General features: G+C 53.9%; 109 protein-coding genes, 1 tRNA gene, 1 other RNA gene and 3 pseudogenes (1 of these 114 cut by a window edge). 44 read left to right on the forward strand and 70 right to left on the reverse strand.

Annotated elements, in window-relative coordinates; all coding sequences use genetic code 11:
• Positions 1-157: 157 nt before the first annotated feature.
• From Q7C21_RS00005 to Q7C21_RS00020, 4 genes are all read left to right on the forward strand, one after another.
• Positions 158-286: non-coding RNA, RtT sRNA (locus Q7C21_RS00005), on the forward strand.
• Positions 287-899: 613 nt separating this feature from the next.
• Positions 900-1,259 (forward strand): GtrA family protein, encoded by a 360-nt coding sequence (locus Q7C21_RS00010; RefSeq protein ID WP_110411331.1) that lies wholly within the window; start codon positions 900-902, stop codon positions 1,257-1,259.
• Positions 1,256-2,179, forward strand: a complete 924-nt coding sequence (locus Q7C21_RS00015; protein ID WP_110411330.1) for a glycosyltransferase family 2 protein — start codon at positions 1,256-1,258, stop codon at positions 2,177-2,179. Before Q7C21_RS00010 ends, Q7C21_RS00015 begins: the two co-directional genes overlap by 4 nt.
• Entirely contained in the window at positions 2,172-3,683 is a 1,512-nt protein-coding gene (locus Q7C21_RS00020; protein WP_154926379.1) for a hypothetical protein, read from the forward strand. The genes Q7C21_RS00015 and Q7C21_RS00020 overlap by 8 nt, the downstream gene beginning before the upstream one ends.
• A gap of 385 nt (positions 3,684-4,068) precedes the next feature.
• On the opposite strand, the gene Q7C21_RS00025 is transcribed toward Q7C21_RS00020, so the two are convergent.
• The 8 genes from Q7C21_RS00025 to Q7C21_RS00060 all read right to left on the reverse strand — a co-directional run bounded on the left by Q7C21_RS00025 (position 4,069) and on the right by Q7C21_RS00060 (position 13,970).
• Positions 4,069-5,073: a LacI family DNA-binding transcriptional regulator gene (locus Q7C21_RS00025; protein ID WP_140033314.1), complete on the reverse strand. Its 1,005-nt coding sequence runs from the start codon at positions 5,071-5,073 to the stop codon at positions 4,069-4,071.
• A gap of 93 nt (positions 5,074-5,166) precedes the next feature.
• A complete protein-coding gene (locus Q7C21_RS00030; RefSeq protein ID WP_375150246.1) occupies positions 5,167-7,080 on the reverse strand; it encodes a beta-glucoside-specific PTS transporter subunit IIABC in 1,914 nt (637 codons plus the stop codon).
• A gap of 245 nt (positions 7,081-7,325) precedes the next feature.
• On the reverse strand, positions 7,326-8,114 hold the full coding sequence (gene phoH, locus Q7C21_RS00035) for a phosphate starvation-inducible protein PhoH (protein ID WP_003852284.1): 789 nt from the start codon (positions 8,112-8,114) through the stop codon (positions 7,326-7,328).
• A gap of 572 nt (positions 8,115-8,686) precedes the next feature.
• On the reverse strand, positions 8,687-9,964 hold the full coding sequence (efeB, locus tag Q7C21_RS00040) for an iron uptake transporter deferrochelatase/peroxidase subunit (protein ID WP_105099086.1): 1,278 nt from the start codon (positions 9,962-9,964) through the stop codon (positions 8,687-8,689).
• A 2-nt stretch (positions 9,965-9,966) separates the two neighbouring features.
• Complete coding sequence (gene efeO / locus Q7C21_RS00045) at positions 9,967-11,082, reverse strand: iron uptake system protein EfeO (protein ID WP_003852286.1); 1,116 nt, start codon at positions 11,080-11,082, stop codon at positions 9,967-9,969.
• Positions 11,083-11,137: 55 nt separating this feature from the next.
• Positions 11,138-11,962, reverse strand: coding sequence for an iron uptake transporter permease EfeU (gene efeU / locus Q7C21_RS00050; RefSeq protein ID WP_008925387.1), 825 nt, complete (start codon positions 11,960-11,962; stop codon positions 11,138-11,140).
• Between the two features lie 190 nt (positions 11,963-12,152).
• Positions 12,153-13,637, reverse strand: coding sequence for a sodium/proline symporter PutP (putP, locus tag Q7C21_RS00055; RefSeq protein ID WP_039660009.1), 1,485 nt, complete (start codon positions 13,635-13,637; stop codon positions 12,153-12,155).
• Between the two features lie 15 nt (positions 13,638-13,652).
• Complete coding sequence (locus Q7C21_RS00060; protein ID WP_143756060.1) at positions 13,653-13,970, reverse strand: hypothetical protein; 318 nt, start codon at positions 13,968-13,970, stop codon at positions 13,653-13,655.
• A 116-nt stretch (positions 13,971-14,086) separates the two neighbouring features.
• On the opposite strand from Q7C21_RS00060, the gene putA reads away from it, so the two are divergent.
• A complete protein-coding gene (putA, locus tag Q7C21_RS00065; protein WP_286863134.1) occupies positions 14,087-18,034 on the forward strand; it encodes a trifunctional transcriptional regulator/proline dehydrogenase/L-glutamate gamma-semialdehyde dehydrogenase in 3,948 nt (1,315 codons plus the stop codon).
• Between the two features lie 1,371 nt (positions 18,035-19,405).
• Here the strand turns inward: putA and Q7C21_RS00070 are convergent.
• The 11 genes from Q7C21_RS00070 to Q7C21_RS00120 all read right to left on the reverse strand — a co-directional run bounded on the left by Q7C21_RS00070 (position 19,406) and on the right by Q7C21_RS00120 (position 35,506).
• Positions 19,406-20,482, reverse strand: a complete 1,077-nt coding sequence (locus Q7C21_RS00070; protein ID WP_008926847.1) for an acyltransferase family protein — start codon at positions 20,480-20,482, stop codon at positions 19,406-19,408.
• A gap of 462 nt (positions 20,483-20,944) precedes the next feature.
• A complete protein-coding gene (gene tcyN, locus Q7C21_RS00075) occupies positions 20,945-21,697 on the reverse strand; it encodes an L-cystine ABC transporter ATP-binding protein TcyN (protein ID WP_375150247.1) in 753 nt (250 codons plus the stop codon).
• Positions 21,694-22,362 (reverse strand): cystine ABC transporter permease, encoded by a 669-nt coding sequence (gene tcyL / locus Q7C21_RS00080; RefSeq protein ID WP_003854540.1) that lies wholly within the window; start codon positions 22,360-22,362, stop codon positions 21,694-21,696. Before tcyL ends, tcyN begins: the two co-directional genes overlap by 4 nt.
• On the reverse strand, positions 22,362-23,162 hold the full coding sequence (tcyJ, locus tag Q7C21_RS00085) for a cystine ABC transporter substrate-binding protein (protein ID WP_033743520.1): 801 nt from the start codon (positions 23,160-23,162) through the stop codon (positions 22,362-22,364). Before tcyJ ends, tcyL begins: the two co-directional genes overlap by 1 nt.
• A gap of 113 nt (positions 23,163-23,275) precedes the next feature.
• Positions 23,276-24,262, reverse strand: coding sequence for a D-cysteine desulfhydrase (locus Q7C21_RS00090; protein ID WP_008926850.1), 987 nt, complete (start codon positions 24,260-24,262; stop codon positions 23,276-23,278).
• 217 nt (positions 24,263-24,479) lie between these two features.
• Complete coding sequence (fliZ, locus tag Q7C21_RS00095; RefSeq protein WP_008926851.1) at positions 24,480-24,983, reverse strand: flagella biosynthesis regulatory protein FliZ; 504 nt, start codon at positions 24,981-24,983, stop codon at positions 24,480-24,482.
• Between the two features lie 50 nt (positions 24,984-25,033).
• Entirely contained in the window at positions 25,034-25,756 is a 723-nt protein-coding gene (locus Q7C21_RS00100; RefSeq protein WP_003854529.1) for an RNA polymerase sigma factor FliA, read from the reverse strand.
• Positions 25,757-25,900: 144 nt separating this feature from the next.
• Entirely contained in the window at positions 25,901-26,869 is a 969-nt protein-coding gene (locus tag Q7C21_RS00105) for an HNH endonuclease signature motif containing protein (RefSeq protein ID WP_078805259.1), read from the reverse strand.
• A 173-nt stretch (positions 26,870-27,042) separates the two neighbouring features.
• Complete coding sequence (locus Q7C21_RS00110) at positions 27,043-30,450, reverse strand: glycosyltransferase family 2 protein (protein WP_192377700.1); 3,408 nt, start codon at positions 30,448-30,450, stop codon at positions 27,043-27,045.
• Positions 30,451-30,568: 118 nt separating this feature from the next.
• Positions 30,569-34,090 (reverse strand): glycosyltransferase, encoded by a 3,522-nt coding sequence (locus Q7C21_RS00115; RefSeq protein WP_375150248.1) that lies wholly within the window; start codon positions 34,088-34,090, stop codon positions 30,569-30,571.
• A gap of 210 nt (positions 34,091-34,300) precedes the next feature.
• Positions 34,301-35,506: a FliC/FljB family flagellin gene (locus tag Q7C21_RS00120; RefSeq protein WP_140033304.1), complete on the reverse strand. Its 1,206-nt coding sequence runs from the start codon at positions 35,504-35,506 to the stop codon at positions 34,301-34,303.
• A 336-nt stretch (positions 35,507-35,842) separates the two neighbouring features.
• On the opposite strand from Q7C21_RS00120, the gene fliD reads away from it, so the two are divergent.
• From fliD to amyA, 4 genes are all read left to right on the forward strand, one after another.
• Entirely contained in the window at positions 35,843-37,258 is a 1,416-nt protein-coding gene (gene fliD, locus Q7C21_RS00125) for a flagellar filament capping protein FliD (RefSeq protein ID WP_140033303.1), read from the forward strand.
• Between the two features lie 11 nt (positions 37,259-37,269).
• Positions 37,270-37,677 carry a flagellar export chaperone FliS gene (gene fliS, locus Q7C21_RS00130; protein WP_140033302.1) on the forward strand — a complete coding sequence of 136 codons (408 nt, stop codon included), beginning with the start codon at positions 37,270-37,272 and terminating at the stop codon, positions 37,675-37,677.
• Positions 37,677-38,042 (forward strand): flagella biosynthesis regulatory protein FliT, encoded by a 366-nt coding sequence (gene fliT, locus Q7C21_RS00135; protein WP_140033301.1) that lies wholly within the window; start codon positions 37,677-37,679, stop codon positions 38,040-38,042. The genes fliS and fliT overlap by 1 nt, the downstream gene beginning before the upstream one ends.
• Before the next feature lie 101 nt (positions 38,043-38,143).
• The gene (gene amyA, locus Q7C21_RS00140) at positions 38,144-39,625 is read left to right on the forward strand and encodes an alpha-amylase (RefSeq protein WP_375150249.1); all 1,482 of its coding nucleotides are present in this window, start codon (positions 38,144-38,146) and stop codon (positions 39,623-39,625) included.
• A 104-nt stretch (positions 39,626-39,729) separates the two neighbouring features.
• Here amyA and yedD read toward each other — a convergent pair whose 3' ends face one another.
• The gene (yedD, locus tag Q7C21_RS00145; RefSeq protein ID WP_187513164.1) at positions 39,730-40,203 is read right to left on the reverse strand and encodes a lipoprotein YedD; all 474 of its coding nucleotides are present in this window, start codon (positions 40,201-40,203) and stop codon (positions 39,730-39,732) included.
• Between the two features lie 253 nt (positions 40,204-40,456).
• On the opposite strand from yedD, the gene Q7C21_RS00150 reads away from it, so the two are divergent.
• On the forward strand, positions 40,457-40,780 hold the full coding sequence (locus tag Q7C21_RS00150; protein ID WP_008926858.1) for a DUF6388 family protein: 324 nt from the start codon (positions 40,457-40,459) through the stop codon (positions 40,778-40,780).
• A 196-nt stretch (positions 40,781-40,976) separates the two neighbouring features.
• Here the strand turns inward: Q7C21_RS00150 and iraP are convergent, their stop codons facing one another.
• Positions 40,977-41,276, reverse strand: a complete 300-nt coding sequence (gene iraP, locus Q7C21_RS00155; protein WP_003854510.1) for an anti-adapter protein IraP — start codon at positions 41,274-41,276, stop codon at positions 40,977-40,979.
• A 175-nt stretch (positions 41,277-41,451) separates the two neighbouring features.
• On the opposite strand from iraP, the gene Q7C21_RS00160 reads away from it, so the two are divergent.
• Positions 41,452-41,691, forward strand: coding sequence for a DinI-like family protein (locus tag Q7C21_RS00160; RefSeq protein ID WP_003854508.1), 240 nt, complete (start codon positions 41,452-41,454; stop codon positions 41,689-41,691).
• Between the two features lie 38 nt (positions 41,692-41,729).
• Here the strand turns inward: Q7C21_RS00160 and Q7C21_RS00165 are convergent, their stop codons facing one another.
• The 3 genes from Q7C21_RS00165 to Q7C21_RS00175 form a co-directional block, all read right to left on the reverse strand.
• Positions 41,730-41,996 (reverse strand): hypothetical protein, encoded by a 267-nt coding sequence (locus Q7C21_RS00165; protein WP_003854505.1) that lies wholly within the window; start codon positions 41,994-41,996, stop codon positions 41,730-41,732.
• A 151-nt stretch (positions 41,997-42,147) separates the two neighbouring features.
• Positions 42,148-42,489 carry a hypothetical protein gene (locus tag Q7C21_RS00170; protein WP_033763175.1) on the reverse strand — a complete coding sequence of 114 codons (342 nt, stop codon included), beginning with the start codon at positions 42,487-42,489 and terminating at the stop codon, positions 42,148-42,150.
• Positions 42,476-42,859: a hypothetical protein gene (locus tag Q7C21_RS00175; protein WP_008926860.1), complete on the reverse strand. Its 384-nt coding sequence runs from the start codon at positions 42,857-42,859 to the stop codon at positions 42,476-42,478. The genes Q7C21_RS00170 and Q7C21_RS00175 overlap by 14 nt, the downstream gene beginning before the upstream one ends.
• Before the next feature lie 136 nt (positions 42,860-42,995).
• On the opposite strand from Q7C21_RS00175, the gene Q7C21_RS00180 reads away from it, so the two are divergent.
• Entirely contained in the window at positions 42,996-43,628 is a 633-nt protein-coding gene (locus Q7C21_RS00180) for a helix-turn-helix domain-containing protein (RefSeq protein WP_375150250.1), read from the forward strand.
• Between the two features lie 64 nt (positions 43,629-43,692).
• Here Q7C21_RS00180 and Q7C21_RS00185 read toward each other — a convergent pair whose 3' ends face one another.
• Positions 43,693-43,941 carry a hypothetical protein gene (locus tag Q7C21_RS00185; protein WP_003854495.1) on the reverse strand — a complete coding sequence of 83 codons (249 nt, stop codon included), beginning with the start codon at positions 43,939-43,941 and terminating at the stop codon, positions 43,693-43,695.
• A gap of 317 nt (positions 43,942-44,258) precedes the next feature.
• Here Q7C21_RS00185 and Q7C21_RS00190 point away from each other — a divergent pair, with 317 nt between their 5' ends.
• Positions 44,259-44,459 (forward strand): hypothetical protein, encoded by a 201-nt coding sequence (locus Q7C21_RS00190; protein ID WP_003854493.1) that lies wholly within the window; start codon positions 44,259-44,261, stop codon positions 44,457-44,459.
• Positions 44,460-44,497: 38 nt separating this feature from the next.
• Here Q7C21_RS00190 and Q7C21_RS00195 read toward each other — a convergent pair whose 3' ends face one another.
• Positions 44,498-45,385, reverse strand: coding sequence for a benzoate transporter (locus Q7C21_RS00195; protein WP_375150325.1), 888 nt, complete (start codon positions 45,383-45,385; stop codon positions 44,498-44,500).
• A 345-nt stretch (positions 45,386-45,730) separates the two neighbouring features.
• Between Q7C21_RS00195 and Q7C21_RS00200 the strand changes: the two genes are divergently transcribed.
• Positions 45,731-45,883, forward strand: coding sequence for a hypothetical protein (locus tag Q7C21_RS00200; protein WP_375150251.1), 153 nt, complete (start codon positions 45,731-45,733; stop codon positions 45,881-45,883).
• 182 nt (positions 45,884-46,065) lie between these two features.
• On the opposite strand, the gene Q7C21_RS00205 is transcribed toward Q7C21_RS00200, so the two are convergent.
• Together Q7C21_RS00205 and fliE are read right to left on the reverse strand one after the other, a co-directional pair.
• The gene (locus tag Q7C21_RS00205) at positions 46,066-46,344 is read right to left on the reverse strand and encodes a hypothetical protein (protein WP_238329304.1); all 279 of its coding nucleotides are present in this window, start codon (positions 46,342-46,344) and stop codon (positions 46,066-46,068) included.
• A gap of 277 nt (positions 46,345-46,621) precedes the next feature.
• Positions 46,622-46,933: a flagellar hook-basal body complex protein FliE gene (gene fliE / locus Q7C21_RS00210; RefSeq protein ID WP_003854485.1), complete on the reverse strand. Its 312-nt coding sequence runs from the start codon at positions 46,931-46,933 to the stop codon at positions 46,622-46,624.
• Between the two features lie 231 nt (positions 46,934-47,164).
• On the opposite strand from fliE, the gene fliF reads away from it, so the two are divergent.
• The 15 genes from fliF (at position 47,165) to Q7C21_RS00285 (ending at position 61,016) form a co-directional block, all read left to right on the forward strand.
• Positions 47,165-48,886: a flagellar basal-body MS-ring/collar protein FliF gene (gene fliF, locus Q7C21_RS00215; RefSeq protein ID WP_003854484.1), complete on the forward strand. Its 1,722-nt coding sequence runs from the start codon at positions 47,165-47,167 to the stop codon at positions 48,884-48,886.
• Positions 48,883-49,875 (forward strand): flagellar motor switch protein FliG, encoded by a 993-nt coding sequence (gene fliG, locus Q7C21_RS00220; protein ID WP_003854483.1) that lies wholly within the window; start codon positions 48,883-48,885, stop codon positions 49,873-49,875. The genes fliF and fliG overlap by 4 nt, the downstream gene beginning before the upstream one ends.
• The gene (fliH, locus tag Q7C21_RS00225) at positions 49,868-50,566 is read left to right on the forward strand and encodes a flagellar assembly protein FliH (protein WP_003854482.1); all 699 of its coding nucleotides are present in this window, start codon (positions 49,868-49,870) and stop codon (positions 50,564-50,566) included. The genes fliG and fliH overlap by 8 nt, the downstream gene beginning before the upstream one ends.
• Positions 50,566-51,927 (forward strand): flagellar protein export ATPase FliI, encoded by a 1,362-nt coding sequence (gene fliI / locus Q7C21_RS00230; protein WP_003854480.1) that lies wholly within the window; start codon positions 50,566-50,568, stop codon positions 51,925-51,927. Before fliH ends, fliI begins: the two co-directional genes overlap by 1 nt.
• 28 nt (positions 51,928-51,955) lie before the next feature.
• Positions 51,956-52,399, forward strand: coding sequence for a flagellar export protein FliJ (gene fliJ / locus Q7C21_RS00235; RefSeq protein ID WP_003854478.1), 444 nt, complete (start codon positions 51,956-51,958; stop codon positions 52,397-52,399).
• Entirely contained in the window at positions 52,396-53,661 is a 1,266-nt protein-coding gene (locus tag Q7C21_RS00240; RefSeq protein ID WP_375150252.1) for a flagellar hook-length control protein FliK, read from the forward strand. Before fliJ ends, Q7C21_RS00240 begins: the two co-directional genes overlap by 4 nt.
• Positions 53,662-53,789: 128 nt before the next feature.
• Positions 53,790-54,275, forward strand: coding sequence for a flagellar basal body-associated protein FliL (gene fliL / locus Q7C21_RS00245; RefSeq protein WP_003854474.1), 486 nt, complete (start codon positions 53,790-53,792; stop codon positions 54,273-54,275).
• Positions 54,276-54,279: 4 nt separating this feature from the next.
• Positions 54,280-55,287 carry a flagellar motor switch protein FliM gene (fliM, locus tag Q7C21_RS00250; RefSeq protein ID WP_003854473.1) on the forward strand — a complete coding sequence of 336 codons (1,008 nt, stop codon included), beginning with the start codon at positions 54,280-54,282 and terminating at the stop codon, positions 55,285-55,287.
• Positions 55,280-55,687, forward strand: a complete 408-nt coding sequence (fliN, locus tag Q7C21_RS00255; protein ID WP_003854471.1) for a flagellar motor switch protein FliN — start codon at positions 55,280-55,282, stop codon at positions 55,685-55,687. The genes fliM and fliN overlap by 8 nt, the downstream gene beginning before the upstream one ends.
• Positions 55,688-55,697: 10 nt before the next feature.
• Positions 55,698-56,096, forward strand: a complete 399-nt coding sequence (gene fliO, locus Q7C21_RS00260) for a flagellar biosynthetic protein FliO (RefSeq protein ID WP_003854470.1) — start codon at positions 55,698-55,700, stop codon at positions 56,094-56,096.
• A complete protein-coding gene (fliP, locus tag Q7C21_RS00265) occupies positions 56,096-56,827 on the forward strand; it encodes a flagellar type III secretion system pore protein FliP (protein ID WP_031593200.1) in 732 nt (243 codons plus the stop codon). Before fliO ends, fliP begins: the two co-directional genes overlap by 1 nt.
• A 26-nt stretch (positions 56,828-56,853) precedes the next feature.
• Positions 56,854-57,123 carry a flagellar biosynthesis protein FliQ gene (gene fliQ / locus Q7C21_RS00270; protein ID WP_003854466.1) on the forward strand — a complete coding sequence of 90 codons (270 nt, stop codon included), beginning with the start codon at positions 56,854-56,856 and terminating at the stop codon, positions 57,121-57,123.
• Complete coding sequence (gene fliR / locus Q7C21_RS00275; RefSeq protein ID WP_003854464.1) at positions 57,123-57,908, forward strand: flagellar biosynthetic protein FliR; 786 nt, start codon at positions 57,123-57,125, stop codon at positions 57,906-57,908. The genes fliQ and fliR overlap by 1 nt, the downstream gene beginning before the upstream one ends.
• 624 nt (positions 57,909-58,532) lie before the next feature.
• The gene (rcsA, locus tag Q7C21_RS00280; RefSeq protein ID WP_008926881.1) at positions 58,533-59,168 is read left to right on the forward strand and encodes a transcriptional regulator RcsA; all 636 of its coding nucleotides are present in this window, start codon (positions 58,533-58,535) and stop codon (positions 59,166-59,168) included.
• A gap of 141 nt (positions 59,169-59,309) precedes the next feature.
• Positions 59,310-61,016, forward strand: coding sequence for a methyl-accepting chemotaxis protein (locus tag Q7C21_RS00285; RefSeq protein WP_003854460.1), 1,707 nt, complete (start codon positions 59,310-59,312; stop codon positions 61,014-61,016).
• Between the two features lie 107 nt (positions 61,017-61,123).
• Here Q7C21_RS00285 and dsrB read toward each other — a convergent pair whose 3' ends face one another.
• Both dsrB and Q7C21_RS00295 read right to left on the reverse strand, forming a co-directional pair.
• Complete coding sequence (gene dsrB / locus Q7C21_RS00290; RefSeq protein ID WP_039659969.1) at positions 61,124-61,318, reverse strand: protein DsrB; 195 nt, start codon at positions 61,316-61,318, stop codon at positions 61,124-61,126.
• 62 nt (positions 61,319-61,380) lie between these two features.
• Positions 61,381-61,539 carry a YqaE/Pmp3 family membrane protein gene (locus Q7C21_RS00295; protein WP_003854456.1) on the reverse strand — a complete coding sequence of 53 codons (159 nt, stop codon included), beginning with the start codon at positions 61,537-61,539 and terminating at the stop codon, positions 61,381-61,383.
• 316 nt (positions 61,540-61,855) lie between these two features.
• Between Q7C21_RS00295 and Q7C21_RS00300 the strand changes: the two genes are divergently transcribed.
• From Q7C21_RS00300 to Q7C21_RS00310, 3 genes are all read left to right on the forward strand, one after another.
• Positions 61,856-62,074 (forward strand): DUF2525 domain-containing protein, encoded by a 219-nt coding sequence (locus Q7C21_RS00300; RefSeq protein ID WP_375150253.1) that lies wholly within the window; start codon positions 61,856-61,858, stop codon positions 62,072-62,074.
• Between the two features lie 367 nt (positions 62,075-62,441).
• Positions 62,442-63,233 carry a mannosyl-3-phosphoglycerate phosphatase-related protein gene (locus Q7C21_RS00305; protein WP_039659967.1) on the forward strand — a complete coding sequence of 264 codons (792 nt, stop codon included), beginning with the start codon at positions 62,442-62,444 and terminating at the stop codon, positions 63,231-63,233.
• Positions 63,234-63,263: 30 nt separating this feature from the next.
• On the forward strand, positions 63,264-64,484 hold the full coding sequence (locus Q7C21_RS00310; protein ID WP_003854447.1) for a glycosyl transferase: 1,221 nt from the start codon (positions 63,264-63,266) through the stop codon (positions 64,482-64,484).
• An 85-nt stretch (positions 64,485-64,569) separates the two neighbouring features.
• On the opposite strand, the gene Q7C21_RS00315 is transcribed toward Q7C21_RS00310, so the two are convergent.
• The 5 genes from Q7C21_RS00315 to Q7C21_RS00335 form a co-directional block, all read right to left on the reverse strand.
• Entirely contained in the window at positions 64,570-64,746 is a 177-nt protein-coding gene (locus Q7C21_RS00315; RefSeq protein ID WP_003854445.1) for a YodC family protein, read from the reverse strand.
• Between the two features lie 188 nt (positions 64,747-64,934).
• Complete coding sequence (locus tag Q7C21_RS00320; protein ID WP_003854444.1) at positions 64,935-65,066, reverse strand: hypothetical protein; 132 nt, start codon at positions 65,064-65,066, stop codon at positions 64,935-64,937.
• Between the two features lie 33 nt (positions 65,067-65,099).
• Positions 65,100-66,011, reverse strand: a complete 912-nt coding sequence (locus tag Q7C21_RS00325) for a DUF808 family protein (protein WP_003854441.1) — start codon at positions 66,009-66,011, stop codon at positions 65,100-65,102.
• Positions 66,012-66,022: 11 nt separating this feature from the next.
• Positions 66,023-66,298, reverse strand: coding sequence for a hypothetical protein (locus Q7C21_RS00330; protein WP_003854439.1), 276 nt, complete (start codon positions 66,296-66,298; stop codon positions 66,023-66,025).
• 51 nt (positions 66,299-66,349) lie between these two features.
• Entirely contained in the window at positions 66,350-66,829 is a 480-nt protein-coding gene (locus tag Q7C21_RS00335) for a very short patch repair endonuclease (RefSeq protein ID WP_003854438.1), read from the reverse strand.
• A gap of 190 nt (positions 66,830-67,019) precedes the next feature.
• Between Q7C21_RS00335 and dcm the strand changes: the two genes are divergently transcribed.
• Entirely contained in the window at positions 67,020-68,396 is a 1,377-nt protein-coding gene (dcm, locus tag Q7C21_RS00340; RefSeq protein ID WP_039659965.1) for a DNA (cytosine-5-)-methyltransferase, read from the forward strand.
• A 43-nt stretch (positions 68,397-68,439) separates the two neighbouring features.
• Here the strand turns inward: dcm and Q7C21_RS00345 are convergent, their stop codons facing one another.
• Both Q7C21_RS00345 and Q7C21_RS00350 read right to left on the reverse strand, forming a co-directional pair.
• Positions 68,440-68,721, reverse strand: a complete 282-nt coding sequence (locus tag Q7C21_RS00345; protein WP_003854433.1) for an Arc family DNA-binding protein — start codon at positions 68,719-68,721, stop codon at positions 68,440-68,442.
• Positions 68,722-68,792: 71 nt separating this feature from the next.
• On the reverse strand, positions 68,793-69,497 hold the full coding sequence (locus tag Q7C21_RS00350; protein WP_003854432.1) for a phosphohydrolase: 705 nt from the start codon (positions 69,495-69,497) through the stop codon (positions 68,793-68,795).
• A gap of 611 nt (positions 69,498-70,108) precedes the next feature.
• Here Q7C21_RS00350 and Q7C21_RS00355 point away from each other — a divergent pair.
• The 3 genes from Q7C21_RS00355 (at position 70,109) to Q7C21_RS00365 (ending at position 71,910) form a co-directional block, all read left to right on the forward strand.
• Positions 70,109-70,786, forward strand: coding sequence for a hypothetical protein (locus Q7C21_RS00355; protein WP_003854430.1), 678 nt, complete (start codon positions 70,109-70,111; stop codon positions 70,784-70,786).
• Positions 70,787-70,957: 171 nt separating this feature from the next.
• Positions 70,958-71,731 carry a DgsA anti-repressor MtfA gene (gene mtfA / locus Q7C21_RS00360; RefSeq protein WP_008926889.1) on the forward strand — a complete coding sequence of 258 codons (774 nt, stop codon included), beginning with the start codon at positions 70,958-70,960 and terminating at the stop codon, positions 71,729-71,731.
• Positions 71,732-71,834: 103 nt separating this feature from the next.
• Positions 71,835-71,910, forward strand: a tRNA-Asn gene (locus Q7C21_RS00365).
• A gap of 401 nt (positions 71,911-72,311) precedes the next feature.
• Here the strand turns inward: Q7C21_RS00365 and Q7C21_RS00370 are convergent.
• The 3 genes from Q7C21_RS00370 to Q7C21_RS00380 form a co-directional block, all read right to left on the reverse strand.
• On the reverse strand, positions 72,312-72,467 hold the full coding sequence (locus tag Q7C21_RS00370; protein WP_003854427.1) for a hypothetical protein: 156 nt from the start codon (positions 72,465-72,467) through the stop codon (positions 72,312-72,314).
• A gap of 140 nt (positions 72,468-72,607) precedes the next feature.
• Positions 72,608-73,720: a lactonase family protein gene (locus tag Q7C21_RS00375; RefSeq protein ID WP_375150254.1), complete on the reverse strand. Its 1,113-nt coding sequence runs from the start codon at positions 73,718-73,720 to the stop codon at positions 72,608-72,610.
• Between the two features lie 193 nt (positions 73,721-73,913).
• Complete coding sequence (locus tag Q7C21_RS00380) at positions 73,914-75,323, reverse strand: EmmdR/YeeO family multidrug/toxin efflux MATE transporter (protein WP_003854424.1); 1,410 nt, start codon at positions 75,321-75,323, stop codon at positions 73,914-73,916.
• A 465-nt stretch (positions 75,324-75,788) separates the two neighbouring features.
• On the opposite strand from Q7C21_RS00380, the gene Q7C21_RS00385 reads away from it, so the two are divergent.
• Complete coding sequence (locus tag Q7C21_RS00385; protein ID WP_039659960.1) at positions 75,789-77,243, forward strand: AMP nucleosidase; 1,455 nt, start codon at positions 75,789-75,791, stop codon at positions 77,241-77,243.
• A gap of 1,490 nt (positions 77,244-78,733) precedes the next feature.
• On the opposite strand, the gene Q7C21_RS00390 is transcribed toward Q7C21_RS00385, so the two are convergent.
• Positions 78,734-80,032 carry an NCS2 family permease gene (locus tag Q7C21_RS00390; RefSeq protein WP_008926891.1) on the reverse strand — a complete coding sequence of 433 codons (1,299 nt, stop codon included), beginning with the start codon at positions 80,030-80,032 and terminating at the stop codon, positions 78,734-78,736.
• A gap of 422 nt (positions 80,033-80,454) precedes the next feature.
• On the opposite strand from Q7C21_RS00390, the gene Q7C21_RS00395 reads away from it, so the two are divergent.
• Positions 80,455-81,198: a response regulator gene (locus Q7C21_RS00395; protein ID WP_003852465.1), complete on the forward strand. Its 744-nt coding sequence runs from the start codon at positions 80,455-80,457 to the stop codon at positions 81,196-81,198.
• Between the two features lie 36 nt (positions 81,199-81,234).
• On the opposite strand, the gene Q7C21_RS00400 is transcribed toward Q7C21_RS00395, so the two are convergent.
• Entirely contained in the window at positions 81,235-81,966 is a 732-nt protein-coding gene (locus tag Q7C21_RS00400; RefSeq protein ID WP_375150255.1) for an SDR family oxidoreductase, read from the reverse strand.
• Positions 81,967-82,131: 165 nt separating this feature from the next.
• On the opposite strand from Q7C21_RS00400, the gene Q7C21_RS00405 reads away from it, so the two are divergent.
• Positions 82,132-83,004 (forward strand): AraC family transcriptional regulator, encoded by an 873-nt coding sequence (locus Q7C21_RS00405; RefSeq protein WP_003852463.1) that lies wholly within the window; start codon positions 82,132-82,134, stop codon positions 83,002-83,004.
• A gap of 111 nt (positions 83,005-83,115) precedes the next feature.
• On the opposite strand, the gene Q7C21_RS00410 is transcribed toward Q7C21_RS00405, so the two are convergent.
• From Q7C21_RS00410 to Q7C21_RS00425, 4 genes are all read right to left on the reverse strand, one after another.
• A complete protein-coding gene (locus tag Q7C21_RS00410) occupies positions 83,116-83,799 on the reverse strand; it encodes a D-lyxose/D-mannose family sugar isomerase (protein WP_008926893.1) in 684 nt (227 codons plus the stop codon).
• A 43-nt stretch (positions 83,800-83,842) separates the two neighbouring features.
• On the reverse strand, positions 83,843-84,781 hold the full coding sequence (locus Q7C21_RS00415; RefSeq protein WP_008926894.1) for an ABC transporter substrate-binding protein: 939 nt from the start codon (positions 84,779-84,781) through the stop codon (positions 83,843-83,845).
• Positions 84,782-84,871: 90 nt separating this feature from the next.
• The gene (locus Q7C21_RS00420; RefSeq protein WP_008926895.1) at positions 84,872-85,852 is read right to left on the reverse strand and encodes a ribose ABC transporter permease; all 981 of its coding nucleotides are present in this window, start codon (positions 85,850-85,852) and stop codon (positions 84,872-84,874) included.
• A gap of 10 nt (positions 85,853-85,862) precedes the next feature.
• Positions 85,863-87,377 carry a sugar ABC transporter ATP-binding protein gene (locus Q7C21_RS00425; RefSeq protein WP_033743533.1) on the reverse strand — a complete coding sequence of 505 codons (1,515 nt, stop codon included), beginning with the start codon at positions 87,375-87,377 and terminating at the stop codon, positions 85,863-85,865.
• A 147-nt stretch (positions 87,378-87,524) separates the two neighbouring features.
• On the opposite strand from Q7C21_RS00425, the gene Q7C21_RS00430 reads away from it, so the two are divergent.
• Complete coding sequence (locus Q7C21_RS00430; RefSeq protein ID WP_187513469.1) at positions 87,525-90,143, forward strand: ATP-binding protein; 2,619 nt, start codon at positions 87,525-87,527, stop codon at positions 90,141-90,143.
• Here the strand turns inward: Q7C21_RS00430 and phnE (Q7C21_RS00435) are convergent.
• From phnE (Q7C21_RS00435) to Q7C21_RS00510, 16 genes are all read right to left on the reverse strand, one after another.
• A complete protein-coding gene (gene phnE / locus Q7C21_RS00435; protein WP_140033290.1) occupies positions 90,097-90,981 on the reverse strand; it encodes a phosphonate ABC transporter, permease protein PhnE in 885 nt (294 codons plus the stop codon). The two genes, Q7C21_RS00430 and phnE (Q7C21_RS00435), sit on opposite strands and share 47 nt — an antisense overlap.
• The gene (phnE, locus tag Q7C21_RS00440) at positions 90,978-91,838 is read right to left on the reverse strand and encodes a phosphonate ABC transporter, permease protein PhnE (RefSeq protein ID WP_375150256.1); all 861 of its coding nucleotides are present in this window, start codon (positions 91,836-91,838) and stop codon (positions 90,978-90,980) included. Before phnE (Q7C21_RS00440) ends, phnE (Q7C21_RS00435) begins: the two co-directional genes overlap by 4 nt.
• 95 nt (positions 91,839-91,933) lie before the next feature.
• Positions 91,934-92,860 (reverse strand): phosphonate ABC transporter substrate-binding protein, encoded by a 927-nt coding sequence (gene phnD / locus Q7C21_RS00445; RefSeq protein ID WP_003852454.1) that lies wholly within the window; start codon positions 92,858-92,860, stop codon positions 91,934-91,936.
• A gap of 26 nt (positions 92,861-92,886) precedes the next feature.
• The gene (gene phnC / locus Q7C21_RS00450) at positions 92,887-93,717 is read right to left on the reverse strand and encodes a phosphonate ABC transporter ATP-binding protein (RefSeq protein WP_003852452.1); all 831 of its coding nucleotides are present in this window, start codon (positions 93,715-93,717) and stop codon (positions 92,887-92,889) included.
• 79 nt (positions 93,718-93,796) lie between these two features.
• Positions 93,797-94,567, reverse strand: coding sequence for a phosphonate metabolism protein PhnP (gene phnP, locus Q7C21_RS00455; RefSeq protein ID WP_008926900.1), 771 nt, complete (start codon positions 94,565-94,567; stop codon positions 93,797-93,799).
• A 64-nt stretch (positions 94,568-94,631) separates the two neighbouring features.
• Complete coding sequence (phnN, locus tag Q7C21_RS00460) at positions 94,632-95,168, reverse strand: ribose 1,5-bisphosphokinase (RefSeq protein ID WP_140916203.1); 537 nt, start codon at positions 95,166-95,168, stop codon at positions 94,632-94,634.
• Positions 95,168-96,304, reverse strand: coding sequence for an alpha-D-ribose 1-methylphosphonate 5-triphosphate diphosphatase (gene phnM / locus Q7C21_RS00465; protein ID WP_375150257.1), 1,137 nt, complete (start codon positions 96,302-96,304; stop codon positions 95,168-95,170). Before phnM ends, phnN begins: the two co-directional genes overlap by 1 nt.
• Entirely contained in the window at positions 96,301-97,014 is a 714-nt protein-coding gene (gene phnL, locus Q7C21_RS00470) for a phosphonate C-P lyase system protein PhnL (RefSeq protein WP_003852445.1), read from the reverse strand. Before phnL ends, phnM begins: the two co-directional genes overlap by 4 nt.
• Positions 97,015-97,776 carry a phosphonate C-P lyase system protein PhnK gene (gene phnK / locus Q7C21_RS00475; RefSeq protein WP_375150258.1) on the reverse strand — a complete coding sequence of 254 codons (762 nt, stop codon included), beginning with the start codon at positions 97,774-97,776 and terminating at the stop codon, positions 97,015-97,017.
• A complete protein-coding gene (locus tag Q7C21_RS00480) occupies positions 97,766-98,614 on the reverse strand; it encodes an alpha-D-ribose 1-methylphosphonate 5-phosphate C-P-lyase PhnJ (RefSeq protein ID WP_078805174.1) in 849 nt (282 codons plus the stop codon). The genes phnK and Q7C21_RS00480 overlap by 11 nt, the downstream gene beginning before the upstream one ends.
• On the reverse strand, positions 98,607-99,683 hold the full coding sequence (locus tag Q7C21_RS00485) for a carbon-phosphorus lyase complex subunit PhnI (protein ID WP_286863953.1): 1,077 nt from the start codon (positions 99,681-99,683) through the stop codon (positions 98,607-98,609). The genes Q7C21_RS00480 and Q7C21_RS00485 overlap by 8 nt, the downstream gene beginning before the upstream one ends.
• A complete protein-coding gene (phnH, locus tag Q7C21_RS00490; protein WP_375150259.1) occupies positions 99,683-100,258 on the reverse strand; it encodes a phosphonate C-P lyase system protein PhnH in 576 nt (191 codons plus the stop codon). Before phnH ends, Q7C21_RS00485 begins: the two co-directional genes overlap by 1 nt.
• A complete protein-coding gene (phnG, locus tag Q7C21_RS00495; protein ID WP_008926906.1) occupies positions 100,258-100,704 on the reverse strand; it encodes a phosphonate C-P lyase system protein PhnG in 447 nt (148 codons plus the stop codon). The genes phnH and phnG overlap by 1 nt, the downstream gene beginning before the upstream one ends.
• Positions 100,704-101,417 carry a phosphonate metabolism transcriptional regulator PhnF gene (gene phnF / locus Q7C21_RS00500; protein ID WP_003852432.1) on the reverse strand — a complete coding sequence of 238 codons (714 nt, stop codon included), beginning with the start codon at positions 101,415-101,417 and terminating at the stop codon, positions 100,704-100,706. Before phnF ends, phnG begins: the two co-directional genes overlap by 1 nt.
• A 151-nt stretch (positions 101,418-101,568) precedes the next feature.
• A complete protein-coding gene (locus Q7C21_RS00505; RefSeq protein WP_008926907.1) occupies positions 101,569-102,378 on the reverse strand; it encodes a Brp/Blh family beta-carotene 15,15'-dioxygenase in 810 nt (269 codons plus the stop codon).
• Positions 102,375-103,088 carry a bacteriorhodopsin gene (locus tag Q7C21_RS00510; RefSeq protein WP_003852428.1) on the reverse strand — a complete coding sequence of 238 codons (714 nt, stop codon included), beginning with the start codon at positions 103,086-103,088 and terminating at the stop codon, positions 102,375-102,377. The genes Q7C21_RS00505 and Q7C21_RS00510 overlap by 4 nt, the downstream gene beginning before the upstream one ends.
• Positions 103,089-103,763: 675 nt before the next feature.
• Here Q7C21_RS00510 and Q7C21_RS00515 point away from each other — a divergent pair.
• Both Q7C21_RS00515 and Q7C21_RS00520 read left to right on the forward strand, forming a co-directional pair.
• Complete coding sequence (locus tag Q7C21_RS00515; RefSeq protein ID WP_039659925.1) at positions 103,764-104,393, forward strand: Vat family streptogramin A O-acetyltransferase; 630 nt, start codon at positions 103,764-103,766, stop codon at positions 104,391-104,393.
• Positions 104,394-104,528: 135 nt separating this feature from the next.
• On the forward strand, positions 104,529-105,032 hold the full coding sequence (locus tag Q7C21_RS00520) for an AAA family ATPase (RefSeq protein ID WP_375150260.1): 504 nt from the start codon (positions 104,529-104,531) through the stop codon (positions 105,030-105,032).
• 151 nt (positions 105,033-105,183) lie between these two features.
• On the opposite strand, the gene Q7C21_RS00525 is transcribed toward Q7C21_RS00520, so the two are convergent.
• The 4 genes and pseudogenes from Q7C21_RS00525 to Q7C21_RS00540 all read right to left on the reverse strand — a co-directional run.
• On the reverse strand, positions 105,184-106,722 hold the full coding sequence (locus Q7C21_RS00525; protein ID WP_003852423.1) for a methyl-accepting chemotaxis protein: 1,539 nt from the start codon (positions 106,720-106,722) through the stop codon (positions 105,184-105,186).
• A gap of 672 nt (positions 106,723-107,394) precedes the next feature.
• A complete protein-coding gene (locus tag Q7C21_RS00530; RefSeq protein ID WP_003852422.1) occupies positions 107,395-107,598 on the reverse strand; it encodes a hypothetical protein in 204 nt (67 codons plus the stop codon).
• A 90-nt stretch (positions 107,599-107,688) separates the two neighbouring features.
• A complete protein-coding gene (locus tag Q7C21_RS00535) occupies positions 107,689-109,605 on the reverse strand; it encodes a methyl-accepting chemotaxis protein (protein ID WP_375150261.1) in 1,917 nt (638 codons plus the stop codon).
• Positions 109,606-110,189: 584 nt separating this feature from the next.
• Positions 110,190-110,611 (reverse strand): annotated as a pseudogene (locus tag Q7C21_RS00540) (STAS domain-containing protein); the annotation flags it as partial.
• Between Q7C21_RS00540 and Q7C21_RS00545 the strand changes: the two are divergent.
• Positions 110,610-110,885, forward strand: a pseudogene (locus tag Q7C21_RS00545) (BCCT family transporter); the annotation flags it as partial. The pseudogenes Q7C21_RS00540 and Q7C21_RS00545 overlap by 2 nt on opposite strands.
• Positions 110,886-110,940: 55 nt before the next feature.
• Here the strand turns inward: Q7C21_RS00545 and Q7C21_RS00550 are convergent.
• A complete protein-coding gene (locus tag Q7C21_RS00550) occupies positions 110,941-112,032 on the reverse strand; it encodes a mechanosensitive ion channel family protein (RefSeq protein ID WP_003852412.1) in 1,092 nt (363 codons plus the stop codon).
• 200 nt (positions 112,033-112,232) lie between these two features.
• On the opposite strand from Q7C21_RS00550, the pseudogene Q7C21_RS00555 reads away from it, so the two are divergent.
• A pseudogene (locus tag Q7C21_RS00555) lies at positions 112,233-112,415 on the forward strand (EAL domain-containing protein); the annotation flags it as partial.
• A gap of 86 nt (positions 112,416-112,501) precedes the next feature.
• Here Q7C21_RS00555 and Q7C21_RS00560 read toward each other — a convergent pair.
• The 3 genes in view from Q7C21_RS00560 to Q7C21_RS00570 are tightly spaced (at most 12 nt apart) and all read right to left on the reverse strand, a layout consistent with a single transcriptional unit that may run on beyond the window.
• Positions 112,502-113,188 (reverse strand): cysteine hydrolase family protein, encoded by a 687-nt coding sequence (locus Q7C21_RS00560; protein WP_182629492.1) that lies wholly within the window; start codon positions 113,186-113,188, stop codon positions 112,502-112,504.
• 12 nt (positions 113,189-113,200) lie between these two features.
• Positions 113,201-114,472: a purine-cytosine permease family protein gene (locus Q7C21_RS00565; protein WP_375150262.1), complete on the reverse strand. Its 1,272-nt coding sequence runs from the start codon at positions 114,470-114,472 to the stop codon at positions 113,201-113,203.
• A protein-coding gene (locus tag Q7C21_RS00570; RefSeq protein ID WP_375150263.1) for an amidase crosses the window boundary here: on the reverse strand, positions 114,469-115,024 show its end. It continues 881 nt past the right edge of the window; 556 of the gene's 1,437 nt are visible here — the last part of the coding sequence; the start codon falls outside the window, past its right edge; the stop codon is at positions 114,469-114,471. The genes Q7C21_RS00565 and Q7C21_RS00570 overlap by 4 nt, the downstream gene beginning before the upstream one ends.

The following is a 115,024-nucleotide window of genomic DNA, read 5'->3' on the forward strand; positions in this document are numbered from 1 at the left end:
GGGGTATGAGAACCCCCGCCGGGGTTCGACAACGGGCCATGCCCGCTGGACAGCGGAGCCTGCGACGCTGCCCGAAGTGTGAGCGCAGCGAATCAATCCCCCTCTCACCGCCACATTCTGAAGAAGAGCCTGAACGTTTGTTCAGGCTTTTTTTTGCATATTGCACTGAGAGAGGGGTATGAGAACCCCCGCCGGGGTTCGACAACGGGCCATGCCCGCTGGACAGCGGAGCCTGCGACGCTGCCCGAAGGGTGAGCGCAGCGAATCAATCCCCCTCTCACCGCCACATAATGTTGGGCGTTGCAGGGACAAAGCCCTATGTAGACTGAATCAACAACTACATTGAGACAATGGAACTACGAAAGCAGCAAAAAAAAGCATGCGAATTATACACACAAACAGAAAAACCTTTGGCGTTAACCAAAGAGATTTTCTGTTTGTGTCTAATTAAAAAAGTTAAAATTCTTCCCCAGATTAGTGCTTTTTCAGTTCTGCCGCAGCACGGACAGCGCGATGTGATCCGCCAGAATCGGTTGCATTTTTGACAGCCTTGGAATCATTCTGGAAATGTTCCCCTGTGTTATCGTTTCACCGCTGGCCAACAACTGCCAGTCAGTCTGACTCATTACCACGCAAGCCGCTTCCTAAGACTGTCCCTCAAATCCTTTTTTCATAGTGTCTCCTAATGTGATATTGAGGCTATGGTAGGCTAAATTTTCAGTTAACAAAGAGGATGATGTAATACTGTAAGACGCGTTCCAGAACTCTGCCGCTTTTGCCTCTAGCTACGTCATTGCCCAGTCGCCAAGTTTTTTTATGTGCTCGACATTAAAAGATCGATTCCTTGATCATCGCCTGGCACGATGACAAAATCCGGTATCTTTTTTTCAGGTGTTCCCATGGCTAAATTATTTGCCCGATACGTGACGATTGGAGTTCTTAACACGCTTATCCACTGGGTTGTGTTTGCCATTTGCATAAAGAACGGCCAAAGCCAGTCTGTCTCCAACTTCATTGCCTTCTGTACTGCGGTAACTTTTTCCTTCTTCGCCAATGCCAGGTGGACCTTTAACGCCGAAGCGACCACGTTCAGATACATGATGTATGTGTTCTTCATGGGGGCTGTGGCAACTCTCATTGGAGCATCTGCAGACCGGCTGCATGTCAACCCTGTAGCTACCCTTGTCGTATTCTCTGCAGTGAGCCTTGTATGCGGATTCCTCTATTCTAAATATTTTATTTTTAAAGAGAAAAAATGAAGATATCGCTAGTCGTTCCCGTCTTCAATGAAGAAGATGCAATAAAGTTTTTTTACAGTGCGGTAAGAAGCAAAGACTTTTTGAAGCCATATGAAATTGAGATTGTCTTCATAGATGACGGAAGCTCAGATTTCACGGCACAACTGATGAAAGATATGCAGGAAGGCGATCCCTTAGTGCGGAATGTATTCTTTACGCGAAATTTTGGTAAAGAAGCCGCACTTTTCGCGGGGATCGAATGTGCCACTGGTGATGCGATTATCCCTATTGATGTCGATTTGCAGGACCCGCTTGAAATTATTCCACTACTGATTGAGCGATGGCAGTCAGGTGCGGATATGGTACTGGCTAAACGTACTGACAGAAGTACTGACGGCCACATGAAGCGTAAGACTGCAGAGTGGTTTTACCAACTACATAACAAAATCAGTTCGCCAAAGATTGAGGAAAACGTAGGCGACTTCAGGCTGATGTCCCGTGGCGTGGTTGAGAGCATCAAACTTCTGCCTGAGCGTAATCTGTTTATGAAAGGAATTCTGTCATGGGTTGGTGGCAAAACGGAAATCGTTGAATATGCCCGTGCGGAACGCGTTGCCGGGACCACGAAGTTTAACGGATGGAAGTTATGGAATCTTGCGCTGGAAGGACTGACCTCATTCTCTACCTTTCCGCTACGCATTTGGTCATATCTGGGTTTTCTGGTGGCCTCGTTGGCCTTTCTGTATGGACTATGGATGATCGTGGACAAATTGCTGTTCGGTAATCCGGTGCCTGGCTACCCCTCTATTCTGGTTTCCGTACTGTTTCTTGGTGGCGTTCAGCTTATTGGCATTGGAGTGCTGGGTGAGTATATCGGCAGGATTTACACTGAGACCAAAAAAAGACCACGCTATATAGTAAAAAGGGACAATAATGTTTAAGATAAACTTTAAAAAAAATTCAATTTACCTCTCGCTAATTATATTTTCATTATTAATTTCATACATTCTGACGTCGCGATATTTCCCCATAGAACCTGACGCGGCTAATAGCTCACTTGTTTGGAGAGCTTTTGTTACTGAAGGGTTTTCAGCCTTTAAAAACTGGCAGCCAACCCCGGATAACTGGTATTTCACAACTTATCCGTTTAATTTTTTATTTTTCTTTTTATTGAATCATGATGGAAAACTCCCACTTATTCTTTCAACATCATCATTTATTGGCCTGACAGCAATATATCTGACTTATATAGCCTACGCAATCAGCAAGAGTAGATCATCACTCTTGACATTGCTTAGCTTGGTACTATTGCCTTCCTACGTTTACACTTTTGGTTTTGCAGCTCATCCTTTTTCTCATTACTCAACAAACTTCTTTGGGGTAGTTGCTTTTTCCCTCGCCTTTATTAACCTGAAGCGAAAATCGCTAATTTTAACGTTAACCTACAGTGTTATTTCGATTTTCTCTTCCGTTTCTGATCCTTGGTTTTTAGCTACATATTTCTTACCATTGTTGCTGACCCATGCTTATTTTAGCTTTAAAAAAGAAATCTCATTCAAAATCACCTTAATTTTAGCCATTGGTTTTTATATAAGCATGTCCCATATGGTTCAACGCTTATTTAAGTTGCCGATTCAAAGATTCAAAATTGTTCACTTTGATCAATGGAGGGATAACGCTGGGTGGGCTATTGAGGTACTTGGTAAAAGTTTGAATCTGTTTTTCGTGAACAACACATTCACTATTTTAGCTTCAGTTATTATCTGGCTGCTGGTTTGGCTGTACTCTCTACGTATATGCATCTCAAAGAGCAGTCCCGCTACTTTCGTTTCTATATTCAGCTTCCTGAGCGTAGCCGGAATAATCTCATCCTTCATCATCAGCTATGACCTACCAGCAGACATTAGCGCAAGGTTCTTTGTCAATGTCATATGCTTCGTAGTAGTCCCGGTAACATTGGGGTATTCATTCTCACGAAACCCACTAGTTTTATTGATTTTCATTATATATATAGCTTCTTCAACCTACTCATACAGTGTAAATAAGACGCCACTATATGACCAAGAGGGAAATACTAAAAATTTTATTGCCTTCCTGAATAAAAACAACCTCTATTTCGGATATGGCGACTATTGGAAATACTCAAATAGCGTTAATTGGTTATCGTCAGGTTCTCTTCACATCTCCCCCGTGATTTTTGACGAGACTGACTATCATATTAAATTTGACAGCATTCGTGTTCAGACAATGAAGTCATGGCTGACAGAAAAATATATAAAAGCATCACCCAATCGACAATTTGTCGCTATACCAGGCTTAGAATCAGACGACTCTGGGAAAATTCGCTTAGAAGCAATCAAAAAGCAACTAGGAGAACCTGATGAAAAACTCACTTTTCAGGATATGACGATCTTTGTGTATAACCATAAGATACCGCTAAAATAAATTCTCCGAAGCGGCTACATAAACACTTCGCATGTAAAAAAGAAACATGTAGCCGCATTTAATTACAGATTTGGGATATCAGACCATGCAATGTTCGGCGCTTTTGTCACAGCAGTTTGGTTAAGTAATAGTCGATATTTCTCGGGCAAAAAGTTGTTTTTCCAGAATCCGTTGCATCATCAAGTGGAAAATGAGGGCGTAAAAATTACTAGTTATTACAATTTTTTGAAGCTATCTGTTCATGGGTTCGAATCCCCCTCTCACCGCCACATTCTGAAGAAGAGCCTGAATGACGGTTATTGTGAGAGCCGCACACCTTTAAATGCAAAGTCACAGCCTTAAATTAACGCATGGCAGACACAAGTCCTGGCGCCTGCCACCAGCATCACACCGCCACAGCCTGCGGCGTCACTGAATCCCGGCTTACCAGCGTTCCCTGATGAGAAGACGGGACGCTCTCATCGGGATGCAATAAAATCTTAATCGCATCCTGTATCATTTCATCAATAGGCACACGAACAGTCGTTAGAGAGGGTGTGTAATACTTTCCAATCACTGAGTCATCAAACCCGGCAAGTGAAATATCGCCAGGTATAGTTTTGCCCGCGTCCTGAAACGCTTTTGCCACACCAATGGCCATGTCGTCATTGGCCGCCAGCACGCAGGTGAACGGAATATTGCGCGCTAATAGCTGGAGTCCGGCGTCGTATCCACTCTCTGTGCTCCAGCTACCCTGCACCACTAATTGCGGATCCGGGTCGATCCCCGCGTTCAGTAGTGCATTACGATAGCCCTGTAAACGACGCTCACCTGTCGGTGAATCATTGCATCCCGATATAAACGCAATCCGGGTATGCCCATGCGCCAACAGATGCGCCATCATCTCTTCACTACTGCGCTGATGGTCGGTGAACACACAGTGGCGTCGATTTCTGATGAGTTCACGATTAATGACCACTATCGGCGTCTGAATTTTATCGACAATATCATCCATCTCACTGACTGAAAGATACTTGGGGTAGAGCATAATCGCTTCGCAACGGAGCTCAATAAGTAAGTCAATCGCATTGCGCTCGTCCTGAGCACTGTGTTTACCGTCCGCGAGCACCAGCTGACGGTTTTGTTTCTCGCTGAGCGTTGCCGCCTGATAAACCAGGCTTGAAAAAAACGGCCCGTTGTACAATCCGTTAGTGATAACCAGCCCAATCGAATGCGTTTTGTTAGTAGAAAGATTTCGTGCCAGCAGATTGGGTCGATATCCCGTATCAGCTACAGCCTGCATAATTCTGGCTTTCACCTCTTCCCGCACAAAAACCTTGCCACTTAACGCACGCGATACGGTGGCTTTTGATACACCAGCCACCCTGGCGATGTCCTGTATTGTGACCATTAAGGAACCTCAATCATTGGATGGCTTAAACCACCCAGGCTGAACCAGGCTGTAAAGTGAGATACACATTAATCGTATCGACTAAAACCTGGGTCATTTAACCTGTGCGCGCCCAGCCCCCTCTCTTTGTGTCATAGACATCAGCGGCATCCCTGGCCCGATGGGACCCTGAGACTGATATTCTGTTAAAATAAAGTCTTCGCTATTCACCACCAGGACGGGTGTTGTCAGGTCATAGCCTTCACGTTCAATGCAGTCTTTGTCGAATTCAAGAAGTGGCGTACCTGCTTTAACCACATCCCCCTCTTTTACCAACGGTCGGAAATATTGCCCCTGCAACTCGACCGTATTTAATCCAACATGGATCAGCAATTCGGCGCCATTATCACACAATAACCCGATGGCATGATGGGAAGCGATCAGAGATTCCACCCTCGCATTACAGGGTGCCACCACTTTTCCCGCGGCCGGCTTAATGGCGATACCGTCACCCATCACCTTACCGGCAAAGACCTCATCAGTAACACTTTCCAGCGCGAGGACATCTCCTTTTAACGGGCTAAGAATATCAATCGCCTGACCACTCGCCGCTGTGGATGTTGCCTGCGGGGTGGATGCCAGAGGCGCAGACTCTTCTTCATCGATGGGATCGTCGAAGCCTACAAACTGCACCATCAAAATAGTCAGCACTATTGTCGTACCCGCACCTGCAAGCTCACCAATAAACGACATCGGCGCATCAGGACTGATGGCATTAACCAGCGTAAACAGACCCGGCAGTGCAGCATACGCGTAGTAAAGGCTACCGAACAGGCTGGCAACAACGGCACCAATTGCCCCGCCAATACAGCCACAGATAAAGGGTTTTTTAAAGCGCAATGTCACGCCATAAATCGCCGGCTCAGTGATGCCAAAAATGGCGGTGACGCCGGCAGAGAGCGAAGTTGCTTTTAACTGCGCGTTGCGGGTTTTCAGAAAGACACCTAACACTGCCGCCATCTGACCGATAACCGCGATAGTCTGATAAGCCTGGAAGGAGTCATGACCCTGCGTATCGAAGTTCGCCATAATGACGGGCGTAATACCCCAATGAACGCCAAAAATAACGATTATCTGCCAGATGCCTCCAATTACCGCGGCGGCCAGCATGGGCGCAGCATGGAACAATGCGTTATAGCCATTTGCTACCGCCAAAGCCGCCCATGTGGTAATCGGACCAATAACGATCAGAGTCAGCGGCACAATCACCACAAAGCAGATTAATGGGGTAAAAAGCGGACTGATGACCTCTGGTAACCACCTGACTACACGATGTTCAAGCCAGGAGAGTGCCCAAACCAGAAACAAGGGAGGTAAAACTGAAGAGGTATAAACTGTTTCAGAAAGCGGGAAGAAAAGGAAATTGATGCTTTCTCCCCCGGCAATGCGCGCTGCCAGCGAAGTCCAGTCCGGACTAATTAACGCACAACAACACAGGACAGCAATAAACGGGTTACATTTAAAATGCCGTGCGGCCGTAATCGCGATAAATACGGGCAAAAAAGCAAACGGCGTCCAGGACATGAAGTTGAGTACAGCAAATGTACCGGTTGTTTTAATATCAACATTAATCAAACCCAGAACAATCAGCAGTCCCTGAAGGATACCTGCCGCTGCAAGAATATAAACAATAGGCGCAAATACCGCCGACATCGTGGCAATGACCGCATCCAGTTTGCGTGTTTTTCCCAGCTGTTTCGGTGTTCCTGTCTCTTTAACCAGGCCGGACATTGCATTAAACACATCGGCGACATGGGTACCGATCACAACCTGAAACTGCCCGCCACTCTCAACTACGGCAATGACACCTGACAGACGTTGCACGTTACGCTTCGCCTCAGCGGGCGTTTTAACAAGCACCAGCCTTAAACGCGTGGCGCAGCGGGTAAAACTTTGGATATTCTCTTGCCCACCAACTTCATGAAGAATATCGCTTGCTAACTTATTGTAATCCCTGATGCCTGTCATATTTTTTCCCTTTCATTGTCACTGACTACACCGTCTGAAAAAGTGAAAATATTTACATGGCAATCTGGAAACCTGCCATGCAACCGGTTTCACGGTATCCTGCGAGATATTTCATGCAACCGGTTTCATGGGAAAATGAGAGTGAAATCACTTATTAGATGAGAATGAATTCTGTTGAGGGATTGCCTGAAAAGAAAACCCGGCCGAAGCCGGGTTTGGGCGCTACACTTCTACTCAATCAAACGCTAGCTATACGCGTGCAGGGTGCGCTGACACAGCGCAGAACGCACACAATCCTCTTTGCCAAAGCGCACAATGCCAACCATCTCGTCCTCTTCAAAACGCGCCAGCGCGTCCGCGAGACCGGAAGGCACCCCAGCGGGCAAGTCGCACTGGGTAATATCGCCGTTAACAATGACTGTGACGTTTTCGCCCAGTCGGGTCAGGAACATTTTCATCTGCGCGGCGGTCACGTTCTGCGCCTCATCCAGAATCACCACAGCATTTTCAAAAGTGCGGCCTCGCATGTAGGCGAAAGGCGCAATCTCTACCTTGGCAATTTCCGGACGCAGACAATATTGCATAAATGATGCGCCAAGACGTTTAACCAGAATGTCATAAACCGGGCGGAAATAAGGGGCGAATTTCTCAGAAATATCACCGGGCAGGAAACCCAGATCCTCATCTGCCTGTAGTACCGGGCGCGTAACGATAATCCTGTCGATATCCTTATTAATCAGGGCCTCAGCTGCTTTCGCAGCACTGATCCAGGTTTTACCGCATCCGGCTTCACCGGTTGCGAAGATCAGCTGTTTCGTTCCTATGGCATTAAGATAGTGCGCCTGAGCTTCATTACGGGCCTCAATCGGTAACCGGTCACGCGTATCACGCGCCATGCCAATTGCATCCAGTCCGCTCATATGCACCAGCGAAGTGACCGACTCTTCTTCGCGCTGACGATGACTTCGAGAGTCACTGCGAAGCACTCTTCTTGCTTCACGACGCGCTTTGATCACTGCTTTCTGTCTTCCCATAGTGGCACCTTTCAGTTGGTTTCATTTCCCGCGCGAGGTCGTTGACCCGTTGCGATTACGTGAACGCTTTAGAGGTTTCAGTTGGCTTCCTTTAGAGCCATGACAGGACAGGATAATGGGTATGCAGCAACACACTGACGTGGCTGAACACCGGATAAAACAGGATGCGATAAGACAAAAGAAATGGTTGAAGGAAGGGAGAAATAACGAGGCAGAATTGCCCTCGCGGTCAGGCGCAATTTATTTAGTGACAGTGACTTTCCATTAAAGACTCGACCCATTCGCGAACTCCAGTGTGATACATCAACACATACGATTACGCCTGATTAATAAATTGCACCATTTTGTTGGGCCTTTGCAACAGTAATTTTACCTGCTGGCAAAGGAATTGCTAATCGCGGGTAAGTATTTCTTTTAAGGCAAAATGTAAAATCACTATATTTCAGTTAATTACCATATTTTATATACACCCGGCACCCGATAAATCTCAGTTAAAGCTTAGCCAATAATATGTAAAAGGGGTAAACCGCGGGCGGCATGAGACAGGCCCGCCCGCAGTGTTCAAAAATCAATCAAGCCTCCAGTAGCGACTGCCCTAAATAATGGCTGGCGTCGGCAACTCCGGGTAAAGCGAAAAAGTAACCACCGCCAAAAGGACGGATATATTCTTCCAGCGCTTCACCGTTGAGACGCTGCTGCACTGTGAGAAAACCACGCTCCAGATCGTGCTGGTAGCAGACGAACAATAATCCCATCTCAAGCTGCCCGGATGCAGAGATACCCGCAGAGTAGCTGTAGCCACGTCGCAGCATCAGGCTACTGGCGGTCTCAGGTGTGCGGGGGTTCGCAAGACGAATGTGCGCATCCAGTGCAATGACCTCACCATCCGGATCACGCGCGTAATCCGGCACGTCATGTTCATGCTGCATGCCCAGTGGCGCGCCGCTCAGCTTCTCGCGACCAAAGATAGTCTGCTGCTCACCCAGTGGGGTGCGGTCCCACATTTCAACGTGAAAGCGGATGAGTCGTACTGCCTGATAGCTGCCATTGCGCGCCCAGACAGGCTCATCCTGATCGGCGGTCACCCACAGCAACTGGTTCATAAGAGCAGGATTGTGCGTATCCGGGTTGGCGGTGCCATCTTTAAAACCCAGCAGATTGATCGGCGTCTCCTGCCCCTGACTGCGTGCCGCGTGGTCGGAGATAAAACCTTCGCGTCGCCAGCGTACACCCAGCAGGTCAGGCGTATGCTTGATGATGTCACGCAGAGCATGAATCACCGTATCCTGCGTGTTAGCACAAATCTGCAGCAGCAGATCGCCATGACACTGACTGGCATCAAGCGAATCATTGGGGAAGCGCGTCATCGGCTGCAATTTTTTCGGCTTGTGAGGCGCTAAACCGAAGCGTTCATCAAACAGCGAATGGCCGACCGACACAGTAATTGTCAGATTATCAGGCGCGATAGTCGCCCCAAGAATGCCGGAATCCATTGGCGGCAGTTGCGGATTAGTCACCGCAGGTGCCGGCCCTCCCGTGGTGAGAAAGGCGATACGCTGGGTCAGTAGCTGGAACAGACGCTTCAGCTCCGCTTTATCACTACTGAGCAGATCAAATGCCACCAGCATCATCGATGCCTGCTGGGGCGTCGTGATGCCCGCCTGATGTGGACCGTAAAACGGCTGCGTCTGCTGTCGCGCCTGCGGCGTTACCGTACCCGGCGAAAAGCTGTCCGCAGCAGCGGCGTGGAACGGACAACCGCCGCCGATCGCCGCCGCGCCGCCCAGCAGACCCAAACCTTTCAGTAAACGACGACGCGCAGGCTGCGCGTCATCTTCCTTACGACTCATGATTAATCCAGACCCAAAGTGCCACGAAGTAACGAAAGATCTTCCGCCAGCGCGGTGATCGGTCCTTTCAGCGCGTTACGGTCGGCGCTGGTCAGTTTCTCATAGGATTCGAAACCGGTTTTGGTGCGGTACTTGCTCAGGATTGCATCGACTTTTTTGAAGTTAGCGTCAACCTTAGCCTGCAACTGCGGGTTCGCTTTGCTCACCATCGGGCGTAGCAGCTCAACAATTTTCTGCGCGCCATCAATGTTGGCCTGGAAGTCCCACAGGTCGGTACGACTGTAGCGATCTTCCTCACCGGAGATTTTGCTGGAGGCCACTTCTTCAATCAGACCGGCCGCGCCGCCAACCACTTTAGCTGGCGGGAAAGCCAGTTCACTGATGCGCACCTGCAAATCTTTCACATCTTTATTCAGCTTATCCGCGTAGTCCGCCATGCCTTTGGTGCTGTTATCCGCAAACAGGGCTTTTTCCAGACGGTGGAAACCGGTGAACTTAGGATCGGCTGCCTTCTTCTCGTAGTCATCTTCACGGGCATCAATGCTGCCGTCGAGATCGGAGAAAAGCTCAGCAATCGGCTCAATGCGCTCATAATACTGACGGGTCGGCGCAAACAGCGTTTTGGCTTTTTCCACATCACCCGCTTTAACAGCGTCAGTAAACGCCTGGGTGTTACTGACCAGCTGATTCACCTGATCCGTCACATACGCTTTATAGGCGGTGATCGGGCCTTCTAACTGCATACGCGCGGACGTGGTGCTTTTCGCCGTGCCCTCGCCCGCCTCAACAATCAGCTTGCCTTTAGGATTGCTCAGCAGACCACAGGTCATCTCATATTCGCCTGCTTCCAGATTGGCGGTCAGCTTCTGACTGAAGCCTGGCGCGATGTTCTCACGCTCTTCAACCACCAGCACGCCTTTGAGGATTTCCCACTCCAGCGCTTTCTGGCTGTTGTTTTTGATCAGGAACTGAGTCTTGCCGGCCTTGACCGTTAAGCTCATCGGCTCACACTGCTTGTCGTTGACGCTAACGGTAACCTGAGGAACCGCTGCCGCGGCCGAAGCGGAGATCGCCAGCAGAGGAAGCAGCAGTGCCTTGCGGCGGAAACGCATTGTCATCTCGATATTCCCTGTTAAGTTGCCGGCGCGGCGGGCGCGCCTGTTAAATGTCTGATTACACCGTGGCCGACGCAGCAGGACGCGCAGGCATAAAGAACAAAATTAGCGCGGGGATCAGGTAGACGAAGTAAACGGTCACTTCACTCACGCTTGGGGCCTCCTGATATCCCAGAATCCCTTCCAGCAGGGTGCCGAACAGCGAATGGGTCGATAAAGTACTACTGAGGTCGAACGCCACATCCTGAAAGCGATTCCAGAGGCCTGCTTCGTGGAACGCACGAATTGCCCCCGCCGCCAGGCCCGCCGCAACAAATAAAATGAACACGCTGGTCCAGCGGAAAAAGTGCGCCATATTCAGGCGGATACCGCCCCAGTAGAGCAGCATGCCCAGCACCACCGCCGTTGCCAGCCCCAGCACCGCGCCAATCGGCGGCGCATAACCGACATCCTGAGTAAAGGCGGCCAGCAGGAAGAAGACAGACTCCAGCCCTTCACGTGCCACGGCCAGAAATACCATCAGCACCAGCGCCAGACCGCCACGGCCGGAGCGGTGCAGCGCCTGATCGACCGCCTGCTCAAGCTCGACCCGGATATTGCGTGCCACTTTGCGCATCCAGAACACCATTGAGGTGAGGATGACGACCGCAATCAGCGCCACAATACCTTCAAACAGCTCCTGCTCTTTTTGCGGGAATTCACCGGTGGTGGCATTGATGAACAGACCCAGGCCCAGACAGAGTGCAGCGGCGATAAACACGCCCGCCCACATCGCCGGGAACCATTGGGTGCGCTGGGTGCGTTTGAGATAGCTGGCTATTAGGCTGACTATCAGCGCGGCTTCAAGCCCTTCACGCAGCATGATGAGAAAAGGAACAAACATCGCCAACCTCTTGAATGTTAAGCAGCGTCAATAAATAGTAAAATCAGGTAAAGTGTAAACGATACCGATTATCATTATCGCTGCGAAAAAAACAAGTTACTGGTGGAGATAATTTCATCTTTGGGTGATTTATCTTTGTAACAAAAAGGCCCGCCCCTTCCGGGACAGGCCTTGAGGATTAACGCTTCGCTTATTTGGTCTGGAACTCTGCTTCTGCAGCGACAAAGCGCTGTTGCGCTTCTGCTGAAGGTTCACGTCCCATGAGGCTGAAGACCACGATCGCGATGCTGGCAAAGATGAAGCCTGGGATGATTTCATACAGTCCCAGCCAGCCATACTGTTTCCACAGCAGCACGGTCAGCGCACCGATAATCATGCCCGCCAGCGCACCGTTGCGGTTCATGCGCTTCCAGCAGACGCCAAACAGCACGACCGGACCAAACGCAGCACCGAAGCCCGCCCAGGCGTAGCTCACCAGGCCCAGCACGCGGTTTTCCGGATTAGACGCCAGGGCAATGGCAATCAGTGCCACCAGCAGCACCATCAGACGCCCTACCCACACCAGCTCTTTCTGGCTGGCATTTTTACGCAGAAAACCTTTGTAGAGATCTTCAGTCAGGGCACTGGAGCAGACCAGCAGCTGACAGCTCAGCGTTGACATCACGGCGGCCAGAATCGCTGACAGCAGAATTCCCGCAATCCATGGGTTGAACAGAATACGCGCCAGCTCAATAAAGACGCGCTCAGCATTATCATTAACGCCCGTTGCCAGCGTCGGGTTGTTCTGGAAGTAGGCGATACCAAAGAAGCCCACCGCCACAGCGCCCGCCAGACAGAGCACCATCCACGTCATACCGATGCGACGTGCGGTACGGATTGAGCGATGTGAATCTGCCGCCATAAAACGCGCCAGGATATGCGGCTGCCCGAAGTAACCCAGACCCCATCCAAGCAGCGAGATGACCGCCACGAAGTTCAGCCCCTTGAGCATGTCGAGGTTTTCCAGGCTTTTCGCTTGAATCACTGCCATGGAATCAGACCAGCCGCCGACCGCGATAATCACAAACACCGGCGTCAGGATGAGCGCAAAAATCATCAGGCTCGCCTGAACGGTATCGGTCCAGCTTACCGCCAGGAACCCACCCACCAGCGTATAGAGGATAGTCGCCGCTGCACCCGCCCACAGGGCAGTTTCATAGCTCATACCAAAGGTGCTTTCAAACAGACGCGCACCGGCCACCACGCCCGAGGCGCAATAGATAGTGAAGAACACCAGGATCACAAGAGCAGAAATGACACGCAGGATTTTACTGTGGTCTTCAAAGCGGCTGGTGAAGAAGTCCGGCAACGTCAGCGCGTTGTCATGATGCTCGGTCTGGACCCGCAGGCGACCCGCCACGATTTTCCAGTTCAGCCAGGCACCGATGGTCAGGCCAATTGCGATCCAGCTTTCAGAGATACCGGAGATGAAAATGGCACCGGGTAATCCCATCAGCAGCCAGCCGCTCATATCGGAGGCACCGGCAGAGAGTGCCGTGACCACGCTACCCAGGCTGCGGCCACCGAGGATGTAATCATCGAAGTTTTTGGTTGAGCGCCAGGCTATAAAACCAATCAACACCATCCCAAGAATATAAATCACAAAGGTCACCAGCATTGGTGTACTTACACTCATCTGTCTCTCCACTTATTATTTGATATCCCAGAGAAATCGCCAGCTACCCGCCAGCCGGAACGGGGCAAAGCGGGCCGATTTTTTCGTCAGGGCGTCAGTCATTTCCCAGCGGCGCGGTATCCTGCCGGAAAGGCGTGGCGCGCACAATGGATTTAACACAGGCGTTACAGTGATTTCACTAACCGTTTGTGAAAACGTGCTGATAGGTTGCACTCGCTCACAGTTATCCGGTTGCACCACGGAATTACCCGCCATAAAACCGCTTTTTATCAGGGTTGCCAACCTGGCCAGGATCTTGCAGCAATATCCATGCCGCTTTGAGAAATTTAACAATCGGCCTCATTTAAAGGGTGTTAACTGGCTCACATTTAACACGGTTGCACAAAGTTGCAACTTAAGTGATAGTGCAGCCAACGCCGTACCGAACCACTACAAGGAGCTCTGGAGTCATGGCTACAACCACCATGGGTGTAAAACTGGATGACGCAACACGTGAGCGCATCAAACTGGCTGCACAGCGGATTGATCGCACGCCACACTGGCTGATTAAACAGGCGATCTTTAACTACCTGGGCCAGCTTGAAAGCGGCGACGCCGTGCCGGAGATCCCGCTTTCTGCCCTGGCGGTCGCGGAGTCCGATGACACCCAGCCAGAGGAGTCGCACCAGCCGTTCCTTGACTTCGCAGAGCAGATTTTACCTCAGTCAGTGACCCGTTCAGCGGTGACCGCCGCCTGGCGTCGTCCGGAGACTGATGCAGTACCCATGATGCTGGAGCAGGCCCGCTTGCCGGCAGCGCTGGCAGAGAAAACCCATCAGTTGGCTTATCAGCTCGCCGACAAGCTGCGGCACCAGAAAGGGGCAACCGGACGCGCTGGCATGGTGCAAAGTCTGCTGCAGGAGTTCTCTCTCTCCTCACATGAAGGCGTAGCGCTGATGTGCCTGGCTGAAGCGCTGCTGCGTATTCCTGACAAGCCCACGCGCGATGCGCTGATTCGCGACAAAATCAGCAATGGCAACTGGCAGTCACATCTGGGACGCAGCTCCTCAATGTTTGTCAATGCAGCGACCTGGGGCCTGCTGTTTACCGGCCGCCTGGTTTCGACCCACAATGAGTCGAACCTCTCCAGCTCGCTTAACCGCATTATTGGTAAGGGTGGCGAGCCACTGATCCGCAAAGGCGTGGATATGGCGATGCGTCTGATGGGTGAGCAGTTCGTTACCGGTGAAACCATTGCCGAAGCGCTGGCTAACGCCCGCAAGCTGGAAGAGAAAGGTTTCCGCTACTCTTACGATATGCTGGGCGAAGCGGCACTTACTGCAGGCGATGCCAAAGCCTATCTGCTCTCTTATCAGCAGGCGATCCATGCCATTGGTAAAGCGTCGAATGGACGTGGCATTTATGAAGGACCCGGCATCTCCATCAAGCTCTCCGCACTGCATCCCCGCTACAGCCGCGCGCAGTATGAGCGTGTGATGGAAGAGCTCTACCCTATTCTGAAATCACTGACGCTGCTGGCCCGCTCTTATGACATCGGCATCAATATCGACGCAGAAGAAGCCGATCGGCTGGAACTGTCACTCGATATGCTGGAAAAACTCTGTTTCGAGCCAGAGCTGGAAGGCTGGAACGGCATCGGGTTTGTGATTCAGGCCTACATGAAACGCTGTCCGTTTGTCATTGATGAGCTGATTGATCTGGCACAGCGCAGCCGCCGTCGCCTGATGATCCGTCTTGTGAAAGGCGCGTACTGGGACAGCGAAATCAAGCGCGCCCAGATGGAAGGCCTTGAGGGCTACCCGGTTTATACCCGCAAGGTTTACACCGATATCTCTTACCTGGCCTGTGCCCGCAAACTGCTGGCGGTGCCAAGCCTGATCTATCCGCAGTTCGCGACGCACAACGCGCACACTCTGGCGGCAATTTATCAACTGGCGGGCAATAACTACTATCCGGGCCAGTATGAGTTCCAGTGCCTGCACGGCATGGGCGAACCACTGTATGAGCAGGTGGTCGGCAAAGTGGCGGACGGCAAGCTTAATCGTCCCTGCCGTATCTATGCGCCGGTGGGCACCCATGAAACCCTGCTGGCCTATCTGGTTCGTCGCCTGTTAGAAAACGGGGCCAACACCTCCTTTGTTAACCGTATTGCTGATACCTCGCTGCCGATCGATGAGCTGGTAGCCGATCCGGTGACTGCCGTCGAGAAACTGGGTGCCAGCGAAGGCGCCATTGGCCTGCCGCATCCGAAGATCCCTCTGCCGCGCGAACTGTATGGCGATAACCGCGTTAACTCTTCGGGTCTGGATATGGCCAACGAACATCGTCTTGCCTCACTGTCCAGCGCCCTGCTGAGCAGCGCCGCACAGCCCTGTCTGGCCGAGCCGATTATAGAGGGTGAAGCGGGTGCAGGCGAGCTGCGCGATATCCTTAACCCGGCCGCACCGGGCGACCGTGTCGGTCAGGTTCGCGAAGCTACTGAGCAGGAGGTCTCTGTGGCACTGGATGCCGCCGTGAACAGCGGACCGATCTGGTTTGCCACGCCGCCGCAGGAGCGTGCTGCGATCCTGGAACGCGCTGCACAGCAGATGGAAGGCCAGATGCAACAGCTGATTGGTATCCTGGTGCGTGAAGCGGGCAAGACTTATAACAACGCTATCGCGGAAGTCCGTGAAGCCGTTGATTTCCTCTATTACTACGCCGGTATGGTGCGGGACGATTTCGACAACGAAACGCACCGTCCACTTGGCCCGGTGGTCTGTATCAGTCCGTGGAACTTCCCGCTGGCGATTTTCACGGGTCAGGTTGCGGCTGCACTGGCAGCTGGCAATAGCGTGCTGGCAAAACCGGCTGAGCAAACCCCACTGATTGCCGCGCAGGCGGTTCAGATCCTGCTGGATGCGGGTGTGCCGCCAGGCGTGCTGCAACTGCTGCCAGGCCAGGGCGAAACGGTCGGTGCACAGCTGACCGGAGACGATCGGATTCGCGGCGTGATGTTTACCGGCTCGACTGCCGTTGCAACCCTGTTGCAGCGCAATCTTGCCGGTCGCCTTGATCAACATGGTCGTCCGGTGCCGCTGATTGCGGAAACCGGCGGGATGAACGCGATGATCGTCGACTCTTCCGCGCTGACTGAGCAGGTGGTGATCGATATCGTTGCCTCGGCCTTCGACAGCGCGGGACAGCGCTGCTCTGCGCTGCGTCTGCTCTGTATTCAGGAAGATGTCGCCGACCATACGCTGAAGATGCTGCGTGGCGCGATGGCGGAGTGCCGCATGGGCAATCCGGAACGCTTCTCAACCGATATCGGCCCGGTGATTGATGCCGAAGCCAAAGCCAATATCGACCGTCATATTCAGGCGATGCGTAACAAGGGCTTCACGGTGTATCAGGCGGTGCAGGATAACCCGCAGGACAGCAAAGAGTGGAATAGCGGCACCTTTGTGAAACCGACGCTGATTGAGCTGAATCAGGTTAGCGATCTGGATAAAGAGATTTTTGGGCCAGTGCTTCACGTCGTGCGCTTCACCCGCAACAACCTGCCGCAGCTGGTTAATCAGATCAACGCCTCCGGCTATGGCCTGACGCTGGGCGTGCATACGCGCATCGACGAAACCATCGCGCAGGTGACGGCGAACGCCCGGGTCGGCAACCTTTACGTTAACCGCAACATGGTCGGCGCCGTGGTCGGCGTTCAGCCGTTTGGTGGTGAAGGCTTATCCGGAACCGGTCCGAAAGCGGGTGGCCCACTCTATCTTTATCGCTTGCTGGCCCATCGCCCGGATAGCGCACTGCGTCTGACCTTTGATCGTCAGGATGCCGAGCGCCCGGCCGACAGCACGCTCCGTCACTCTTTACTGGCACCGCATCAGGCACTCAGCAACTGGGCTAAAGATAAGCCTGAGCTGGCTGAACTCTGCCAGCACTATGGCGAGCTGGCCCAGGCGGGCGTGGTCCGCCTGTTGCCTGGCCCAACCGGCGAACGTAACACTTTCTCACTGTTGCCGCGTGACCAGGTGCTCTGTCTGGCTGACAACGAGCAGGATGCGTTAGTCCAGCTGGCTGCGGTCACCAGCGTGGGCAGTAAAGCGCTGTGGGCAGATGATGAGCTGCATCGCACCCTGCGGGCGGCACTGCCTGACGCCGTGAAAGCGCGTATCACGCTGGCGCGTGACCCATTAGCCTCGGAGTTTGATGCGGTGATCTATCACGGCGATGCCGATCAGCTGCGCACCCTGTGCGAACAAATTGCGGCGCGTGACGGCGCGATTGTGTCGGTGCAGGGCTTCGCCCGCGGCGAGACCAATCTGCTGCTGGAACGTCTGTTAATTGAGCGTTCACTGAGTGTGAATACTGCCGCGGCGGGCGGTAATGCGAGTCTGATGACGATTGGGTAGCGCTGAAGCTTAAGGGGGGGTTCGCTGCGCGAAGGGGCTTGGGTGCACACAGGTGCTGGGGGGTTCGCTGCGCGAACGGGCTATGAGAAGGTTTCGTTCGCCTGGTGAGCTGGCCAGTTTCAGTTACGCCTCTGCAGGCGACCAACAAGGGGGCGCCAGTCGCCGCGCCCCCTTGACCCCGGGCTCCGGCCTGCTTCACCGCCGCTTCGCGGTTCCTTCGCTTCTTCCGGATTTCTTACGGACCGGCGGGACGCGCCCTCCCTGGCGCGAACCCGCCTCTTCGCGGCATCCCTGCCGCTCGTCCTGAAATCCCTCATCCGCTCAGCGGCTCTGACGGCCTCCCTTCCCCGCTTTTATCTCTTCTTTTTGTGTTGGGTACGTCGTCGCTGTAAGTCCGGAGGATTATCTGTGTCTCTCTGCCGGGCAGGAAGAATGGCCTTCCACCCTATCTACTTTTTATCTCTTCTTTTTGTGTTGGGTACGTCGTCCCTGTAAGTCCGGAGGGTTATCTGCGGCTCTCTGCCGGGCAGGAAGAGTGGCCTTTCACACCATCCTCTGTTGGCTCTTCTTTTTAATGTTGATGCATTGCCGCTGATAGCTTTCAAAATTAGCTTTGGCTTTCAAATTACCAGACAACGCTACGTCCGATAAAAACCAGGATATTAAAGGCGGGGGTTTACCTGAGGCATCCGAAGCGCTGAGGAACAACCGGAGGCAAGGATGAGCCGACAGGACGTCGGCGAAAGGACGGAACGCGCCAGGGAAGGCGCGTCCGGACGGTCCGCGGGCCGCAGGGCGTGACGAAGGGACCCCGCAAGGCGGGGCGCGCAGGCTGCCGGACGCCGGGATTGTTAAGGGGCGGGCGTTCGCCCCTTGACGCGTCCGCCTGCACGGACAAACTGAAACTCCCCACCGCCTGGCGGGCGTAACCCGCTCAATGTCAGCCCGCTGCAAAGCGAAACCCGCCATGCCCTTCCCCCGCTTTCAGCGGCCTGAACCTCCCCCACCGGGCAAAAATCCCACCGGCAGGGGTTTACCAGAGGCATCCGAAGCGCTGAGGAATAACCGGAGGCAAGGAGGAGCCGACAGGACGTCGGCGAAAGGACGGAACGCGCCAGGGAAGGCGCGTCCGGACGGTCCGCGGGCCGCAGGGCGTGACGAAGGTACCCCGCAACGCGGGGCGCGCAGGCTGCCGGACGCCGGGATTGTTAAGGGGCGGGCGTACGCCCCTTAACGCGTCCGCCTGCACGGGCAACCTGAAACTCCCCACCGCCTGGCGGGCGTAACCCGCTCAGTGTCAGCCCGCTGCAAAGCGTACCCTGCCCGCTTCCGGGTGGAAGCTACCGCGCAGCCCGCTGCAAGGCGCAAACCTCACCCCCTGCCATGCGCCCGCTTAACCAGTGTCGGAAATACAAACAGCGACTGACCCACGCCGCGATTGGTCAGCGACCAGATAGCCACTGAGCAGAGCGAACACAGACCGACTATCGCCACCGGATAGAAGCAAGCCCAGAGAAACGAAAACCACGCCTGCTCAAACAGATGATGACGCTGCGCGAACAGAATCGCAGACATACCAAAGAACTCGATAAAAATACGATGGATAACGTAAATCTGCAGCGTATTGCGGCCAACCCAGTTGAGATAGCGCATGCTGAAATGCTGATTCAGCCAGCGGCACGCGGCAATACTGAACAACACAGCCAGTACGCACAGGAACAGACTCTTATCCAGACCGAAAATCACATGAATCCCCGCGACCGCTGCCAGTAGCGCCCAGGGCATCAGATTCTCGCGCCGCCACTCACTCAGGCGCAGCATGGTCTGACTCCAGAACGCACCTAACAGGAAGAACAGGAAATATTGGGCCAGACTCTGGGGACCCCAGAACGGAATCACTTTTTCCACCGCGAGGTAATTCAGCAGGATCGCCACCAATACCAGGGCCAGCTTATATTGACGAAAAACTTTGGCACAGAGGAAATAGAGCCCCAGCCCATACAAATACCATGACGTACTCATGGCCATAAAGGTCAGTTTCAGGAACTCGAATAGTGAACCCGCATAGGCGGCATTGAGATTCTGGGAAATGCGCTGGCCGGTAATTTCAGTAGAGATGCCTATGATGGACCACCACTGAATAAAGCCCCATAGAATATAGAGATAAAAGAGATTGGTAATACGACTGGTAAACACCTGTTTCCAGGGCCGGTTAATAATGCCATTCGTCGCCAGCAATCCTGAAACAAAGAAAAAGGCAGGCATACGCAGCGGCGACAATACCGTATTAAACTGTATCCATATTTCGGCAGGAATCCATCCGGCAGTGAGATATTTCATGGTTCCTTCAAAGCCGGGTAAAACCGTGTGGTACAGGACCACCAGCAATATGCAGGCGCCCTTAAGGGTATCTACCCATAATATCTGGTCTGACTTAGTCTGGCTCATTCAATGACTCCTGCTGTGTAGGTCAGAATGCTGGAATGTAAAAGCGAGGAAAGCAGTTTTGCTTTTATGGTTATCCAGCGATTATTCGCCATTGAGCCGAAGTTGAATGTAGCGAAACTCTTAAAAGCCGTGGAGTGGCCCTGCTGCTACAGTTATTTACCTGACCGAACGTTTCCTTACACTTATTAATTGATGAAGCGATACGCTTATTACCGCCACCTCACTCAAAGAAAACGATAATATTCCCTGATGATCGCTAAAATACAAATAAGAGAAAGTGGCATCAGTAAAAGCCATTTAATATCCGATGAAAAGAAAAGATTTGTCAGATGTGCCAAAAGGTTTAACGGCTAAATAAATAGTTATGATATTGCGCCGCACACTCAGGAAAAAGCAGTCCATTGCTGCGTTAAAACAGGCGTACGGGAGGGATAAAACTGCCTTCCGGAGAAGGCAGTGGAATTACTGATTAAGGAATTTATCGAGGAACTGACGGGTTCGCGGCTGCTGAGGGTTACTGAACAACGCTTTCGCGTCGCCCTGCTCGACAATACGTCCCTGGTCCATAAAAATGGCGCGGTCCGCAACGTCGCGGGCAAAACTCATCTCATGCGTGACGATAACCATGGTACGTTTCTCCTCGGCCAGGGCACGAATGGTGCTGAGCACTTCGCCTACCAGCTCCGGGTCCAGCGCAGAGGTCGGCTCGTCGAACAGAATGACTTCCGGCCGCATCGCCAGTGCACGCGCAATTGCCACGCGCTGCTGCTGTCCTCCTGACAGACGGCGCGGATAGCTCTCCTCCTTACCATTCAGCCCGACCTTCTCCAGCAGAGTGCGGGCACGGGCTATTGCATCCGCTTTCGGCTCGCCTTTAACAATGACCGGCCCTTCAATAATGTTCTCCATCACCGAACGGTGCGGAAACAGATTGAAGTTCTGGAAGACAAAGCCGACCTGCTGACGCAAATGACGCACCTGCTCTTTCTGCTTGCTCTGCGCCAGCGCGGCATCGACAGTAATCTCCCCGACGCGGATGGTGCCGCTATCCGGCACTTCCAGCAGATTAATACTGCGCAGCAGCGTGGTTTTACCTGAGCCGCTGGGGCCGATAATCGCCACCACTTCACCAGCGGCAACATCAAGGTCGATGTCGTGGAGCACCGTCTGGCCGTTAAACGATTTCACCAGCTTTCTGACTTCAATGGCGCTCATTTCGACTCCGAATCCTGACGATTAACATGCTGTTCCAGCCGGTTCTGCAACGCAGACAACACCGTTGCCATCACCCAGTAGATTAGCGAGGCCGCCAGATACATGGTGAAGACTTCCAGCGTGCGTGAGGTGATCAACTGCGCCTGACGGAACAGTTCCGGCACCTGAATGGTCGCTGCCAGCGAGGTATCTTTCACCAGACTGATAAAGCTGTTGCCCAGCGGTGGCAACGCGGTGCGCGCTGCCTGCGGCAGAATGACCCGGCGCAGCGTTTGCCAGCGCGTCATGCCGATACTGGCCGCCGCTTCCCACTGACCGCGTTCAATCGATGAAATCGCGCCGCGCAGTGACTCTGAGGCGTAAGCGGCGGTATTCAGGGAAAGACCAATCATCGCAGAGGGGATCGGATCCAGTTCAATGCCAAACTGCGGCAGGCCGTAATAGATCATAAAAAGCTGGGCGATTAACGGCGTGCCACGGAAAATCGAGACATAGATCCGCGCCAGCCAGCGAACCGGCCAGAAGCGTGACAGACGCATCAGCGCCAGAATAAAGCCCAGCAGCAGACCAAAGAACATCCCGCCGATGCTGAGCTGCAGCGTAAACAGCGCGCCCTTTAATAAAAAAGGTGCTGAATCCAGCACCAGTTGAAGACTTTCCTGCATTATTTCGTCACATCCGCGCCAAACCATTTCTGAGACAGCTTGCTCAGCGAGCCATCTTTCTGCATATCAGCAATAGCCTGGTTGACCGCTTTCAGCAGATCGTCGTTACCTTTACGCATCGCCACGCCCGATTCCTGACGAGAGAACGCATCGCCCGCGACGGCCATGGTGTCACCGGTTTTCTTCACCAGATCCAGCGCGGCCAGACGGTCAACCAGAATCGCATTCAGACGGCCAGAACGCAGATCCTGATATTTGGTCGGGTCATCATCATAGGTACGGATGTCTACGCCCTTCACATTCTCGCGCAGCCACTGCTCGTAGTTAGTGCCCAGACCCACGCCCACTTTCTTACCGGCCAGATCAGCCGGTTTGGTGATGGTGCTGGCGTTGGCTTTCATGGTCAGTGCCTGAATACCGGAGACTGTGTATGGCGTAGAGAAGTCATACTTCTTCTTGCGCTCATCAGAGATAGTGACTTGGTTGATCACCACATCTATGCGCTTCGCGTCGAGTGACGCCAGCATGCCATCCCACTTGGTGGGTTTAAGGCTCGCTTTGACGCCCATGTGCTGCGCCAGCTGTTCCGCGAATTCCACTTCAAAACCGGTCAGCTTGCCCTTTTCATCCTGAAAGCTGAATGGCGGATAAGTGCCTTCCAGCCCCACCAGCAGCGTGCCGCGCTCTTTAATTTTGTTCAGCAGGTTTTCCGCTGCAAAGGTTTTAACGTTGACGCCTGCAATCAGCGCCACAGCCATAACGCCCATCACCATCTGACGACCTGCACGAGAAAAGGACATATTCACCCCATTATTGACAGTATTGTGTGTGTGTTCTTATAAGGGCAGCACCGCGTATCGCTGCCTGTTCAAAATGATAACGCACGGAGTATAAACTGTTTTATTCGCTTGTCTCAGACTGAAGGATGATAAGCAAATAACGCCGGTGCCCCGCCCGTATGAATAAACAGCAACGGACCTTCACGACGGAAACGATTCTGGCTGATGCCATCCAGCAGTCCGGCCATCGCCTTGCCGGTGTAAACCGGATCCAGCAGGATCCCTTCCAGCTGCGCCAGCAGTTTTACCGCCGCCATACCTTCATCATTCGGCTCGCCGTAGCGTGGCGCAAAATAGTCATCCCACAGGGTGATAGATGCCTTAACCTGTACTTCCAGCTTCTCTGCCAGCGACTGACGCAGCCGCTCAACCAGCGGCAGCTGCGCGTCAACCTGACGTGAAACGGTGACGCCCACCAGCTCGGTTTCCGGCAGCAGATGCTCCAGTCCTACCGCCAGTCCGGCATGGGTGCCAGCACTACCGGAAGCAACGATCACGGCGGCGAAATCAACCACGCCTTCGCTCTGATGCGCGATCTCCTGTGCACACTCCACATAGCCTAGTGCACCCAGCGCATTTGAGCCGCCGACCGGCACGATGTAAGGACGAAAGCCCTGCGCTTCCAGCCGGGTTGCCTCTTCAGCCAGCTGTTCGGTGGGATTGTGCAGCGCATCCACCATGATCACTTCAGCATCCATCAGATCCAGTAACAGACGGTTGCCGTTGCTCAGGTAGTTTTCAGCGTGTGTACCGATCGGGTTTTCCAGCAGCGCTACGCACTTCAGGCCAAGCCGGGCAGCGACTGCCGCCGTCTGACGCACATGGTTGGACTGAATAGCGCCCGCAGTCAGTAACACATCGGCACCTTCACGCAGGGCATCGGCCGCCAGAAATTCCAGCTTGCGCAGCTTGTTGCCACCCATCGCGACAGGCGTGAAGTCATCGCGTTTGATGAAAATATCGCGCCCCAGATAATCAGAAAGCCGTGGCAGATGTTCTAACGGCGTCGGTGCGCCCAGCAGTTCAAGACGAGGAAATTGGTGTAACAAATGCAAAGACAATGCGGCCTCCGTTTGGGCACGGGAATTATCCTTACAGTGTTGCAGAAGATGCGAAAAGGATCACCCTGATTCAGGTGTCAGCAGATGCGGTGTGACGGAAGTGCAGGGAAAAAACCAGGAGGAAGAAGCGCCGTGCTCCCCCGCCCCTTTTTCCCGGCTGGCGGGAAAAGAGGATTGTGCCACAGGCACGCGGGGGAACAATCGGTGCAGATCAGGCTTACGCCTGCTGCCAGCCTAAGAACTGATCGTACTTGCGCAGCGCAATGCGGTAATTGTTATTACCGGCATCGGGCAAATCGCTTTCCAGACACTGATGCCAGCTATTTCCTTTAAGCTTTTCGGCCGGGAAATTTTTGGCTTTCAGCATCTCATCCAGTCGACGGAGACGCACCACATACTCACGAATCGTGCTCGGGCTCATCTCTGTCTGTTCAAACAGATACTGTTTAAACGCCATAATGTCGAAGTAATTAGGATGGGTATTGCAAAAAATATCACTACAAAAACGACAAAGCGCGGTCAACTCGGGCTGAAGTTTCAGCCACAGCTGTTCATCAATCATCTGGTCCATCCGAGCGATGGCCTCTTTATTGATGATCTGGCCACGAAAAACGAGCGCCATTCGATCTAATACCTTGCCACAGTGTGAACAATTGCTCTGGCTGTGTTTATAGTCTTTAAGATAACGACTTAACGGTCTGGCTTTGGTCTTGGCTCCCATTACTGAGTCCCCGGTTTCTTATAATTTTGAATCGCCAGGAACTGATACTGCTAGCGCGCTCCCGCAAGTCGGGCCCGCAGGCGTTTAATCGCCTGACTGTGCAGCTGGCTGACACGGGATTCACCCACATCAAGCACCGCACCAATCTCTTTCAGGTTCAGTTCTTCCTGGTAGTACAGTGTCAGCACCATCTTTTCACGATCGGGTAACGCTTCGATCGCTTCAATGACGCGCTCACGCAGACTCCCTTCAAGCAACTGGTGAAGTGGATTGGCTTCTTCATGGCCTTCCGTCACCAGCTCCGCGCTGTCGCCGTGCTCTTCCCGATACTCGTCGTAGGAGAAAAGTTGACTGTTGTTGGTGTCCAGCAGGATCTGCCGGTACTCCTCCATTGAAACGTTCAGCTGCTGCGCGACTTCCTGCTCGGAAGCAGAACGCCCCAGTGACTGTTCAACTCTGTGCATTGCGCCAGCCACCTCACGTGCGTTACGACGCACGCTGCGTGGTGCCCAGTCCCGACTGCGAAGCTCATCGAGCATTGCGCCACGAATACGCTGCACGGCGTAGGTGGTAAAGGCTGTACCCTGAAGCGCGTCGTAGCGCTCTACGGCATTTAACAGCCCTATCCCACCTGCCTGCAGCAAGTCGTCAAGCTCAACACTTGCCGGCAGGCGAACCTGCAGACGCAACGCTTCATGACGCACCAGCGGCACGTAGCGCTGCCAGAGCGAATGCTTGTCCATCACGCCTTCGGCGGTATAGAAATCGTTCACGTTGACTACCCTGCGTTAATGAAGTTATCGGCATGATTATGCAATTCTGTAGCGTTTTCGATTGACTGAATAGGCGGGGTAAAACGAGGCTATTTCATTTTTGTTAAGTCAGGGTGCAGATCGTTCTGCACCCATCAATAGAAATTAACGACGGGCGCGAAGCCGTTGCCGCGTGGCGGGTGGTACGGCAGCCCACAGGCTACAGACGCGACCATCCAGCTCCTGATACCAGGGCGCGATATGCTGCCGCGCCTCCTCGCCAGGGTGCACCTGAATCTCTCCCGACTCACCATTTATGCTAATCAGTCGGTTAATAAATAATCGCTGTAAATCGCTGCGTAAAAACAGGCCATTGTCGATGCTGTTATCGGCCAGAACGCCGTCATCGCCTTCCTGCGTATCGATATGGCAGGCTTCCACCCACGGCCAGTTATGGCGTTCGGTCAGCTCGGTTCCGGTCATGACACAGGCGCCGTAGCGGGCTTTTACCCCGGCACTGAATTCCGCCTGACTGGCGCGCTGCAGCACCCGCGCTTTAACCCGACGTCCGACTTCCGTTCCGGGCATGACCGCCGCAGGGACTTTGTGCTGCGGCGTACTCAGCACCACGATGAACTGAATGCGCTGCGACTGCGGAAAACAGGGATCGGCCTGCGGACTGAAGAGCTGCCAGTAAGCGTCATCATCATCCTGATGCATCAGCACCAGTTTGTAGCCGCGACTGTTAATCAGGTTCTGCGCCGTAGCGGATTGCGGATCGATCATCGCGAAAACCTGGCTGCTGCCCATCACTTTCCACAGGTTTTCGCGCTTCTCGTTCTCGCTGCGACGGAAATAGAGGAAAGAGAGATTCTGCTTCAGGTAGTGCTCAAAGCGACGCAGGTAATTTTTTCGCTCGTTGTCATGGGAGATGAACAGCAGGTCCTCCAGCGGACTGTTACTCTCCTCCTGTGCAAACACCGCACGAATTTTTAGCGTACGCAGGCCCGTTGAGGGACTGAGCAACGCGCGGGCTGTCAGCTCTTTCTCATCAGGGTATTGCAAAGCATAACGCCGGGCGATCTCGTCGAAGGTCAGCCGCTCGCCCGGTAACAGGTCGTAATTGAAGCGCATAGACACTCCACAAAGTGAAAATCAAAATTGATGTTGTTCTGTAGAGGGTTATCGGCAGGCGTGGGGGGAACTGTAACGGGGTTGGGTGATCATCATTGTCTGGCTAAAATAAGCCATGGGCTGCGAAAACTTATGAGCAGGACGAATACGCTTACGCACCCATCCCCCCACTTTTAATGATCTTTACGGGTTAGCCATGCAGGCAGTTCCCCCGGCTGATAAATCCATTTTGCATTGACTTCACGATAGATATCTTCACCCAGGCTGCGTAACAAAATTGGATTACTGATCATTTTTTTAATCATAAATCGCCACTGGGACGTTTTATTTTTAATGCGCTTAACGCTCATTATCTCTTTATACGCATCATGATCGCTGGCAAGCACCGGATAACCACAAGCCCCTAACTGCGCAATAACCCGATGCCCTTCCGCCTGATTCAGTAGAGAATCTGAAAGGGGTGCAAGCGCAAGATTTAACCTGAGCGACTGAAAGATCTCCGGCAATCTGTTTTGCGGCACTTTACGATGATATTCGTGAATAGCTGTTTTCCACGCGTCAGGACAGGCACCGTAGACAATCCAGCAGACATCTTCGCTCATCTCTTTGAGAAGTACCTCAATATGTCGCCAGTCTTCCGGTTGCAGATCCGACAGCACGATCCCCACTCTTGGCTTATCGTTATTTTGAGGTAGAACGTGACGAGCCCGGTTGAGATGCTGCCAGTCTGTCCCGAGTTTGTCAGCCTGAAGGACGACGTTTTTGTGGCTGACCAGTTTCAACGCAGCGGTATTTCTCACTACAACTAGATCGGTATTCCGCAGGATCTCATCACGGCCATACAGAGGAGTGTTCGTGCTGAACGACGCCCGGGTCGCCTCAACAATAAAACGAGTGTCGTGGAAAAGATGTCTGTTCCTGAAGAGCCGCAAGTTTTTGTAGGCCATGACATCGCTCAGAACAATACACGTAGGCATTATCCTGTAAAGTTCAGCAGCAGATAAATGCTGACACATTACGGTATGTAAGCCATTGCCGGAATGCGAAACTGAAAGAGCACGTTCTTTCACATGCTGCACTTCCGCAGGGTCACTGGCATTAAACAAAAATAACACATCGGATTTTAAACCCAGCCGGGCTGCTATCAGCGAATGATTATTTTCACGAACTAACTGCCCCTCCTTCCATGAGAGGTTAGGATTAACAACCGCATCACGCGCTAAACGGTCGATCCATTTCTCCAGAAAGAGAGCATCGCCAGATAGGTGCTCTGTGTCATACAGGATGTCATCGCAGCATACCCGTGACTGAGGCACAGCTAATACTACCGTTTCCTGGTCAGATGCCCTCAGCAGCAGATCCCCTATCGCCTCATTTATCGTCAGGAATTGTTCATCCAGCCCGCCGGCTTGATGGCAGGAGGCGGTTCTTAGCATGATACATTCACTGCTAAGCAGTAAATATTGTCGTGGAACGATCAGCTCAGGGGGTGTTAACCCGTTCGTTAACGGTGCTAAATATGACGGGTCGTAATAGCAGCGTACCGCACCCTCAATCACGCCTGGAGAATAGTGATGGCTGCGTTTATCGGTTAAAAATGGCGCGCAGGCCAGGAGGTCAACACGTCCACAATGATTAAGCAAGGCCTCCAGCCACGACTTATTGTTAAAATAGATCCCACTGGAAAGATAAAGTGTAAATTCGCCCCGCGCTATTGAGAGAGCATAATTCAGTGCGCTGACGCTGCTGATTTTCTTATCGACAAAAAAGACTCTGAAGATATCTTCATTAATCGCTGACAGTGAAGAAAGCCATGCTCTGACGCTTTCATCGTCTGACTGATTATCAATGAAAATAATTTCATAATCTTTATCAGTGACGGTATCCACGAACGTCGACAGCAACCGTTTAACGTGATCAATTTCATCCTCTATCACAACAATAACGGTCAGCTTTTTAATGGCTGCACTGTTGTAATGTATCGAAAAAGCATTCTTATCTTTTTCAATCGAGACATGGCTATACCCTCTAAGGGCCAGATGCTCTGCCAGCAAAGCCTGCGTTAACACGTCACTATGATTTGCGGCTGAAAATACTTCTAACAGAGGTAGCGGGATATGCTGAATATCAGCTATCAGGTCCGCATTAATCAGCGGAAATAAAAAATCCATTTCAACCGTCTGAGGTGAAATGTCGCGCGATTTTGCTATCTCCAGACACACTTCACGCCTGAAGAAAGCCCCCCTGGCGAAGTAGTCTGGCGTCGCTAAAAAGTAATCGGAATCAAAATCGGGCAGTAACAGTGATAACGTTTCCCCATCCGCATCTCGCCAGATGCGGTCGGTATAACATACCAGTGAGGTCGCCATTTTCTCGCTGAAAAGAGAGAGGTTGTCGAAAAGTGTCGGGTAAATTCTGTCACCGGCGCGAAGGAACATTACCCATTCAGTCTGATCTTCAGCCAGCAGATCGCTTAATCTGCGGCTGAAATGATCCGGTTTAAGATCCCCCTTGCTCATACCCGCAGTCGCGCAGATTTTCACATCCACGCAGAGTGGTTGAAGTGAGGTAAGTGTTGCATTGAGTGACTGCGGCGATTGCTGGTCATCCAGAACCACTACGCTTAGGGACAGACCGGCCTCCACTTCAGCGCGCGATTTTTCAGGCACGGAATAATGGGCAAGCCATTTTTCCATTGAGACAAACTTTTCTTCACTTTTCTGTTGTGCCGCCGTCTGCGTTTTACTGAAAAAGTGCCTTAGCTGCGCAGAGAAATTGGCTTCAAACTTTCGCATATGCTCGCGAACCTTATAAAGCCCGGCACGCGTATCCTCAAGTTCTGCGGGATCGTCACTAAAGCACACGCCCGCCCCGCCCATATCGCGAATCGATGCGTCAGAGATGGCGAGCTTTTCATAACCTGGGGCGACCAGAGAAACTACCGGCACCCCGCACAGCGCAGCGAGGTTACAGGTTCCTGACCATTCATAGGTGTACATCACCGTGGCCGACTTTAAAATCTCTGCCAGCTCCGCCAGAGGACGAGGATTTTTAACCGATATAATCGTGATATCGTCAGGTAACCTTGTAAAATTAACTTTCTCTTCGGGTACCCGATTCAGATAAAGAAGTTTTGTCGTTTTTACTCTGCCGTCATCCGAAAATATTTCTAAATCGGGGCCTACCATTGTTAAAAAATCAACATCAGGTTCTTTTACAATCAGCTGTGAGCTGTACCAGAAAAAGAGATCCTCTTCTGTTTCATTAAGACGGTTACCATTGAGCAGCGCTTCATGATTTAACATGTAGCGCACACAGACTTCCGCATTCATCGGATTACCCGAATAGATTTCAGGATAAACCGCGACGGGGATTAGCTCCGCTTTTTTATGCTGGTCATACACTTCACCGTTCAGCTTTGGCGTTTGCCAGGCCGGATTGATGATATCGCAGTTAACCATCCACGCCTGACCGCCATGCAGATTGATTTGATGGCAAAGTTTGTGCAACGCCTGAATCCCGCCGGATGACTCACGATAGTCAGGTGAAAATATATAATAGGGATGTTTACATTCAGACATTGCCACTCCGGTCTGCCACATTTAAGAATTCAATTAACCGATCTGCGTTCTGCGCTTTTTCAGACCATCTGAAAAAAGTGATCAGCGAGCCCGAAAAGTTATACGGTGCCGGAATGCATCAGGGTTGCCATGCCTTTGCCCACATGCGCAGATTGTCCCCGGTCAGCATCCAGTTGCGTCGGATCTCAGCCTGCAGTTCTATCCCCATTTTTGCGCTCGCATCGGGATCTGCCAGGTGCATCCGGATAGCATCGCGCCAGTCAATAAACCGGTTATTGACGCGGGTAACCGACAGGTTATCGTCCCGATAGCAGGCCACGTTGCTGCAAATCACCGGCACGCCGCAGGCACCATATTCCAGTAGTCTCAGATTACTTTTACAGGCGTTGAAGATGTTGTCTTCGACCGGTGCCAGTGCCAGATCGAGATTCAGAGACGCGAGCGCTGCAGGATAAAGCGCAAGATCAACGCCACTGTGTATTTCATGTACGTAGGGGCGGAGTTTATCCGGACACATCCCCATAAAGACCCATTCTACTTCTTGCGAAAATTCCCGGACAATGTCGAAAATCATTTCAAGATCACCACGATGGCTCACACCACCAGCCCAACCCACTCGGGGTTTTTTACCCTGCTGACGCAGTGAGTGAAGCTGGCCCCACGCCGCTGAGGGAAGACGATTTTTCACTACTACGATATCCGGATGCATATCCCGCATTGCATCGGCCAGTGGCGCGGTAGAAACCACAAAGCGATCAAAGAAGCTCAGGCTTTTACGTATTAATTTTGCCGTTTCCTGCTTATAAGCGTGACGGCCATGATGTTTCATGGGCAAATTGATGATGTAATCGTCCAGCTCAAACACTTTAAAGACGTTATGAAGTTTACTGACCCGCTCCATCCAGTTATGAAATGCCGGTGCATACCGGCGCTGGATAATCAGACTGTCGGGTCTGAACTGCCCCATTTCACTCAATGTCAGCAGCGTCATGCCGCTTGTTCCCTGAGCAACGCCTTCCGCTATCATCGCCTCAAGCGGTTGTGTAATACGGTAGTGTCCGCAACCGTAAATGTCGGCATTATGCGCCAGGAAGGTGGGCAGATTTTCTGCTCTGACCGGCAGCCAGTTAATATCGTCATTTCTCAATTCGAAGTGGCGACTTCTCAGTGACAGGTTGGGGTTATATGCAGGATCGCAGGCGATAACCGGCATCCAGTCAGCATACATTTTATCTTCTTCCAGTTGTTTTAATTTACTGGAAGTTTGCACAGTTTCATCCGGGAACGGACTGGTGCGTGACGCAGGACGATGCAGTCGGGCATAAGGTGTCCAGACGGTCAGATAGCCCTGTTCCCGTGCCCTCAGACATAGATCAACGTCAGCATATAAGCGCTTATCCTGATCGAATCCTCCCAGCTCATCGAATACCGATTTCCGCATCAGCATCAGATCACCCGAAACAGCACTATAATTCTGATCGACATTCATGCGCCCAAGATAGTTGGCATCGTTGTCGTCATTGCCCCTGAAGACTTCACCCACAGCACCATTTACGCCCAGGACATAGCCCGCATGCCTGATCTTGTTGTCAGATGAGAGATGCTTGCCACCCACGGCAAATACTTCGGGTCGCAGCCCATGATTCAGAAGATTGTCGAGCCATTCACCGTCAGTGACCGCCATTTCAGAGTGCATGAAAAGCAGATAGTCACCTGTAGCCTTTTCTGCAGCGAGATTAGACATGAGGCTGTGACTGAATTTGCCGTTAAAGCTCGCCGTTTTTATACGTGCGGGGTCGACGTTACTGATAGCCGATAACCATTCGTCCCGCTCAGGCGTTCCCTGGTTATCGCAGATGATGATCAGTTCATAATTGTGATAAGTGGTTTTTTCCAGCACAGTGGTTACGCTGCTGATCAGCGACGCGAGGTGCCAGTTAGCCAGAATAACGATTGATACAAGCGGCTTTTGGTGGTGATTGTAACGTAAACGGTAATTAAAGAATTTATCAAGCGCCGCCCGTCCCTCGGGGTAGCCACGGTTATGCAAATGCCGCTCAATAATGGCCACATCTTCCAGGATATCCCTGCTTTTCAGATGGCCAGTTAATAATGGCTCAGCGAGGTGACCAATACCGTCAAAACCCTGTGATTCAATCAGCTTAACAATCAGATCAAACTCGGCCGACGCGGGATAATCGGCATCCAGCCCTTCCGCCGCTAATAGCAGTTCCCGGCGGAACAACCAGTGTTCCGCCATCGTTTTGGGTGAGCTGAGCAGGAGATCGAGATTAAAATCCGGGCGGAACGCAGCACCCAGTGGTACATCATCAATGTAAAAAAATTCATCCGCATAGAGCGCTAAATATGGGTTTTGAACAAGCAGCATTTTACTCAATGCGATGACACCGGAGGCGTGCAGAACACTTGTCGCTTCAACAAACATGACCCAATGTTCAACACGTTGATGAATGATTTGGTTGATGACACTGATTCGGCTCTGCTCTGTTGCGGCATAGCATTCAGCATTTGTTTCGGGAACAATGCCGATGGCAACGATAACCGGTTCAAACCGGACACCCGCTGTCGCAGTCTGACTGATCGAATGCAACAGTGTATCCAGACCGGCGACGGTCTCTGCGGTAACCGTAACGACGACCAGCACGCTGACGGGAGGTGTGTGCGTCGCGGCGAGATCCATTACTAGGGTTTGCTGCAACGGATTCAGGGTGCGTGAATTTCGCCACGTCGCGAGCGTGCTTAGCGTAAAGTTCTTCTGCTGTTCTTCAAAAAGATTTTTGAGGCTGAACAGATCCGGTTGTTCAGGTGAAGCTACGCGCGCCAGATGGGGCGGATGGTCAACATCGATAAACCAGCTTTCATTACGGATCTTTTCATATAATGTCTCGCGCCCAATCCTGAATATATCGTTACTTTCACGCTGATGCGGCTGGAACTCCACGTCTGAAGCGCGCACGCTGCACAGCGGCATGGCAACCCAGAGCAGGTGGCTGTGGCTCAAAAGATGGTGAAAAATCACCAGCGCCGGAATCGCCTGCAATGCTGGTTCTCCGGTGGTGAGCAAAGAGTGATCGATAAAGCTGTTGTTGAGATCGTCGCGGTAAAACAGCGCGGCGGTCATCTCTCCCGGCAGACTGTACGCTTTCAGGGTCTGATTACGCAGAAAATCCTGGCCATTGATAATACTGTTTTCACTGTTCAGGGCCGATGTTGAGATAAGCTCGGGCAGCACTTCACCCTGTGGACCTTTCCGTTCCCGACGCGAGATCGCCACACGGCATGACGGGTGTGCAGTTAAGCCTGAGACTAACGTGGAGACGCAGAGAGGTTTAAGAAGATCGGCATCTGACAGGAACTTGATATATTTTCCGCGCGCTGCGCTGACGGCAGCCTGATAAACCGGCATCGTCCCGTTATCGATTTTTAAATAGCGGAGAAGGTGATCGTATTTGCCAAGATAACCCTCCAGCTTCTTATGAATAAAAGGAGCGTCACTGTAATCAGCCACAATGATTTCAAAATGCGGGTAATCCTGGCTGAGCGCGCTGTCGAGTGCGTCGGTAAACCAGGCTGAAGCCTCTGCGGTAATGATGATGCTGACAAGATCATGTTGATGCATTTTACTCTCTCTCACTGACTCCTCTTAGTCATGATCGACTGAGAGCAGCGCACATTTTGCTTAAGCATAATCTTTGTGGCTGGGTTCAATCGGAGAAGTAAAACAGCAAAGAGGGGTTAATCTGCCAGAATGGCAAGACATACCCGGTTTTCAGCCCCTAAAAAAAACCCCGCCGAAGCGGGGTTTTCACGTTGATTCTGAGGGAATCGATTAGCCCTGCAGCAGAGACAGAACCTGCTGTGGAACCTGGTTAGCTTTTGCCAACACTGAGTTACCAGCCTGCTGTACGATCTGCGCTTTAGACATGTTTGAAACTTCAGTTGCGTAATCAGCATCCTGGATACGAGACTGTGCAGCTGACAGGTTAGTCGTGGTGTTGCTCAGGTTAGTCACGGCTGAGTTCAGACGGTTCTGAATCGCACCCAGTGAAGAACGGAACTTGTCAACGCTTGCAATCGCGTCATCCAGTTTGGCCAGCGGGCTTGATGATGCGCCAGTGGTCAGGCTGGACAGGCTCATGTTAGTGGTGTCCAGTTTGAATGCTGCGGTGCCAGCAGTGGTTGCTGTATCAGCAGACTGTGGATCAACCGCTACGAAGAAGCTTTTCGCGCCGGCTGCGCCGCTGGCGATATCAAAGCCATTCGCTTTCAGGTTGTTAGTTTCAGCATCGCTGCCTGAAGTCACAGTGACTTTAGCGAACATTTTGCCATTGTCATCTTTATAGACGGTGCCGGTATCTACAGCAACACCTGAAGCTGCCACACCCAGACGGGTAGAGAGTGCATTAGTAGCAGATTCAGCAACAGTCGCGCCAGTTACGTTGGTAGTTGAACCGTAAGCTGCCTTGAATTCAGTTGCGCCAGCTGCAGTTGGGGTGCCTGCAGGACCGTTCACGTTGAAGCTATCCAGACCCAGAGTTTTAGAGTCGATTTTCTTCAGGTCGATAGTGATGGTTTCGCCGTCGTTTGCGCCAACCTGGATGTTCATTTTGCCGTCTTTAGCCAGCACGTTCACGCCGTTGAACTGAGTCTGACCAGAAACGCGGTCAATCTCGTCCAGACGTGATTTGATTTCGTCCTGGATTGAAGATTTGTCAGAATCAGAGTTAGTACCGCTTGAAGCCTGTACAGTCAACTCACGGATACGCTGTAAGTTGTTGTTGATTTCTGACAGCGCGCCTTCAGTAGTCTGCGCAGCAGAGATACCGTCGTTGGCGTTACGAGCAGCCTGAGTCAGGCCCTTGATGTTAGAGGTGAAACGGTTGGCAATTGCCTGACCAGCAGCGTCATCTTTCGCGCTGTTGATACGTAAACCAGAAGACAGACGCTCCATTGAAGTAGACAGAGCTGACTGGTTCTTGTTGATGTTGTTCTGAGTGATCAGCGAGAGGCTGTTGGTATTAATGACTTGGGCCATGATGAATTTTCCTGTTAATCAAGTCTTTCGGTTAAGGTGTGGGCTTCAACCCGCCGGCTTCAGCGCCGTCAAAGTTGTTATCGTCTGCCGTTTAACAACCTTTAGAATTTTTTTAGTACCAGGCGAATTTTTCTGCTTCAACCTGTCACGTTTTAAGTTATCGCCACCCGTCCGAACTTCTTTAGACTTAATTCATTAATTTTCTAGCCGCTGAATTACCCTTCTCTATAGTGCCTATTTACCTCATTACCCTAAGGCAAATAACCTTAAACTTTCCTTATTCAAGGCCGATAACCCAGGTATCAATTTCTCTGTCGACCTTATAAAGGAATTAACATGGCTAGTATAAGCAATCTCGGTGTCGGTTCCGGCCTGCCACTCAGTACCATGCTTGACAGTTTGACCACCGCTGAAAAAGCGTCGCTCACACCGATTTCAAAACAGCAGTCGGCTTACACGTCCAAGCTCAGTGCCTATGCCACGCTGAAAAGTTCACTGACAACTTTTCAGACCGCGAACACCAAGCTGAACAGTGCTGACCTGTTTACTGCTACGACCGCAACCAGCAGTTCGACGGCATTCAGTGCCACTACCTCTGGCAGCAGCACCGTGGCCGGCAAATATGCCATTAACGTCACACAGCTGGCACAGGCGCAGGTTCTGACCTCAGGAGTACAGAGTAGCAACACTGCCGCACTGGGCGACAGCTCGGTAGCCAGCCGCAGCATCGCAATTACCTTAAAAGATGGCACCAGCAAAAGCGTGACGCTTTCCAGCGATCAGACTTCGCTGGCTGGCATGCGTGACGCGATTAATGGTGCGAATGCAGGCATCACCGCCAGCATCATTAAGGTGTCGGATGGTAGCTTTCGCCTCTCCATGAGTGCCAATAAAACCGGCAGCGACAATGCGGTGGCAACCATCGCCGTCACCGGCGACAGCACGCTGCAGGGGGTTATAGGCTTTGACGCCAGCGCCAGCAGTAATGTGATGACAGAAAGCGTACCGGCGCAGAATGCCCAGCTCACGGTTAACAACGTGGCCATTGAGAACAGCAGCAACCAGATTAGTGATGCGCTGGAAGGCATTACCTTAAACCTGAATGCTCTGACGGGCGGTAATCAGACGCTGACCATTACCAAAGACACCTCAAAAGCGTCAGGCGCTGTCAGTGCCTGGGTAGATGCGTATAACACATTGCTGGATCAGTTCAATACCCTGACCAAATTCACCAAAGTCGATACCAATAGCGATGCACAGGACTCCAGCAATGGTGCCCTGCTGGGTGACAGCACGTTGCGCACGATTGAAACGCAGCTGAAAAGCATGCTGACCAATGCGCAGAGCACATCTACTTTTAAGTCATTGAGTCAGATTGGTGTTAACACCGATCCTACCACCGGGTCTTTGAAACTGGACTCCACTAAGCTGAGCACCGCACTGGATAAAGATGCTGCGGGCGTAAAAGCGATGATCGTGGGTGACGGTAAAACGGGCATCGCCGCTAAAATTGACAGCAAACTCACTGACTGGCTGGCATCTAAAGGCATTGTTCAGGCTGCCACCGATGGCGTCAGCAAGACACTGAATACCTTAACTGCGCTCTATAACACCACCAGCGATCGCATTGATGCGGATATCGCACGTTACAAGACACAGTTTACTCAGCTGGATATGGCCATCAGTAAACTCAATTCGACCAGCACGTATCTGACGCAGCAGTTTGACACGTCCGATTCATCTAAAAAATAACAGGAGTGTCCATGTATAGCGCTACAGGCACCAAAGCCTATGCAAAAATTGGCGTCGAAAGCGCCGTCATGAGCGCCACCCAGCAGCAGCTGGTTGGAATGCTGTTCGACGGCGCACTGAGCGCGTTAATTCGCGCCCGCTTGTTTATGCAGGATGGCAATATTGAAGGCAAAGGCAGCTCCATCTCCAAAGCAATCAATATTATCGAAGCAGGCCTGAAAGAGGGCCTGGCTGAAAACCGTGGTGATGAACTGGCAGATAATCTGCTGGATCTTTACAACTACATGACCCGTCGCCTGCTGCATGCCAACCTGCACAATGATGTTGCTGCAGTTGAGGAGGTCGAAGGCCTGCTGCGCAATATCGCGGACGCGTGGAAAGAAGTAGTTCAATCTCCCCTGATTCAGGACGCCGTTTAATGACCACTGCACCGCATCTGATTACCGTTTACCACAAGTTACTCGATCTCAGCCATGGAATGCTGCGCCATGCAGAACAAGGCGAATGGGATGAATTGATCAGCAGGGAGATGGAGTATGTCAGTGCGGTGCAGAACTTAGCCCAATCGACAGAAGCTGTGTCGCCTTCATCGCAGACACAGGAGCAGTTACGCCCGGTGCTGCGTCGTATACTGGATAACGAAAGCGAAGTGAAACGTCTGCTGCAGGCGCGGATGGATGAGCTGGCCTCGCTGGTAGGTCAGAACACACGTCAGAAATCGGTAATGTCTGCCTACAGTAGTCAGGGCGGCTTAGTTATGGTGCCGCGCGAAACGCTCTCCTGATCCCCTTCTCTGCTACGCCGCCAGATTTATTTCTCTGCGCGGCGTCTCTTTTCTGCCGCTTACTCCATACTTGATTCTCATCATCCCCTGGAGTGTGGTACATGCAAAACCCAACGTTATTACAGTTTTTCCATTGGTATTACCCGGATGGCAGCAAACTGTGGCCTGAGGTCGCCGATCGTGCAGCCTGGCTCAGCGAAATTGGAATCAGTATGGTGTGGTTACCGCCCTGCTACAAAGGGGGTTCAGGCGGCTATTCAGTCGGTTACGACAGTTACGATTTGTTCGACCTGGGGGAATTTGATCAAAAAGGCGGTGTTGCCACCAAATATGGCGACAAAACGCAATTACTGGCTGCAGCAGAAGCCCTGCGCAGCCACAACGTTGGGGTACTGCTGGATGTGGTGCTGAACCACAAAATGGGTGCTGATGAGAAAGAGGCGATCAGTGTTAACCGCGTCAACCCGGATAACCGTGATGAAATCTACGAAGAGGTTGTCGAGTGCGAAGCCTGGACGAAATTCACCTTTCCGGCCCGTGCCGGGGAATATTCTAAGTTTGTCTGGGATCACAAGTGCTTTAGCGGCGTAGACCACATTGAGAATCCGGACGAAAACGGCGTGTTTAAAATCATCAATGACTATACCGCCGAAGGCTGGAACGATCAGGTCGATAACGAACTGGGTAACTTCGACTATCTGATGGGTGCCAACATCGATTTCCGTAACAATGCGGTCCGGGAAGAGCTGAAGTATTGGGCGCGCTGGGTGATGGAACAGGTCCCCTGCACTGGCTTTCGTCTGGACGCGGTCAAACATATTCCGGCCTGGTTCTACAAAGAGTGGATCGAGCATATTCAGGAGGTTGCTGAAGAGCCGATGTTTATCGTCGCGGAATACTGGTCATTTGAAACCGAGAAACTGCAGGAGTATGTGCATCAGGTGGAAGGTAAAACCATGCTGTTTGATGCCCCACTGCATATGAACTTCCATCAGGCTTCCACCGCGGGCAGTGCCTATGACATGAGCCAGATTTTTGCTAATTCGCTGGTCGTGGCTGATCCCTGGCATGCCGTGACGATCGTCGCCAACCACGACACCCAGCCGCTGCAGTCGCTGGAAGCGCCGGTTGAATCCTGGTTTAAGCCACTGGCTTATGCGCTAATCCTGCTGCGTGAACAGGGTGTGCCCACCATTTTTTATCCTGATCTGTTCGGGGCAACCTACGAAGATGAAGGCGGCGACGGTGAAAAGCACAAAATAGAGATGCCGGTGATCCCTGAACTGGAAGGGTTAATCCGGGCGCGTCAGCAATATGGCTGGGGCGTACAGACCGACTATTTTGATCATCCTAACTGCGTGGCATTCAGCCGCAGTGGCACCGAAACGCAGCCGGGCTGTGTGGTGATAATGTCAAATGGCGATGCGGGCGAGAAAAGCGTGCCGATGGGTGAAGGTTTTGCCGGTAAGGTCTGGCGGGATTATCTGGATAACCGTGAAGAGACGATTACCGCCGACGAGCATGGCACAGCGGTCTTTGCCTGTAACGGTGGCAGCGTCAGCGTCTGGGTCATCGCAGAATAAGTTAGCAGCAAAATAAGGGATGCAGTAAAAACGAAAACCGCCCCGGCAGACAAGTGCGTTAACGGCACTCTGCCTGTTGGGGCGGTTTTGCTATGGATCGACTGTTATGAATTCGCGTTATTCTCGGTAATCGCCGTGCGCAGCAGTTGCGGTTCGATGTTCTGAATCACGGCGGCTTTTGGCTGCTTTGCCACTTCTTCCAGTGCCTGCTGGCACTCTGCTGTCGGACGCGCCACTTTGCGCAGGGTCATCCTGTCGTAGCTCAGCTCGCCATTATCGACCACCAGCGGCATCACCCGCATTTTACGTGTTACATTCACATAATCGCCATTTAATCGGGTCAGTTTGCCCGGCTTCGCGATCACCCGCATCCACTGACGGCAATCCAGCGTGCTGCCATCGGCATTAATGATCAGACTGGCTATCGCCTTGTCGCTGATCAGGCTGCTCTGTGGGCCGACGGTTTGCCAGGTCCCCTGCAGATCAGCAGGTGCCGGTGTCTGCACCGCATTTTCATAATCGTTGATTTGCGCACAACCACTCAATGCCAGCGCGGCAATCAGCATCCACTTTTTCATATTAAATCCCTAAGATCACGTCAATGGCGGCTACGTTATAATTTTTCCACCGCGTTACGCAAGATATCTGGATGTTAAGACGCCACACAGACGATGATTGCGGCAGAACGAAACCCGTAGTGAGGTCTGCATAAAGCATTTTAACCGGAAAATTGTTGGCGAAGCAGGTTCATCTCTTATCTTTGCCACGCCTGACAAGCAGGAGACAACCCGCTACACTGACGCGCTGCAATAGACTTTCAGGAATATGAATATGAAAACGCCAGAAGCTTACTATGCCCAGGCACGCGAGATGTTTTTTACCGCGCATCCAGACTTTCAATCCGCACTTGACGAATTAACTGAAAGCGATGCCCGCGCCGCCAACCTGTCATTGCGCCAATTGCGCGAATGGCATGCCGAACGTATCTATGCGGCCTTTTTGCGCCAGAAGAATCTGGATGGAATGATCTTCTCCATTCAGCTCGCTGAGCCAGATAAAGCGGTGGCGGCTGAAGCGATCGAGACTTATCTCAAATCTCACGCTGAATCATTGGGTATGAGCTGGGAAGAGTTTTGCATTAAAAACGAACTTTAATACGCGCTGCAGAGAAGAGGCCGGTAAAGCACAACGCCTGCCAGCATGAAAGTAGCTGAAGAATGTGTACCCGGTTAAGAGAGTAGTCACTTTTCCGCAGGACTCGGATCATGACCATCCCTGAACGACGCCTGCGCCTGCACTGCCTCTGAAGATGTTGATAAATATCCATCTCCAGAGGCGAATTTTTCCTGCCCTACTCTCTCTCTTCCGTCGCTTTACCCTTCACTTCAACATAACTTGCCACAGCCAGCAGACGATTAATGTGCGTCAGCAGCAGATCAACATCCGATTGCAGAAACCCGGTCGACGATTGCGAAGCGGTAATGATGGCATCCTGCACCGTTTCTGAAATGGTCAGCGAGTTGTCCTGTTTCGCCTGCACCAGCAGCGCTGCAACCAGCAGGGACTGCGCTTCAAGCTGCGCCGTCAACTCTTTTGCATCGACATCCATCTTTGCCAGTTTTAGCAGAATATCTATTACCAGTTGTCGCATCGCGGACCTCCTGAAAAGTAAGCCGTCATTATGTCGTGATGCGTGCGCATTTTTCCAGTTGAAGATCGTGTTTTACACGACATAAAAATTTGCGCGAAATCACGCGCCATGCCTTGCCACTGTTTTTATTTACAGTATTATATGTCAGCGATTTTGCCCTGAATGGATTGCCATCATGTTTGTTGAGTTGATTTATGACAAGCGCAACGTTGCCGGTTTACCGGGTGCCCGCGAGATGATTCGTGAGGAGCTGGAAAAGCGGGTGCATCGGGTGTTTCCTGACATTGAAGTTAAGGTCAAGCCGATGGAACGTAACGCGATTGATACTGATTTGAGTAAAAACGATAAAGCGACGGTTGCGCGGATTGTTGAAGAGATGTTCGACGAAGCGGAGATGTGGCTGGTGGCCGATTAATCCTTTACCGGCCACCGCATCAGTTAGCGGGAGATGACTTAGCTCTCCTGCTCGCTGTGATTAATTTCAATCTCAATGTCCTGAATGGCGGCATCCAAATCTTCCAACAGCTTGCCCTGCTTATTCAGCAATGCATCGATTCGGTCGGCGTTCGTCTTATCTTTGTATTCACCGGCGTCAAACGCTAACCAATGGCTGGACAGCGTTTCGGTGTTGGTCTGCGCATAGTGGCGCATCTCTTTTAGCTGAGACGTCACATCACGCAGATAGTCAGTTTTGGTCTTGGTTTCTGTTGAATCGCTCATGCTAAATTTCCTTCTGGTCAGTTATCCAAAGTGGTTAGGCTTAGCGGTTCATCGACCGGCCAATCATCGGGCCTGCATTCAGGTACAAAATGTTGCCCGGAGATTTAAAACTAGTCGATAATAGCGAAGCCGCACTAAGAATAATCGGAAGTTACGGTGTCTGGCCCGGTTTTGCGGACGTCTGGTTGTCTTCAGAAACGACCTCTTTCACTCTACTCAGTGTTTTATCAGCGGTACGATCCGGTATCACATCAAGCTTATGTTGTAATGCTGTGACCTTATCCGTCAGCACCTCGACCCTTTCATCACGTCGTGCCGCTATTGCCCGGTAATCCGCCCTAATCTCCTCGACTCGTTTGTTTGCGGTATTACTGACATAAAGAAAAATAATCGTCATCAGGATGCAAATCATCGAACAACTGAGAAGAATGCAGCCGAGGATAACTTTACGCCTGTATGATATTGGAGCCCTGGTATTATCAATCATTGCCATTGCTGCGATCCTCCAGAGTTGAGATAAGCCGATCAACTTCATTACGAAATTTGTCGTTTTGATCGGTTTCGGTCATTGCTAGCAAAATCCCTACCGCATTCTTGATTAACCGAAGATCGGTTTCGAGTGTCGAGATTCGCCGCAAATTCCTGTCGTGCCGTTCGCGTAATTCATCGTTTTCCTCCCGTATCAGCAGGTTGCTCTCTTTCAGCAACACCACCTGCTCTTTGTAGCTGGTAATAATTTCGCCGCCCGCTCGGTTACTGGTTACGATTGACGCGATACCCGCCAATAACGGTTTCCAGAACAGTGCTGCTGCGCCTCCACCCAGAACTAACGCTCCCATACTGGTAATCAGACTACTTTCCATGCCATACCCCTTTTTCCGGTTAGGTCGCTGGAACATATTGCGTGCTGAAAAGCCACGTCCTCCGCTTGAAATTTAAGTTTACTTAAATACCATGCTTAAGTATACTTAAATCACTTTCAACCAATATGTCAAGCTTATGAAAAACGAAACGCTGGGTGACCGAATCCGCCTCCGACGGAAATCACTGCAATTAACGCAGAAGCAATTGGCACAACAGGTAAAAGTGTCCCATGTAGCGATTTCGCAATGGGAAAAAGAGGAGACGCTTCCGCGCGGTGAGAATCTGCTACGGCTCGCCGAAGCGCTGGGTTGTGCCCCGGCTTTTCTGATAGATGGGGATGGCCCTGTTTTCAGCGAAAGTGCTTATGGCGGTCTTCACCAGATTCCGCTGCTTAATCAGCGTGATGTGACACGATGGCTTTCGGATGACAGTTCAGTGCGACACGAATTGCTGATGCATAACGATATGGCGCTTTCGCAGCAGAGCTTTGCCTTTCGCGTTGAAGAACAGGCAATGATGCCCGCGATTGGGCGGGATGATGTGGTGATCATCGATCCGCGAGTTTCACCCCGGCCTGGCGATAGCGTGCTGGCATTACAGCAGCAGATTGCTCTGATCCGTACCTGGCGGCAACGTAGTAGTGAAGGTGGCGTTACGCAGTTTGAGCTGGCCCCCATTAACATCAACTTTCCTGAATTGCATTCCAGTCGGGAGAACCTGAAGCTAATTGGTACGGTGGTGGAACTGCGCCGCTACCGGCAGTCATAAAAAAACCCGCCAATGCGGGTTAATTTTTTATCGTACAACCGTGGCCAGGGTCCGGGTCTGGTAACTACAGGGCGTCGGTGAGTTGATCCACGACCACATTGCCCTGCAGATCGGTCTGCATAATGCGGTAGTTCACTGGCCATGAGCGGCGGGTACTGAGTTTATCGAACAGTGTGACACCGCCTTTTTTAACGCCCTGACGGTTAACAATAATCCACTCGGTCACTTCTTCCTGACCACGATTTCTCAGGCTTAGCGAGCCTTGTTCAATTAACTGATCTTCTGCTTCAATCTTTAAATGGTCTCGTAACATATTTTCTATCTCCTGGTAACGGAGGCCACTATATGCTTTTCATTAATCAGTTCAATCGAATTTATTTATCGATGTTTTAATCGACCTGGAATGTGACCTGTCGCAAGCGATATGGCAAGTTTGTCCATTTCTGCATCAGGAATTTCCCGTTAGCATGGAGCTGCTGTACACCAAAACTTCGAAAGATAACATGTTCAGTATCAGAGAAACTCCGATTAGCCCGCTTCTGGCGGGCTTTTTTTTGCCTTTAATTCCATGCTAATGCGGGATCTCAGGGCTGGTCTAGACTTAAATGACTGGGACAACAGGAGTGAATTATGTTTAAGCACAATACGAATGAAGAACGTAAGAAAGAAGGTGATGTCAGTAAAGGCCTGCCCGAAGCAGCACCTAACGCGGGTAATGCGTATGAGGAAGATGATCATCCCGCCACCGATGCACCAAAAGACCATGGTGAAGTGCCGCGGAAAAATGATGACAGTCAGGATGATAAGAAAGATCCCTATAAAGCAACCTGAAGGGTAAGAGGCGCGCCCGGTGGGCGCGCTGGTCAGCATCAGGATTTAATATAATCTGTCAGCTGATGCTGATGTGTAACCAGCCACTCAGGAAAATGTTCAGCGGTAATCGGCACTATTTCCATTCTTCTTGGGCGATTCCAGATATCAATGTTGTTCTCAACGCAGCGCCGGATATGATCCGGGTTATTGAATTCAGGACAGTTATGTTCGGTATGTGAAATCGACGCCATTTTTTCACTTATGCGTTCATCGCTCATCACCCATGAAAAATGCCATCCTCCATCCTTAATGACTTTCGTTCGCCAGCCGAGCCATTTCCAGCACCACCAGCTGTCGCGTATGGGTGTTCCACGGCGCTTAACGTTGCGCAGTAATTCCGGTTGTCCCATGAAAAAGGTTCGTAATGTTTTAAACGTCACCATTTTTGCCAGTGTGGCACAACGCGGTGTACCGTCATTGTTCAATACACGTACATTATATTTAAAATTGAAATATTGCTGGTGCAATGTTGTACAGAGGTGACGATGGCTAAAGGCTTTAATCGCTTCAGGTCGGGGAATTTCATCGACGTCTGACACAATAATAATATCATCATCCTGCGCGCCAGCCAGACCTTGCATAATCTTATTCCTTGCAGTGGATTCATTCTCCCAGGGATCGGTCTCGCCCGCCTTAACCAGAGAGCTATTCGACTGAAAGGCGTGCTGATAAAATACTGGCGCAATATCGTTGACGACATAAATAATTTTATCGCGAAAACGGTCGAATTTCTCAATGTCAAAATTAAGCTTGCATCGGCGTTTACCCGTAAAGGTATAAAGCGATTCAACAATGACAAACCGGTCAACAACATGCTCAAGCGTGTTCAGACGCATTTCAAGCAAAACATCTTCATCGTAGTATAAAAAACAGTCATAAATCATAGTCATCAGAGGCACTTAAGTAGAAAATTTTCATCAGGACAATGGTGTTAATGGCACTTAACAAACGTCTGCATACCTTTTTATAAGGCTGATTTATATGCGTCTGATAGATGCGGTATTTAACTGCGTTAAACTTTCCGTGTTTATAGTAAGCTGGCTAACAATGTAACAGTGGAATAAAAAATTGTTGCGGCTAAAAGATATTCGATGCTTTATTTATCCGTCGGATGTTACATTTACTCAGCGACGCTAGCAATATTAAGCGCAAATTTTTGATTGAAAATCAGCGGGACAAGTGAGTTCCCGATGTTATTTGTCGACAAAATAATGCTTATGATTTAACAGATGAAGAAGATCATTATTGCCCTGAGCCTGCCCCTGCTGGCGGTCATGGATAGTGAACGGGTTGGGCTGCACCTTTATATAAAACCGCTTATTTTGACGGTCTTGCCTTACCGGAATGGCACAAGACCGGAGATTCAATCTGGAGCAGGATGATCCGCTGCTTACTGGTTAAAAGCGGTTTAACATGGTGCAGGATAATGAAACAGTAGCCTGGGTTGAAAGGGCAAAGTTAAGTCATCATCAAATCAGTGCGACGTTTTACTATGATTCAAAAGCACCGGCTATCACTACTTCAGGGTTGCGATAATCACAGGCATTTGCAGTAATAACTCAACTTACTTAGCCGGCTCGCAATCATAGTCACCCCGAATGCGGATCTGACTCTGACTGGTGCGGACAATTTCTGCCCTCAACAACCCTTTGCCATCACGGTTTGTCTGCTCCATATCCACCATTCCCGGCGCTTTGCTATTTTTAACCCGGATTTTCACCGTTGCGTTGCTGTAGTCACCCTTCTCTCTGGCAAACGTCACTTTCTGGGTTTTTGCCCGTTCACCATTTACTGAGAACCAGCCACTCTTATCCTGCTTAAGGTAAAAGGGTCCGCACTGCATGGCGGCAATGCCGGGAGCTGATAGGCTAATCAACGATGCGATAAGGATAATTATTTTTAGCACTGTGCTGGCGTCCTGCTGATGGGCGATGAGTCGATAGCGCCGAAAAGTGAGGTGCCCGGTGCGTAACGACTAATAATGAACAGTATAGCCAATGACGCCTGCATTGACGTCAGTACAGGGTCATAGGCTTAGCAAAAGGACTGACATTATTGCTGACATTCAAGTCTGCTTATCTTAAGGCAAACAGAAAGATTTAATGCGCAGGTCAGTATAACTAAACCTGCATATTCATGATTTCGCTGTACGCCGACACCAGTTTGTTCCTGACCTGAATTCCCATCTGCATTGAGATTGACGATTTCTGCAGATCGACCATCACATCATTCAATGCGATGCCGGGTTTCCCCATTTCAAAATCCTGCGCCTGGGTGCGTGCGGTAGTCTGCGTCTCGCTGATCTTATCCAGCGCCGCTTTCATGGTCGCGCCGAAATCGATCTGATTGGGTGCTTCACTGCTGCGATTACTGGCCTGCAGTGAGGTCGCCTGTAGCTGCTGCAGTACGCCGTCAATTGCCTGAATGGACATGAACGATACCTTTTAAAGAGGGTGACATTTTTGATGTGAGCAAAAGTTAGCACGTTGTCAATGAGACAAAGCCGCTAAATAACATCAAAAACCCTACCTTATCCAGCCATCGAATTTTGCTTATCACCTAATAATGCCTGGCATTGAAGTGGAAATTTTATCTACGCAGGTCAGGGAGTCTGTTTTGCCATCTCAACTTACCCGGTCAATTACGTCAGGCAGGAAACGGTCATGAATGCGAGTACAGCCGCCACAACAGAACAAGAAAAGAAAGGCTTCGGTGACCTGTTAGCTCGCCTGCGCGCAAATCCGCGTATTCCTTTAGTCATCGCCGCGGCTGCTGTCATAGCAATCGTGATCGCGATGGTACTCTGGGCGAAACAGCCATCTTATAGCGTCCTTTATAATAACCTCACTGATGAGGATGGCGGTGCCATCGTCACGCAGCTGACGCAGATGAACATTCCCTATCGCTTCGCCGAAAACGGCGGCGCATTAATGGTGCCTGAAGCTAATGTGCATGAGCTGCGTCTGCGTCTGGCTCAGCAGGGTCTGCCGAAAGGCGGCTCGGTAGGCTTCGAGCTGCTGGATAAAGAGAAGTTCGGTATCAGCCAGTTCAGCGAGCAGGTTAACTACCAGCGCGCGCTGGAAGGCGAACTGGCGCGCACCATCGAATCGCTGGGCCCGGTCAAAAGTGCCCGCGTTCATCTGGCAATGCCTAAACCCACCTTATTTGTGCGTGAGCAGAAAGCACCCTCCGCCTCTGTCACCTTAACGCTGCAACCTGGCCGTGCGCTGGATGAAGGTCAGATTCAGGCCATTGCCCACATGGTCTCAAGCAGCGTCGCCGGTTTACCGCCGGGCAACGTGACGGTGGTCGATCAGACCGGACGCCTGCTGACCCGTTCTGATTCTGCCGGTCGCGATCTGAATGACGCGCAGCTGAAGTACTCCTCTGAAGTTGAAGCGCGTTACCAGCAACGTATTGAAGCGATCCTGAATCCGATTCTTGGCCAGGGCAATGTGCATGCGCAGGTTACCGCGCAGATTAACTTCGACACCGCCGAGCAGACTGACGAGAAATATCAGCCTAACGCTAATCCGTCGAACTCAGCGATTCGTTCGCGTCAGACCAGCACCAGCGATCAATCAGGCAGCCCTTATCCGGGCGGCGTGCCGGGCGCACTTTCTAACCAGCCGGCGCCAGCCAACACCGCGCAGGTTACACCTAACAACGCAGCCAATGGTCAGGCCGCGAATGGTCAGAACAACGCGGCGAACAACGCCAGCCAGACCACCAGCACTGCACCGGCCAGCTCAGGCCCGACGAATTCACGTCGTGATGACACGGTGAACTACGAGCTGGATCGCTCCATTCGTCATACCAAAGTCAACGTCGGCGACGTACAGCGCCTGTCGGTTGCGGTGGTGGTGAACTTCCGTGCAGATGATAAAGGCAAAGCCGTTGCGCTGAACGAACAACAACTGAAGCAGATTGAAGACCTGACACGCGAAGCGATGGGCTACTCCCAGAGCCGTGGGGACAGCATTAACGTGGTGAACTCGCAGTTTAACACCACTGAACCTGTGACCACTGATTTGCCCTTCTGGCAACAGCAGTCCTTCTTTGATCAGCTGATGGATGCCGGTAAGTGGCTGCTGGTTGCTCTGGTCGCCTTCGTCCTCTACCGCAAGATGGTTCGTCCGCATCTGGTTCGCAAGCAGGCCGCAGAGAAAGCCGCTGCTGAAGCCGTTGCCGCCCGCGCCGCTACTGATCAGCCGCAGGAAGAAGCCTTTAATGTGCAGCTCAGCAAAGATGAGCTGGATCAGGAACGTAAGTCAAACAACCGCATGAGCGCAGAAGTGATGAGTCAACGCATCCGCGACATGTCAGAAAACGATCCGCGCGTCGTCGCGCTGGTAATTCGCGAATGGATGAGTAAAGAGCTATGAGTCTGACCGGAACCGAAAAAAGCGCCATCCTCATGATGACCATTGGTGAAGAGCGTGCTGCGGAAGTTTTCAAACACCTGAATCAGCGCGAGGTGCAGCATCTTAGTGGTGCGATGGCCAATATGCGTCAGGTGTCGCACAAACAGCTGACAGAGGTGCTGCGTGAGTTCGAAGCAGATGCTGAGCAGTTCGCGGCACTGAGCCTTAACTCTAACGAATACCTGCGTTCAGTGCTGACACGTGCACTGGGCGAAGAGCGTGCCTCCAGCCTGCTGGAGGACATTCTCGAAACGCGCGAAACCACCAGCGGAATGGAAACGCTCAACTTTATGGAGCCGCAGGCTGCCGCCGACCTTATTCGCGACGAGCATCCACAGATTATCGCGACCATCCTGGTGCACCTCAAGCGTGCCCAGGCTGCGGATATCGTGGCGCTGTTCGACGAACGTCTGCGTCACGATGTGATGCTGCGTATCGCGACATTCGGTGGTGTGCAGCCAGCCGCGCTGGCCGAACTGACCGAAGTACTGAACGGCCTGCTGGATGGCACCAACCTCAAGCGCGCGAAGATGGGCGGCGTGAGAACGGCAGCCGAGATCATCAACCTGATGAAAACGCAGCAGGAAGAGGCCGTTATCGAAGCGGTACGCGACTTCGATGGCGAACTCGCACAGAAAATTATCGACGAGATGTTCCTGTTCGAAAACCTGGTGGCCGTGGACGACCGCAGCATCCAGCGTCTGTTGCAGGAAGTGGAGTCCGAGCAGCTGCTGGTTGCACTGAAAGGGGCCGAACAGCCACTGCGCGAGAAATTCCTCAAAAACATGTCAGCCCGTGCGGCCGATATCCTGCGCGACGATCTGGCCAACCGTGGTCCGGTTCGGATGTCGGCAGTGGAAAACGAACAGAAAGCAATCCTGCTGGTGGTTCGCCGCCTGGCCGAATCTGGCGAGATGGTGATTGGTGGTGGCGAGGAAACGTATGTCTGATGCATTTTCTGCCCGCCCCTGGCAGCTGTGGCAGCCCAATGATTTAGGCCGTTTTGATGAGCCTGAACCGGAGCTGCAGCCAGAAATATACGACGCTGAAGATGGCGATGGCGTTGATGAGCAGCAACAGCAGCTTGAACGTCTGCAGCAGCAGATGCGGAAAGAGGCACAGAGTCAGGGTTACAACGAAGGCTATCAGCAGGGTGTAACCGAAGGTCAGAAAGCGGGCTATGACGCCGGTTTTCAGCAGGGTCTGGCCGATGCCCAGCAGCAGCAGGCGCCCCTTCAGGCGCGGATGCAGCAGCTGGTGACGGAGTTTCAGAACACGCTGGAATCCCTCGACAGCGTCATCGCTGCCCGTCTGATGCAGCTGGCGCTGGAAGCGGCTCGCTCGGTCATTGGTCAGGCGACAACGGTAGATGGTACCGCCCTGCTACGCCAGATTCAGGGATTACTGCAGCAGGAACCGATGTTCAGCGGCAAACCACAGCTGCGTGTTCACCCGGATGACTTACAACGTATTGAGCAGACCCTGGGTCCGACGCTGGACCTGCATGGCTGGCGCCTGATCGCAGACAGCACCCTGCATCCTGGCGGCTGCAAACTCAGCGCAGAAGATGGCGATCTGGATGCCAGCGTCGCGACGCGCTGGCAGGAACTTTGCCGTCTTGCTGCACCTGGAGAAATTTAATGACCACCCGTCTGAATCGCTGGCTTGGCTCGCTCGACGCCTTTGAGAAACGGATCGCCCAGGTGCAGCCGGTGCGCCGTTATGGCCGCCTGACCCGCGCCACCGGCCTGGTGCTGGAAGCGACCGGCTTACAGCTGCCACTGGGTGCAACCTGTGTGATCGAACGCAACGATGGCAAAACCATCAGTGAAATCGAAAGCGAAGTGGTGGGATTCAACGGGCAGAAACTGCTGATGATGCCACTGGAAGAAGTGGACGGCATTTTACCGGGTGCGCGTGTCTATGCGCGCCAGAACGGTGAGAACCCGCAGGCAGGCAAACAGATGATGCTGGGCCCGGAACTGCTGGGCCGCGTACTTGATGGCAGCGGTCGACCGCTGGATGGCCTGCCGTCGCCGGATACCGGCTATCGCGCACCGCTGAACACCCCGCCGTTTAACCCGCTGCAGCGTACGCCGATTACCGACGTGCTGGATACCGGCGTGCGGGCAATTAACGCCCTGCTGACGGTCGGTCGCGGACAGCGTATGGGCCTGTTCGCCGGTTCGGGCGTGGGTAAAAGCGTCCTGCTCGGCATGATGGCGCGCTATACCAAAGCCGACGTGATCGTGGTCGGTCTGATTGGCGAACGTGGCCGTGAAGTAAAAGATTTTATCGAGAACATTCTCGGTGCTGAAGGCCGTGCGCGTTCAGTGGTTATTGCCGCGCCGGCCGACGTGTCACCGCTGCTGCGTATGCAGGGTGCCGCTTACGCCACCCGCATCGCGGAAGATTTTCGCGACCGCGGCAAGCATGTGTTGCTGATTATGGATTCCCTGACCCGCTACGCCATGGCGCAGCGTGAGATCGCCCTGGCAATCGGTGAACCGCCCGCAACCAAAGGCTATCCGCCTTCCGTATTCGCCAAACTGCCTGCGCTGGTTGAGCGTGCCGGTAACGGCATCGACGGCGGCGGCTCGATCACTGCCTTCTATACCGTACTGACCGAAGGCGACGATCAGCAGGATCCGATTGCGGACTCTGCGCGCGCCATTCTCGACGGCCACATCGTGCTGTCGCGCCGGCTGGGCGAAGCGGGTCACTATCCGGCCATCGATATTGAAGCCTCGATCAGCCGTGCGATGACGCATCTGATCGATGAGAACCACTATGCACAGGTGCGCCAGTTTAAGCAGTTGCTTTCCAGCTTCCAGCGAAACCGCGATCTGGTCAGCGTCGGCGCCTATGCCGCCGGCAGCGATCCGATGCTGGATAAAGCGATCACGCTCTATCCGCAGATGGAAGCTTTCCTGCAACAGGGCATCTTTGAGCGCAGCGATTATGACGACGCCAGCCTGCATCTGCATGCGCTGTTTGGCTAGTCACACGAATTAACACGAGGTAACGGCAATGAAAACTGCAAATGCCATCGATACGCTGCGCGACCTAGCGGAGCAGGATCTCGAACGTGCCGCCATCTACTTAGGCGATATGCGTCGCGGCCAGCACGCCGCTAACGAGCAGCTGACGATGCTGCTCGACTATCAGGATGAGTATCGCAACAAGCTCAACGACGATATGTCATCCGGTATCGCCAGCACCCGCTGGACCAACTATCACCAGTTTATTCAGACGCTGGAAAAAGCGATCGAGCAGCATCGTAACCAGCTCAATAACTGGAATCAGCGGCTGGAACAGGCGCTGATCAACTGGCGCGACAAACAGCAGCGGCTGAACGCTTATCAGACGCTGATAACGCGTGCAGCAGAAAATGCATTACGACAGGAAAACCGTCTCGATCAGAAACGGATGGACGAATTTGCCCAACGGGCCGCATCGAGGAGAGGCGAATGATTACGCTGCCACATATTGCCACGAAAGCGTCGGTTAAAACCGACGCGGAACCATCAGTTTCAACCGATCTTGCAGCGGGTGAAGACGCGCTGCCTAAGGACTTTCTGACTGCGCTGGGAAACCAGCTGCTCGGCCTGGCGAAACAGCATGGGAAAGTGGCGCAATCCGCTGACGCTAAAGCAGAAAAGACTGATGACGCCCGCCCGAAGGCCCCCCTGAATGCACTGATGGCGGCGCTGGATAATCCTGCTGCGCTGACCGCCCTGTTTAAACCGGAAAATATTAAAGCTGGGTCAAAATCAGCCGATGATAAAGACAAGCCGGACGTGGCACCCTTAAGCGCCACTGACATGCAAAATGTGCAGGCGTTGTTCGCCATGTTACCCGGTGCGGTGACACCGACAGCGACACCGTCGACCCCGGTCAGCAGTGAGGCGGGCGAGCTGATTGCCCAGACCGACACCGGCCGGAAAAGTCAGACGTCGCTGACGCAACTGCTGAGCAGCGCACAGCCGGGCCACGAAACAGGTGACGATGAGAAGGCTGAAGTCAGAAGCGACGCACAAAGCAAACCTGCCGTCGCGACTGCCGCCAGCCAGAGCAACACCGCCGCGCAGAGTGCAACAGGCAATGGCCTGACGCTTGATAGCAGTTTTCAGCAGGCACTGAGCAATATGGTTAAGCAGGATGATCAAGCGATCAAAACCAGCACCAGCGATAGCACGATCAACGCGATGCCCGTTGCCACCGCCAGCAGCCTGCCCGCCGCGGTGACCGCCTCCGCGACCATCAGCACCCCGTCAACGCCAACGCTGAACTCACAGCTGGGCAGCGACGAGTGGCAACAGGCGCTAAGTCAGCAGATTGTGATGTTCACGCGTAACGGCCAGCAGAACGCGGAATTGCGTTTACATCCGGCAGACCTTGGCGCTATCCAGATCAGCCTGAAACTGGATAACGACCAGGCACAAATTAATCTGGTTTCCGGCCATAGCCACGTCAGAGCGGCACTGGAAGCCGCAATACCGCAGTTGCGCAGTGCGCTGGCAGAAAGCGGTATTAACCTGGGCGAGAGTCAGGTGAGCAGTGACAGTTCCGCGCAGGGCCAGCAATTCCAGCAACAACAGGAGGCGCGCCGCGATGGAGAGCACGGCCGCTTCTCCCTCACCCAGGACAGTGACACCGACATTACGCCGATTGCCGTTCCCGCCGCCCTTCAGGCTCGTGTTAGCGGCAACAGCGCCGTCGATACTTTCGCCTGACAGCGGCAAACGCTGAAGGTAAGCGTAAAACCCGCGTCTTATCTACCCATTGGTTTGACTTAAGACGCGGATAATCTGTCCCGTGAGCCGAGAGGCTTGCCCATAATTCACAGGAAGTAACTGCAACCATGTCTGATAACGCGAAAGCAAAAGGCCGCAAACGTAAACTCTTAATACCAGTGTTGCTCATTGTAACGCTGGCCGCTTGCAGCGCGGCAGGGTATGCAGTCTGGCGAATGATGAATAAACATGAGGGCGATAAGCCTGAGGTGGCGAAAGTTGAACCGCCTCCCGCTCCGGTCTTTTTTGCACTTGATACATTTACGGTTAACCTGGTCAATCCCGACAACGATCCCGACCGCGTGCTTTACGTAGGCTTTACCCTGCGTCTGGCCGATGAGGATACCCGGCGTCGGTTGAATGACTATCTGCCTGAGGTGCGCAGCCGTTTGCTGCTGCTGCTCTCGCGTCAAAGCGCTGCGACGCTGGCGACAGAGCAAGGAAAGCAGGCGCTTGTTGAACAAATCAAACAGGCGCTGACACCCCCGCTGGTAAAAGGTCAACCTCCGCAGGCTGTAAGCGACGTGCTGTTTACTGCCTTCATTTTGAGGTGAATCAATGGGCGATAGCATTCTTTCCCAGGCTGAAATTGACGCCCTTTTAAACGGCGACAGTGGCAGCGCGGAAGAAGAAAAGAAACAAAACGGACCGGAAGGTGATATTCGTCCTTACGATCCGAATACCCAGCGCCGCGTGGTGCGCGAGCGTTTGCAGGCGCTGGAGATTATTAACGAGCGTTTTGCCCGTAGTTTCCGTATGGCGCTGTTTAACCTGCTGCGCCGTAGCCCGGATATCAGCGTCGGGGCGATCAAGATTCAGCCGTATCATGAGTTTGCCCGCAATCTGCCGGTGCCAACCAACCTGAACCTGATCCACCTGAAACCGTTGCGTGGTACAGCGCTGGTGGTGTTCTCACCAAGCCTGGTGTTTATCGCTGTCGACAACCTGTTTGGTGGCGACGGACGTTTTCCGACGAAAGTTGAAGGCCGTGAGTTTACCCATACCGAGCAGCGCGTTATTCGCCGCATGCTGAAGCTGGCGCTGGATGGTTACAGCGACGCATGGAAAGCCATTTATCCACTGGACGTTGAGTATGTACGTTCAGAGATGCAGGTAAAGTTCACCAACATCACCACTTCACCGAACGATATCGTGGTTAACACGCCGTTCCAGGTGGAGATTGGTAACCTGGTGGGTGAGTTTAATATCTGCATCCCGTTTTCAATGATTGAACCGCTGCGCGAGCTGCTGGTGAACCCACCGCTCGAAAACTCTCGTCAGGAAGATAACCACTGGCGCGACAACCTGGTCAAACAGGTGCAGCACTCTGAGCTGGAATTGATTGCGCACTTTGCCGAAACCTCACTGCGTCTGTCACGGATTTTGCAGCTGAAACCCGGTGACGTGCTGCCGATTGAGAAGCCGGAACGCATTATCGCCCATGTCGATAGCGTCCCGGTCTTAACCAGCCAATATGGCACGATGAATGGTCAGTACGCGCTCCGTGTCGAACACCTGATTAACCCGATTTTGAATTCGCTGAACGAGGAACAGCCCCATGACTGACAGTAATAAACCGTCTGACGATATCTCTGCGGACGATCTGTGGGCTGAAGCGATGAATGAGCAGGTCGGCAGCAGCAGTGCGCCGCAGACCGACGACGTCTTCAAATCATTCGACAGCGGCAACGTCGCTGGATCGCTGCAGGATATCGATCTGATTATGGATATCCCGGTGAAACTCACCGTGGAACTGGGTCGCACCAAAATGACCATTAAAGAGCTGCTGCGTTTAACGCAGGGTTCGGTGGTCTCGCTGGATGGCCTGGCAGGTGAACCGCTTGATATTCTGATCAACGGCTACCTGATCGCTCAGGGTGAAGTTGTCGTGGTGAACGACAAATATGGCGTGCGCATCACTGACATCATCACCCCATCTGAACGTATGCGTCGTCTGAGTCGCTAAGAGTCACATTATGAATAGCCAGAATCAAACGCTGCAACCGGCTGCACCGCACGCTCAGGCGATCTCAACCGGCTCTATGCTGGCTCAGGTCAGCAGCGTATTAGCCGTAATTATCTTATTGATTCTGGCCTGCGCCTGGCTGGCACGCCGTGTCGGCTTCGCGCCGAAAAAGGTCAGCAGCCAGGAGCTTAAACTCACCGCCAGCGTATCGGTGGGCCAGCGTGAGCGGGTGGTGATTATCGATACCGCCGATGCCCGTCTGGTGCTGGGCGTCACCGCACAGCAGGTTACCCATCTGCACACGCTGCCGCCGGGTGAACCGGTCGCTGTGACGCCGGTGAACAGTGCGCCACAGGATTTTCGTCAGCTGTTACAGAACCTGGTTAAACGTCCCGGAAAACCACAATGATGCGTCGACTGCTTCCTTTACTGCCACTGCTGTTACTGGCACCGGTTGCCCATGCCCAGCTGCCGGGCCTGGTGAGCCACTCACTGCCGAACGGCGGTCAGAGCTGGTCCCTGCCGGTTCAGACGCTGGTTTTTATCACTGCACTGACCTTTATTCCGGCCGTGCTGCTGATGATGACCAGTTTCACCCGCATCATCATCGTGTTTGGCTTACTGCGTAACGCCCTTGGCACGCCCTCGGCGCCGCCTAACCAGGTGCTGCTTGGACTGTCGCTGTTTCTGACCTTCTTTATTATGGCGCCGACGTTCGACAAAATTTATCAGGACGCTTATCTGCCATTCAGTCAGGACAAGATCAGCATGGATGTGGCGATCGATAAAGGCGCCCAGCCACTGCGCGAATTTATGCTGCGTCAGACCCGCGAAGCCGATTTAGCGCTGTTTGCCCGTCTGGCGAATACCGCCCCAATTGCCGGCCCTGAAGCGGTGCCGATGCGCATTCTACTGCCCGCCTATGTCACCAGCGAGTTGAAGACGGCGTTCCAGATTGGCTTTACCGTGTTTATCCCGTTCCTGATCATCGATCTTGTGGTTGCCAGTGTGCTGATGGCGCTGGGAATGATGATGGTCCCGCCAGCGTCTATCGCGCTGCCGTTTAAACTGATGCTGTTTGTTCTGGTCGATGGCTGGCAACTGCTGGTCGGTTCACTGGCGCAAAGCTTCTACTCCTGATCCCCCTTTTCTTACCGGAGCAACATATGACACCTGAATCAGTAATGGTAATGGGACAGGAAGCGATGCGCGTCGCCCTGATGCTGGCCGCCCCGCTGCTGCTGGCAGCCCTGGTCAGTGGCCTGCTGATCAGCCTGATCCAGGCGGCGACCCAGGTCAACGAACAGACCTTATCCTTTATTCCTAAGATTCTGGCCGTTGCCACCACCGGTATCATTGCCGGTCCGTGGATGCTGAATCTGCTGCTGGATTATATCCGCACCGTCTTTACTAACCTGCCATACATCATCGGCTGATGATTACTCTCGATAGCAGCCAGCTGGTTCATTGGGTCAGCCAGTTCTTCTGGCCTCTGGTGCGCATCATGGCATTATTCGCCACTGCTCCCATCCTCAATGAACGATCTATCAGCAAGCGTGTCAAAATCGGTCTGGCGGTGATGATCACCTGGCTGGTCATGCCGCTGTTACCGGCTGTTAATGTGACGCTGTTTTCACCTCCCGGCTTTCTGCTGCTGATTCAGCAGATGCTGATAGGTATTGCCCTCGGCTTCACCATGCAGTTCGCGTTTGCGGCTGTGCGCCTTGCCGGTGAAGTGATTGGTTTGCAGATGGGCATCTCGTTCGCCACCTTTTTCGATCCCGGCAGCCGCCTGAACATGCCAGTGCTGGCCCGTTTTCTCGACATGCTGGCGATGCTGCTGTTCCTGACCTTTAACGGGCATCTGTGGCTGATTTCGCTGCTGGTGGACAGTTTTCATACGCTGCCGATTGGCGGTGAGCCGGTAAATGCCAACGCGTTTATGGCGCTGGTGAAGTCAGGCGGATTAATTTTCCTTAACGGCATGATGTTAGCGCTGCCCTTAATCGTTTTGTTACTCATGGTAAATCTGGTACTGGGTTTGTTAAATCGTGTTTCACCACAGTTATCAATCTTCGCAATTGGCTTCCCTATTACCTTATCAGTTGGAATTTTAACCATCAGCTTGCTGATGCCCCTGCTAGCCCCGTTCTGTGAACGTTTATTCGGTGAAATTTTTGATTTACTCGCCCTGTTCCTGACAGAACTATCCCGTCCCTGAACATTAAGTTTCTAACTACCTTTGCAAAATGACACTTAAGTATCACAAAACCATCCATGCATCTTCAGAACCATGTTTTCCAGAATGCAACTAAGGAAATTCTGATAAACGTGCGCAGAGTCTGAAAATAATTCTTATTAAACCGGGCTTCGCGTATTTTAGTTGGGTGGTTCACAGAAGCGGTCAGACTGTGAATGTGCAGGCTAAATCGGCAAATCACTGTATTTACAAGAAAAAATTCTTTAAGTGATTTTTCTTGTTAAAAAAGTGTTTTTCCGGCATTGTCAACGCACGTTGAGACTTCACACTTTCGTAAAACAAATGTTTTTGAGAATTGTCCTATCAGAAAACGCTTTGTTTTCTAGGATAGTGATACAGCTCTCAAAAATGAGTTTTACTGCTTCCGACACTTCACTGGCACTCCCCCGCCATGGTCGGAGAGTGTGTGACGTCATGGCGGCACAAAATTTTTGCAGAACGGGTCAGGGATGAAGACTTTTACGGGCGGTTGCCTGTTGCCAAACTGCACGAGCAGAATAAAAAGTATCTAAGAAATCTCTCTCGTACCGCAACGCGTATTCATCGTTGATTTAAACGGATAACAAATTGGTGAGGGTCGCTATTATGCCAACTATTATTATGGATTCCTGCAACTACACACGCCTGGGATTATCAGACTATATGTCTTTAAAAGGAGTTAAGAAGAAAAATATCTCTTCTGTCTCCGATATTGAGCAACTACAGCAGAAATGTGAGCAATTAAATCCTGGTGTCGTCTTTATTAATGAAGATTGTTTCATTCATGAGTCAGATTCCAGTGAACGTATTCGCAGTATTATTACGCAGCATCCGGACACACTGTTCTTTATATTCATGGCGATTAGCAATATCCATTTTGAGGAATATCTCTACGTTCGTAAGAACCTGATTATTACATCAAAATCGATGAAGACATCGACCCTGGACTCCTTACTCGGCACCTATTTGCAGAAGAAGCTTAACCAGTCTGCACGCATCTCTTCTGGCATGGATGTTCATCCATTAACGTTGAGCCAGACTGAGTCAAACATGCTGAAGATGTGGATGTCAGGTCATGATACCATTCAGATCTCAGATAAAATGCAAATTAAGGCCAAAACGGTATCGTCACACAAAGGTAATATTAAACGCAAAATCAAAACCCATAATAAGCAGGTTATTTATCATGTGGTGCGTTTGACCGATAATGTGACCTCGGGTATTTACGTTAATATTCGCTGATCGTAAATCCTGAAGAACCGGCCGGTATGGCCGGTTTTTTTTTGCACTAAATTGCGATCCATGTCTCATTCTTACTGCTAACCTTTTTCGCTCTTTTGCCGATGTTATGCCTTATAACAACAGCCTCAAGAGAGCAAGGATATGAACACTGCATTAGATAATGATGGACAGAAAAGCGCTGGCATCTGGCAGAATCTCCGCCTGGTGCCGCTGTTTAGCCTGATCTTCGGCGGCATTTTGCTGCTGTTCGCACTCTGCATTGGTGTCGCCAGTTACTTTCTGATTTTAAGCAACCACTCACTTGATGATGCCACGGACGAAATTCAGGTTCGTATGGGCCTTTCTAACAGTTCAAACCACCTGCGTACTGCGCGACTGACCATTATTCAGGCGGGTGCCGCCGCGCGTATCGGTGAAATGGACGATTTTCGTGCCAATATCGCCGCCGCTGAAAAACGTATTCAACAGGCAAAGCAGGGGTTCGCGGTCTATATGGCGCGTGTAGTGAAGACGCCAGCAGACGTTGAACTGGACGCCACACTGCAGACCCGCTTCAACAATTACATCAATAAAGGCCTGATACCGATGATCGATTCCGGTAAACAGGGCAGTTTTGAGGGCATTATCGCTCAGGAGACGGACGTTACCCGCAAGCTGGATGACGAGTACAACGCGGTATTACTCAAAGCGATCAAGATTCGTACTGACCGCGCCAATGCCATTACCGCTGAAGCGGATCAGCAATCGCGCATCGGCTTTATCTCAATGGCTGTGGCGTTCAGTGCCGCACTGGTGCTGGTGCTGCTGACCTTTGTGTTCCTGCGCCGCGTGGTCATTAGCCCCCTGCGTCAGTCTGTGCTGCGTATCGAGCGTATTGCGCAGGGCGATCTGACCTCCGCCCCCCTGCCCTTTGGTCGCAGTGAGATTGGTACACTGATCCACAATCTGCAGCTGATGCAGCAGTCGCTGGTGACCACCGTGGGTACGGTGCGTGAAGGCGCAGTGGCCATTTATCAGGGTTCCAGCGAAATATCAGCCGGTAACACCGATCTCTCATCCCGTACCGAGCAGCAGGCAGCGGCACTGGAGCAGACCGCAGCCAGCATGGAACAACTTACCGCCACAGTGAAACAGAACGCCGAGAATGCGCATCACGCCAGTCAGCTCGCCGCAGATGCCTCAGGCAAAGCGCGCAGCGGAGGCGATCTGGTCAATAATGTCGTGAAAACCATGACCAATATTTCCGGCAGCTCGAAGAAAATCGCTGAGATCACCAATGTCATTAATAGCATTGCGTTCCAGACCAATATTCTGGCGCTGAACGCGGCGGTTGAAGCGGCACGGGCCGGTGAACAGGGACGTGGTTTTGCGGTGGTAGCGAGCGAAGTGCGAAATCTGGCCCAGCGCAGTGCGCAGGCTGCTAAAGAGATAGAATCTTTAATAGCGGAGTCGGTTACGCTGATCAATGACGGTTCGCATCAGGTCGGCGCGGCCGGGAACACGATGGGTGAAATTGTAGAAGCAGTCCGTCGCGTCACCGACATTATGTCAGAGATTGCAGCAGCGTCGGATGAACAGAGCCGTGGCATTCAGCAGGTGAGCCAGGCGGTTACCGAGATGGATAACGTTACCCAGCAGAACGCCTCTCTGGTGGAAGAAGCTTCAGCCGCAGCAGCCTCGCTTGAAGATCAGGCCGGTAAATTAACACAGGCGGTAGCCGCATTCCGCCTGCACGACTCCCCCGCTACCGCAGGTGTGGCTCCACGCGCCGCTGCACCACTCAAAACACCGGCACTGGCAGCACGTCCTGCGCTCGCCACCGGTACTGATAACTGGGAAACCTTCTAAGCTCTTCGGCAATCATCCCGGGCGGGCGACGACTGCCGGGGGATTACCAACAGCAAAAAGCCGCGTTTCCGTATACGGAAACGCGGCTTTTTTATTGCGCCTCAGGTTCAGGCATCGTGGCAAGGCTCTACAAAAATGCCATCCGGCTGGTTTGTTTCATTAAAAAACCAGATACCCAATGGGTAATCTTCCAGCGCCACTAAAAACATAGTGCCTTCATTGAATGGCTCCATAGCCAGAATGTTGCCTGTGCGACGTGGGCCGCCATCGGTTTTAACGCTGACGCGGTCATTTACCTTCATTTCGGTTCTCCAGATAATATCCTGAATACAGTCTAAACGAAGAACCGTGCCAATGCAGCGCGTTACCGGCGGGCAATAACCCAGACGGCGTGAATGATGCCCGGGATATAACCACAGATCGTCAGCAGGATGTTCAGCCAGAATGCGCCGCCAAAACCAACCTGCATAAACACGCCCAGTGGTGGCAGCAATATCGCGATAATAATTCGTAAAATGTCCATGACCATTCCTTTAGGTATTGATAAAAATCAGCTTTATTATCAACTATAGCTGAATATGCTCTGTCAGGACATAAAGTCAGGTAAATCTGAGTAAGGATAAAGTTTTGCAGTATCTTAACGTTTTACCGCAAGATTTCTTACGCGCCTCGCCTATACACTTCCCTGACTGCACCACCCCAATAGGTGCAGCCAACATGCAAGTAACAAGGATTTTGCCCGCGCAGCGCGGGCTTTTTTTTGCCTGAAATTTGCCCGCGCCCGCCTTTCTGCATCAGGTTCTATACTCAATATTCTGTTTGCTCTCAGGAGTCAGAAAATGAAAGACGAAATGCAGCACAGCGAGGGTCAGCCGTCAGATTTACAGGTTGATATCGAGGGTTTACTAACGGCTATTCAGGCCAGAACGTCTGGAGAAATTCGGGAGTATATGGATCAGGACCAGCAGCCACGGCTGGAAGTTGAAAGCCGGGTTTTTCACTCCTACACCGAACTGGCAGAGGCGTTTGAGATCGACATTTCGAATTATCGCGCCTGAGAATTTGATGGCTGAAATCGATTTCAAAAAAATACCCGGCGGGAAGGCCGGGTAAAAAACTCATTCGTTACACCAGGGAATTCTTAACACCTCTGCAGATTACCCTATCCCTGGATTGAAACAAGCATCAGATATGCACATTTTTGCAACATGTCAGACAGATATGGAAAAATGTTACCGGAAACACCGCGCCAGCTGGTCATTGCGCCCCGCACACTTCATGCATCCCTCGGATTATTGCGACCTGGTTTTAAGAATTATCCTGGATTTCGGGCCAATGACGCAGGAAAAAAAGTGTGAGCCATATTCAACTATAATATTGAAAAATCGCCGCTTTAGCCGCGAACGTGATGAAAGGAGCCTGTTAATGCCCGATCTCCACCAGCCGTTAATGGTTATTACCGATCTGGATGGTTCACTACTGGACCATCATACCTATCGCTGGGATGCGGCCACCGAGTGGCTCAACACGCTGAAACACCATGCGGTTCCGCTGGTGATCTGTTCCAGCAAAACAGCCGCCGAAATTATTCCGCTGCAAAAAAGGCTCGGCATCAGCGGTTCGCCGTTTATTTCTGAGAATGGCGCAGTGATACAGACACAGGATCAACAGCGGATTCGCCTGCCTGACAACACGCTGACTTATGACAACCTCTGTCTGCGCCTGGCTGCTTTAAAAAAAGATTTTCGCTTTACCGGTTTTCATGACTTCTCTGATCCGGAAGTTGCCTCAATGACTGGATTAAGCGAAGCGGAATCAGCGCTGTCCCGTCAGCGCGACGCTTCTGAAGTCATTGTCTGGCGCGACAGTGACGAAGCCTTTGATCGTTTTCATGACGCACTACGCGCTCAAGGCCTGGCGCTGACCCAGGGCGGACGTTTCTGGCATGTCCTGCCCGCCGGGAGCGGCAAAGGCGAAGCGCTACGCTGGCTGCTGGATCACTTCCCCGGAGAGACACGCACCACAATCGGCCTGGGCGACGGGCCTAATGATGCGCCGATGCTGGATGCGGTTGATTATGCCGTGGTGATTAAAGGCTACAGTAAAACGCCGGTGACACTCAGCCGGACCAACCCTGCTCAGGTTTATCACACGGCTCATCATGGCCCTGAAGGCTGGCGTGAAGGGCTGGACTATTTTCTGACTCAATCTCAATAAGCTGCCCACGGGCATTAAAAGGATGATGCGATGAGTGACTTTTACCAGAATGGCGTAATCACTAACTTCCACAACCTTACCCACCGCAGTGTGGAGTCGCTGGAAAAAGAGATGGTACGCTTTGCCCGCAAACGCAAAATGGGGCTGATCCTGCCATCGCTATTTTCTGAACTTGAAGGCCCGGCGCTGACAAAAATCGTTGATGAACTGGCTAAAGTGCCTTATCTGGATGAAATCGTGATTGGTCTGGACCGTGCCGACCGCGACCAGTTCCTGTTTGCCCGCGAATTCTTCTCCCGTCTGCCGCAACGGCATCGCATTCTGTGGAACGATGGCCCACGCCTCAAGGCGATCGATGCGGAACTGGATAAAGAGGGTCTGTCACCCACCAATCCGGGTAAAGGCCGCAATGTCTGGTTTTGTACCGGTTATACCCTGGCGTCGGACCGCACCAGCTGTGTGGCATTGCATGACTGCGATATTGTCACCTATGAGCGCGGCATGCTGGCCCGTCTGCTTTACCCGCTGGCAAACCCGGCGTTTCAGTATGAATTCTGTAAAGGGTTCTATGCGCGGGTTGCGGATGGCAAGCTTAATGGCCGCGTAGGCCGTCTTCTGGTCGGGCCGCTGCTGCGCTCGCTGCAGAAAGTCTATGGCCATTCCGAATATCTGGATTATCTGTCGAGCTTCCGCTATCCGCTCTCCGGCGAGTTCGCTATGCGAACCCATGTGCTGAACGGCATTAAAATCCCCGGCGACTGGGGGCTTGAGATTGGTGTGCTGTCAGAGATTTACCGCAACTACACCACCCGTCAGTCGTGCCAGGTGGAAATCGCCGATAATTACGATCACAAGCATCAGCCACTGGCGGAAGATGATGGCACCGGCGGCCTGAAGCGTATGAGCAGCGATATCGTCCAGTCACTGCTGCGTAAGCTCGCCACCATGGGTGTGCCGTTGACCAGCGACTCGTTTCGTGTTTTGAAGGCAACCTATTACCGTAATGCGCTGGATATGATGGAGACCTATAACCACGAAGCGGCGATGAACGGGCTGAAGTTTGATCAGCATGTGGAAGAGGCAGCAGTAGAGATGTTTACCCAGTCCATTCTGGAAGCGGGCCAGGCTTTTATTGAGCGACCTAACGATAAGCCGTTTATACCGAGCTGGAGCCGTGTCCAGTCTGCTTTTCCGGACGTGCTGCAGCGTATCTATCAGGCCGTTGAAGAGGATAACGACGGGAATGTCTGAAACAGGACGGCACAGGGACGTGCCGGGCCATCAATAAACTTTAAGCGGGCCTGGCGGGTCACTGGACCCACAGGCCTGTATGCTATTAGCTCGCCAGTTGCTCAGGATTCAGGGCGCTCAGCTCATCACTACGAAAGGCTTCACTGCGCACAGCATAACCGTCGTACCAGCGGCATTCCACCATGCCACTCGCGAAGCCGGTCACCACCATCGTCTGTCCCTGTTCCTTGTGCTGCACTTCTTCACTGATTGCGAAAACCATATTGCGCTCCTTTGTTTACCTGTGTGTTATTAACCTGAGTGACTATTTTCTTTATAGCAGGCGAAGAAGGTTCCTGCCTGTTAAGGCACGCAAAAAAAGGGCAAATTCGCAATTAATCAGCTGGATATGCGGAAAATAAAAAAAGCGGATAAAAACTTATCCGCTTTGATGAAGTCTTGACGCTGACGTCAGATTTTACAGCCTTCGCAATCGGCTTCGTCGCCGAGATCATCCGGCACTTCGCTGGCTTTTTTCTCCGCTTTCGCTTCAGCCTGCTCAAGTTGTGCGTCGATATCAAATTCAAACATGTCGTCGTTCATCGTCATTCTCCTGACCGTAAATCACAGTGCGCTTTATACCGATTTTCCGCGCACTCTGGCAATAAGGTTAACCACTAACAGCACGATCGACCCAATGATAAAACCAAGCACCAGGTTTGCGCCATTACTCAGGAGCATGGCGATCCAGCCGTTAAAGCCGCTGCTGACTTGCCCGATGAGGTGATGCAGCGGTTCAATGCCATGCACCACGATGCCACCACCCACAAGGAACATCGCGATGGTGCCGACCACTGAAAGAATCTTCATCAACCAGGGCGCTGCAGCCAGCAGCACGCTGCCGATGCCCTGCGCAAGCCGCGAGGTTTTTTCACGCAGCCAGAAGCCAAGGTCATCAATTTTCACGATGGCGGCCACGATGCCGTACACGCCAATGGTGACCAGAATCGCGATGCCCGCCAGAATAATCACCTGGTTAAGCAGCGGTGCGTCCGACACAATCCCTAAGGTAATCGCGACAATTTCAGCAGAGAGAATGAAATCCGTGCGCACCGCCCCTTTGATCTTCTTCTTCTCGAACTCTGCCGCATTCTCTTTAGCCAGTGAGTCAAGTCGCTGCTTGCGCGCTTCCGGTGATTTGCTCTGCTTATCCTGTTGTAGCGTGTGCATGACCTTTTCAACGCCTTCGTAACAGAGATAGGCCCCGCCAATCATCAGCAGCGGCGTGATAAGCCAGGGCGCAAACGCAGAGATGACCAGCGCCATGGGCACCAGGATCAGTTTGTTGAGGAACGAGCCCTTGGCAACGCCCCAGACCACAGGCAGCTCACGATTGGCTTTTACGCCGGTGACCTGCTGTGCATTCAGCGACAGATCGTCGCCCAGTACGCCAGCGGTTTTTTTTGCCGCCACTTTCCCCATGACGGAAATATCGTCCAGAAGTGTTGCAATATCATCAAGTAAAGTCAGTAAACTGGTGCCTGCCAAAATTCTTATCCTTAGTCTGGTTCGTTATGTTGACAACATGGGCAGCGCTCAATTTCCGTAACGGTCATCTCTGCAATGCCCTCACAATCCCACTCCACCCGTACCGTCTCACCTGCTTTGCCTTCAGCATGCAAATATTTGCTGACCGGGCTTTCGGTCATGCCGGTAATCTCCTCCGTGGCAATAAGCCTGTCACCGCAGTAGACCCGCGCAGTCGCTTTGGTGTTAACCATCCGCTCGTCACGAATCTGATAGAGGCGTTTTACCGTCAGTTTTATGCTGCTCATTTAGGCTCCTGGCCACGGAGAAAGCGCAGATCTAACCAATTATGTTCCTGATTAGCAATCAGCGTTGTAATGATGAATACCCTGATGGTCGACCTCGGCACTCTCCGACATCGCCATCAGCCACTCCTCCAGCCGCTCCAGCAGATCCTGATCCGTCAGGCGCAGTTTGCCCCGTAGCGCACACTCCCAGATGATCAGTACTTTCCAGCCGCCCTCCTGCAGCTGGCGCACATAGCGCCGATCACGTTCAACATTGCTGTTGATTTTGCCGGTCCAGAACTCTGTTCGCGTCGCCGGCATCTTAAACAGATAGCAGTGATGGCGATGCCAGAAACAGCCATGAACGAAGATGATTGCCTGCTGTTCTGTCAGAACGAAATCAGGCCGACCCGGCAGGTTTTTATCCTGCACGCGAAAGCTGAATCCCCGGTCTTTCAGCAACAGTGCAATACGTTGCTCAATGGCCGTATCCTGAGCGCGAATAGCACGCATATTTTTGCTGCGCGTTTCGCTGGAGTGAACATCAGCCATAACCTCTCCTTTTTTGCTGGTTCTGTAACTTTAGTCTGCGCCACGAAAAGCGAAAGCTGTCGCCGGATGAGTTCGGAGAGTATGCCGCAAAAACAGAACTTTCCGGGGCGCTGGCACGGGGCACATCCCGGCAATTTCCTCATAGCGTCTGGAGTGATAGCATAGGCGCCTTACTGTTAAGGAAAAACGCATGCATTCCGCCGCTCTCGCTGCCCCACTCTCTGCTGCACCCTCATCTGCTGACGCGTCTGAGCTTGTTCAGCAGGTGCTGGCAATCTATTCAGTTCGTGATCTTACGGCCCGCCTGCATCAGGCAGGGTTTTCCTGCTGGACGCCATCACTGCTGAACCGGATCCGTCAGGGTAAAAGCGCCTTGCCGCCGTTGTGCGAGGCGGAGCTGTCGCTGCTGCAAAGTCTGCTGCCGACCCGACCGGCCCATTATGATAATCCTGAGTTTCGTTTCATCGATCTTTTTGCCGGGATTGGCGGCATTCGTAAAGGATTCGAGGCAATTGGCGGCAAGTGCGTCTTCACCAGTGAATGGAATAAAGAGGCGGTTCGCACTTACAAAGCCAATCACTACAGCGATCCGCTGGAGCATCACTTTAATACCGATATCCGTCAGGTTACCCAGCCGGAAGGTCTGACCGATGACGACGCGATTTACCGCGCGATTGATGCGGCGATCCCTGATCACCAGGTACTGCTGGCGGGTTTTCCCTGTCAGCCCTTTTCGCTGGCGGGCGTCAGCAAGAAAAATGCGATGGGACGCGCGCACGGTTTTGAGTGTCAGGTGCAGGGCACGCTGTTTTTCGATGTCGCCCGTATTCTGGCCGCCAAGAAACCGCCCTTCTTTGTGCTGGAGAATGTGAAAAACCTTAAGAGCCATGATAAAGGCCGCACCTTCGCCATTATCATGGAGACGCTGGATGAGCTGGGCTATGACGTGGCCGATGCCGGAGCCGGTAGCCCGGATGCCAAAGTGATCGACGCGCGTCACTTTCTGCCACAGCATCGCGAACGCATTGTGCTGGTCGGTATCCGCCGCGACCTGAAGAAGCAGGACTTTACGCTACGCGACATCCGGCGTTTCTATCCGGCGCAGGTGCCCAGCCTGCAGAGCCTGCTGGAGCGCGCGCCAGACGACAAATATATTCTGTCGCCGGTGTTATGGCGCTACCTCTACCAGTATGCGAAAAAACATAAAGCGAAAGGCAATGGCTTTGGTTTTGGTCTTAACGATCCGCGTAATCCTGATTGCTGCGTGCGGACGCTGTCGGCGCGGTACTATAAAGATGGCTCAGAAATTCTGATTGACCGCGGCTGGGACAGCGCTGTTGGCGAAGCAGCGTTTCAGGATGCAGACAATATGGCACGACGGCCCCGTCGTCTCTCCCCGCGCGAGTGCGCCCGTCTGATGGGCTTCGATGTGCCTGGCCGTGAGCCGTTCCGCATTCCGGTCTCGGACACGCAGGCTTATAAACAGTTTGGGAACTCGGTGGTTGTGCCGGTGTTTGCGGCAGTCGCGCAGCTGCTGCTGCCACATATACGTCAGCTGAAATCGTAATGGTTCTGAAATAAAAAAACCCGTCCTGCGACGGGTTTCTGTTTTATTTCTTCTTCTTGCTCTGTTTCTTGAGCAGCAGACGAATCTGCTTCAACTCGCTGGCGCTCAGTCCATCGGATTTCACGTCAGTGGCACCTGATCCCTCAGTCCCCTCTTCGGTGATGTCCTGATTATCAATCGCCGGATGGGGATGCGTTTCCAGACTGGCCTGCAATCGTTGCACAATTTCCTGACTCATTGAAATCTGGTTTTCCAGCGCCAGCTGTTTAATCGTTTCTTTCAACTCAGGATCAATTTTAATTGTTAAATTAACAGTTTCGGTCATCGGGCAGCTCCTTTTTGTTATCGCTACACGCTACCGGATGCCCGTTTCGATTAATATACTGTCATAAAAATTTAATATTCAGTTTTCAATGGGGTGAAGTCACGCAGTACGCCCTCATCCAGCCCCACCAGATTGCCCTGCAGTTCGGCATAAAGTTTCGCCATGTAGCGCACCAGGAAATCGGCGTTATGCTCAGCTAACATGCGGCCGGTTTCGGTGTGCATGGTTTCCGGCAGGCGCAACAGCTTCTTCTGGAAATGGTCCAGCGTCCACTTAACATCATTCAGCTCGCGATCTCTGCCCAGCGGGTCCTGACTGTCAAATAACGGGCGATTCAGCGCACCCGCCGTGTAAAAAACGCGTGCCAGTCCGATTGCGCCCAGTGACTCCAGCCGGTCAGCATCCTGGACGATTTTAGCTTCCAGTGTCTGAGGCGGTATGCCAGCACTGAAACTGTGAGTTTTAACGGCATGCATCACCGCATCAATCTTCTCAGCAGGGAAATCGAGAAAGTCCTGCTGCAGAATGCGCTGGGTTTCCGTGGCGGCATAGGTTGAGGCGAGATGACGTTCCGGATGATTTTTTGGCAGATTAACCACATCGTGAAAATAACAGGCGGTGAGCACTACCAATGGATCAGCGGGTGTACCCGTCATGATTCGCTGCGCGCTCATCCAGACGCGCCGTAAATGGGCAATATCGTGCGCGCCGTCGTCGTGGATCCAGTTCGCCTGAAACCAGCTTTCATAGCGAGATTGCCAGAGTGTGAGTGACATAGTCTATCTCCCTGTAGTGACCGACAGCAGATTCTCTGTCGTGTTCAGTGCACGAACGGCAAGCCATCATAGCGACTGGCTAATGACACTTTTTTTACAGTGCTGTTGAAAAGAGCGGCGCTGCCAGTTTTTCGGGCAGAAAAATGAGATCTGGATCATCTGTATAGCATCTCTGTTACACAATAACCGCAATTTCGGCGGTTTTCAGCCTTTCCTCAGTGAATTGCTGCTAAGAAAATTAGTTTAACAGCTGTAATGTTTTGTCGATGTTTAACCGATAATACAGACCCTGTTTAACTTTTTTTTGTCACGTGTTTAATTGTAAAACTGTGCACAAAAGCAGGTGAAAAAGTCTGAAAAGGTTCCTATTTTTATCGTTATAACGTACTGTATCCGGGCTAATCGTCGTGTTGCGTCCATGATATCTAAAGCGTTGGTGCGCTTTTTGCATTTTGAGTTTTTTTAATACCCAACGTGACAACTTTAAAGTGACTGTCAGGCGACAAATTATTAAGCAAATTGATTTAAAGCTTTTATGATGACTCTGAGATGTGACGTGAATGGATGTTTACAGCAGTAACCGGGTTCTACTAATAAAAAAGAGGTAATCAATGAAAGAACGGCCGATTCTTTTTTCCGAACAGCGTGTTCGTGCCCTGTTGGTTGGCCAGCAAACGCAAACCCGGCGCATTATGAAAACTCAGGCTTTCGGTCCGGGACAGGATCATCACGAGGGCGTGCACGCCTTCGATGTGAGTGCTAACCATCTGCACGGCTACAAAATGATGTCGATGGCTGACATCAGCTATCAATGCCCCTATGGCAAACCGGGTGACATACTCTGGGTGCGTGAAACCTGGCGTGGCCCAATGGTGCCAGAGAGCGATCTGGCCGAATATGAACGTGACCCGACGCCGTTTCGCCTGCCGGAATATTGCCAGTATCGGGCCGACAGTAATGAGCTGGGTCAGCATGCACTGAGTACGCCAGAGGCCGAAGAGTTTGGCTGGCAGACCGCCATCCATATGCCTCGCTGGGCCAGCCGTATCAACCTCGAAATTACCGGCGTCCGCGCGGAGAAAATTCAGGACATCAGTGAAGATGACATCCGGGCAGAGGGCGTACAGACCGATTCGCACTTCCTGAATAACTTCTTCACCATGAACGCCAACTCAGAATCGCCTAAAGAGGCGTATCGCAAAGCCTGGGAAAAACAGTACGGCGCGACCAGCTGGGAAGTGAATCCCTGGGTCTGGGTCATTGAATTTCAGCGCATCGAACGCAACTAATGCTTTAGCCCTGCGCTTTGCGGGTTGAATCACAGACAACGGTCGCGCTAACGGGTTGAATAGACAGCCTTCAGCCCTGTAGCCAGCAACTGGTGCCAGCATTCGATGCTGGCATTTTTATATCTGCCGCGTCAGGATAGTGAAATAGTCCGATTCTGTGCGGGAGTTGCGATGTTTAAATGGCCCTGGAAAACGCATGACGACATGCTGGCTACATTACCGTGGCAGCAGGGTCTGGCACAGCCGGTATTCAGCCTGCTCAGCAATGACGAGCAACAGGCGTTGGTTGAGCTGGCAAAGCGCTTTCTGCAGCAGAAAAAACTGGTGCCTCTCGAGGGTGCACAGCTGGATGAACTGCGCAGCGTGCGCATCGCCCTGCTCTTTTCTCTGCCTGTCCTGAAGCTGGGTCTGGAGTGGCTGGACGGTTTTCACGATGTGCTGATCTATCCCGAGCCATTCGAGGTCGACGATCACTGGCAGGATGAGCATGGGCTGGTTCACAGTGCGCCTGCCGTTCACTCAGGACAGAGCTGGACACAGGGACCGGTAGTCCTCAACTGGCTGGATATTCAGGACTCCTTTGACCTCTCCGGCTTTAATCTGGTTATTCATGAGGTGGCACATAAGCTGGATGCGCGCGGCAGTGGTTACACTAGCGGTGTTCCGGTGATACCGCTGCGAGACGTGGCGCAGTGGGAAAAGGATTTGCGTGCCGCGATGGCAGAAATTGAGAGTGAGGTCGAGCTGGTGGGCGAACAGGCTGCCACTATTGATCCTTATGCCGCCAGCGATCCGGCTGAGTGCTTCGCTGTGCTCTCAGAATATTTCTTTACGGCCCCGGTCCTGCTGGCAGAACGCTTTCCCGCCATGTATCAGCATCTGCGACAGTTTTATCAGCAGGATCCGCTGACCCGGATCGCTACTGACACGGCGCAAACTGCTTAAATCCCGATCGCTTTGCGTTAAACCTAGCCAGTTGAATGATAATGTATTTTTTGCTGTTGACACCTTAGAGCGACGCCGTTAATATTCGCCTCGTTCAAACGATTCCTCTGTAGTTCAGTCGGTAGAACGGCGGACTGTTAATCCGTATGTCACTGGTTCGAGTCCAGTCAGAGGAGCCAGAATTAGAGAAAGCAGATATCTTCGGATATCTGCTTTTTTGCTTTATACCCGTTGGATATCCCTTCCTTCATATTTATCCCCTTTCAATTAAAAACACGTCATCCCACACCCTTTTTTAGATATGCATTTTGGCAATGGTTGTTCCATTTCATTATTGGCCAATAAGCGGTAGATGCCGTTATGCCATTAAGTTGTCTCAAAGAAAAAACGCCGGGCTTTTTAGATCTGAGATTGATACTCGTGGCGTAAGAGACGTTCAGGAGACGTCATTATTGTTTTGCCTGAGTGCATTTTTGCCAAATTGAACCTCTACTCATCAACGGACTCAGCCTCTCAATCCCCTTGCGTAAAAAAGCCCGCTCAGATTACGGGCCTTCAAACACACAAAACACAACAACCACTATTTTTCATGATAGCGATGCACAGCCGGATAATATTCCAGCCCATACAGCTGGCTAAGCGGCAGCAGCAGCTCGACGTTGATATCATGCCCATGCTGACTCACTCCGGGGCCACTCAGCAGCTGTTCAAACCAGGCTATCAGTTTCTGTTTCATCTCAGGTTCTCCGCATCGGTTGATGCCCTGAGTAAACCTGCTTGTGCGCGCAATCTGAAGCAAAAATTTCTGCGCTGCTTATGCCGGAGATGGCATAAGCAGCCTGCCCGGCTCATTAGCCAGCGCCAGAAACAGCCCTGTTAATGTGTAATCAGCGTCACCCAGTTCGCGCCTTTACCAGCAGGTGCTTCAGCGACCCGTTTCAGTTCGCCGCTGGCAGGATCGATAGCGTAACTGCCAATCACGGCACTCTTCTCGCCGCTGACGATCAGCCATTTGCCCTTTGCATCGATAGCTATACTGCGCGGCTGTTTTTCAACCGGCCAGCTGCCGATTAGCGTTAACTCACCGGATTGTTTATCCACCCGGTAGCCGCTGACGGTGCTGGAGGTGCGCTCGGTCACGTAGATAAATTGCCCATCCGGCGTAATTTTGATGTCTGCCGCCCAGATGCGCGGTGTCGGATCGCTGTAACCCGCCGGGCGCTGCTCGCCATGCTGCAGGTTATATTTCTTCGCCACCGCATTTGGCCAGCGTTTCAGCTCTGACAGCGAGCCATCCGCTGCACGTCGGAATTGCGTGATGGTGCCGCTCATCTCCGCGAGGTTGTAGAGAAAACGATTATCTGGCGAAATCACGGAATGTCGTGCGCCGCTGTTTTTCTCGCCCTGAACAAAACCGGTGCCCAGTGGCGTGATGGCCCCGTCACTGGCAAAGGTATATTGCAGCACCCGATCCGCGCCAAGATTGCCAACGTAGAGTGAATGGTTAGTGACGTCGGTAATTACGGAATGGGCATGGGGCCCGGTTTTCACTTCGCCCGTGACCTGCGCGGTCACAATCCCTTTGTCATCAATCCGGTTGCTGGTGACGATATCGCTGTCATAGGAGGCGGCCAGCAGATAGCGTCCGCTCTTATCAGTGGTAATCCACGGGAAGCTGGCTGCAACCGGCGTTACCGCCAGTTTCTGCAAATCACCCTGCGGCCCGGTAACGCGCCAGCTGATGATCGAATAAGGCGGACTGCGCAGCACACCATAGAGATGTTTACCATCCGGGCTGGCCGCCAGCGGCATGATTTTTTTTCCGGCCGGCGTATCGCCCCACCATTTCAGGCTGCCGTTCGCCTCACTGAGCTGATAGCGGGAAACGGTGCCGGATTCAGCATTCGACACATAGACAAAGGTTGTCGCCCACAGCGGGCAGCTACACAGCAGCGGCAGAAGTGCCAGTGCCGTTTTGAGACGGATCATAGGGTCACCTTGATAAGTAGTCTCTGCGTCAGTGCGCAGCAGGCATTACGCTAACCCCGTCTGATGAGGCTGGCTTTGTGCAACTGTCTGAATTTAGGACCAGAAGTCTGGAGATGTGACGGAGATGTTATTTTTTGGGGCGGGAATGAGATTTAACGCCTCCCCCAGAATCAGGGAAGGCGTAAGCAGAACGCTAACCGGTTTTGGCGATCATCTTCCGGTAGCGATCGAGCCACTTACCGCTATTGAGCCGCCACCAGAAGAAGATGCCGCGCACCGTCCAGTCGAGGAACATCCCCAGCCAGACACCGGTGACGCCCATCCCAAGCACAATGCCGAGCAGATAACCGGCCACCACACGGGCGCACCACATGCTGAACATTGAGACATACATGGTGTAACGCGCATCACGCGCGCCCTTAAGTCCGGCGGGCAGCACCCAGGACGCGGCCCATAGCGGCATAAAGAGCGCGTTAAGCCAGAGCAGGTGCTTCGTTACGTTTATCACCTCCGGATCGCTGGTATAGAAGCGGGCCAGTAACCCGGCCAGCGGTACGGTCAACAGCGCTATCGCACTCAGACATGCCGTCGCCAGCCAGAAAACATGCCGCACCTGGCGTTCCGCCTGGAACACCTGATTCCGGCCTAATCGTGTGCCGGTAATAATGGTGGATGCAGAGCCCAGCGCATTGCCCGGCAGGTTGATCAGGGATGCAACAGAGAACGCGATGAAGTTACCGGCAATTTCACTGGTGCCCATCCCTGCCACAAAGACCTGGGTCAGGAGTTTGCCGCCGTTGAACAACACAGACTCGATACTGGCAGGCACACCTATGCCTAAAACTTCCATCAGGATGCTGCTGTTCCAGCGCCGGAAATAGCTCGATAGCGTGATTTTCAGCGAGGCGTTAAAGCCGATCATCAGCACGTAAATCACCGCGATCGCCCCGATATAGCGGGTGATGGTAAGTCCGAGTCCGGCCCCGACAAAGCCTAAACCGTCCCACGAGAAGCAGCCATAAATCAGCACGCTACTGATGATGATGTTCAGGATGTTCATGCCGCCGTTAATCAGCATCGGAATTTTGGTGTTGCCTGCACCGCGCAGCGCCCCGCTGCCGATCAGTGTGATGGCCGCAGCCGGATAGCTCCAGGCGGACGTCTGCAGATAGCTCAGCGCCAGTTCTTTCACTTTGGGATCGGCTGCACCGGCGATCGCATCGACAATCAAATGGCCCCAGAACTCAATGGCGATCACCAGCACAAAGGCGAGTATCGTCATCATAGCCAGCGACTGTCGCGTGGCGGCGCGGGCGCGCTTCCCGTTGCGTTTTGCCAGGCTGAATGCCACCACCACCGTGGTGCCGAGATCGATGGCGGCAAAGAATGAGATGATCACCATGTTGAAGCTGTCAGCCAGGCCCACGCCTGCCATCGCTTCTTTACCCAGCCAGCTGACCAGGAAGGTGCTCAGAACGCCCATCAACAACACACAGGCGTTCTCGAAGAAGATAGGCACTGCCAGTGGCGATATTTCACGCCAGTAGAGCGTGCGATAAGAGCGGCGTTTTGGATACCACGCCGTGCGCCTGATCGCCTGCATCACTGCTACGCCGGGATTTTGCAAAGGATTACCAAATCAGAAGTGACTGGATAGGAGATCTAATGATGATAGGGGGCTGAGAAATATGCAAAGTCTTTCCGGCGCAAATTAATCATGGTTACAAACTTTTTAATCCCGTTACGGCAGATTCTGCCTCACCGCCCTGTCCGCTGTAGCAATTCTGATTATTTACCTGACGTTATGATCGATTACCGCCGGCTTGCATAAGGCTGCTTTACGGCGCATTCGTCATCCGTAACGCAGTTAATGACGGCTAATCATCCTGTCTGATAGTAAAGATTTACTTAACGGACCTCAGTGCGACTGACTCATCCTTAAAACCGTACTGCTCAGATTTCCCGCTTTGTTAGCGCGTAAAATCAGCAATCACAGATTCTTCACCAATCTCTGCAGCAAACCCGCTAAGCTTGGGGCAAATTGCGGAAAAAAATGGAAGGAGAAACCATGCCGACACTACGGAAAAACCTGACCAGCCAGCAGGCGCTGGATGAACTTGAACGCCTCTACGACAGTGCCGTTGATGCGCTGCGTGCGGCGATTAAAGTCTTCACCGAAAACGGCACGCTGCCGGATGAGGCCGATCGGGCAGCGGGACTGTTTGTCTACCCCGAGCTGCGCATCACCTGGCACGGCGAAGGCCCGCAGCAGAACCGCACACGTGCCTGGGGACGTTTTACCCACACCGGCAGTTACAGCACTACCGTCACCCGTCCGGCGTTGCTGCGTCACTATATTGCGGAACAGCTGGCAATGCTGGAGAAGGAGTATCAGCTGGAGATTGACGTGGTGCCGTCCAGCCAGGAGATCCCCTATCCTTACGTGATCGACGGCTCCGATCTGTCACTGGATCGTACCATGAGTGCCGGTATTGCACGCCACTTCCCGACCACCGAGCTGTCACAGATTGGCGATGAGACCGCCGACGGTCTGTTCCACGCTGACGCCAAATTCCCGCTGTCGCATTTTGACGCACTGCGCACCGACTTCTCGCTGGCCCGCCTGCGTCATTACACCGGCACCAGCGTGGAGCACTTCCAGCCGTTTGTGCTGTTCACTAACTACACCCGTTATGTTGACGAGTTTGTGCGCTGGGCGATTGAGCAGGTACGCGATCCCAATACCCCTTACGACAGCCTGGCCTGTGCCGGCGATGTAGTGCTGACCTCGGACACCGCCGACAGTGAGTCGATGCTTTCTGATCTGGCGTGGAAGAAGCACCAGATGCCAGCCTGGCATCTGACTTCGCCGAATCGCCGTGGTATTACGTTGATCAATATCGGCGTCGGCCCGTCGAATGCTAAAACCATCTGCGATCATCTCGCGGTAATGCGCCCTCACGCCTGGCTGATGATTGGTCACTGTGGCGGTCTGCGTGAGAGCCAGCGAATTGGCGATTACGTGCTGGCCCACGCCTATCTGCGTGACGATCACGTGCTCGACAGCGTGCTTCCGCCAGACATCCCGGTGCCTAGCATTGCCGAAGTGCAGCGCGCGCTCTACGACGCCACAAAAGCTGTGAGTAATATGCCTGGCGAAGAGGTGAAGCAGCGTCTGCGTACTGGCACCGTGGTGACCACTGACGATCGCAACTGGGAGTTACGTTACTCCGCGTCGGCTCTGCGCTTTAACCTGAGCCGCGCCGTCGCAGTCGATATGGAGAGCGCCACTATTGCCGCGCAGGGTTATCGCTTCCGTGTGCCGTATGGCACGCTGCTGTGCGTTTCGGATAAGCCGCTGCACGGCGAGATTAAGCTGCCTGGTCAGGCGAACCGCTTCTACGAAGGGGCGATTTCGGAGCATCTGCAGATTGGCATTCATGCGGTTGAGTTGCTGCGCGCCGAGGGTGATAAGTTGCATTCGCGTAAGTTGCGGACGTTTAATGAGCCGCCTTTCAGGTAAGTTTTTCGCCGCTGGCGAGGGGGGGATGTTCGCTGCGCGAACGGGCTAAGGTGCACGCAGGTGGCTGAGGTGTTCGCTGCGCGAACGGGCTATGAGAGGGTTTCGTTCGCCTGGTGAGCTGGCCAGTTTCAGTTACGCCTCTGCAGGCGACCAACAAGGGGGCGCCAGTCGCCGCGCCCCCTTGACCCCGGGCTCCGGCCTGCTTCACCGCCGCTTCGCGGTTCCTTCGCTTCTTCCGGATTTCTTACGGACCGGCGGGACGCGCCATCCCTGGCGCGAACCCGCCTCTTCGCGGCATCCCTGCCGCTCGTCCTGAAATCCCTCATCCGCTCAGCGGCTCTGACGGCCTCCTTCCCCGCTTTTATCTCTTCTTTTTGTACTGGGTACGTCATCGCTGTAAGTCTGAAGGATTATCTGTGTCTCTCTGCCGGGCAGGAAGAATGGCCTTCTACCCTCGCTGATATCGCTTATTTTTGTGTTGGGTATGTCACCGGTGCAAGTCTGAAGGATTGCCTGCGGTTTTGGCCTGCCAGGAAGAATGCACTTCCACCCTATCTACTTTTATCTCTTCTTTTTGTGTTGGGTAAGTAATTGCTGCGAGTCTGAAGGATTGCCTGCGGTTTTAAGCCTGGCAGGAAGAATGGCTCTTCACCCTATCAAATGTTGCCTCTTCTTTTTAATGCTGGTGCATTGCCGCTGATGGTTTTCAAAATTAGCTTTGGCTTTCAAACCACCAGACAACGCTATGTCCGATAAAAACCAGGATATTAAAGGCGGGGGTTTACCTGAGGCATCCGAAGCGCTGAGGAACAACCGGAGGCAAGGATGAGCCGACAGGACGTCGGCGAAAGGACGGAACGCGCCAGGGAAGGCGCGTCCGGACGGTCCGCAGGCCGCAGGGCGTGACGAAGGGACCCCGCAACGCGGGGCGCGCAGGCTGCCGGACGCCGGGATTGTTAAGGGCCGGGCGTACGCCCCTTAACGCGTCCGCCTGCACGGACAACCTGAAACTCCCCACCGCCTGGCGGGCGTAACCTGCTCAGTGGGCAGGCACCGCGCAACGTAACATTGTCATAGCAGGCCCGCTGCAAAGCGAAACCAGTGCAGCTCTTCCCCCGCTTTCAGCGGCCTGAACTCCCCCACCGGGCAGGAAACCCACCGGCTGGGGTTTCCCCGAGGCATCCGAAGCGCTGAGGAACAACCGGAGGCAAGGATGAGCCGACAGGACGTCGGCGAAAGGACGGAACGCGCCAGGGATGGCGCGTCCGGACGGTCCGCAGGCCGCAGGGCGTGACGAAGGCACCCCACAAGGCGGGGCGCGCAGGCTGCCGGACGCCGGGATTGTTAAGGGGCGGGCGTTCGCCCCTTGACGCGTCCGCCTGCACGGGCAACCTGAAACTCCCCACCGCCTGGCGGGCGTAACCTTCTCAGCGTAACCCGCTCAGCGCCAGCCCGCCGCAAGGCGTAACATCCCTGCCGCCAGGCAACAGCTAAGCACTCAGCCATCCCAGCTTAATCACAAACAGAATCGACAGAATCACCAGCGCCGCATTTATCTCTTTCACACGACCGCTCAGCAACTTCACCAGCGTCCAGGTAATGAAACCAAACGCAATGCCGTTAGCAATAGAATAAGTCAGCGGCATGGTCAACGCAGTCACGGTGACTGGCGCAGCGGTAGTAATATCTTTCCAGTCAATATCAGCCAGACCGGATGTCATCAGCACAGCCACAAACAGCAGCGCAGGTGCGGTGGCATAGACCGGCACGCTGGAAGCCAGCGGCGAGAAGAACAGCGCCAGCAGGAACAGCACACCTACTACGATCGCCGTCAGGCCGGTACGGCCTCCAGCACTCACACCCGCCGCCGATTCCACATAACTGGTGGTGGTCGAGGTGCCGAGCAGCGAACCAAACAGTGCAGCGGCACTGTCGGCAATCAGCGCACGGCCCATCTTCGGCACGTTACCCTGCTCATCAGCCAGACCGGCACGTTTGGTCACGCCCAGCAGTGTGCCGGTGTTATCAAACACATCGACAAACAGGAAGGCAAAAATCACGCTGACCAGGCCAACGTTAAATGCCCCGGCAATATCAAGCTGCAAAAAGGTCGGTGCAATCGATGGCGGAGCTGAGAAAACGCCCGCGAACGGCGACAGGCCAATGCCCATGGAGATAAAGGTCACCAGCAGAATGCCGATCAGCACCGCACCGGTTACGCGGCGTGCTTCCAGCACCACGATCACCACAAAGCCCAGCATTGCCAGCAGCGGGCCGGGTTTAGTCAGATCGCCAATACCCACCAGCGTCGCCGGGTTATCAACCACGATGCCTGCCCCTTCCAGCGCAATAATTGCCAGAAACAGCCCGATACCAGCGCCAATCCCGGCACGCAGCGGCAGCGGGATACTGGCAATAATCCACTCACGAATCTTAAACAGTGACATCGCAAAGAAAATCACTGCTGAGAGAAACACCGCACCCAGCGCAATCTGCCACGTGTAGCCCATATGCAGCACCACGGTATAGGTGAAGAAAGCGTTCAGTCCCATACCCGGCGCCAGCGCAATCGGATAGTTGGCAATCAGCCCCATCAGCACACAACCAATCGCCGCCGCCAGACAGGTCGCGACAAATACCGCGCCCTTGTCCATGCCGGTTGCGCCCAGAATGCTCGGGTTCACAAACAGAATATAAGCCATCGCCAGGAAGGTGGTGATCCCGGCGATAATCTCGGTACGAACCGTCGTGTTATGTGCTTTGAGTTTGAATAGTTTTTCTAACATCATCATCTCTCGATACAGGAGACAGGAGTCTCACTTGCCAAAGGGGTTTGCATGCTGATTTATTCTGTTTCCGGGACATTGTCCTGGCCGCTGCATACTTGCTTGCCAGAACCGCCTGAAATCCCTGTGTAACCTGTTGGCCTAAGCAATTGCCATGCCACCTGCCGACGCAATCGATTACCTGGCAGAGCCGGCCACGCCTAAGAAGATTCCGAATCAAAACAGGGCGCGATTATGGTGCAATGCACCGATTCCGCGCAATCGTTTTCCTGCGGCAAATGCGTCACCCTGAAAAACTCTGCGCCAGCGCACGCTTCCGCACTCTCACAGGCGAAGCTGGTCACGTTTCAGCACGCTGCCTCAGCAACCATTTCTGGCCTGTGTAGACTCCAGAATTAACTCCTTCGTAACATTGAGGCCGCGCCATGAAGCCAGCGATTTTGGTGGTGGATGATGATCCTGCTGTCTGCGACGTCCTGCAGGATGCGTTAAGTGAACATCTGTTAACTGTCTACAGCTGTCATCAGGGACGCGAGGCGCTCTCCATGCTCAGCGAACACCCGGAAATTTCGCTGGTGATGCTGGATATGATGTTGCCCGATACCAACGGATTGCTGGTGTTGCAGCAGCTCCAGCGTCAGCGGCCGGACGTGCTGGTGATTATGCTGACGGGCATGGGTTCGGAAGCGGAGATGGTCGTGGGTCTGGAGATGGGCGCAGATGACTATATTGCCAAACCTTTTAATCCACGCGTGGTAGTGGCGCGCGCCCGTGCAGCACTGCGTCGCAGCGGACGCATTGCGCAGGCTCACCCCGAACAGGCGGGCTGGCGTTTTGGCGGCTGGCAACTGGACGATGGCCGCTGCCAGCTGTTTAATCCGCAGCATGAACTGGTGCCGCTGACCCAGGGAGAATACAGCCTGCTGCACGCGCTGGTGCGCCATGCCCGCAAAGTACTGACCCGTGATCAGTTGCTGGAGCTGACCCACAGCGAAAGCCTGGACGTATTTGACCGTACCATCGATGTGCTGATCATGCGACTGCGCCGCAAAATCGAAACTAACCCGCATCAGCCCGACCTGATTCGCACCATTCGCGGGCTGGGCTATGTCTTTTCCGCTGACGTGATGAAACCCGAAGCCGCGCTACGCGCCAGCCAGATCGCCTGAATCACTTTACCCGGCCTGCGTTCCGCTGGCCGGTACTCATCCCTCATAACTTCCGCCATAGGCGCGCGGCACCAGATCGACCTGCGCCTCTCCGCTCTGAATGACGGTGAGAATCGTTTCAGCCACGCGCTGCGGCGTATGCGCAATTGCGGCGCTCTGCTGTGCCTGCGCAATCGCAACGTCCTGCCCCGATTTCACCGACTGGTAAAATTCCGAGACGGTCATGAATGGATAAACAGCATATACCGTTATCCCGGCGTCCGCCAGTTCCAGCCGTGCCACGCCGGAGAGCATATTCAGTCCCGCTTTGGAACTGGTATAGGCCGCCGATCCCGGCCAGGTTGCCAGGGTTGCACCGGAACTGACGTTGATAATGCACCCCTCGCCCTGCGCCCGCATCTGCGGGATCACCGCCTGCATCATCATCAGCGGCGCGATCAGATTCAGGTCGAGCAGCGCTCTGAACTCGCTTGCAGCAATCTCCTCAACCGCCGCGAACAACCCCTGCCCGGCATTGTTGATTAACACATCAATCCGGCCAAAGCGTGCTATCCCCTGCCTGACAGCATCTGCAATCTGCTCTGGCTGCGTCACATCGCAGGCCACAGCCAGTGCTTTGCCTGATTCTCCCACGAGGGCAACCAGGCGGTTTTTGCGTCGTGCCAGTAAAATAACCTGCGCACCCGCCTCCAGCGCCGCACGCGCGGTGGCTTCTCCGATGCCCGACGATGCACCGGTAATCATAATCACGGCGTTCTCAATTCTCATGTCATCCCCTCCAGTAAAATGGTCAGAGAGCGAGAATAATCCTCAGCCGATTGTGCGGCGGCTGTAATCCTGCCTAAAATTTGCCTGTTACTGCTTTTCTCACTCTGCACACGGCAACCGCCGGAGAGGTGTCCCATAAACAGGCTTGATGCGATAAGAGATGAAATGCTGGCATGCACGGCTGATGAACTCACGGCGACGGCGATTCCGCGCGTGGATTTTTACCGCGTCAGTCAGCCGATGCCCCTGCCGCCGGAAATCTATTCGCCTTTCGTCAGCCTGATACTGCAGGGAGAAAAAAGGCTGCAGATGGGCGAACGCTCTCTCCGCTATTCCGCCGGAGAGATGTTCACGGCGTCGTTCGACCTGCCCGCCACAGGCGAAATTACAGAGGCCAGTGAAATCTCACCTTATCTGGCGGTGCGCCTGACACTGGATTTCACTGCTATCAGCGAACTATTGCATCAGATGCCCATGACCGATGCGCCCAAAACAAAGAGTGGCATGTCAGTCAATCGGGTGGATGAGGCGCTGGTGGATGCCTGGCTGCGGATGGTGCGCCTGATAGCAAAGCCTGGCGAGATTAGGGTGATGGCGCCGTTAGTAGAGCGCGAGATTCTTTATCGGCTGTTGCTGAGCCCACAGGGCGGTTTACTGCGTCAGGCAGCAGAGGTGAACGGGTATTTCGCGAAGATCAGAAAGGCGCTGGTCTGGTTGCGTACACACTATGCCGCCGCGCTTCGTATTGAGGATATGGCGGCGATTGCGGGCATGAGTCTCTCAGCCTTTCATCGTGGTTTCCGGGCCAGCACCGGACTTTCCCCGCTGCAGTATCAAAAACATCTCCGGCTTTACGAGGCGCGCAAGACGCTTATGTTACGCCCCGGTAATGTCGCCGCTGTTGCGGCAGATGTGGGCTACGAAAGTCTGACGCAGTTTACCCGTGAATATGCACGCCTGTTCGGTGAGCCCCCCGCCCGCAGTATCAGAAAACTCAGGCTGAATAACGCTGAACACCTCGCGAAATCATTGAGGTGAACACAGCGCACGCTCAGCGCGGCCTGACGCCGTGAGGCCGGCAATGTTGCACTGAGATTTTGCACTGAGATTGATTGAAAAGATTCAGGGAATGAACGCAATAAATGCGGCTCAGAGAAAGGCATGCGCATAGTCATTACACAGCAGCCAGCGCGGCGCTTCATCCTCATCCAGCGGGTTGAAACGGGCCAGCGGTGTCAGAAACACATTGTCGTTCTCGTCATCATTGGGCATCGACACTTCGCCCACCAGCACGTCACCAAAGCCGCTTTCGCCCCAGAAGCTGTGCCAGATCCCCGCCTCCAAAGTCACACTTTCACCCGGTGAAAGCCGCAGCTGTGTTCCGGCCCCATGGGTCTGTCGCATGCCATCCAGCGACACCACCACCGGCGAGTCGGCCAGCCCGTCTCCGTCGCGGTTATGCAGTTCAACAATCAGGTTGCCACCACCGCGATTGATGATGTCCTCCATCTTGCGCGGATGGTAGTGCATAGGTGTCAGTTGCCCTTCACGTACGTGCATAATTTTTTCGGCGTAGGGTTTATGCCAGGGCTGTCCGCCAGGGGAGCCATTACGCAGAGTAAACAGCGTCAATCCGGTCTGAAAAAAATCAGCCGCACCAAAACTGGTGAGATCCCAGCCCAGCCGCAGCGCCAGAATCTCCTGTATCACTTCACGATCCTGCGCGCGCCACTGACGGATGCTGTAATCGGCCCAGGACGGAAGATGCACATCCTGCTGCCGGAAAAATTCGCGGGTATGTTGCAGGTAGTCGTTAACCTCTGAACGTTGCATATTGGCCTCCTGAATGCGGCACCCGAAGGTGCCGCTCTAACGCTTATTTCACCGTCCAGCCCTGATAGCTGCCGATATTATTACGATCAATCAGCTTCACCGGGATCAGCACAGGTTTATCCGGAGCCGGTTTGCCCTGCAGAATGTCATAGCCAATCTCAACCGCTTTGGCAGCCATCACCTGCGGGTCCTGAGCTGGCGTGGCGACAAACAGTGAGTTTTTACGCTTCAATGCCTCTTCCCCGTCCGGCGATCCATCGACGCCCACGATAAAGAACTCGCTGCGCTGCGCCTGTTTCGCCGCTAAATCCGCACCGATAGCCGTCGGATCATTGATGGCAAATACCGCATCAATTTTTGGATTAGCCGAGAGCAGACCGGTCATCACTTCCAGTCCGCCTTCACGACTGCCTTTGGCGTTCTGGTTGGAGGAGAGCAGCTTGATGTCCGGATGGGTTTTCAGCTCGTTCATGCAGCCTTCCACACGGTTCTGCACGGCAGAGACAGGCGGTCCGTTGATGATCACCACATTGCCTTTGTTCTTCAGACGGTCAGAGATATATTTACAGGCCATTGCGCCTGCCTGGGTGTTATCGGAGGTGATGGTCGCATTCGCGCCATCGGCTGCCACGTCAACCGCGACCACTACGATACCGGCGTCACGCGCCCGTTTAACGGCTGGGGCGATCCCTTTTGAGTCGGCGGCGTTGAGGATAATCATGTCGACTTTTGCTGCAATAAAGTTATCAATCTGGCCGACCTGCTGACCAAGATCGTAACCGCTGGAGACCAGCGTGACGTTAACTTTATCGCCCGCCAGCTGACGCGCCTTCATCTCTGCGCCTTTAGTGATCTGCACGAAGAAGGGGTTAGCCAGATCGCCGACCGTTACGCCGATAGATTTGAGTTCTTTTGCCTGAGCCAGGCCGGTGCTGAACAGCGTTGCCGCCAGCAGCCCGGTTACAATCGGATTAAAACGCATAGACCTTCTCCTGCTGTTTTCAAGGTGCCAACCACTTAATGGCGTTTTTTAGGTGGCGGAGGCCAGATAACGCATCCGCCCTTTTAAGCCTCAACTCACATGATGACGGGTACGGTATTTGTCGATCAGGACGGCGATGATGATCACTGCGCCTTTGATCACCAGCTGCCAGAAATAGGAGACACCCATCAGCGTCATGCCGTTATTCAGCGTGGCGATAATCAGTGCGCCAATCAGTGTGCCGGTGATGGTGCCGATACCACCGACAAAGCTGGTGCCGCCGAGAATCACCGCGGCAATCGCATCCAGCTCATAACCGACGCCCAGGTTGCCGTTGGCGCTGTAGAGCCGCGAGGCACTCATCAGCCCGGCCAGCCCCGACAGCAGGCCACTCATGCCGTAGACAAACAGCAGCACGACGCCAACCTTGATGCCCGTCAGGCGTGCAGCCTGGATATTGCCACCGACGGCGTAGATATGGACGCCCAGTGTGGTGCGACGCAGGATGAACCAGCAGATGGCAATCACCGCAAAGGCAATCACAATCAGCCACGGCACCGGCCCGAGATAGCCGTTGCCAATCCATTCAAAGTTAATATCGGAGTTGATCACCGTGGTGCCGTTCGCCAGCAGATACGCCGCTCCGCGCAATGCGGTGTAGGTACCCAGCGTGACAATAAAGGGGGGCAATCCGGCCCAGGCGACCAGGATGCCGTTGAACAGCCCCATCACCAGACCCGCGCCCAGCGCCATCGGAATGGTCAGGGAGGCGAGCATCGGGTCCAGCGACGCCACCAGCGCCACCACCGCCGTGGTGCCCAGCATCGACCCCACCGACAGATCGATACCGCCGGTGAGGATGACGAAAGTCATGCCCGCCGCCAGCACAATGTTGATCGACGCCTGACGGGTAATGTTGAGCAGGTTGGCTTCAGTAAAAAAGTTTGGCGTGACGAAACCAAATACCGCCACGATCAGGATCAGAATCGGCAGGATACCCACCGTTTGCAGCAGATCGCCCATCAGGGCGCGTTTCAGCGTCGGCGCTTTGGTGCGGGCCAGTTGTGTCATGGTGGTCTCCTTAGATTTCGCCTGTTGACGCGCTGTGCGCACCGGTTGCCAGCGTCATAATATTTTCCTGACTGATGTGGCTGCCCTCCAGCTCACCGACGATGGTGCCTTCGTGCATCACGTAAACGCGGTCACTCATCCCGACCACTTCCGGCAGTTCGCTGGAGATCATTAAAATCGCCACGCCCTGCCGCGCCATCTCCTGCATCATGCGGTAGATCTCGCTTTTAGCGCCGACATCGACGCCGCGCGTCGGCTCATCCAGAATCAGGATGCGCGGGCCAATCGCCACCCAGCGCGAGATCAGCAGCTTTTGCTGGTTCCCGCCGGACAGACCGCCCGCCCGGACCTGAGCATGCGGAACACGAATATTGAGTGAGGCGATCGCCTCATTGGCGATGGTCTGCCCTTTGCGTCGGTTGAGCATCCCGTAACTGGCGTCACGTTCCAGCGTCGCCATCACAATATTCTCCTGCGCGGCCATCTCCAGAAACAGTCCCTGCTCTTTGCGGTTCTCGGTGAGGAAGCCGATGCCGCGCGCAATCGCATCACGCGGCGAATGAATGGTGACCTTCTCACCGTCGATCCAGATCTCGCCCTCTTTCGGCTTATGTACGCCGAAGATCAGCTGCGCCAGTTCGCTGCGACCGGCGCCTACCAGCCCGGCCAGCCCGACAATTTCTCCGGCCCGCACTGCCAGACTGCTGGGATGCACTTTGCCGCCATCAGTAAGGTGATTCACCGCCAGCCGGATGTCGCCTAAAGGGATCGCACGGTCTTTGTTAAACAGGTCGCTGAGCGGGCGTCCGACCATCATCCGCACCAGTTCACTGGCGTTAAGCTGGTCACGGGTCAGGCTGCCCACATATTGCCCATCACGCAGCACGCTGACGCGATCAGACAGCTCATACACTTCCGCCATGCGATGGCTGATGTAGATAATCGCCATGCCTTCGCTGCGCAGCCGTTTGATTAGTGCAAACAGCTGTTCGGTTTCGCGGTTAGAGAGCGCGGCGGTCGGCTCATCCATTACCAGAATGCGGCTGTTGCGCTGCAGCGCACGGGCGATCTCCACCTGCTGCTGCTCGGCGATGCTCAGACGACTGACTAAATCCCAGGCGCTGAACTGTGCGCCGAGCCGATCAATGACCCGCTGCGCCTCTTCAGCCATCTGTCGCCGCTTCACCAGCCCGCCAGGCGCAATTTCGCTACCCAGAAAAATGTTCTCTGCCACCGTCAGGTTGGGTGCCAGATTGATCTCCTGATAAATCAGGGTAATCCCGGCAGCCAGCGCCTCTTTCGGCCCTTTCAGTGCCCAGGGCTTACCTTCAATTAAAATTTCCCCGCTGCTGGCGGTATAGGCACCGGCCAGAATCTTCATCAGTGTGCTTTTACCCGCGCCGTTCTCACCCATCAGTGCGTGAACCTCACCGGGCCAGACCGTGAGATCGACACCCTTCAGGGCATAAAAATTGCCGAAGCGTCGGGTAATTCCCCGCATTTCCAGTATTGGTGTGGCTGTCATCGCCTCGCTCCTGCGGACTGTGGATAGCCGCCAGTAAAACAACGCCAGATAAACGGAAAATGTCAGCGGCCGTTCATATTTGTCATAAACGCCTGACATCACGCTCCTATACTCGGCGCATCGTTGCAGTGATTAAGAGGTCGTGGGATGCAGCGCAGTTATCCGTGGCAGGCCGGGGCGCGTGGACGCCTGTTGATGTTCAATCTGCTGGTGGTGTCAGTCACGCTGATGGTAAGCGTGGTGGCGATCATCGGCTTTCGTCATGCCGGGGCAATTCAGGAGCAGGCGCAGGCGCAGACGCTGGCAGATATGAATGGCAGCCTGGCGCTGGCGCGCGATACCGCCAATGTGGCGACGGCGGCCGTGCGGCTGTCGCAGGTGGTCGGGGCACTGGAGTATCAAAGCGAATCGCAGCGCCTGCAGCAGAATCAGCAGGCGTTGCAGCAGTCGCTGAGCCTGCTGGCCAGCGCACCGCTGGCGGCCCGTCAGCCGGAGCGCATCGCGCGGATCCGCGCCCGCAGCCTGATGCTGGAGCAGACGATTAATAGCCTGCTGCTGAATGGCCATCAGCGGCATCTGCAGCGCAACAACATGCTGAGTGATCTGTGGCAGACCCAGATTCTGCTCAGCCATATCAACCAGCTGGTGCAGCGGGAACAGCTCACACTGCCGGATGCCGCACTGCGTGAGCAAACCGAACGGCTGATCACCATCGCCATTCGCACACCCACGCCCATTGCCGTCATTGAACAGCTTCAGCAGGTGATGAATCAGTGGCGCACTGTGCCGCTGACGGGCGTCACGGGCGAGAACGTGCAGCGACTGCTGGCCACTCAGCAGCGCCTGCTGCCGCTGGCGGAGGCGCTGGAACAGAGCGACCTGGCGATCGCCTATGCCACCTACCGGATTAAAGCACTGGTGGCGATGCTGAATGACGATATCAATGCGTCAGTGCAGCAGGTTGCGCTGCAAAGTGAGGCGCGTACCCAGGCCACTCACCACGAACTTGATTCGATCATCGGCTTTATCGCGCTGTTTGTGCTGCTGGCGCTGGCGATTACCGGCTATGCCGGAATCTACATCTACCGCAATCTCGGATCGAGCCTGACAGCGATTGCCGGCGCGATGACGCGTCTGGCGCAGGGCGAACAGAACGTCAGCGTGCCGGGGCTGCAACGGCGTGACGAACTGGGTGAACTGGCGCGGGCCTTTAACGTCTTTGCCCGAAATACCGCCTCGCTGGCCCACACCTCACGGCTGCTGAAAGAGAAGAGTAACCAGCTGGAGTCCACCTTCCTGGCGATGCGCGACGGCTTTGCTCTGTTTGATCACAATGGTCAGCTGGTGGTGTGGAATGCGCAGTATGCCGAACTGCTCGGCCTTGCGCCGCGTGAGGTCCATCGTGGCGTCCACTATCAGCAACTGCTGGCCCCGCTGGCGGTGGATCTGCACGATCCCGGTGAGCAGCAGGAGATCCGGCTGGCCGATGGCCGTACGCTGGAGCTGCGTTTCAGTCCGATTCCGCGGCGCGGCATGGTCAATACCGTGCTGGACCGCACCTCACGTAAAACCCTGGAAGAAGCGCTCCAGCACAGCCAGAAGATGAAGGCGGTCGGTCAGCTGACCGGCGGGCTGGCGCACGACTTTAACAATCTGCTGGCGGTGATTATCGGCAGTCTGGCGCTGACTGAAGGCCAGCTGATGCCCGGCCCCCTCGCCACCCGCATTGAGCGGGCGCGGCAGGCGGCCGATCGCGCCGCCCAGCTGACGCAGCGCCTGCTGGCCTTCTCGCGCAAACAGGCGCTCTATCCGCGCGCAGTGTCGGTGGTGACGCTGGTGGATAACCTGCAGGGCTTGCTTCAGCACTCGCTGCTGCCGGGACAGCAGCTGATTATTGATGCCCAGCGCCCCGGCTGGCCCGCCTGGATCGATGCCAGCCAGCTGGAAAATGCGCTGATGAATCTGGTGGTGAATGCGCGCGATGCCATGCACCAGCAAAACGGCGAAATCCGGCTGCGCATCTGGAATCAGCGTCGACTGGAGGGGGGAGAAAAACGTGACCGCGTCACAATTGAGGTGATCGACCACGGCTGCGGCATGTCCGCCGACGTGCGCGAACAGGTTTTCGAGCCTTTCTTCACCACCAAAGCGACCGGCAGTGGCAGCGGGCTTGGACTGTCCATGGTTTACGGCTTTGTGCGGCAGTCAGGCGGACAGATAGAACTGGAAACTGCGCCGGGCCAGGGCACCACGGTGCGTCTCTTGTTGCCGCGCGCAGCGGAAGCCGCCGTTATCGCCCCGCCACCGCCTGTGCCCGGTGAGGCTGACCTTGCAGCAGATCTTGAAGCGGCCAGTAACCGGCTGGTGCTGGTACTGGATGATGAACCGGCGGTACGGCAGACACTGTGCGAGCATCTGCATCAGCTGGGTTATCTGACGCTGGAATGTGGCGACGGTGAAGAGGCGCTGGCGCTGCTGCGCCAGACACCGGATATCGACCTGCTGATCAGCGACCTGATGCTACCCGGCGAGATTAACGGCGCAGAGGTGATCCGGCAGGCCCATCAGAACTGGCCACAGCTGGCGACATTGCTTATCAGCGGTCAGGATCTGCGTCACCAGCCGGTCACGCTGCCGCTGTGTGAACGGCTGGCGAAACCCTGGCAGCAGGCACAACTGATGCAGGCGCTACAGCGCGCCTGGCAGCGCAGCGAACGGCTTAACCGCGCGCAGCAGGCTGCCACAACGGCACCGGTTTCCCACTGATGTAGCGCTTACGCAGGCGGCTGGAAATCACATCCATGACCATCACCACCACCACCAGGATCAGCGTCAGAAACATCACCACATCCCAGTTCCACAGGCGCATGTTCTCGGCGTAGACCAGACCGACACCACCCGCGCCGACAAAGCCCAGCACCGCTGCCGAGCGGGTATTGGACTCAATCTGGTAAAGGCTCAGCGCCAGAAACTGCGGGAATGACTGGGTAAAGATGCCGAAGCGGTGTTTCTGCAAACTGTTGGCACCCACGGCACTCAGTCCGCGACCTGGCGATCGCTCCACCGCTTCGTGCCCTTCGGCGTAGAGTTTGCCGAGCAGACCGACATCCTGCAGGATAATCGCCAGCACCCCGGCCAGCGGCCCCATGCCGACCGCACGCACGAATATCAGCCCCCAGATCGCCATGTCGATGCCGCGTAACACATCGAACACACGGCGCATCAGAAACGCCAGCGGTTTTGCCGCGCCATCGTGCATGACGTTGCGTGCCGCCAGAAACGAGAGCGGCAGCGCCAGCAGCGAGGCGGTCAGCGTCCCGGCGAACACAATGCCTAAAGTGATCCCGACCTGCGAAAAATAGTAGCCAAACGGCCAGTTCATGAAGTCATGCCAGACAAACATTCGCAGGAAATAGCGTCCAAGTTGCTGGCAGCCCATCAGCAGGCGCGACCATTCCAGGCCAAATACGGAAAAGAAAAAAAGATAGTAGAGCAGCACCGCCAGCGCCATCAGCCCTATGCGGCGCAGATAGCGCGGCTGCGCGGCAAAGAGTTCACGATGCTGCTGCTTCATTAGCGTGACATCAGGTACGTGGCTCATCATGTCCGATCTCCTGTCACACGGCGACGAAGCTGGCCAGATAGCGTATCCAGCAGCGATACCACAATCAGAATCAGCAGCAGCGTGATACTGACCTGATCGTAGCGGTCCAGTTTGATATTGGTCATCAGCTCCTGGCCGATACCGCCTGCGCCAACCAGCCCGAGGATGGTTGAAGAGCGGAAGTTAATTTCCAGTCGCATAAAGCTGTAAGAGAGAAAGACCGGTTTCACCTGGGGCCAGAAGGCGAAGCGCATCCGCTGCAGCTTGCTGGCGCCACAGGCGGCCAGGCCGCGCACCGGCTTGTCGGATGCCGACTCAATCGCCTCATAAAACAGCTTGGTCAGGCTGCCCACGGTGTGCAGCGCCAGCGCCAGAAAGCCGGGGGTCGCCCCGATGCCAAAGGCCATCACAAACATCACCGCCCACGCCAGTTCCGGCATGGTGCGCAGAAAGGCGACAAAGGCACGAATGGTCATCCGCACGCTGACCGGCGTCTGGGTGTTGTCGGCGGCGAAAAAGGCCAGCACCGCGGCCACGGCCACCGCGACCAGCGTCGAAGCCAGCGCCAGCTGCAGCGTTTCCCAGATCAGTGGCAGCTGAATCGGCAGACGGTAGCCCCAGTACGCCAGCGAACCTTCGGTTTTGCCGTCGGCAAACAGCAGCGGCAGATGCAGCACCGGCAGGATTTCATGCAGATAGTCAAAAAAATGCGGCAGCGACTGCCAGACGGTGAGCAGATTAAATTCTGCCACCCTGCCCGCCGCCAGATAGAGTGCCACCAGCAGCAGTGACCAGAGCAGCGTGTCACGTTTCTGCTGGCGTCGGATGCGTTGGTAGTAGTGTTCGAATTCGGTCAAAGGAGGATCTCCGGCGCTAAAGCAGCGGGACGCAGGCGGGGTTGCCGCGTCCCGCTCTCCCCGCCTCGACGGGGAAAGTCAGGGCACCGTCGGCCTTAGCCGCGGCTGCCTTTCATCAGGTCACGCTTCATATCGATGATGTTTTTATAGTCAGCGACCGTCGCCTCACCGATATGCTGTTCACCACCCACGGCTTTTACGAAGCAGGCGTGATCGTCCTTATCCAGTTTTTTAATCGCCGACACCACTTTCGCTTTGAAGTCAGCGGGCAGCTTGTTGCTGACCAGCACCGGGCCGTTAGGGATCAGCGGCGACTGCCAGATGATGCGGATCTGCTTCATCAGGTCCGGATGGTCCATGCGGATCAATCGGCCAAAGGCGCCAGAGGTGTAACCGCTGTTGTAGTCACCGACCAGGGACGTCCAGGTGACTGCGCCATCAAACTGGTTATTCAGCACGCCCAGGATGTCCTGCTCATGACCGCCAGAGAAAGTGACGCTGGAGAAGAAGTTGTTATATTTGTCATCCACCGTGCCGCCGAACATCTTCTTAAACGCCTGGTTTGGCATCAGGAAGCCGGACGTCGAATCGGGATCGGCCATACCGAATGATTTGCCTTTCAGGTCTTCCAGCTTTTTATACGGGCTGTCCGCTTTAACGATGACGACAGAGTGGTAGCCACGTGACTGATCTTTGTCATCGACGACAATACCCACCACATCCACTGCTTTCGGGTCCTGAATGTAGACCGACGCAAACGAAGCCGGTGACATGCTCAGCACCATATCGATCTTGCCGCCCAGCAGGCCCTGAATCACGCCGGAATAGTCAGAGGCGTTGCGCATCTGGGTATCCACACCCAGCTCTTTATCCAAGAAGGTTTTTACACACTGATTATCGCCAATCTGCTGGGTGGCGTTCTGCCCGCCCAGAATCCCCAGATTAAGCTGTTTCGGCGCATCCGCTGCGCTGACACCAAACGCCATGACACTGGTCAGAAGTGCTAAAGAAGTCAGTTTCATTCGGAATTATTCTCTTGCTGTGGACGTTAATGGATTTGGTTAAGTTCATCGCCGTACAGCTGGTGCAACAGGCTGTCGGTGAGTCGGGAAGGATGGCCATCAAACAGCACGACACCGCGCTGAATGCCAATAACCCGGGTGCAGTAGCTTTTGACCAGCTCAATCGAGTGCAGGTTGACCATCACGCTGATGCCCTGCTCGCTGACCTGGCGCAGCACATCCATAATGCGTTTGGTATTTTTAGGGTCGAGTGAGGCCACCGGCTCATCAGCCAGCAGGATTTTGGGGTTCTGCATCAGGGCGCGGCAGATCGCCACGCGCTGCATCTGTCCGCCTGAGAGATTTTCGGCCCGCTGCAGCGCCTGCGGCAGCATGTTCATCCACTGCAGCAGTTCGATGGCGTGCGCCCGGTCCTGGTCAGAAAAGATTTTGAAGAAGGATTTCAGCGTGCTGGTCTGGCTCAGGCGGCCCAGCAGCACGTTGGTCAGCACGTCGAGGCGCGGCACCAGACAGAAATCCTGAAAGATCATGCCGCACTGACTGCGCCATTCGCGCAGCTGGCGGCTGTTAAGCGTGACCACGTTACGATCTGCTTCGCCCTGATGAAGACTGATAATCGCACCGGACGTCGCGTTAATTGTGCCGTTGAGCATGTGCAGCAGTGTCGATTTACCCGCGCCAGAGCGGCCAATCACCGCCACCAGCTCACCGGCGTGCAGGTCGAAACTGACCTGATCCAGCACCTGCGTGTCGCCATAGGCTTTACTCAGTTTCTGCACCGACAACACTTTTTGTCCGCTGAGGCTGGCCGGTGGCAGATCGTTGTCGACCACCGTTTTCAGAAGTGCCTGTGCCATGGTGTTCTCCGTCATCGCTGATTGCGTTCTGCCGGTTATTAAGGCGTGACGCGATGAACACGAGATGACAGCCAGATGATCAAACCGTGACAGGCCAGTGCGCGCCGCACAGCAAAGTCTGGCCGTCACGGGCTGGCAGCACGCCTTCTGGCAACGGGTTTTCGGCTAACCAGTTATCCATCTCATGACTGAGGTGAGTGAGCCAGGTCTGACGCGGCTTGAGCCTCTCTGCTATCGCCAGCGCCTGGGTCAGATCATTGTGATTTCGAGGCTCTGCACGGGGTGGATCGTTGCAGTCAATCACCAGTTGATCCAGCGGCTGGCCGCGCAGGAAGTCGGCGGTGTCGGGCGGCAGTCCGCAGGTATCACACAGCCAGGCGAGCCGGGTGTCATGCCAGTCAAACAGATAACCGTGCGTCAGCTTTGAATGCTGCAGCGGCAGCGGCGTAACCTGCAGCTCGCCAAAGGCATGCGCCACAAAAGGGGTTAAAGCGGGACGGAAATCCAGCAGGCCAGGGTGTTTGTAGAGATCGTCACAGCCACGCGGATCGGGCGGTCCCCAGACCGGAATCGGCGCGCCCACGCCCCAGCGCAGCGCAAACAGGCCCTGCACATGATCCATGTGATAGTGGGTCAGCAGAATGCGGGTCAGCGAGCCGGGCGGAAAGCGTGATGCCAGCAGCGGCAGACCGGCATCCAGCAGGATGCGTTCGTGGCCAGACTCAATCAGCGCACTGCAGGGCGCCCGTGCATGAGTGCTGTTACGCTGCGCCCGCTGACAGGCGTGACAGTCGCAGCCCGGCAGCGGCGCGGCAGTCACACCGCCAGTGCCAAGAAAAGTGAGTTTCATGGATGCGCTCCTGGTCGCGTATATCGCTGCCGGGCGCTTACTGCCCGTGCCGGAAAAGTCGATGTCATTGATGCGCCTCCAGTATCTGGCGAAGCTGGCAGACGGTTTCCGCCAGCGCGCCGTCGTTGCTGAGTATCAGACAGCCATCGGGCTGCGGCTGGGCGGCACGCGCCAGCCGCCGGGCAATCTCCGGCTCATCTTCCCGTCCACGCTGACGCAGCCGCGCCGCCAGCACAGCGGGCGACACCTGCAGACAGACCGGCAGCAGCTGTGAGCCAAAGCGGGCCTGTGCCTGAGCCAGATGCAGCCGCGACCCGTTCACCACCACATTCTGTCCACGCAGCAGCCACTGTTCTGTCTCACAGCCAATGCCGTAGCGGAAACCGTGGGCTTCCCAGCTTACGGCAAACAGACCGAGCGCGGCGCGGCGGGCAAACTCCGCCTCGGTGAGTGCCACATGGTTTTCACCGCCCGCATCGGCGGCGCGGGTGATGTAGCGATGGGCGATCAACAATTTGGGCGGCGGTGCCTCCCGCAGCGCATCCAGCAGGCTATCCTTGCCGGAGCCGGAGGGACCGGTGAGCCAGATCAGCCGCGCCATCAGTACACCTGCCGGCCTTTGCTCCAGACGTGCCGCACGTGCGGGTAGCCGTGTGCGGTTTGCGCCAGCACCAGGTCGGCGCGGCAACCTTCCGCGATGACACCGCGGTCCTCCAATCCTAATGCGCGGGCCGGATTACAGGTCACCAGCGCGATGGCCTGCGCCATGCCCAGGCTGTTGCGCTCGTCATCCGCCAGCCGGAACGCGGCATCCAGCAGGCTGGCCGGGTAGTAATCGGACGACAGAATGTTCAGCAGGCCGTGTGACGCCAGTTCCCAGGCGGCGACGTTGCCGGAGTGCGAGCCGCCGCGCACGATGTTGGGCGCACCCATCAGCACCTGCATGTTGCGATAGCGTGAGGCACGTGCAGCCTCCAGCGTGGTCGGAAACTCCGCAATGCGACTGCCTGCCGCATGGGACTCTTCCACATGCGCGGCGGTGGCGTCATCATGGCTGGCAATGGCGATGCCATGTTCCCGACACAGCCCGGCAATCGCCTGACGATTGGGCTGCGACCACGCTGCCGCGAGGGTGAGCTGGTCATGCTCGAACTGATCCATCTCGGCGTCATTAAGCTGATATTTGCCCTGATAATATTCGCGATATTTGGTTAGCGACGCGTACTGACGCTGGCCCGGCGAATGGTCCATCAGCGATACCAGCGCCAGCTCAGGCGTGCCCATCAGCGCTTCAAACAGCGGCGCAGTGGTAGGATGCGGCAGTTCACAGCGCAGATGCAGCAGATGCTCAGCCCGGTTCAGTCCCTTGCGGTTGCTGTCGCGGATGGCGTCGATCATCTTGCTGAGGTTATCCAGCCGGTGCCCGCCGTCGCGCACATCCCCGACGCCTATCGCGTCCAGCACCGTGGTAATGCCGCTGGAAACCATCAGCGCATCGTGGCTGCTCATCGCCGAGTGTGCGGGCCAGTCCACTTTCGGGCGCGGGGTGAAAAACTTGTCGAGGTTATCGGTGTGCAGTTCCACCAGACCTGGCAGCAGCCAGGCACCTTCACCATCCAGCGCACCGGGCTGCTGGCTGGTGGTTTCGCTGAAGCTGCTGATGCGCTCATCGCGGAACTCCAGTGACCCGCTGACCACTTCGTTTTCCAGCACCAGTCTGACGTTATTGATGATCATGCCTGCACTCCTGTGTCGATCGGGTGCATCAGGTGCAGCCGGTCGGCGACCCGCTCGCGCACCGCCCGATCGTGAAAAATACCGACGATGGCGGCACCACGTGCGCGCGCCTGTTCAATTAAGCTCACCACCGCCTCACTGTTGACGTTGTCGAGCGAGGCAGTGGGTTCATCCAGCAGCAGCACCGGATAGTCGGCGATAAAGCCGCGTGCGATATTCACGCGCTGCTGCTCACCGCCAGAAAAGGTAGACGGGGCGAGCGACCAGAGACGCTGCGGCACATTCAGCCGGCTGAGCAGTTCGGCGGCCCGCGCTTCGCAGAATTCGCGATCGACGCCGCGCTCCAGCAGCGGCTGCATCACAATCTCCAGTGTCGGCACGCGTGGGATCACCCGCAGAAACTGGCTGACCCAGCCCAGCGTGTCGCGACGCAGGGCGATAATCTGGCGCGCTGATGCCTGCGCCATGTCGATCCATTCACCCTGATGTGCAACCCGGATATGACCGCTGTCGGGCTGATAGTTGCCGTAAAGCGCGCGCAGCAGCGTGGATTTGCCACTGCCGGAATGACCGTGCAGCACCACGCATTCGCCCTCGCCCACCGTCAGGCTGGCGTTGTGCAGCACCGGCAGCGCCGCGCCGTTCTGATTGTGCAGCACAAAGGTTTTACACAGATTTTCTACCCGCAGGCGCGGAGTAAGCGTTGTCATTTAATTGAGCACCGAAGAGACCAGCAGTTGAGTGTAAGGATGATGAGGATCGTCCAGAACACGGTCAGTCAGACCGCTCTCCACCACCCGCCCCTGTTTCATCACCAGCAGGCGATGCGCCAGCAGTCGCGCCACCCCGAGATCGTGGGTGACAATCACCACCGCCAGATTCAGCTCGCGCACCAGGGTGCGCAGCAGATCCAGTAGTCGCGCCTGCACCGAGACATCCAGCCCGCCGGTCGGCTCATCCATAAACATCAGCTGAGGCTGCGTCACCAGGTTGCGGGCAATCTGCAGACGCTGCTGCATCCCGCCGGAAAAAGTGGTCGGCAGATCGTCGATGCGACTGGCATCAATCTCCACCGCCTGCAGCCAGCGGCTCGCCTCGGCGCGGATGTCACCATAGTGGCGCTCTCCGGTCGCCATCAGCCGTTCGCCGATGTTGCCGCCCGCGCTGACCTGCGCACGCAGCCCGTCCATCGGATGCTGATGCACCACACCCCACTCAGTGCGCAGCAGGCGACGGCGGTCGCTTTCACTCATCTCATAGAGGTCGCGGTTCTGATAGTGAATGCTGCCCTGCTGCGGCGTCAGACGGGCCGACAGGCTCTGCAGCAGCGTGGTTTTACCGGAGCCGGACTCGCCGACAATCCCCAGTACTTCGCCGGGCCAGAGATCAAAACTGACCTGCTCAAACCCTTTGCCCGGCGCATAAAGATGGGTGAGCTGGTTCACCGCAAGCAGCGGCTGTTCACTGTGCATGTTGCTGTTCCTGCTGCTGATGGCAAAAGTCGGTGTCGGAGCAGACAAACATCCGCGTTCCCTGATCGTCCATCACCACCTCATCGAGGTAGCTGTGGCGCGATCCGCACAGCGCGCAGGGTTCATCCCACTGCTGCACGGTGAAGGGGTGATCGTCGAAGTCGAGGCTCTCCACGCGGGTGTAAGGCGGTAAGGCGTAGATGCGCTTTTCACGCCCGGCCCCAAACAGCTGCAGCGCAGGCATCATGTGCATCTTCGGGTTGTCGAATTTGGGAATGGGCGACGGATCCATCACGTAGCGATCGTTAACCCGGACCGGATAGGCGTAGGTCGTGGCGATATGGCCGTAGCGGGCGATATCTTCATACAGCTTCACCTGCATGATGCCGTACTCCTCCAGCGCATGCATGGTGCGGGTCTCGGTTTCGCGCGGTTCGATAAAACGCAGCGGCTCAGGAATCGGCACCTGGAATATCAGGATCTGGTCTTCCTCCAGCGGCGTTTCCGGGATGCGGTGCCGGGTCTGGATCAGGGTGGCATCGGCGGTGCGTTCGGTGGTTGCGGCCCCGCTGACCCGCTTAAAGAACTGACGTATTGACACCGCATTGGTGGTGTCATCAGCGCCCTGATCGATCACCTTCAGCACATCCTGATCGCCAATCACGCTGGCGGTAATCTGGATGCCGCCTGTACCCCAGCCGTAAGGCATTGGCATCTCGCGTCCGGCGAACGGCACCTGATAGCCGGGGATCGCCACCGCTTTCAGGATGGCGCGACGGATGGAGCGTTTGGTCTGCTCATCGAGATAGCCATTGTTATAGCCGGTGAGTTCAGCCATGGTTGCGCTCCTGATAATCGTGCTGCAGCTGTTTCAGCAGTTCCAGTTCTGCCTGGAAATCGACGTAGTGCGGCAGCTTGAGATGCGAGACAAAGCCCGCGGCTTCGACGTTGTCGGCGTGCGACAGCACAAACTCTTCGTCCTGCGCCGGGCTGGTCACGCGCTCATTCTGCTCGCGGCTTTGCAGCGCCCGATCCACCAGCGCCATCGCCATCGCCTTGCGTTCGGCACGGCCAAACACCAGCCCGTAGCCACGGGTAAACTGCGGCGCGGCGTCATCACTGTGGGCGACGCCGTTGACCATTTCACATTCGGTCAGCAGCACTTCCCCAATCTCCAGCTCAAAGCCCAGCTCTTCGGGACAGATGCTGACGCTGAGATAGCCGGTGCGGATCTCGCCAGCAAACGGATGGGTACGGCCATAGCCGCGCTGGGTGGAATAGCCCAGCGCCAGCAGAAAACCTTCATCGCCACGCACCAGTTGTTGCAGCCGTGCAGCGCGCGAAGCAGGAAAGCGCATTGGCTCGCGGGTGATATCATCTGGCTCGCTGCCGTCATCACTCTCGGCGGTTGCCAGTCCTTCTTCAGTCATCATGCTGAACATGTGCGGACACTGATCCGGCACCGAACGGTCGTCACGCGGCGCGGCAGGCGTTTCACCGTTTGCCAGCAGGGTGAAGTCGAGCAGACGGTGGCTATAGTCATAGGTTGGCCCCAGCACCTGGCCGCCCGGCAGATCTTTATAGACCGCCGAGATGCGGCGTTCGATGCGCATCGAACCGGTCGCCAGCGGCGTGCTCTCTGCCAGACGTGGCAGCGTGGTGCGATAGGCACGCAGCAGAAAAATCGCCTCGACCAGATCGCCACTGGCCTGCTTAATCGCCAGCGCCGCCAGTTCAGGATCGTATATGCCGCCTTCGGTCATTACCCGATCCACCGCCAGCCCCAGCTGCTGCGCCACCTGATCGCAGCCGAGTTCCGCTACTGCCCGATCGCCCCGTCGCAGATCGGCCTGTAACTGATGGGCATTAGAGATGGCTTTTTCGCCCCCTTTCACCGCGACATACATCAGCACACCTCCACAACGGTGGTGCGCGGCACGGCCATGATCGCTTCGCCACAGGTGAAGATCAGATCCACGCCCTGCGGGAACGGATGCGGACGGGTGCGCAGATATTCCAGCACGCTTTCCGGCAGCTGTGGTGCAATAGCACGGGTTTCCCGCAGGCCAGGGCCGGAGAGACGCAGCGTTAGTCCGCCATTCAGCGACGGCACTTCGATAATCAGCGTGGTGCTTTTCTCCGGCGACATATTGTCACCCGTCGCGAACTGCGTCGGATCGGGCTGTGCTGTTGCATGGCTCAGGGCGAACGGTGCGTCCTGCTGCGAAGTAATGGGTGCACCGGTATGGAAGCGCAGATTGTTACGCAGCTGTTCATTGTCGATTTGCGCATCCAGCCAGACCGGACTTTCCTGATCGACCAGCGTCAGCAGCAATGCTGTGGCCGCCGGTGACAGTGCGCCCCAGCCCTGCTGCAGCGGCAGCGAGACCATCACGCCCGGCTCGCTCATCGCTTTCAGAATACGGCGAAACGCACGCTGCGCATCCGCGACCGGATGGTTAAAACTTGCCAGTAAAGTCATCAGTTATCTCCGCGAACCAGCGTAAAGAAATCTACTTTGCTGCTGGCGATTTCACGGGCGCGCAGCTGTCGCTGCTCCTCGCGCCACGCCGCCAGCGGGGTAATAATCTTCTCTTCCAGCAACTGCCGTGTTTCCGGCTGCTGCAACAGCGCGTCCAGCAGGGCGCAGCGTTCAGCGTGGGCTTTGTCGCGCCCCAGAAGATAGCTGTAACCCAGGGTACCGTCGCTCAGTTGCACCACCGCACGTGTCACCGTGGCATCGCCCATGACAAAGCGTTTGCCGGTAGCGCCCATCCGCGCCTGGAGTCGCGTCAGCCCAATCTCTGCCGGACGGACCAGGGTGAATTCGGGCTGGAGGCTAAGCGCCTGCCAGTGCGCTTCAAGCAAGGCGGCGCTGCTGTGCGCCAGTACCGACAGCCAGCGCTGGCGATCTGTTTGCTGTTCCATTAGTGCTCCAGAGTCAGTTCGATCATGTCGCCGCGCGTCAGGCTGACGGAGTATTCCGCCACCGCGCCATCACTGGTTTTGTTGAGCGTCCGCACGCAGAGCAGCGGCGCATGCAGGGCGATGTCGAGCTGCCGACACTCTTTGGCCTGCGCCCGGCGGGTGCTGATACGCGTCTGAGTGCGCACCAGCTGTTTGCCGGTGTGTTCCACTAAGAAGTCGTGCAACGAGCCGCTGTTAAATTGCTGAAGCTGCGGCCACCAGCTGAGGTCGGCGAGGAAATGATTAATCAGGCAGAGCGGCACGCCATTGGCGCGGCGCAGGGTGCGCAGATGAATGACGTTGTCGCCCTCTTTCACGCCCAGCGCATTGGCGACGTCGTTGCTGGCCGGACGCAGTACCGCCAGCAGCCGTTCGCTGGTCGGGTGACTCCCCTGCTCCATCAGGTTCTGACTGAAGCGCGCCTGGGCATGTAGCGGATAGTCATAAGGACGCATCAGTACCAGGATGCCAACGCCGTGACGGCGCTGCAGCAGCCCTTTGTGCACCAGCTCATCGACAGCCCGGCGCAGCGTGTGGCGGTTGACCTCGTAGTGATCGGCCAGCTGCTGCTCGGAAGGAAGATAGTCGCCGCAGCGGTAGCGCTCTTTCAGCGCCTGCTCCAGTTGTGCGGCAACAGCCTGATAGACAGTGGTCGGATGTCTGGATAACTCCATCACGATGAAATCCTCACGGTTTACAGAGTGGGAACGCAGTGATAAGACGCTGCGGGATGGTGTTAGCCTGAAGGGATCAGATGACAGAACGGTGACGGGGGAGTGAAGGAGTGGTGAATGTAGGGGCGTCTACCCTATTAGCGGGACGGTTTCACGCCGGATGCCGTGATTCAAACCAGGGCGTAATGAGCATATGCGGGATTGCCAGTGCGGCCAGTACAGCAAACAATGGCTGAATTCCCGCGTTGTCCACAGGATGCATCACCACAATGGTTCCCGCAGCCAGCAGAAGAGCCGCCGTCAGTACCGGCCAGGTGGCTTGCAGGTAGCGGAGATAGCTGGTGCACTTCAGCTGATCGCGCCGCTGTCGGGTTTGCGGCAGCGCATGTAAAATTAAGAATCCCATTGAAAAACCGACGAAAGGTGGAAGCAGTAACAACGCCAGTGTACCCGTCAGAAGACGCCTGTCCTGACGAACGAAACCCGCAAAAATAAGCCCTGACGCACAGAGTCCCCCTGTAATGGCAATGCCCACAGCAAGAGCGTCCGGCATTGAAAATCCTGGTGCCGCCTCATGCAGAATTGCGCTAAATGCCTGCAGATGCAGTGTCGCTGGGGCCGCTATCATACTTATCCCCCGCGCCAGACGTTCGGGGCTGCGTCCATCAGGGGCGTCTTCAAGCGCAAAATGCAGGGCAGATGCCAGAAGAAAAACGGGCAACGCCAGCGCCGGAGCACCGTGCCACCAGAACAGACAGATCAAGATGACCAGTCCATAGGCGGCAAGAAACGGGAACTGACGCTCGCGTTTAACGACGTCAAGATCGCTGGCACCGTGTGCCATGCCGATAACGCCAATGGCCAGGGTCGCAAACAGCACTTGCCCCGCAGGGGGGCTGAAAGAGGCAGCGAGCGCTGCCCCCCAGAGTCCTGCCCAGCCGAACCGCACCTGGGCTGTCATCTCCTCACAGCACCAACAGGCGTAGTATGAGAGAGCGCTTTTTTCATATTAGCCGCAGCGTAGAAGGCGTAGAAAACTTTAGCGATAATATCCAGAATCAGGAATGCCTGAACAGATGTCGCATCAGTGATGACACTGAGACCTTCCGGACCGACCAGAAAAACGATCGGATAGATAAACCACACGAGGGTCAGCAAGGCTACATTCTTGTTGTAGGCACCTGCCAGCGCGTTGCCTCGCGTCGCGGCCAGTGCGCGCAGTGGCCCCCAGAGCAGATAAACAACGCCCAGAAATGCCGCACACGACCATGAATACCACACCCATTTCGCGACAGGATTTTCCGCCAGGGAAGAGACCAGGCCGGTGATAATCATCATCACATCCAGCACAATGATGGCAGTCAGAAAGCCGCCCATTTCTCCTGGTTTACCCTGTTCATGGAAAGCCAGCATGACCAACCCGGCCAGTAAGAGAGGCGTGGTGATGGACCAGTCAGCGTAACGCGCCAGGTACACTATCGTGCCACTGTCCAGCGTGAGATTGCCAAACCCAAACGCCATGGCCAGATAGGCTGTGGCGGCAATAAACGGCACTGACGCGTGCACGAGTGTATGGTGACCAAAGGGATATTTCTTATCACCGGTCACGTAAATAATCAGTGACGCAATGGCCATGACCGAAAACCCAATCATAAATGCGGTTTGATCCATTTTACTCTCTCCTGTGCTAAAACGCCGGTATGGTGCCAGCCCTGCCGCTATGAATTAGCGTTAATAAAAGACGGTTATATTCGTTCAACGAATATGCTGTCAGTATATGGCGATATAGATAATTTGCCCGGCGAGCGAAATTTACACTGTTAATTTTAAGCAATCTGATTAAATTAACGTCTTTTACTGGCCTTCTGAGCGTCACATAAAAAAACCAATGTAAAGTTATGTTTCTCAGCGTTTCGCTTTCCTACCAAACCTTCCATATAGCCAGGATTCTTACACGCATAACCCTTTGATTTAATTGAAATATAATATTCTGAAAATCAGAACTCTTTGCCCCTGCATAAACTGACAAAAATGCAAAAATTTTATTTTTGAGTGGTAAATCTGAAACCAGCCGTTATGAAAACGGCGTCGTGTGACGCTTCACACTGGCGAAACGGCATTAATAAAATCGTTTCTGATTCTCTATGATTGATAATAAAGGGATGAACAGAGAATGAAAATTTTGCGTATTATTTATTCAGGCTCTAATAAGCAGCACATCAGGAAACGGAAGTTTTTCACAGTCAGAATCTATCCCTCATCATGATTACATTCTGTCTGTGAAAAGGACAACGGGCATTAGGGTGTACACTGGAACGACCTAAAGCCGCACGTAAAGGAGAGAATATGTACGGACCGGATCCGGCCAATCCCCATCCAATGGAAGGCTTCCCACAGGTTTGTTTTATTAAAAACAGGGTGAAAAACCCCAACATCATTATCGGTGATTTTACGTATTATGATGACCCTGAAGGCGCAGAAAACTTCGAGCGCAATGTCCTTTATCACTTCCCGTTTATTGGCGACAAACTCATTATTGGAAAATTTTGCGCTATAGCGAAAGGCGTTCAGTTCATTATGAATGGGGCTAACCACAGCATGGCAGGGTTCTCCACTTATCCGTTCTACATCTTCGGAAACGGATGGGAAGCAAGCCAGCCTCACGCCAGTGACCTGCCTGATAAAGGCGATACAGTGATTGGCAATGACGTATGGATTGGTTATCAGGCGCTGATTATGCCAGGCATTAAAATCGGTAACGGCGCGATCATTTCGTCACGTTCTGTCGTCACGTCGGATGTCCCGGCATATTCGATTATGGGGGGTAATCCAGCCAGGGTTATCAGGCAGCGTTTTAACGATGAGACCATATCGATACTCGAGAAGCTGGCCTGGTGGGACTGGCCTGTGGAAAAGATTACCCAAAACCTCCCGGCAATCCGCTCTGCTAATGTTGAAGCCTTGCCAGATAAATAGCTGTGCAGAATTACCCACGTTCGCTGCGGGCAAAGGGTGATGCGCACTCGTAATGTGTATGGATAATCGCGCGCAGCATGCTCTGCAAACATGTCAGAATTTAACGCTGGAGCGCGGATTTAAACAGGAGTCGTTATGCTGTACATATTCAGTGGCCTTCCCGGTTGTGGAAAAAGCACGGTCGCTAAAATGTTATCTGAAAAATTAAAAGCGGTGTATTTACGCGTCGATACGATCGAACAGGCGCTGCGTAATGAATCAGCAGCGTTCAGAGAGATTGGCCCTGAAGGCTATTTCATCCTCTATGCGCTTGCGCGGGAGAATCTCAGACTGGGACTACCCGTTGTCACTGACTCAGTAAATGATCTTAATCTGGTGCGAGATAGTTTTCGTGATATCGCACTATCATCAGGTGTTCCCTTTCTGGAAATCGAAATCCTTTGTTCGGATCCGGAACAGCATCGGGCTCGTGTAGAGAACAGAATCTCAGAAATTCCTGGCTTAAAAGTGCCTGACTGGCAGGCCGTCATGGATCGTGATTATGAACCCTGGAGAAGGGATCATCTGCAGCTGGATACCGCAAAATTATCGCCCGCTGCGTGCGTCGATATAATTCTCAAAGCGAGCCTTCCGTTCTGAGCGCATTTAGCCCGCATCCTTGACGGCAATAAATTTTTTTGACCCTCAGGCTGCACCCTGCCCTACACGGGATTGAAACCGGTAAAACAGGGCCAGTCACGCTATGTTCTCAGCCTGTGCGGTAATAAACGTTGGCTGAATCCGGATTGGCTCAGAGCTTAAATGAGCTGACCTCTGTCAGCAGCCTGCCCGCCTGCTGACTCAGTGAGCCCGCAGCGGCAGACATCTGCTCTACCATTGCGGCATTCTGCTGCAGATTGCTTTCCATCTGCGTGACCGCAATGTTCACCTGGTCGATCCCATAACTCTGCTCTTTAGAGGAAGTATTGACCTGATTAATCAATTGCGTCGTTTCATCAACAACACTCAGAGCTTCATTCATTCGCGACGTCACATTCGCTGCGTATACCACGCCTTTATCCACATTCTGGATTGCTTCTTCAATCAGACCCCGGATATCCTGGGCTGCTACAGAAGAACGCTGTGACAATGAGCGGACCTCGCCGGCGACCACGGCAAACCCCTTGCCCTGCTCCCCGGCACGGGCGGCTTCCACTGCAGCGTTAAGCGCCAGAATGTTGGTCTGAAACGCAATGCCATCAATAATGGAGATAATTTCTGAAACCTTATTTGAAGAGACAGAGATATCGTTGATGGCACTTGTTAAATCATTCAGCTCACGGTTGCTATGGTTGACGATGGATTGCACTTTACCGATGAAGTTATTCGCCTCTGTCGCGTTATCCATATTGTGTTTCACGGTGGCCGACAGCTCGTTCATACTGGCTGCGGTTTGCTCAAGTGAAGAAGCCTGAGACTCTGAGCGTGATGACAGATCATCATTGCTGTGAGCGATTTCCTCTGACGCCGTATCCACCTCTTTGCTGGCATCCCGGACGCCTGACAGAACCTCCCGAAACTTAGTCACAAGGGCATTAAAACTGCCAGCCGTTGCGCCCAGTTCATCTTTTTTATTGAGATTTACCCGAAGAGTCAGGTCCAGGGTTTCCTCGATGGTTTTCATGGTGCTCTGTAAATTCTGCAGGCCTTTTCTGATATAGCTCAGGACAGAGTACGAAGAAAGGGCTGTCATTAACACCGCGGCTGCAATAATGCTGCTCAGAAGCCATAACGTATGCAGATACTCGGCATGATTTTCCGCTGCAAATTTGTTGGCAACCTGATAGTTATAAGCCAGGATGTCCTTCAGATTCTGGCTTACCACAACCGATGCCGCCGCTGTCTCTCCCTGATCGGAAACCATAGCCCTGGCCGCATCAATGCCGCCGGTCTGATAAACGCCCACCATCTTATTCACTTTCTCGAGATAGACGCCGAAATCCTGAATAGTCTGGCTTATCAACTGGCCGTCGTTATCGTCTGTAATCAGGTGAGATTTATAATAATCCATTGCCTCGCGCGTTTTGGTCAGATATTCCTTTGCGGTGACCATATGCTTTTCAAATATCGCTTTATCGGTAACCAGAAGACCCATCAGTATCTGCCGTCTTGCTTCTTCACGAAGCTGAGAGATTTCACTGATTTTGTTAATGCTGGGCAGAGAGTTGGTCGCCACATACTCGAACCGATCCTGTGCGCCGCCCAGAGAGCGGATACTGATAATGCCCAAAAAAAGCAGCGCCAGAAGTGTAAAGGTAAAGACCAGCGTAAGTTTCTTTAAAATTGTCATGAGAGGTTACCCGAGGGAGATGTCAAGATACCTTTCTTTTATCGGCTATCCTAAAACACACTTTATGGTCAGACGGTGAAACTAAGCAGTTATTGTTATGTTTTTTGAGAGATATCGAAGTTTGCACTCATTACGATAATTGACCTTTTCCGGATAATCCGGCGACGCGGCACGACCGGCGACGCCCGTACATGACGCGACACCATGAGAGGAAAAAGCGAGAAACGCTGGCATATCACTGCCGGACACCATAGAGTGGAAAAAAGCTAAAAATCACGTGCAGGTTATAACCTGTCCCTTAAGCGGCTGTTTGAATTAATAAAATTACTGTGAAAAATGGGCCGCATCAGCCTCGGACCCGCTGAATACATCAAAATACTTACTGATATCTGTCAGCGATTTCACAGGCTTGCTTATCCGGACTGATACAGCTTACAGCCGGTAATGCGTTCAGCCACCGGGTCAGCCGTACCCTTTCCCTATGCTCGTCTGAACGAGCCTCGTTGCCATGAAGATTGAGGATCACAGGAATAAATCTGAATGTTTGTTGCTACAGTAAATCGGGTGCGCCCGATCATTAATGCAGTGTGGAGGTTAACCACGTCCTCTTCAGATCAACCTCTCATCGCACGCAAAATTCTGTCGCCAGGGATTGTAGCAACCCGTTCACTCTCATTTTGTGGCGAACGGGTAAGTGAGCAGGCTGACTGCGCCTGCTATTTCGTTTTGCAGGATGCAGTCAGGTTCTTCATCTAACAACAGACATAGTTGGGCAATGACTTTTGCACGGGTGACTGGCTCGCCATCATAAAAAAGAGCTTCCACCGCCTTACCAATGTGAACATGCAGTGCATTAACGGCGTTATCGTCACACATTTACCACCTCCGATGACATAAACCCGAAAGGAGACCACCGGATGCCAGAAACGACGTCGGGCGGCCCCTCAGAATGCAGGACAACGATGATCAGAAGGTTTCCCAGTTTGCTTTCGACGCCATCAGGGATACTGAGGGTTGTACGTTGCGCCTGGTGGTCTGCGCCCTGGGTGTAAACGCCCCAGAAGACGGCACACGGAAAACGGCAACGGTTTTTTCAAGCTCAAGCGCCTGTTCTTCGAGACTGCTGGCCGCAGCAGAAGACTCCTCAACCAGCGCAGCGTTTTGCTGGGTTGTACTATCCATTTCCGTCATGGCCTGTGCAATCTGGGTAATGCCGCGATTCTGTTCGTCTGATGCAGCGGCAATTTCACCCATGATGTCCCTTACCTGCGTCACGGACCTGACGATACCCTCCATTGTCACGCCGGCGCGGTTTACCAGCTCAGTACCGTTACTCACTCTGTCCAGTGATTCCCGAATCAGCACTTCTATCTCTTTTGCGGCCAGTGAACTGCGCTGTGCAAGATTGCGCACTTCGCCTGCCACAACGGCAAAGCCCCGGCCCTGCTCACCTGCGCGCGCGGCCTCTACTGCCGCATTCAACGCCAGAATATTCGTCTGGAAAGCGATACCGTTAATAACGGTGATGATTTCGCCGATTTTGCCTGAGCTCTGACTTATTCCGCCCATTGTGGTTATCACCTCACTGATGATTTCCCCGCCGCAGCTGGCATTGTGCGATGCCTCCGTGGCCAGCTGACTGGCGTGATGGGCGTTCTCCGCATTCAACTTAACGGTGGAGGTTAATTCCTCCATGCTGGCAGCCGTCTCAACCACGGCAGCCGACTGCTGTTCTGTGCGCGATGAGAGGTCGGTATTTCCTGCTGCAATCTCAGACGAGGCGCGGGCGACGTTATTCACCCCATCCCGGACCCGGGAGATGATGTTACGCAGGCTCTGGTTCATGGCACCCATGGCAGTCATCAGTTCGCCAAGCTCATCAGTACGGGAACTGGTTATTTCGGCGGTCAGGTCACCTTCAGCGATACGCTGTGCCGAAGAAAGCGTCTCTCTCAGCGGAACGGTGATGCTGCGGGTCATTCTCCAGGCAATCAGGAGACTGAGAGTGATACAGACAAGGGTGGCAAAACCAATCTGCCACAGTGCGGTATGCATGTATTTCTGAGCCTGTTCAGACTGAAAGAACGCCAGGTCAGTGATTGACTGATTCAGTTTTCCCGCAGCTGCGGTCATTTCATCTGAGGCGCGTTTTTCGACCTGCACTGACTGGAGATAATTATTTAACAGCGTGGTGCCTGAGGTGGTTTTTTGCGCCACATCGGCCAGAAGCGCACCGAGTGAGGTGTCAGCGAGACCACTAAGCTGACTGACGAGTGGTGAAAAACCGTCTTTGATTTCGTTAAACTTATTCAGTGTGGAAGCATCTGGCCCATGCATGAACGCCTGAACATAAAATGCAGCCTGTTCAGTTTTGAGGCTGAGAGCCAGCAGGGGTGCAGTAAGGTCTGCCGGGACATAAGCCTGTCGGGCAGCCAGTTTTTCCGCCACTGACGTCAGTCCGAGAGCCTGAATATCATTCAGAGAAAGGGCTGCACTGTGGTTGCTTGCGAGAAAGTGCTGACGCTTTTCCTGATACTGAGCCAGAGCAGTATTGAGCGCAGAAAGCTTTTCACGACCGCCTGTTGACCAGGAATATTTCTCAAGATTTTTGTACAAAGCAGACAACTGATTCATCGCCTCACCGTTGAGTTCGATGAATTTAGTGTTGCGGGTGTACTGAAATAGCGTGCGGTTCAGCCTCGCTTTCGCCAGTGCATCAACCATTTGTACCGTGACGTCGCGCTTTTCCGAGTTATCCTGGATTTTTAAAAAACAGAGGGCAGCAAGGACTGATATAGCCAGTGACGCCAGTATAACCAGCAAAAACCCCAGAGTAAGTTTCCTGCCTATATTGAATTTTGACACTTTTTTTATAATATTCATTTTAATAATCCTGGTGTTGAAAAGTACCTGAGACTGACATTTCCTCAGGGTTACGTTACATATCGGCATAGCGACGATATTTATTAGAGCCACTTTCATCACCCGCCCTTAAATAATGATATTTATTGATGCAGATCACCTCCCTTAATATTTGTATCTGGCCGTGTAAATTAAGACCCTGATAATCCACCAGGTTATCATTCAGACTCTAACCTGAAAGGCTCTGCTGAAAAAAAGCGATAACCTATTCCGCAGGCTTCTGATTTTATTGTACAAATTAAAAGACATGAGACGGAATAGCATGTTAACTGAATAAATAGAGAGAAATAGCCTTCAGATCTTAAGGTTTTATTAAGCTTTGTGTTTTTACCTGGAAAGGTATTACCGGAAGGACAGGGGAAAAAGGGCATTTCAGCCTTCTTGTTTTCCAGAATAAGAATACGAGGTCAACGCGTTACTTAATTTTGTAAGCAGCCGATTATGCAAATGAAAAATCATTAACAGGCCTGCTTTTTCATTCAGTCCGGAACCTGCGGGAGGATCTTTTTTCCAGCACGTGCATCAGGGCTAGCGGCACATCCGGTTTAGCGGCTGCCCATCAGCTTTTCAACTTCTTCGGGTTTGTCATGCACACCAAAGCGGTCAACGAGAGTGCGGATCGCCCCGTTCATGCCTCTGACGTCCACCTCGGCACCTTTGCGGCGGAACTTAATCACGATGCGGTTCAGCACGCTGACCGACGTGATGTCCCAGAAATGGGCGAGCGACACGTCGATGACCACGCGATCCAGCGCCTCGTGGAAATCGAAGTGATGGATAAACCGGTCAGCCGAGGCAAAGAAGACCTGCCCGGTTACGGTATAGGTGCGTGTCTCGCCCTTCAGCACCGAGGAGACCGCCATAAAGCAGGCCACTTTGGTGGCAAAGTTCAGCGACGCAATCAGCACGCCGGTCAGTACCCAAACGCCAGATTGTGGGTGGCCACCACCACGGCAACGGTCGCTACGCTGCGCTGGATGACTTTTTTCGGCAACAGCGCAATCTGGCTGATTGTGCAGCAGGGTGCCACTGACCTGCCGCAGACGATCGTGAGCGATCAGACGCTGGCACTGTTCAACTTCCCTGAGCACCTCCCCTTCAGCTCGCTGCTCTCCTTTATTGCCATGGCGATGGTGGCCGTGCTCTTTGTCACCTCTGCGGACTCAGGCGCCAGGGTGGTCGATACGCTGGCATCGGGCGGCACCGACAAGCCCCCCTGTCGGTATGGCCTGTTTAAGGCTTTACGCGTTGACGCCTGTTTGCAACAGTAAACGCCGTTCCGCACCTCAAAACCCGCTATTCAGCTATTTCCCTTGCTGACTTTTCACCCCCGCTATCCGTCAGTGACGCCCTCACCTGTGGCAGGCTTTCCGGGTAATTCTGCTGAATAAACTCAATCATCTTTTCCCTGACGTAACAGCGCAGATCAAAAGCGATTGGCGAGTTCTGGGCAGTCATCAGCATCCTGATGGTCATGGTTTTTTCGGTGGTATCCGTCACCTGAAGTACAGACGTTTCCCCATCCCAGAGTTTGGTTTCACTCAGGACTTTTTCAAACTGCCTGCGCAGCGGCTCCAGCGGCATGGAGTAATCCACGTAGAGAAATACCGATCCTAAAATCTGGGCATTATTACGCGTCCAGTTCTGAAACGGATTCTCAGTGAAGTAAGTAATTGGCAGCACCAGACGGCGCAAATCCCAGATGCGCACCACCACATAGGTCAGGTTGATCTCCTCAATCCAGCCCCACTCTTTTTCCACCACCACCGCGTCATCAATTTTGATAGGCTGGGTAAAGGCGATCTGAATACCGGCAAACAGATTAACCAGCGACTTCTGTAAGGCGAAACCAATAATGATACCGGCAACACCTGCACCGGCCAGAATAGTGGTGCCGAATTTACGGACGCCAGGAAAGCTCAGCAGTATCAGTGAAATGCAGAACAGTACCAGGATGACAATAACCACTTTTTTGACATAGATAATCTGCGTACGAATTTTTCGTGCACGAAGATTATTCGAAATATTAATGTCATAGCGGATATAGAGCATATCCTGCGCCACATTGGTCAGCCGTATCAGGACCGAACAGAATGACATAATAATAAAGACGTTGATGATGTTAGTGATTAACTCAAGCGACTCAGGGTGAAAGTTAATGTAGTTAATCCCGACATTGATCATTAATAGCGGTACGAAAAAGAACATGGACCCGCTAAGGTGCTTCTCAAGGGATTTGAACAGCTTTCTGTCGCGACTCTGCCAGTAGCGGATAAAGGCCAGCAGGATAAGCCGGGCCAGGAAGCCCACGATAAACGAAAGCGAGACGAGTAATACAACAGGCACCCATGACGGGAAACCAGATAACTCACCGAATAACAATGGCATTATTTTCCCTTATAGTCAGCTGGCAACCTCAGGCTGTCAGCGAAGTGACAAACTCAGTAACCGTTGTCTGCACGGCTATCCGTTCGTAACACATTTAGCGCCCATGAGTATGAACCATCGCAGCGAAGTTGGCAGGAAATGCGCGATGATACGGCAGATTTACCTCAATGGCCCAAGCGAGCGGTCGGACTATCCCGCCCGGCGTAGCGGAAAATTCAGTAGCAAGTATTGAATCGATGATGAAGCTGGGTCAGCCCATGGGCCTGGTGGTCACAGCAGAAGGCGTGGAAACACAGGGGCAGATGTCTGCACTGGCGGATGCAGGCTGTAATCAGCTCCAGGGCTATCTGTTCAGTCAGGCGGTGCCCGACCTGAGACGCTGATTAAGAGAGCTGCGCCAGACAGTCGGTATCATCGCCTGACGGGATAGCCTGAGCAATTTGTACGCTCAGGTTATCCGCCAGAAAGACTAACTGCCCAGGCTGTCCAGCAGTGCGGCAGAGGTGGCAACCGCGCCAAAGATGCCGCCCTGCATATGGATCATACTCAGCGCCGCCTCATGATGACGCCGCTCCGTTGCGGCACAGCAATCAGATAACACCAGACACTCGAAACCGCGATCGTTGGCTTCACGTAGCGTGGTATGAACGCAGACATCGGTGGTTATACCGGTGAGAATCAGATTACGTATGCCGCGACTGCGCAGTATCAGCTCCAGATCGGTGGCGTAAAATGACCCCTTACCTGGCTTATCAATCACGACCTCATCCGGCAACGGGGTCAGCTCCGGAATAATCTCCCAGCCTGGCTCGCCGCGTACCAGAATGCGGCCGCACGGTCCGACATCGCCAATGCCGGCATTCATCCGTCTCGAACGCCACCGTTTATTGGCGGGCAAATCGCTGAGGTCGGGCCGATGCCCTTCACGGGTATGGATAATCGGAAACTGCCGGGCGCGCATCGCGGCCAGTACCTGCTGCAACGGGGCGATGGGTGCGCGGGTCAGGCTGACGTCATAGCCCATGCTATCGACATAGCCGCCGACGCCACAGAAGTCGGTCTGCATATCAATCACAATTAACGCCGTGTCAGCCGGGGTGAAACTGCCGTCAAAAGGCCAGGCGTAAGGGGTTGAATTAACGCTGTAATCGGGCATTGCTGTTCTCCATTACCGGGCGCGGCAGATCACGCTGTAGCTGATGGCGGCGGTCACCAGACCAATCACTGCTTCACCGAACTGCGGGAAAGCCACATGAGCGATCACCGCACACAGGCTACCTATTGCCCAGGCGGCAAACGCTGTACCACGGAATCGCTGAGCCGGACGCTGCTCACTGATGCGCGCCATAAAGATCAAATCCACAATCATCACAGCACCAAATGGTGGCACCACGATCCCGAGCAGGCTGAGCCACTCCAGGAAGTAAGACCAGACGCCCGCCAGTGCCAGCGCGCCACCAATGGCGCCGAGGATCAGCGTCCACAGACGCATTTTGCTGCTGAACAGATGACTGAAACCCACTGCGCCGTTGTAGAGGCAGTGTGTGCAGACCGATCCCAGATTGATAAAGACAAACAGGCAGGCCACCACCGACAGGATGGCACTGTGCCCCATCAGCATCGGCAGGAAGTTACCGCCATTGGTCAGCGGATCCACCGCCGCGCCCACGGCTACAATTACCACGCCGAACAGATACGAGATGACGTTCGCAACCGGAAAAGCGGAGAAGGCAGCGATGACCGCTGAGCGTCCATTCTTCGACCAGCGGGTAAAGTCAGCGGTCATGGTGCCGGAGTCGGCAAAACCGGCCACCACCATGGTGACGGCGGTGCCCATGCTCATTGCGCCGGCGGCGCTGGCGCTGCCTTTCCACTGCGTCACCACGGAGAAGTCGTGCTGTTTGCTGATCAGCCACAGTGCCACCATCCCGAGCACCACAAACAGCGGCGCGGCGATCATCCCCAGCACGGACAGCGCCCGCACGCCCAGGAACGTGATGCCGGTGTAGAGGATCATGGCAAAGGCCGTCACCGCCAGCGCATTCCAGCCGAAGGTCTGATTAATCACCGTGCCGGTAAGGCCGGTCTGGAAGGCATACCAGCCGATCACCACCGTCGAGAGAAAACCCGAGACCAGGATGTAGCCTTTGCTGCCAAAGGTGCGTCTGGCCTGTAAAGCAAAGTTCATCCCGCTGTTACCGGCGTACCAGCTCAGCGCGCCGACATAGGCGAACAGCACCAGGTTGCCCAGCAGGATGGCGATCAGCGCGGGCCAGAAGCCCAGATGCCAGGTAATGATGCCGCCAAACAGCGCATTGGTGAGGATCATCGGGAATCCAAACCAGACCGCTGAAACAGAGCGGGTTGAATGACGATGCGTCAGCGGCACCGGCTCATGTTCAAATTCCTGCTCCAGCGCAGGTGTGTCAGACGTTTTCATTGGGCGATTCCGGGTTGAAGGTGATTCCACGGCTGAATGCGCTCGAAAGCGGCACTGGCAGCCAGCACTAAAGCATCATCAAGATGACGACCAACAATCTGCATACCGACCGGCAGGCCGCTGGCGGTGAAACCTGCAGGCACTGACGCGGCGGGCTGGCCGGTGAAATTGAACGGGAAGCAGAATGAGAGCCAGTGATCGTTGCGAACCATGCGACTATCAATGATCTCTGGTCCCTGCATTCCCAGCGGAAACGGCGGTACGGCCAGTGTCGGCGTGATCAACAGATCAAAGCGCTGCATGAAGCGCCACAGGCTGTTGCTGACCGCTTTGCGGGTGGCGATGGCATCGGTAAAGTTCTCTGCCCGCCAGTCGCGCTGTAACATAGCGACCAGATGCGGTGACATTGTGCTGCCCTGCTCCGCCATCATCTGGCGCATGCCGGTGAGATCACTTTCCATCGCCACCAGTGCGCCAAAAGCGGCAGCCGGATCCGGGAAGCCAGGATCGGCCAGCTCCAGTTCCGCACCGATTTCAGCAGCAAATCGATGC

Origin of the sequence: Pantoea sp. ANP04 (assembly GCF_041982285.1) — a bacterium.
GTDB lineage: Bacteria > Pseudomonadota > Gammaproteobacteria > Enterobacterales > Enterobacteriaceae > Pantoea > Pantoea eucalypti.

Coding starts and splice junctions, on each gene's coding strand:
- Q7C21_RS00010 (WP_110411331.1), top strand. CDS start 900: ATGGCTAAATTATTTGCCCGATACGTGACGATTGGAGTTCTTAACACG.
- Q7C21_RS00015 (WP_110411330.1), top strand. CDS start 1,256: ATGAAGATATCGCTAGTCGTTCCCGTCTTCAATGAAGAAGATGCAATA.
- Q7C21_RS00020 (WP_154926379.1), top strand. CDS start 2,172: ATGTTTAAGATAAACTTTAAAAAAAATTCAATTTACCTCTCGCTAATT.
- Q7C21_RS00025 (WP_140033314.1), bottom strand. CDS start 5,073: ATGGTCACAATACAGGACATCGCCAGGGTGGCTGGTGTATCAAAAGCC.
- Q7C21_RS00030 (WP_375150246.1), bottom strand. CDS start 7,080: ATGACAGGCATCAGGGATTACAATAAGTTAGCAAGCGATATTCTTCAT.
- phoH (WP_003852284.1), bottom strand. CDS start 8,114: ATGGGAAGACAGAAAGCAGTGATCAAAGCGCGTCGTGAAGCAAGAAGA.
- efeB (WP_105099086.1), bottom strand. CDS start 9,964: ATGAGTCGTAAGGAAGATGACGCGCAGCCTGCGCGTCGTCGTTTACTG.
- efeO (WP_003852286.1), bottom strand. CDS start 11,082: ATGACAATGCGTTTCCGCCGCAAGGCACTGCTGCTTCCTCTGCTGGCG.
- efeU (WP_008925387.1), bottom strand. CDS start 11,962: ATGTTTGTTCCTTTTCTCATCATGCTGCGTGAAGGGCTTGAAGCCGCG.
- putP (WP_039660009.1), bottom strand. CDS start 13,637: ATGAGTGTAAGTACACCAATGCTGGTGACCTTTGTGATTTATATTCTT.
- putA (WP_286863134.1), top strand. CDS start 14,087: ATGGCTACAACCACCATGGGTGTAAAACTGGATGACGCAACACGTGAG.
- Q7C21_RS00070 (WP_008926847.1), bottom strand. CDS start 20,482: ATGAGCCAGACTAAGTCAGACCAGATATTATGGGTAGATACCCTTAAG.
- tcyN (WP_375150247.1), bottom strand. CDS start 21,697: ATGAGCGCCATTGAAGTCAGAAAGCTGGTGAAATCGTTTAACGGCCAG.
- tcyL (WP_003854540.1), bottom strand. CDS start 22,362: ATGCAGGAAAGTCTTCAACTGGTGCTGGATTCAGCACCTTTTTTATTA.
- tcyJ (WP_033743520.1), bottom strand. CDS start 23,162: ATGTCCTTTTCTCGTGCAGGTCGTCAGATGGTGATGGGCGTTATGGCT.
- fliZ (WP_008926851.1), bottom strand. CDS start 24,983: ATGGGAGCCAAGACCAAAGCCAGACCGTTAAGTCGTTATCTTAAAGAC.
- Q7C21_RS00105 (WP_078805259.1), bottom strand. CDS start 26,869: ATGCGCTTCAATTACGACCTGTTACCGGGCGAGCGGCTGACCTTCGAC.
- Q7C21_RS00110 (WP_192377700.1), bottom strand. CDS start 30,450: ATGTCTGAATGTAAACATCCCTATTATATATTTTCACCTGACTATCGT.
- Q7C21_RS00115 (WP_375150248.1), bottom strand. CDS start 34,090: ATGCATCAACATGATCTTGTCAGCATCATCATTACCGCAGAGGCTTCA.
- Q7C21_RS00120 (WP_140033304.1), bottom strand. CDS start 35,506: ATGGCCCAAGTCATTAATACCAACAGCCTCTCGCTGATCACTCAGAAC.
- fliD (WP_140033303.1), top strand. CDS start 35,843: ATGGCTAGTATAAGCAATCTCGGTGTCGGTTCCGGCCTGCCACTCAGT.
- fliS (WP_140033302.1), top strand. CDS start 37,270: ATGTATAGCGCTACAGGCACCAAAGCCTATGCAAAAATTGGCGTCGAA.
- fliT (WP_140033301.1), top strand. CDS start 37,677: ATGACCACTGCACCGCATCTGATTACCGTTTACCACAAGTTACTCGAT.
- amyA (WP_375150249.1), top strand. CDS start 38,144: ATGCAAAACCCAACGTTATTACAGTTTTTCCATTGGTATTACCCGGAT.
- yedD (WP_187513164.1), bottom strand. CDS start 40,203: ATGAAAAAGTGGATGCTGATTGCCGCGCTGGCATTGAGTGGTTGTGCG.
- Q7C21_RS00150 (WP_008926858.1), top strand. CDS start 40,457: ATGAAAACGCCAGAAGCTTACTATGCCCAGGCACGCGAGATGTTTTTT.
- iraP (WP_003854510.1), bottom strand. CDS start 41,276: ATGCGACAACTGGTAATAGATATTCTGCTAAAACTGGCAAAGATGGAT.
- Q7C21_RS00160 (WP_003854508.1), top strand. CDS start 41,452: ATGTTTGTTGAGTTGATTTATGACAAGCGCAACGTTGCCGGTTTACCG.
- Q7C21_RS00165 (WP_003854505.1), bottom strand. CDS start 41,996: ATGAGCGATTCAACAGAAACCAAGACCAAAACTGACTATCTGCGTGAT.
- Q7C21_RS00170 (WP_033763175.1), bottom strand. CDS start 42,489: ATGGCAATGATTGATAATACCAGGGCTCCAATATCATACAGGCGTAAA.
- Q7C21_RS00175 (WP_008926860.1), bottom strand. CDS start 42,859: ATGGAAAGTAGTCTGATTACCAGTATGGGAGCGTTAGTTCTGGGTGGA.
- Q7C21_RS00180 (WP_375150250.1), top strand. CDS start 42,996: ATGAAAAACGAAACGCTGGGTGACCGAATCCGCCTCCGACGGAAATCA.
- Q7C21_RS00185 (WP_003854495.1), bottom strand. CDS start 43,941: ATGTTACGAGACCATTTAAAGATTGAAGCAGAAGATCAGTTAATTGAA.
- Q7C21_RS00190 (WP_003854493.1), top strand. CDS start 44,259: ATGTTTAAGCACAATACGAATGAAGAACGTAAGAAAGAAGGTGATGTC.
- Q7C21_RS00195 (WP_375150325.1), bottom strand. CDS start 45,385: ATGATTTATGACTGTTTTTTATACTACGATGAAGATGTTTTGCTTGAA.
- Q7C21_RS00200 (WP_375150251.1), top strand. CDS start 45,731: ATGAAGAAGATCATTATTGCCCTGAGCCTGCCCCTGCTGGCGGTCATG.
- Q7C21_RS00205 (WP_238329304.1), bottom strand. CDS start 46,344: ATGCAGTGCGGACCCTTTTACCTTAAGCAGGATAAGAGTGGCTGGTTC.
- fliE (WP_003854485.1), bottom strand. CDS start 46,933: ATGTCCATTCAGGCAATTGACGGCGTACTGCAGCAGCTACAGGCGACC.
- fliF (WP_003854484.1), top strand. CDS start 47,165: ATGAATGCGAGTACAGCCGCCACAACAGAACAAGAAAAGAAAGGCTTC.
- fliG (WP_003854483.1), top strand. CDS start 48,883: ATGAGTCTGACCGGAACCGAAAAAAGCGCCATCCTCATGATGACCATT.
- fliH (WP_003854482.1), top strand. CDS start 49,868: ATGTCTGATGCATTTTCTGCCCGCCCCTGGCAGCTGTGGCAGCCCAAT.
- fliI (WP_003854480.1), top strand. CDS start 50,566: ATGACCACCCGTCTGAATCGCTGGCTTGGCTCGCTCGACGCCTTTGAG.
- fliJ (WP_003854478.1), top strand. CDS start 51,956: ATGAAAACTGCAAATGCCATCGATACGCTGCGCGACCTAGCGGAGCAG.
- Q7C21_RS00240 (WP_375150252.1), top strand. CDS start 52,396: ATGATTACGCTGCCACATATTGCCACGAAAGCGTCGGTTAAAACCGAC.
- fliL (WP_003854474.1), top strand. CDS start 53,790: ATGTCTGATAACGCGAAAGCAAAAGGCCGCAAACGTAAACTCTTAATA.
- fliM (WP_003854473.1), top strand. CDS start 54,280: ATGGGCGATAGCATTCTTTCCCAGGCTGAAATTGACGCCCTTTTAAAC.
- fliN (WP_003854471.1), top strand. CDS start 55,280: ATGACTGACAGTAATAAACCGTCTGACGATATCTCTGCGGACGATCTG.
- fliO (WP_003854470.1), top strand. CDS start 55,698: ATGAATAGCCAGAATCAAACGCTGCAACCGGCTGCACCGCACGCTCAG.
- fliP (WP_031593200.1), top strand. CDS start 56,096: ATGCGTCGACTGCTTCCTTTACTGCCACTGCTGTTACTGGCACCGGTT.
- fliQ (WP_003854466.1), top strand. CDS start 56,854: ATGACACCTGAATCAGTAATGGTAATGGGACAGGAAGCGATGCGCGTC.
- fliR (WP_003854464.1), top strand. CDS start 57,123: ATGATTACTCTCGATAGCAGCCAGCTGGTTCATTGGGTCAGCCAGTTC.
- rcsA (WP_008926881.1), top strand. CDS start 58,533: ATGCCAACTATTATTATGGATTCCTGCAACTACACACGCCTGGGATTA.
- Q7C21_RS00285 (WP_003854460.1), top strand. CDS start 59,310: ATGAACACTGCATTAGATAATGATGGACAGAAAAGCGCTGGCATCTGG.
- dsrB (WP_039659969.1), bottom strand. CDS start 61,318: ATGAAGGTAAATGACCGCGTCAGCGTTAAAACCGATGGCGGCCCACGT.
- Q7C21_RS00295 (WP_003854456.1), bottom strand. CDS start 61,539: ATGGACATTTTACGAATTATTATCGCGATATTGCTGCCACCACTGGGC.
- Q7C21_RS00300 (WP_375150253.1), top strand. CDS start 61,856: ATGAAAGACGAAATGCAGCACAGCGAGGGTCAGCCGTCAGATTTACAG.
- Q7C21_RS00305 (WP_039659967.1), top strand. CDS start 62,442: ATGCCCGATCTCCACCAGCCGTTAATGGTTATTACCGATCTGGATGGT.
- Q7C21_RS00310 (WP_003854447.1), top strand. CDS start 63,264: ATGAGTGACTTTTACCAGAATGGCGTAATCACTAACTTCCACAACCTT.
- Q7C21_RS00315 (WP_003854445.1), bottom strand. CDS start 64,746: ATGGTTTTCGCAATCAGTGAAGAAGTGCAGCACAAGGAACAGGGACAG.
- Q7C21_RS00320 (WP_003854444.1), bottom strand. CDS start 65,066: ATGAACGACGACATGTTTGAATTTGATATCGACGCACAACTTGAGCAG.
- Q7C21_RS00330 (WP_003854439.1), bottom strand. CDS start 66,298: ATGAGCAGCATAAAACTGACGGTAAAACGCCTCTATCAGATTCGTGAC.
- Q7C21_RS00335 (WP_003854438.1), bottom strand. CDS start 66,829: ATGGCTGATGTTCACTCCAGCGAAACGCGCAGCAAAAATATGCGTGCT.
- dcm (WP_039659965.1), top strand. CDS start 67,020: ATGCATTCCGCCGCTCTCGCTGCCCCACTCTCTGCTGCACCCTCATCT.
- Q7C21_RS00345 (WP_003854433.1), bottom strand. CDS start 68,721: ATGACCGAAACTGTTAATTTAACAATTAAAATTGATCCTGAGTTGAAA.
- Q7C21_RS00350 (WP_003854432.1), bottom strand. CDS start 69,497: ATGTCACTCACACTCTGGCAATCTCGCTATGAAAGCTGGTTTCAGGCG.
- Q7C21_RS00355 (WP_003854430.1), top strand. CDS start 70,109: ATGAAAGAACGGCCGATTCTTTTTTCCGAACAGCGTGTTCGTGCCCTG.
- mtfA (WP_008926889.1), top strand. CDS start 70,958: ATGTTTAAATGGCCCTGGAAAACGCATGACGACATGCTGGCTACATTA.
- Q7C21_RS00370 (WP_003854427.1), bottom strand. CDS start 72,467: ATGAAACAGAAACTGATAGCCTGGTTTGAACAGCTGCTGAGTGGCCCC.
- Q7C21_RS00375 (WP_375150254.1), bottom strand. CDS start 73,720: ATGATCCGTCTCAAAACGGCACTGGCACTTCTGCCGCTGCTGTGTAGC.
- Q7C21_RS00380 (WP_003854424.1), bottom strand. CDS start 75,323: ATGCAGGCGATCAGGCGCACGGCGTGGTATCCAAAACGCCGCTCTTAT.
- Q7C21_RS00385 (WP_039659960.1), top strand. CDS start 75,789: ATGCCGACACTACGGAAAAACCTGACCAGCCAGCAGGCGCTGGATGAA.
- Q7C21_RS00390 (WP_008926891.1), bottom strand. CDS start 80,032: ATGATGTTAGAAAAACTATTCAAACTCAAAGCACATAACACGACGGTT.
- Q7C21_RS00395 (WP_003852465.1), top strand. CDS start 80,455: ATGAAGCCAGCGATTTTGGTGGTGGATGATGATCCTGCTGTCTGCGAC.
- Q7C21_RS00400 (WP_375150255.1), bottom strand. CDS start 81,966: ATGAGAATTGAGAACGCCGTGATTATGATTACCGGTGCATCGTCGGGC.
- Q7C21_RS00405 (WP_003852463.1), top strand. CDS start 82,132: ATGCTGGCATGCACGGCTGATGAACTCACGGCGACGGCGATTCCGCGC.
- Q7C21_RS00410 (WP_008926893.1), bottom strand. CDS start 83,799: ATGCAACGTTCAGAGGTTAACGACTACCTGCAACATACCCGCGAATTT.
- Q7C21_RS00415 (WP_008926894.1), bottom strand. CDS start 84,781: ATGCGTTTTAATCCGATTGTAACCGGGCTGCTGGCGGCAACGCTGTTC.
- Q7C21_RS00420 (WP_008926895.1), bottom strand. CDS start 85,852: ATGACACAACTGGCCCGCACCAAAGCGCCGACGCTGAAACGCGCCCTG.
- Q7C21_RS00425 (WP_033743533.1), bottom strand. CDS start 87,377: ATGACAGCCACACCAATACTGGAAATGCGGGGAATTACCCGACGCTTC.
- Q7C21_RS00430 (WP_187513469.1), top strand. CDS start 87,525: ATGCAGCGCAGTTATCCGTGGCAGGCCGGGGCGCGTGGACGCCTGTTG.
- phnE (WP_140033290.1), bottom strand. CDS start 90,981: ATGATGAGCCACGTACCTGATGTCACGCTAATGAAGCAGCAGCATCGT.
- phnD (WP_003852454.1), bottom strand. CDS start 92,860: ATGAAACTGACTTCTTTAGCACTTCTGACCAGTGTCATGGCGTTTGGT.
- phnC (WP_003852452.1), bottom strand. CDS start 93,717: ATGGCACAGGCACTTCTGAAAACGGTGGTCGACAACGATCTGCCACCG.
- phnP (WP_008926900.1), bottom strand. CDS start 94,567: ATGAAACTCACTTTTCTTGGCACTGGCGGTGTGACTGCCGCGCCGCTG.
- phnN (WP_140916203.1), bottom strand. CDS start 95,168: ATGGCGCGGCTGATCTGGCTCACCGGTCCCTCCGGCTCCGGCAAGGAT.
- phnM (WP_375150257.1), bottom strand. CDS start 96,304: ATGATCATCAATAACGTCAGACTGGTGCTGGAAAACGAAGTGGTCAGC.
- phnL (WP_003852445.1), bottom strand. CDS start 97,014: ATGACAACGCTTACTCCGCGCCTGCGGGTAGAAAATCTGTGTAAAACC.
- phnK (WP_375150258.1), bottom strand. CDS start 97,776: ATGCACAGTGAACAGCCGCTGCTTGCGGTGAACCAGCTCACCCATCTT.
- Q7C21_RS00480 (WP_078805174.1), bottom strand. CDS start 98,614: ATGGCTGAACTCACCGGCTATAACAATGGCTATCTCGATGAGCAGACC.
- Q7C21_RS00485 (WP_286863953.1), bottom strand. CDS start 99,683: ATGTATGTCGCGGTGAAAGGGGGCGAAAAAGCCATCTCTAATGCCCAT.
- phnH (WP_375150259.1), bottom strand. CDS start 100,258: ATGACTTTACTGGCAAGTTTTAACCATCCGGTCGCGGATGCGCAGCGT.
- phnG (WP_008926906.1), bottom strand. CDS start 100,704: ATGGAACAGCAAACAGATCGCCAGCGCTGGCTGTCGGTACTGGCGCAC.
- phnF (WP_003852432.1), bottom strand. CDS start 101,417: ATGGAGTTATCCAGACATCCGACCACTGTCTATCAGGCTGTTGCCGCA.
- Q7C21_RS00505 (WP_008926907.1), bottom strand. CDS start 102,378: ATGACAGCCCAGGTGCGGTTCGGCTGGGCAGGACTCTGGGGGGCAGCG.
- Q7C21_RS00510 (WP_003852428.1), bottom strand. CDS start 103,088: ATGGATCAAACCGCATTTATGATTGGGTTTTCGGTCATGGCCATTGCG.
- Q7C21_RS00515 (WP_039659925.1), top strand. CDS start 103,764: ATGTACGGACCGGATCCGGCCAATCCCCATCCAATGGAAGGCTTCCCA.
- Q7C21_RS00520 (WP_375150260.1), top strand. CDS start 104,529: ATGCTGTACATATTCAGTGGCCTTCCCGGTTGTGGAAAAAGCACGGTC.
- Q7C21_RS00525 (WP_003852423.1), bottom strand. CDS start 106,722: ATGACAATTTTAAAGAAACTTACGCTGGTCTTTACCTTTACACTTCTG.
- Q7C21_RS00530 (WP_003852422.1), bottom strand. CDS start 107,598: ATGTGTGACGATAACGCCGTTAATGCACTGCATGTTCACATTGGTAAG.
- Q7C21_RS00535 (WP_375150261.1), bottom strand. CDS start 109,605: ATGAATATTATAAAAAAAGTGTCAAAATTCAATATAGGCAGGAAACTT.
- Q7C21_RS00550 (WP_003852412.1), bottom strand. CDS start 112,032: ATGCCATTGTTATTCGGTGAGTTATCTGGTTTCCCGTCATGGGTGCCT.
- Q7C21_RS00560 (WP_182629492.1), bottom strand. CDS start 113,188: ATGCCCGATTACAGCGTTAATTCAACCCCTTACGCCTGGCCTTTTGAC.
- Q7C21_RS00565 (WP_375150262.1), bottom strand. CDS start 114,472: ATGAAAACGTCTGACACACCTGCGCTGGAGCAGGAATTTGAACATGAG.